The sequence below is a fragment of the Bacillus sp. FSL R9-9410 genome (assembly GCF_038050385.1).
GTDB classification, from domain to species: Bacteria; Bacillota; Bacilli; order Bacillales; family Bacillaceae_G; genus Bacillus_A; species Bacillus_A cereus_U.
Genome location: NZ_JBBOTV010000003.1, coordinates 115,343 through 230,685, shown reverse-complemented (window position 1 = coordinate 230,685; position 115,343 = coordinate 115,343). Strand labels below are relative to the sequence as shown.

Here is a 115,343-nt window from a genome sequence, read left to right as displayed (position 1 = left end):
AATCATAAACCAAAATGGAACTGATAAAGTATTGTATGCTGTCAACCGACATGGTGAGAATGTGTAAACACTGACGAACTTGCGAATGTACACCTCGATATGTTTACGGGTCAGAAATGGTCCGGAGTCTGAAAATAAGACTTGTCTAATGGATTGGAGATATTTCATAGTCGATAATCCTAACGTTGTTACAGGCAACGGAGCTAGACACGGGGTATAGCAAGCACCTAAATCGGAGGTCCATGGACCTTTAAAACTATGATAGTCTGAATGGAACGTCGAAAGCCACTACCGTTGAGTCTATGACTCTATCGGCGGATATAGGTGAATACGAAACGTGCAACCGAGGGAAGTATTCTTAATAGTGGTGAGAGTAGTGGCACGACCGTCGAAGGTTCTGTAATGGAACCAGAGGAACAGCCACAAGTCTATGTTGTAGGAACCTTATCTTCATCTAATCTTGCATGGATTCTGGTAAGACTCAAAAGGTCACCAAATCAATTTGAGAGAAGGTGATAGACCATGAATGACAAAACTAAGTCCACGCTCAAAGATAAGAAACTAAGACATATAGAATACTACGGTCTTCAACCTGTCCTAGATAACTTATACCAAAAAGCAATAGAAAGAAATTCATTCAAAAACCTAATGTCTATCATAACATCTGATGAAAACATACTTCTTGCATTTCGTAATATCAAGGGTAACAAAGGAAGTAAAACATCGGCCTGTGACAATGTAAACATCAAGGATATTGAAAGAATGGAAAAAAGCTATTTCTTGAATGAAGTTAAACAACGCTTTCAAAACTACAAACCACAGAAAGTAAGACGCAAGGAGATTCCCAAACCAAATGGAAAAACCAGACCTCTGGGAATACCATCTATGTGGGATAGGATCATACAACAATGCATTTTACAAGTAATGGAGCCAATCTGCGAAGCACATTTCAGTAACCGAAGTCACGGCTTTCGCCCAAACAGAAGTGCTGAACACGCCATAGCTGACGCAACAAAACGAGTAAATCAGCAAAACCTTACCTATGTGGTGGATGTAGACATCCAAGGATTCTTTGACGAAGTAAGTCACGTCAAACTCATGCGCCAATTATGGACACTGGGCATTCGTGACAAACAACTACTAGTCATTATCCGGAAGATATTGAAAGCCCCAGTGCAAATGCCTGATGGTACAACAATGTTTCCGACAAAAGGAACCCCACAAGGCGGTATTCTTAGTCCTTTACTTGCCAACGTCAATCTTAATGAATTCGATTGGTGGGTTAGTAAGCAATGGGAAACGTTTAAAGCTAAAAAGGTAAAGCCGAGATTCAAAGATGGGATTTGGAGTAATGACGCTGTAACATACTGTCTATCCAAAACATCCAAAATGAAACCAATGTATATCGTAAGATACGCAGATGACTTTAAAATCTTCACAAACACAAGAAGCAATGCCGAGAACATTTTCAAAGCAAGCCAAATGTGGTTAGAAGAACGTCTGAAGCTACCCATTTCAACCGAGAAATCTAAAGTAACCAATCTAAAAAAGCAAGAAAGTGAATTCTTAGGTTTTACTCTCAAGGCAGTAAAGAAAGGCAAAAAGAAGAACGGTGATACACGATATATTGCGGAAACACACATATCTCCAAAGGCACTAGAAAAGACAAAACAAGACTTAGCAAAACAAGTGAAGCGAATACAGAAAACACCAAACTCTATCGAAACAATTAGAAGAATCAATACATACAACAGCATGGTCATTGGCAAACATAACTATTATAGAATAGCTACGCATGTCTCTCTAGATCTCGCAAAAATGCATCTAGAACTCGACCATATGATGTACAACCGATTCCCTAAGGCAACAATTAGAGGTAAACGTAACTCAAATGGATACACGGAAATAGGAAAATACAAGGGGAAAGACCAAGGGATTAATCCATATTTAAAATCTAAACGCATGAGATATATCATGCAACGTCCTATCCTACCTATTGCCTATATTCAACATAGAAGTCCTAGGATGAAAAAACAAACTATCAACAAGTACACCGTGGAAGGACGAGCCTTGATACATAAGAACCTGGCAGATATCACAGAAGCGGAACTAAGATGGTTAAGAGAAAATCCTGTCATTAATGGACGGGCAACCATTGAATTTAATGACAACCGAATCTCGCTTTATGTCGCACAAAAAGGACGATGCAGCGTGACAGGGGAAAAACTCTTACCTTGGGATGTTCATTGTCACCATAAGCGATTATGGAGCGAAATAAATGACGATAGCTACAAAAATCTTACTATCATCAAACCTAGTATCCATAGACTAATACACGCAACTAAATTAGAAACCATAAATCGATTACTCTATGAACTAAATCTCAACGAGGAACAATTAGGAAAACTAAACAAGCTGCGAAAACTAGTCAGAAACGAGAAAATCTGTATCTAATCACAAAATGAAGTGGAATAAAACATGAACAACTAGCGTTGTTCACTTAGAACCTTATCATTATTAGCTGAGGAAGAAAACTACAATATAGATGGAGCGCGGTATGCCGTGAAAGTGGCACGTACCGTGTGGGACGAGGGAAAAGTTGAAGATAACTTCAAAAACTTACCTATCGTTATATTTACTATTAACCGTACTTTATTTATTGAAAAATTAGAGAAAGCTAGTGCTACTGTAGACGTTAAAAACCCAATGCCAGCATTACAAGGTGTTTTATTAGATTGTAACCAACAGGGAATGATTCTAATGGGTTCAGACGGTACAGAAACAGTGACATTAGTAACTCGCTTTAATGTAAACAGTGGGGATTGTACTGAACCGGGGAAAGTGCTTTTTTCAGCTGCTCCGGTCCTTAAAACGATTAAGAAATTCAAGAGTGAATTCATTGGTTTAGAACATAAAAACAACGAGCTGAAAATTGTAGAAAGTATGAAGAAACAGTTTAGCTTTTGTACCATGGATCATGAAGAATATCCTGAAATCAAAATTGAAGCAGGGGAAGACTGGATTTCACTTTCGCAAGAACAATTTGTATCAATGGCCAATGGAACATTACATGCTATTCCTGCAATGGATACACGTAAGATCCTAACCGGTGTGAACTTAAAATCAGTAGATGATAAGTTCTTTAGTACAGCAACTGATGCTCACCGTTTGGCCCGTTTACATTTTGATTGTACGAAGATCACTATCGCAAAAGATGGTGAAGTCGTGTTACCAATTAAGTCTCTTAAAACAGCTCTTAAGCTCTTTAATCGTGAAACAAATTTACAATTAAAGCTCATTAGTGATACACAGCTGTTAATACGTGGCGAAAGTATTATCTATCAGTCTAGATTACTAGCTGGTACATATCCCGATACGGCACGTATGGTACCCGACCAATTCAAAAGTGAAATACAACTATCACGTGAAGAATTTAAAAACACGTTGGAACAGCTTTCTGCATTTTCTTCACTAATCGTGCTTACGTCAGAAGGAAAGGAAAGCATTCATCTTAAACCACAAAATTCCCAAGTAGGTACTGCAAGTGTAGAAATTCCATGTAATCAAGTAGAGGCATTCACATTGGCTTGTAATGTGGAATATCTGCTGCAAGCACTACAAACGATATCTTCTGAAACAATCGCGATAAAAATGATTAGTAATCAGAGACCTATCGTGGTAGTGGGGGCAGATGATACAACTCACTCTAATCTGCAGTTAATTCTACCGGTTCGTGTGTAAGGGGGCATTCAAATGAGTATGAATCACTGTGACTTCTTTGACTTATTACAGTCAAAAGAAGTCCTTCCTAATAATCAAGAACTTCGTCAATCTTTTGAATCGCTTATAAATGGATTTATTGCGACCGAAATGCCTGATTTAGAAAACATACCATTAGAACATATAGATGAATTTGAAAAGCAATTTGAGCAGCTACGACATTATGTCACGTTTTATAGTGGTAATTCATTTCGGATAAGTGGCCCAGATTGTGTATTAAAGGAAATGCTACATTTACATCTTTTCACTGAACAACTAGAAGATGTAGAAAAGCAGGGGCTAGAAGATGAGATATTTATTTAATCAGGGAAATGAGATGAAAGTATATATTCGGATACTACGCATACAAAAATTAATTCGCAAATATAACATCCCAATCTTAATCAATATCAATGATTTTCACAGGGACAAGTTGCATATAACAAGTGAACTATTATTCGATTCGCTTGCGCGTTTTAACGAGCAAACACGTATATTTTGTCACTTTGCCTTCGGAACTGAAGAAGACCTGTTAGATGGGACGTTATTTAGCTCAGAAGACATGTATTCGAATTTCGCTTCGGATATTAGTTCTATGGCTGCGGAAGGATGTTACTTCGACACAGCTGGTTACTATCTATGTATAGGATCGAAACATATAACACAATCCGATTTTCAATTCGTGTTACATGAATTTTCGTTTAACACCTATCAAAGTGAAGCGTATCCCAGTCATATTTTGATTGAATTTCTAGAGGATGGTTATGAACAGTACTCATTTGATGAATGGGTACTTTCTTATTATGAAATTATAATCCGTCTTGCGGCAATGATCCGAGAAAAGACGAAGGGGAACCAGGTATGAAATTATTATTTACATACAATCAGCAGAAAGTAAGAAAGTATCTACTTTCGTTAAAAATACAAAAAAATGATCACTTACTGCATGAATTACTTGCAGATAAGAAACATCATGAAGAAATTTATATATTAGATTGCTTAGAGAACTATAGAAAAATAGACTTCAGTAAAATTTCAGAACGCTCCATTCATCATGTAATGGCTGCTGTCTCCTATTTAGAAGAAGACTCAAATTTTTCAAATGAATTAATTGATTCACAATTACTACTAGAAATTTTTATGATTGTGCAAAATTCATTAGATATTGACCTTTCCTGCTTCTATTCATCGCAACTATATATTTTAGAACTTTTTATGCGTAAATATAGACTAGGAATTCCCGTATCTGAGTATTTTCCAACATATTTAGAACGAGATAATTTCGAAGAACACGATTGTGAGGAGTCATTTAACCGATGGGGTAATGATTTAATACAAGATATGAAATTAGGTCATGAAGAGGTAGACAACGATGATAAAAATCATCTAGCCAAATATTCGGATTTATTTCATACCTCCATGGAAGATTTAAACGGCATTGTTGCAAATGCATGGAGTTCAATTGGAGAAATGTTTTCTAATATCAAGATAGAGGATCAAAGTTTCTTTCGTGCAATTCAAAATCAGTTTGATATACGTATGCTTTACCAAGCTGAAGAGGAAAAACTTTACCTTTTCTATGATGATGATACATATTTTCCAGCAATAAAGCGAATCGAAATGTTACTTCGAATCTTTGAAGAGATACAGTTAGCAAAAAATATAGCAAGTTAGTACAGAGGGCCTAAAAATGAAGAAATTATTTGGATATTCATCTAATGTAGCGATGTCAAATTATTTACTATCACTTAAGTTAAACAAAACTTATAGCATCGTAAATTTGGAACAAATTAAGCAAAGATACCAAGAGGAAATATATATATTAGAAAGTCTTTCAAAAGATATAGAGATAGATTTCAACAAAATCTCTCATGAGGCAATCGGTAAAATCCTAACTTGTGTGGACTTTTTAGATGTAAATCAAACTTTAAGTTGGAAGGACATAGAATCCACAGATACGATTGTAATCTTCTTACTTTCCATGAACCTATTGAACATAAATCTATTTAAATTTTATTCATGTCAATTTCATTTCTTACATTACTTTAAAAGAATGCATTCGCTTTCGATTAATGTAACACAGTATTCTCCCTCGTATTTAGAACGAGAGAATATCTATGAATTAGACCATGAAGAAGGATTTAAAGAATTGGGTACGGACATGATCGAAGAGATGGGCTTAGAAGCTTTTCCAATTGAAGAAGAAGAGTATGAAACGCTCTCTACACTATTCGACATACCATTAAAGGAAATACAGGAAGCAGCAGAGGAAACATGGGGTGCTATCGCTGAAACAATAGATGGCATATCACCGAAGCATAAAGAAAAAATTTCTAAATTACTAGATTGTTATCCAGTGCAGTATTCTTACCAAATTGATGAAGAATCTCTTTATCTCTATTATGGCGAGGAACCATTATACGGACCATATAAATTTGAGATGTTACTAGATTTATTGGAAACAATCTTTACGCAGGGGGAAACAACAAATGAAGACAGTAGCAATATTTGATGCTTTAGAGCCAAAAGGAATTGTAACCATTCAACAATTTAACAACGAATTATCGCGTGGTGAGACTGCCGTTACTTTTAAAGACTTTTATTTAGCTTTAAAAGAAGTGATGGAGCAAGGTACACAAGATAATACTCATTACTCTAGTGGCGTACTCCCAAAAGGGTGTGTAAAACATGAGGTGTTATCTAAGAGTGGTGATAAGCAAGCTGTTTGGATTGAAGTACCAAAGGCTCAGTGGGATATTCAATTTTTTGAACGACCGTTTCAACAAGTGGGCTTTCCGCGTCTGTTATTCCGTTATACGGTTTATCAAAAACGAGTTACGAATATCTCTGTCTTTGCTGTAAAAGAAGACATGGAGTTAGAAGAAGGAATGAAGTTATACCAATTTCCTTATTCTAATGTTCATGCTAATGGATCTGTATGTACAGGTAGAGTTGTGATTCCTGAATTCCGGACTTTAAAAGATTTAGAAACATTTCATGTTTTATTCTTTGCGAGTTCATTCAACCATGACCTTACAAACACTCATACGGAACCAGTAGGAGTGTTATTTAAACGATTTGAAAACCAAAGTTTTAATGATTCCATTCTAATAGAATCAGAAAAGACTTTTTAAAAAATAGCAGAATCAATTACAAGCAAACATACTAGGAGGATTATTTATTATGACAAACTTATTCGATTTTTTTGATATGAAAAAACAAGTAGAGGAAACAACAGTACCAGTGAAAAAAGCTGCTTCAGAGCAAGCCACTGTTAAAAAAGAAGAAAAAAAGGAACAAGCAAAGAATAAGACAAAAACGAGTAAGAAAGCTAAGGCTTCAAATGCTACAGATTGTCTAAATAAGATCAATACAACAACGGTTGTTCGTCACGTAGTATTTGGAGATATACCGTTAGTAGATTGGTTTACAGAAGAAGAAATTACACATGGAATTGCTGTTCAAAATGGAGATTCCACAGATGTAAGAAAAATAGAGGCAGAGGACATTTGCGTGAAATTAGAGCAACGTTATCCTTCCTTCGTTAAAGACTTAACAGTCATTAAACATCACGAAGATACAAATGCACTACTTCCGATTTTAACTGTCGGCGCAAAAGGAGCAAGTACTGTAGAGGGACAATCCATTTCAGATTGTCCTTTTTCTTTTCTAAGTACTTGGCGTGATCACTTTTTACCTGGGGATTTCATTCCGAGGACTCTATTAATGGACTTTATTATTATTGCACAGTCCATTTCTCGTAAATGTGATTGCGAATTGCATGCTGATATCTATTTCAATAAAGAGCGTGGTTATTTTATGGATTTTCCACCACAGCAGGTAGCAACTGAAATTGTAATTCCAGAAACGAATATAGAGATGCAGTCTATTGCTATGAAAGTAATGGAGATACACAGCCATCATCGTTTTACTGCTGAACCAAGTGATTTAGATGATCAAAGTGAACGGGCTCCTATTCTCTATGCAATAATCGGCAGAATAGAGGATGTTTTCCCTGAACTACGTGTACGCACTTGTATCGATGGGGAATTTCATTCTATTAACCCTAACTTTATTTTTGCAGGAGAATATGCAACGAAAGGGTTAAGCCAAAATTACGATCTAAGCGGGATTACACTTTTAAAATAAATACACAAGGGGGCGTAAAGGAGACATATTTTCATGTCTCCTTCTTTATTATGACAACATTAAAAACGTTTCACGTATCGATGTTTACAAAGATAAAACATTACATGTTATTTCTTACAAAGGATGAACGTGTTTTAGGGGAACCACATCATGACTATGAGCTATTTCAATTTATGTGCCAGTTAGAGATGAATAACATATATGAAGCACTAGAAGAACAAGGGAATGATACCTATATTGATTTAAACGCGCATCAAGTATATGTACATACACTTATTGAGCAGGTGAATTTACTTCAATATGCTGTATCCATTGTGCAAGAGAAAGGAGTCGTTCATGCTGCATCGATACTATTGATGCATTCATTTGACTTGTATACCGTGCATAGGATTACAAATTTATCAATTCCATTTCTACGAAATTTAGAGAATACACAATCAAAAGAAAATTAGGGGGATATAAAATGAGTATTGTTATTGATATTGCAGAAGGAAAGAAGATTGTACCGCATATTGTATTAGTAGGTGCTGGAGGAAACGGAGGCTTAATTTTACAACATATTGCTCAAATGATGAGTATTTTCCAACTAGATGGAGAAATTGTAGTTGCAGATCCAGACATAATTGAAACCAAGAACCTTGGAAATCAACTCTTTATTCGACCTGATGTTGGTAAATACAAAGCGGAGGTACTGGCTCGTCGATATAAAGCTGGCTATAACGTTCCTATCTCTTCCTATACGTCACAGTACATAGAAGACATAGAAACAATGCAGCAGTTGTTTGGTAATAAATACGATTTATTAAAAAAACAACATAAAGACGACTTTTTGTATCTGCCAATTGTGATTGGAGCAGTAGATAATATGTTTTCTCGTGAGGTCTTTCATCAATTCTTCCATCAATCGGATAATCTTATTTACATCGATGTAGGGAATACAGCTGTAACCGTTCCTGATAATTGGAGAGAAGTAGATAAAAGACATTGGACATCTCAACAAATAGCGGATTATAAAAGTAGTGGTTATAACGGTCAAGCAGTATGTGGGATTAAACTGAATGGCGAAATTATTCTTTCTCCACTTGGCGACTTATTTCCAGACGCTTTTACGAAGAAAGAAACGGCCCCGAGTCAATTAAGTTGTTCCGAATTAGCTGCTTCAGAACCACAGCGAGTTATTACAAATAAATTCGCTGCCATGACTGTTGCACAATTCGTCAACGAAATCTTTGATGAAGGAACCGTATCGAATCACTATATCATTTTCCAAGCTCAAAAAGCTTTTATGAAGGCTGCACCAATTGGTGAGTAGTGGTATAGGAAGGGACAATATGAGAGTGTATCAACTAGATTCCACTCAATTACAACATACGTTAACACCAACGAACATGTGTAATGGTGTTCTTCAATACTATCAATATAAGAATTATGCCGTTGTATCTGTACTTGATTTATCAAAGCATGATTCCGAAATGATACCATTGCTTCTGGCTTGTTTAGCAGAGGCTCTAATTCATTTCAACCCAGATTCTTTTTTAGCTAAGGATGAATCTGACCTCTTATATTGGTGTAGAAAGAACTTCAAAGGATTTCATAGTATCTCTGATGATGGATTCTTACAAGATTTCAGGCAGGTATACGAATGTTATCAAGCATTACAAAACGTTGGAAAACAAGAGAGAAGTATAAAAATAAATATGTAATAGCTAGGAGGAGAGAAACGCATGTATAATATAATCAAACGTCAATATAATTCAATTATCCAAGAGGTGATTCGGATTAACGAAGAAGTACAAAGGGAATTGAACCTATTAGTACAAAAAATTTGTGAAACCGTGTCTTCTGTCCAAAGAATCATCCTTTTTGGCTCTCATGCTTATGGCACACCAAATGAAGATAGTGATTTTGATCTTTGTATTGTTGTGGATGGTGTAGGAGCAAGAAAAAGGGAAGTCATTAATCGTATCAATTGGGGTATTTACGATGTAATGGAAACACCAGTTGATATTTTAGTGTATGGACCTGAAGAGTTTCAAGAACGTGCTAACCGCAGTGTAACCATGGAGCACAAAATTGCACTAGAGGGGAAGGTTCTATATGAGAAATACTGAGGATCTAAAAGAGTGGCTATTCATAGCAAAATCTGATTTAGATTCTGCTAGTTACTTAACTCATATGAAACCTTTCCCTACTGCAATTATTTGTTACCATAGTCAACAATGTGTGGAGAAACTTCTAAAAGGATTTCTTGCACTAAACGGTAGAACAGTCCCTAAAACTCATAACCTTTTAATGCTGCACAAATCGTGTCGCAAATTAGATGAGAAATTCTCATTGATTTTAGATCAGTGCGTGCAGCTGAATGGTTATGCTACAGATATTCGTTACCCTTATTTTGAAGCACTTACCGTTCAAGATGGATTAATGGCTATACAACATGCTCAAAAAGTAATGAATTTTTATAGAGAAACGTTAACCGAGCTGAATATAAATGAAACCGTACTCGAGTGAAAATAGAGGATATACATAAGAGAGAGTGCCTATAAAGGGGACTCTCTTTTTCTATTTAAACAAGAGGAGGAATGTCCCTTAACAAAATAAAATTTCATTCTATTAAGGGGCTAACAATATAACTCTGAATATTTATCAAGAAATTAAAGAGGAATCACCAAGTCATAAAGTTGCAATGCAATGTTTCAAACGTGTAATATAAATTTAATTAGAATCAAAAACATGAGTTTAGTACAGTACTAAACTCATGTTCTAGAGGTTATTTATTTTTTATACGTATTCTCTTTAATATTCTCGTAATCAGATACCCAAATGACACTGTCCTTAATTAAATATTCATTAGACGTTTCATCATCGTAGGAGGTAACCTTTCGGACCTCTAGTAAATTATTTAATAATAATTCTTGTTCTGTTATAGATAGAGTATTTATTTCATCTTCTAGCCAAATAGAAACTAAATGATATGCCCGCCAGTTGAGAGCGATATTATTTAAAAATAATGGCTTTTCCAATTGAGTTTGATATTCGACGAATTTATTTTTATACTCTACTATTTGTTCCTCTAAAGCTATAATTAACTGAGAATCTAATAAATCATTTTCATTTATGTGTAATCTTAAATAAAAGTGATTAAACTTAGATTCGGCGGCCAACTTCCAACTTTGAAAAACTTCAACTAATGCACAAATCACTTTATTTTTATACCAAATTGGTAAATCCTGTGTGTCTAGATAATTAAAAGTTTTTACATAATCAAAATGGTTAACCTCTAAAAATTTATTATCAAATTGACTATTTTCTACTTTCCATTGATTCAGCTTTCTTACTCTTCTTTTCCAACCTCTAATTTTTTTCAAGAAATAGTACACCTCTGTTCAAACTATTATATTTTTATAGATCTACCTTTAACAGGACCTTTAATCATGTCACCAGTAAGGGGATCCATACTTCCTAGATGCTTACCTTTACTATCATAAACCTCAATGTCATTATGAGTATGATCCCATTCATAGTATTTCTTTTTTGAGCCTTTACCACTAGCTTTGGTTTTTCCTTTATGTGGTGATAGACCTTTCCACACGGGGCTATTTGATTTTGTTAGTTGCTTAGAAACTTGTCTTAAAGCAGTTTTCCCCCATTTTTTAATAGCAGCTTGGATACCTGCTCTGGCTACTAAAGCTAATACCACTGGAACGGCTGGTATTACAGAGGCTTGAAGTTTTGTTGTATCGTACTCATATATTTTACCAGTTTTTTGATCTTTAAAGTTGGCGATGAATACTTCTTCATTTGATTCAATTACTTCAACATCAAAATTTACTTTTATTTCTTCTCCATTTTCATCAATAAAGTTTCCATTAACCTGGATATCACCTGTTTCTTTATCTAAAGAAACATCCGTTGATGCGGTAAAATCTTCAGCATTTACTGCACTTTCTACTATGATTTCTGCACTATTATCTGTAATAACCTCAACGTTCAACCCTTCTGAAACGCTACTATCAACTTGTTGTTCTACATTTTGATCAATTAGGTCTGTTTCTTGTGTTGCAGCATTAGCTTCATGAACAATAATCCCAAAATTAGGAATTAAAGTAATAAATAAAGTCGATATCATTATTTTTAGTAACCATTTTTGCATCTTTAGTCACTCCTAGTCATTTTTGTATTAAACCATAGCCAAATTCTTTATCATAACCCGTACTTCCTAGATCTACTGAACGCTCAATTAAAATTTTTTTAATTTGGTCCAAGTTAAGCGTATTGTCACCCTCAGCTAATAATACAGATATAACACCAGTTGCAAATGCAGTTGCAAACGATGTTCCACTATATATGGAATACCCCCCATCTTGATTTGTTGACAATATATCAACTCCAGGGGCTGCAAAATCTATTTTTCCTTTGGCAGATGAGCTGGCACGTTTAAATTCTTTATTTACAGATGATATAGATATAACATTTTCATACTTAGCGGGATAGTCTACACCCAATCCATATGTATTACCGGAAGCAGCTACCACAATAATTCCAGAATCTACTGCTTCATCTATTGCTTTTTTTAATTCAGGACTTTCAGATTGTAACCCAAAGCTAATGTTTAATATATTCACTCGTTGTTCTATACACCAACGTATACCTTTAATAAGATGGTCAACATCGCCTTTACCTTGCTTATCAAGGACTTTGACGTCATAGAGTTGAACGTTTGGAATTACACCTAAAATTCCTAAATTATTATTTTCAGCGGCTATGATTCCAGCAATAGCAGTTCCATGGCCAGTTTCATCAGTAATAGGATTATTTAAATTAATAGTATTGAATTCTTTTACAACTTTACCTTTTAAATCTTCATGTTCTTTATATATACCATTATCCAAAATAGCAACCTTGATTGTATTTTGAATACGAGTAAATCTATCTTCTATTACAGCCTTTCTTCCCCAAGTTACAGATTGTCCTTCCTTTTTGTAGGGAATGTTAGATTTTGTTTTTGATAATGTAAACTCACTATAAAAAAGAAAATAAAAAAGTGAACTACACAAAACTAGTACTGTTAGCATAAGAATTAAAATCTTTTTAACCTTATTCACCTCTTTTCTACATGTTTTCAAGGTAAGTATTGCAATGAATACTATATAATCCAGATATAAAGATATCATTTATGAAAACGTTTTATAAGACTGCAAATTATTTCTTTTTTATGTTAATATTTACATATGGAAATTAATATAATTAACGTGATTTACTATACATGATATTAATGATGAAGAAGGTTTATTTGTCGTAAGGTAAATGAACAAAAGGCTCGAAATCTTTTTGTTATAAATAGAACAATTAATATACCTGTATAAGAAATAATTAAACTCCCTCTATTATGATTTAAAGAGAGGGAGTTTTTTCTTTAATAGTAAATCCTATAGAGCCAATTAAGATACAAATCAAGGTGAAATTTCACCAATAAATCCCTCAACATGATTAATTGACATAAATATTTTATATCCAACTTCTGTATAAAACTTATAAATTTAAATATTGATAATATCTTTTCAATGATATTTTGGTTTTAAAACCAATTCTATCAATTAATTCACTTTCAGTTAGTCCTTGCTTAATAAGACGGAGAATAAATGTGTTTCTCATCTGCTGTGCAGAAATACGCCTATTTAAATCTGCTCGTTTCACCTCAAGTCGTATCATTTTTTGAATAGCAACCTCAGATAAAGTCTTTGGTGCATCATTTTCGTATACCCATCGATACGTACCTCGATTAAAATCAAATGCCACAAATAAGGGATTATCTGTATACTGTCTAGGTCTTACGGGTTCCGGAATAGTTTTATAGTATTTGTAGAGCTGTTTCGTATCATCCTCTGATAATGATATAGATCTATTTATGCCACTTTCTCCAGGGACAACTAAGGTATTTCTAGCAAACTGTATATGGCTCATATTAAGCGATATAAGCTCTTGCAAGGATAAACCGTAGTTTACTATTAAATTAATTATACAAGCGTTTCTATCCATAATTTGAGGACGATATTTAGCTTGTCTTTCTGTTAATCCCTTTGTCGATAGTACAGTGTGTTTTAAAAGCTTTTCTTCCGCTTCCGTAATAAAATCACTGTCACTTAGTGATTGATCTGGAATTAAAGCGAGCTGGATACCATCTAACGGGCTAACTATCCCTAAAAACATGTGCAACTTCTTTAAAACCACCCATATTCTGTGGCTTGTTTTCTAACTCAGAGAAATAATCCTGATAATCTTCTTCAGATAGATCACTCCATGATTTGATATGAAAAAGTATCCCATTTACTTCTAATCATCTATAAAAATCTTTAATATCTTATGCATAACGTTGGATCGTAGAATGTTTTCGGCCTTTTTCATTCAAATAAGCAGAAAAAGATTCTAAGGTTTCTTCTAAGCTAATTGTCTCGTTCATTATAATCACCTAATTTCTTTGGATATATTATAACAGAAAATAGGTGAAAGACCTGCTACCGCCCTCTGCTACGCACGGTTGCTAACATATCAAAAACGCAAACGGACAAACAACCCTTTGCATTTTTGATATGTTGATTATTATGTAGATTTGAAATAAAGTTGCACCGTTTATAATAAAGATTAACTGTTTATAAAAAAGTCGTACTGTTCTATAGAAATGAACCATGGGCTCTTTTTATTTCTTAATCAATGTGATATATTTTTATCATAAAGTGCGAAATATATCACGCAGGAGGGATTATATGAAAAATAAATTATCGTATTTGGGGTTTCTTGGTTTTTTTGGATTTTTAAGCCCGTTCTCATTTTTAGGTTATTATTCATCGCTTGTAGGTTATTTTTTCGGCTTCTTTTTCTTCTTTTTGTATGCAAAGGTTGTGCCCGATGAGCTCTTTATACAGCATGTTCGTATCGCCGCTACAAGAGCATTTTTCGTAGCACTCATACTGGGCATTATAGTAACATTAAGTGTTTTGATTTTGGAAAGTTTAGAGGTAATTAGATTCCTTGTTATAATTTCGCTTTTCATACCATTCGCTACATTCCTAATTAGTCTTGAAATATTTGAACATAGAGAAAAGAAAGGGATGCAAGATGCCAATTAAGACTCGAATGAAAGAATATAGGGTAAGGCTAAATATGTCTCAAGAAGATTTAGCTAACAAGGTTGGGGTCAGAAGAGAAACAATTGGGAATCTCGAAAATGGAAAATATAATCCTTCATTCAAACTTACTTATGATATTGCGAAGATTTTGAAAGCACCTATTGAGGTTCTGTTTTGGTTTGAAGAATAGGTTAGGTAAAAATAAACTTTTTTAATAGACATGTCCATGGGTTTTGATCAATCTTTTTTATAAAACTCTTATACTTAGTTAGAAAGATTAACTCCATTTTGATTAAACTTCTTTCAAAATGGAGTTTTTGCATTTGCTGTTAAATAAAGGTTGAAGGAAACTTTTTAATCCAACTTTATTCTAAAGCTACATATTATTTACAAAGTCAAATGAATAAGGCTATCATAATACTCCAAAAAACTCCTTTAAAAAATCTAATTTCGTTATATTCATCCATTGCTATATTAGTTGTATTCTTTATTACGACCATGTTTAATCCTCCAATTATTAATTGATTATAAAATGAAAAAAGGACAAACCTCGTCCTGGTAGGGATACGTAGGTTTGTCCTTTTGTATGTGGGTAATGATATGTTTAATTACCCTTATTATAACTGAATTAACAAATATTTTCAATTAGGTCTGACATCTTATTAACAAGCATACTAGTAATAATAAAATCTATTATAAATATATATCTTATATATTAAAAAGAAATAAAGATAAAACTTTTATAGGTTATCAAAAATAGTGAAATGACTTACTCCCGCAAGGCGAAATTTGATGTAAGAACGTAAAAAATCATAAATAGTAGAAAATGTATACGTAGATTCAATGATTGTTAGAGTTTCAATTCTACAAAAAAGCAGAAAGAAAATTATATGTTTCTACATGAAATCGGAAAGAAATTGATACAAATCGCATTATGTTTATTCAACTCTGTAAACAGAAGGTATTTTCTTTATTTTGGAAAATGAATTACTATTTATGGTCCATCTATCCACAATTTATTCAGGTAAAGTTGAAATTTGTTAACATAACCCAGTATTTACACATAACTCACATTATTATTGATGATTTTTATTAGATGAATTCAACGACACTAGTATTCTCAAGGGTATAGGGAAAATATTATTCACATTTGATCATATTTGTCCTCATATCCACTATTTTTATAATTTTCCTTCTGATTTTTTGTAGGTATTATGGGATAGGTTTTACTACATTAGAAGAATATTCCCTAGCACTATGTGGAGAGTTATATATTGGTAGAAGAGAATTTGTATAGAAGTGCATAAAAAAAGACTCCATTTTACATGAAGTCCTTCTGATTTGGTATTTATAAATAGAGTAGTGGAAAAGGGGTGTTAATGAAACAAACACGAATAGCCCTCCACTTTTGATTTTTTCAAAAATAGAGAGCTTGTTACTATTATTTTATTTCCATTGAGTGTAGCACCTGATCTGGAGTTGTTATTGTTACACCAGCACGTACTAAGCGTTCAAAGGTACGCATAAACTCTAGTAAATTAAACTGTTTTGGTAGTTCAATCACGCGCAGCTGCTCTTGCGGTAGTTTATCGATTGTTTCGATAAACCATTCACGTACATCACTTGGAATTGTGCGTTCTTTATGGCCACGAACTTTTAATTTTTCACGCATTTCAATTTCTAAGGCGATATATGCATGGAGGTTAACTCCCTGATCATATGCATATTTTCTAAATAACGTTTCTTCCTGGTATTTTAGGTAATTACGGTGATAAGATTCTTCCGTCACTGGTACCGCAAACTTCTGTTTTAGTAGTGCATGCACATTTTTAAACATCTTCTTAATGTTGCGAAGAGAGTACATGGAATAATGTAGACCGAAACTAAAGACAGCTTGTTCACGGTCACTATTTCTCTCTTTTGGTATATGTTGCGCAATAAGAGGGTAGATACCTTCTTTCGCTGCTGTATCAAGAATTTGATATTGAGATGTTTGATGCAATAGTTTTTTCAATGTATATACTATTTTCGTTGGATATCCTTCTTTTCGATCAACCATGTCACGAAGTCCACGAATTACACCGCGAATTTGACGATGACAAGTATGCTTTAATACATGAATGAATTTATTCATGTCTGCAGACAGTTCACCGATATTCATCTCTTGTAGAACTGCTTCGATAAATTTCGCTTTACGAGCATATGTAGCTTTTGGTGTAAATGGATCCCTGTGTTGTTCCTCTCCAGACTCTTTTGTACATAAGAAGTCCGAATGGATAGATAGATATAATGTTGTATATCGTTTTGTATGCTTTACACCTTTTTGCATTTTGCAAATTTTGAATAGGGGATTACCCGTACATGGTAAAGCAATTGTTAATTCTTCGATAACCGCACGGATTTGATGCGGATATTTTTTATGTAAGAAACGATACATCCCGCCAAAGTGAGTTTTGTTTCCTCTTTCGTCCTGCTTGTCCAAAGAGCGCTTTAAAGTTGTTTCTGTATGTTGTTGCATTGCGATATCTAAGAATAGCTTCTTAGCTGCTACAGATAGCTTAAAGAAAGCCTTTGTGAATACAACAGGACTAATATATACGTACGGATTTGCTTTATCTGTTTCCTCATTCATAAAATGAGTGAGTTTGATTGTATATCGGCCATCTACTCCATTTTCAACGGAGATAATGTTATGTAAGTTTAATTTCTTTAAAGCGATATAGAATTGAGAGTGCTGGATGTATGCAAACTCTTCTTTGTATTGCTTGTAATCTTCCCACATCATATGTATTGTTACATTTGGAATGACACCATTTGTATAGCATTTTTTATGTAGATATAAGAACACTTCAAGATCAGCATTCGTAATACCATATAATTTATGTTTTCTTCCTGTTTTTTCTGCAAGTGCAGACATTGCACGACGTGAAAAAGATGGTTTCGCTTGTTCGACAAAGCCTTCTACATCCGCAATACGTTCTTCGTATGTCATGTGCTGCAGAATATCTTCTAAATATGTATCTTTATAGCTGTAGTACTTCTCCTCAAATGTTGCAACAAACTTCTGCCAAGATTTTAGTGTAACTAAAACAGCATTTGTTGTTTTTCCATTTAAGCTACGCTGATTTTGAATAATAAATGATTTCCCCATCTTTTTCACCTCCGTTCTGCAAATTCAGAAATATATGTCAAAATACTATAAAATATACCAATTTTGATTATAGCAAATCGAAAAATGGTGAAAGGTGCTCCTTTAAGAAGAAAGATAGCAACTTGCAACAGCTTATAAAGCTAGGTGTATCAAGGGATATGAGAATTCTATTAATTTTTTTTGTGTTAAGGATACCGCAAACGTGTTGCAAGTTGAATTATATGTATAAGAATAAGTAAAAAGTCATCTCCCCACTTGATATATAAGGGATTAGATTGAAAATGACAAAAAAGTTAGGGTAAGGATACCGCAAACGTGTTGCAAGTTAAGAAGTACGCTTATTAATCATGAAATATAACGATTATCGTTGATGTGATAGGTTTAATTAGATTTGTATGGATTACGATAGGGTGAGGATACCGCAAACAGTGTTGCATCTTATGCGAAAAATAAGGGTAAGGATACCGCAAACGTGTTGCAAGTTGAATTATATGTATATGAATAAGTAAAAGCACTTAATTCCTTGATATATAAGGGATTAGATTAAAAAAGACAAAAAAGTTAGGGTAAGGATACCGCAAACATGTTGCATTTTATTTGAATAACTTGTTGTAAGTATAAAAAAATCACTCAAAAATTTAAAAATAGAACGATTTTTTGTGTAATGTATTAGGTTGAGAAAAAAATATACTGTTGCAAGTTAGACGAAATAGGGTAAGGATACCGCAAACATGTTGCAAGTTGTAGAGTAAAGGAAAGAAAAGCGCAAAAGGAATGCAAGTAAAGAGGAATAGGGAAAAGAAAGAGCAAACGTGTTGCAAGTTGTAGAGTAAAGGAAAGAAAAGCGCAAAAGGAATGCAAGTAAAGAGGAATAGGGAAAAGAAAGAGCAAACGTGTTGCAAGTTGTAGAGTAAAGGAAAGAAAAGCGCAAAAGGAATGCAAGTAAAGAGGAATAGGGAAAAGAAAGAGCAAACGTGTTGCAAGTTGTAGAGTAAAGGAAAGAAAAGCGCAAAAGGAATGCAAGTAAAGAGGAATAGGGAAAAGAAAGAGCAAACGTGTTGCAAGTTGTACGCAAAAGGAATGCAAGTAAAGAGGAATAGGGAAAAGAAAGAGCAAGTTGTAGAGTAAAGGAAAGAAAAGCGCAAAAGGAATGCAAGTAAAGAGGAATAGGGAAAAGAAAGAGCAAACATGTTGCAAGTTGTAGAGTAAAGGAAAGAAAAGCGCAAAAGGAATGCAAGCAAAGAGGAATAGGGAAAAGAAAGAGCAAACATGTTGCAAGTTGTAGAGTAAAGGAAAGAAAAGCGCAAAAGGAATGCAAGCAAAGAGGAATAGGGAAAAGAAAGAGCAAACATGTTGCAAGTTAAGGAATTAAGGAGAAGAAACCGCAAAATCTTGTAAATATCTGTTACAATAAATTAAATATAATAGTAGTAAAGATTTTTATGATGAAAACTACTTTGTTGTGATCCATGGTTTAGGGAGGAATATAAAGTGGATAACTTATTACAAATGTTCCGAGATGCATTGCTAATCTCTGAGCCAATTTATAAAACGAACGAGCTATTATGGAATAAGTGGAATGCGTACTTTAAAGATGTTGAAAACAATAATAACAAAGTACTAACCTCACACTATGCTTCTCCATCATTTACTGCATTAGTATCTTGGTTAGAGAAAAAGCAAGAATCCGGAATTACATTAGTACAAATTTATGCGAAGATTGATTCTTATAAGGAAGAAATATATAAGGAAATTGAAGAGTATATAGAAAAAGAATTTCAGAATGTAGCGCATTCAAATTCCATAATATTAGAAAATGATCAAAATATAGATAAGACAAATATAGTGAACCATGAGGATTATTACGAAGTAAATAATTCTGCTGTTTATTATAAACTAAGAGATGGAATTGCAAAGAATCAATTTGAAGAAGATGAAAAAAGTAAAGTCCTACAGTATCCCATTGAAACGAAGTCTTCTAATGGTGTAGCTCAACTTTCTTCACACAAAGACGAGGATTTAAGACTTACAAACACTGAAGAATCAGCTCGATGGAATACCCTTGTTGATGATGTAATGAGTAATATGGATGATTTAACGGCAGACTGTTTAGATGCAATTACAATACAGTGGATAAATGAGGCGAAATCTCCAGATGAATTCATTGATTTTTCATACGAGCAAGTTTTAGAGATGTGCAATATTCCAAAGACAGTCGTCAAAAATAAAGAATATTATCGAGCGGACGATAAAATTAAAATAGCAAAGAGGATTGCGGCTTTAGCAAGTATTTTTATCTATTTAAATGATGATAATGAGGTCGTAGTACTAAACGATCGTGATGACGAAGGAGAACGAGTAGAATTAAAGCGTGAGGTTATTAAAAGATTATTTGTTTTAGATTCGGTTGTATTGTGGAGACATAGTGTTACAAACGAATATATGGGGATTGAATCTTGTCGTATTAAGCCAGGTAGTTTTTTAACGAATTATTTATACGGATCAAATAATACAACAGCATTATTGTCTAAAAAGGCCCTTGAATACAATAGTTATAGACATAAATATCATAAAAGGTTAATTCGATACTTAACATGGCAATGGAGAATTAGACAAATGTATTCATCATTGAAAAAGCCCTATTCTATAGGAGGGGACAAGGGGCTACTAGCAGTAATGGATATTCCAAAAGATTGGAAGCCGAATCGTATTAGAGAACAGCTAGAGAATGTTTTAATGGATTTAGAAAATGAAAAAGTAATCTCTCATTGGGAGTATAGTGACCCGCTTGATGAACAACAAATTGGGAAACGTAACTGGTTTAAAAATTATTACGCTAACTTAGGGATAACTATTTTACCACCTGAGGAAATGCTACAGTCAATGGATAGTGGAATAGGAAAGAAATTTATAGAGGAACCACAAGAGCAATTACCTGTAGTAACAGTTGTTGAAGAGGTTAGGGAGACTGTGGAACCAGTCGAACAAAGAGAGAAGAAAATTCGGGATCAAATACTGAAAGTGCATAATGAAAAAAATGTAAGTATTCGTGAAATAGCAGATGAAGTTAGTATTTCGCCATCTACGCTGTCTAGATTTTGTAATTATAAAACAAAACGCTTGTCTAAAAAAGCATTAGAAAAGTTAACAAAATGGTGTGAAAGACAAGAAATATTAGAGAAGATGTAACGTAGCCTAAAAACTACTTTTTTATTAAGAAATAGTGAAAATGAAAATACACATACATTATGTATGTGTATTTTATTTAGAATAATAGATGATAGGAACCAACTACTGCATTTTAAAATGACTGTTGATATTGTTTTGTGAGAATGAATTCATTTAATATATTAGTTAAAAGGGGGAGTATTGAAAATGAAATTAAATAATTGGGATGAAATTAGTATTGAAAAAAGTACAAGCATTGGTAAAGAAGAAATGGAGTTATTATTACTAGCTGATCCTTCATCAGAAGTAGTTAATGGATACCTTAAACAAGGGGACTGTTTTGTTTTAAAAAAGGATACTATTACTGTGGGGATTATGATTTTAATTCCTACTCGTCCTGAAACAATTGAGATTATAAATATAGCAGTTTCTGAAAAAGAACAGGGTAAAGGATATGGGAAATATTTGCTTGGGTTTGCTATAGACTATGCTAAAAAAGAGAAATATAAAACCATAGAAATAGGGACGGGAAATTCTAGCTTAATGCAATTAGGCCTTTATCAAAAATGTGGGTTTAGAATAACAAATGTGGATAGGGATTTTTTCTTACGCAATTATGAAGATGAAATATATGAAAATGGTATTCAGTGTATAGATATGATTAGGTTAACGCAATATTTATAAGAAAATTAAAAAGTAAGCATATATCAAAAATCGTAACTCTCAGTTGATTGATGAGATGTTACGATTTTTTTGAATAATGAAAACCTTAACGCTTCATTAAAAAATGAAGTATGTGAGAAGGCCTGAATCGAATTGTAAATTCTTTTACTGCAACGTTATTTTTTAGAAAAAGTATATCATTTATGTTTTGAATTTGAAAATATTTCAAAATGTTTTTATTATTCAGATATATGTTTTTCTATTAATTTAAATAAAAGGTAAAAACCGTAAAAAATAGTACAGTTAATAATAATTGAATACTCTTATTAACAAATTGATGAATTATATCTTTCGAATTAAAAGAGGGAAAATTCTTTCTTTTTTTAGGGAGGGTTTAAAAAAATGCAGCTATAACAAGTATCATGTTGTTTTGATTATATAATGATATAACGTTTTATAGATGAATGTTTTTATAATAACAAAATTTATTCTATATTGAGAAAGTGAAAAAAAGAAAAAAATTGATTGAATCCCATAAAATAACATGTGAACATTATAGATATAAGAAAATACCTCGAAATTCTAGGGGGTTTTTTTGTAGATTTAAATATGTATCTTATTAGGAGGAATGATAGTGTTAATAATTTAGTTTGTTCCATTGTTTAATAATTTACGTGCATCTATGGGCTTTCATAACGCGCAATTATCTATTACTGGTAAGAATTTTGATATTAAATGTCTGGGGAAGTGATAAGTAATGGTCACTGTATTAAATAATGAAATTAAAAAATCATTAGTTGAAAAAATTGTGAATAAAAGTGCGTGTATTGGGTATATTGGTCTGGGATATGTTGGACTACCATCGGCTCTTAAATGTTTAGAAGCAGGTTATGAGGTAAGAGGATTCGATAAAAACTCAGCTAAAATAGAAAAATTAGAATGTGGAACAAGTTATATCAGTGATATACAGGATACCGAAATCCAAGATGCTTTACATACAAATAGGTTTTTTATTAGTACAGAAATGAAATATATAAATGAATGTGATGTTGTTGTTATATGTGTTCCTACTCCTTTAGAAAAAGATAGTAAACAACCAGATTTAACATATATTCATTCAGCAGTTAATGAAATAGTCAAGTACATTAGAAAGGGTACATTAGTCATTCTAGAAAGTACTACTTATCCAGGTACAACAAGAGAAGAGATTTTATATAAATTAGAACATGAAACCAATTTTGAAATTGGTACAGATATTTTTGTAGCATATTCTCCAGAGAGGATTGACCCTGCGAATAAATCATTTTCAATCCAAGATATTATTAAAATTGTAGGTGGAGTTACACTTAATTGTACAGATTGTGCTGCAGCCTTTTACAGTAACCTAATTAATGGGATTCATAAGGTCAGTAGTCCAGAAGTGGCAGAGACAGCGAAGTTATTAGAAAACACTTACCGTTTTATAAATATTGCTTTTATTAATGAAATGACACAAATATGTAATGAATTAAACATTAATATTTGGGAAGTAATTGATGCCTCTGGGACTAAGCCGTTTGGATTTCAAAAATTCTATCCAGGTCCTGGTGTAGGAGGACATTGTATTCCAATTGATCCTATATATTTTAAGTGGATTGCAAATAATAAAGATTTGGCAACAAGAATGATTGATGTAGCACAAGAGATTAACGAAAACATGCCAAATTATATTATTAAAAGGGCATTACAGTTACTACAAGATGAAGATGGAAAGAATGTTCTTATGATTGGCGTAGCATATAAGAAAAATGTTAACGATGCTAGAGAATCGTCAGCTTTGGATATTATGAATGGTTTAATGCTAGAAGGGTATAACGTTGATTACCATGATCCATTTATTGAGGAGCTAATTGTGGACAATCATAATGTAAAAAAATCTATCGATTTAACTATGAATGCATTAAATAAATATCATTTAATTATTGTTCATACGGATCATGATTGTATTAATTTTAATTTGCTCAATGAGGCAAATTGCTTAATTTTAGATACAAGAAACATATTTAAAGATGAGTCAATATATAAAAAAAATATTATATGTTTGTAGGTGATTATATGGTAGAATTTATTCCTTTTTATCGACCAGAAATAAATGATGAAGATGTTGAGGGAGTTATTCGTGCTCTTAAGTCTGGATGGCTTTCAAAGGGGCCAAAAGTGATAGAGTTTGAAGGGAATTTAAAAGAATATCTAAATACTGAACATGTAGTAAGTTGTAATTCAGGGACTGCGGCGTTACATTTAGCGTTATTGTCTTTGGGGATTGGATTAGAAGATGAAGTAATAGTTCCAAGTTTTACTTTTTGTTCAAGTGTAAACGTTATTATGCATGTAGGTGCAAAACCAGTATTTGTAGACATAGATGAAGAGGATTTATGTCTTGACCTCCATGATGTTAAAAGAAAAATCACTAAAAAAACTAAAGCCATTATTGCAGTTCATTTTGCTGGATACCCAGCCAAATTAAAAGAACTTCAAAAGATATGTAAAGAACACGGGTTATTTCTGATAGAGGATGCGGCTCATGCATTAGGAACTAAGTATGATGATACTTTGATTGGTACACATGGAGATATTATTTGTTTTAGTTTTTATGCTACTAAAAATATAACAACAGGTGAAGGTGGAGCGTTAGTCACTAAAAATGAGGAGATTGCTGAAAAAGCTAGATTATATGGTTGGCATGGCATCACCAAGAATGCATGGAATCGTTATGGCGAAAAAGGAAGTTGGCGTTATGATGTTCTATTACCTGGATTTAAGTATAACATGATGGATCTACAAGCTAGCTTAGGTATTAGTCAGTTAAAAAGAGCTGATGAAATGATTGAAAAACGAAAGAGAATAGCGGAAATATACCAGGAAGAATTAAAAGAAATCCAAGAGTATATAACATTACCTAACTATGTAAACAATCCAAGTATAAAACATGCATGGCATTTATTTGTTATAAAGATTAATCCTAATTCTCCTATCAGTAGAGATCAGATGATTCAAGAAATGAAAAAGAGAAATATTGGGCTGAGTGTTCACTTTATTCCCGTTCATATGCATCCATATTATCAAGAGAGATTTAATGTACATTTACCCAAAACAGAAGAAGTATTTGATCAAATTATTTCATTACCATTGTATAGTGCACTTACAGAAAATGAGGTTGAACATATCGTTACGTCTTTAAAAAGTTTATACCAATTAAAGGTAGGGAGGTAAATATTTATGAAGATAGGAGTTATTGGTGGCGGTGGATTTATTGGTAAACATGTTACAAAGGAGTTAATAGCAAGAGGTTATGAAGTAATTATATTTGATAAATTTAAACCAAGTATTGATGTTCCTTTTGAAGAAATTGATATCTTAGATATTGCGACATTAAGAGAAAAGCTTATTAATGTGGATGGGGTCATACATTTAGCTGCATTAGTAGGTGTTGATAATTGTCGTTCAAATGAAGAAGATGTAGTAAGGGTGAATTTTGAAGGCACGAAAAATATTGTAGAAGTTTGTATAGAAAATGGAATAGATAAGTTATTATTTTCTTCTAGTTCTGAGGTGTATGGGGATGGTGTGAGTGTTCCGTTTAAAGAAAATGATGTCAAAATTCCCAAATCAGCTTATGGAAAAGCTAAATTAATGTCAGAAGATTTTTTGAAAGAATATGCTAATAATAGTTTTAAAGTCAGAGTGGTACGTTATTTTAATGTATACGGTTCACAACAAAATGAAAACTTTGTGATTTCTAAGTTTTTAAAACAAGCTCATAACGGCGAAAATATGACTATTTATGGGGACGGGCAGCAAATTAGATGCTTTAGTTATATTAGCGATATTGTTAACGGAACGATATTAGCATTTGAATATGAAGGAGAGAATTTTGCAGATTTTAATATAGGAAATAACAAGCCTATATCTATGGAGGAATTAGCGGGGAAAATCAATGAGTTAATGGGAAACAAAAGTGAAATTGAATTTCTTAATTTAGGGGATGAGGGAGTAAGAGATTCTAATATTGAAATATTCAGAAGAATACCTTCAATAGAGAAGGCTCAATTATTATTAAACTATCAGCCGGTTATTTCATTAAATAGAGGGTTAGAGAAAATAATAGAGGAGAAATATGGAAACACAGTATCTATATCCTAAAAATCCTAAAAAAATTAAGTATCCAATATATCCTTCTTTTTGGAGTGTATTTGATCATATATATTTTTTGAAAAGTATATATAGATCCAATCATTCTAATCTAAAAGAGAGTCTACAAAGCCTCTACCCTAATTCCGAAATTATATTAACTAATAGTGGTTCTTCGGCATTAGTAGCAGGGTTAAAGTATCTAAAGATAAAAAAAGAGGATGAAGTAATTTTATCAAATTTTAATTGTCCTAATGTAATAGAGGCAGTATTAACAGTAGGAGCAAAACCTGTATTAATTGATTTGACTACTGATTACTCACTTTCTCTTAATAAAATAAAAAAATATTCAAATGAAAATACAAGAGCAATTATTCTTACACATGTGTATGGATGTCATGAAGATTTAGAGGTTATTAATTGGGCGAGAGACAATGATATTTATATAATTGATGATGCAGCACAAGCAATGTTCTCTTATCAAAACGAAAAATCAATTGGTAGTTTAGGTGACATTGGAATTTTAAGTTTTGGGGGAACTAAACCCATCCCGAGTATAGGGGGAGGAGCGTTACTTCTTAATCATACGGTAAATGACTTGTGTGACATGGAAGAAGAAAAGAAGGAAGAAGTGTTTTTAGATTATAAAAACCACCTCAAAACGCAATTAGCTTTAAGAATCAAGAAGAATTGGCTACTGAATTTACTTACTGATTATTGGGAAAAGTTAGGGATTCTTCCTTCCTATAATGATAGCAAATTGGATTCTTTGCCAGAGGAAACGGAAGTTATATATCCAAAAACAATGTCCACATTACGTTCATTGCTAATTGATAAACACTTAAAGAGAATGAAAAAGATTTTAGAAATTAATATATATAATGCTAGTTTGTGTTATACGATGCTGCAATCAATTGAAGAAAAGTACGGGGTAAAGATTATATTTTCAGCTCAGAATGTTTATTTGAACTATTTCACTATTATTTTCAAAGAACCATCTGATAGATATGAATGTTCCGTATATTTGGCTGGAAAAGGAATACAAACTTGTTGGAATTATCTACCTCTAAGTGAAATCCCTATCTTTTCCAAGTACGCCACTGAGTCAGAAAATATAGAATTTTTATGGTCAAGAGTATTATCAATACCTTTTAAATATCCTTTAAGGAAAAAAGACCTTAAGTATATATGTAGTCAAATTCTAATATATTTAGAGAAAAAGAAGTAAAAGGTGATTATATGAAAATCGAAATATGTACTGATGCCCAATATTGGGATGCTTGTATGGAAGAATATAATGGTTCTGTATTCCATTGTTATGAATGGGGAAAATTAATGGAATTATTACCTGGTGTTCAATTTTTTCCAGTATTAATAAAAACAAGGGGTACAGTAGTTTTATCTCCTATATATGTACAGGATGGTAGGGTGCTGGGAAGTTTAATTGGTTATGGAGGCCCTGTAATCATTGGCCAAGATAAAATAGATTTTGCATTTTATGAATCGATAATAAATAGGAAGTTTGAAAATAAAATTCAAAAACTTTTATTACCTATAACAATAAATCCTTTTCAAAGTTATAGTGATGAAAAGTGGGAGTATAAAGAAACTTATATGTTAGATCTACCAAATAATTTTGAGGATTTATGGACATCGTGTTCAGGAAAAGCTAGGACAAGTGTTAGATATGCACGTAAACAGAATGTTGAAATTCGGCCTATAGCTTTAGAAGAATTAGATGGATTTTACAATTTATATCAGGAACATAATAACAGTATAGGAGCGAGTTACTCATTTAGTAGAGAATTTTTTTATCATTTATTTGTTAATTTAAAAGAAAGAATTCTTTTCTTAGGAGCATTCTTAGAAGAAGAACTAATTAGTTCCAGCATATTTATAATGGATAAACAAGTTTTATATTACTGGATTAATATTAATAATACCAAAGGGAAAAATACACAATCTTCATATTTGCTACTAAATGATGCGTTTGAATTAGCAATTCATAATAAATTAAAGTATGCGGATTTAGGATATTCGCATAATAAAGGAATTGCTAGACCAAAGATATACTGGGGAGCAGTTTTGAAAAAATGTTTTTGTTTAAAAGAGAGGATTTAAACTATGATTATTAGTGGCCACCAACCAAGTTATTTACCTTGGTATGGTTTTTTTGAAAAAATTCATAAATCGGATGTGTTTGTATTTCATGATATAGCACAATTTGAAAAGAAAGGTTTTTTAAATAGAAATCGTATTAAAACTTCCCAAGGAGTATCCTGGTTAACGGTTCCGATGCAAATGAAAAATTATAAAGAAATCCCATTGAATAAGTTAAAGATAGACAATACACAAGATTGGGAGCGAAAGCATTGGAAGACAATAAGAATTAATTACTCTAATGCGCCCTATTTCAATGTATACAAGGATTATCTAGAAAATTTTTATTCAGAAAAATGGGATAATCTCAATAGTATGAATATGAACTTTATTCATTTTATTATTCAAGAATTAAATATTGATACGGAATTATATTATGCATCAGAGCTAGAGGGGATTACAGGGAAAAAAAGTGATTTTGTATTAGAGCTTTGTCAAAAGTTTAATGCCAATACTTATTATTCTGGAAGTTTAGGTCAAGATTATTTAATAGAAAGTGATTTTGAGCATGAAAATATAGAAATCATATACCAAAGGATAAGAGAGTATTCTTACCCACAGTTATTTGGAGAGTTTATACCGCATTTATCTATGCTAGATGTTTTATTAAATTGTGGTCCAGAGGAAACAGAAAAATTAATTAAAGGAGTTTAAAATCATATGAATGTACTTGTATTTGCTGCACACCCGGATGATGAAATTATTGGTGTTGGTGGAACAATAGCAAAACACGTGGAACAAGGTGATGATGTACATGTTGTAATCCTTGCAGAGGGGAAATCTTCGAGATCTAAAGAATACAGAGAACTAGATTTAGAGGTTAAGAGCCTGTCTTATAAAGAAACGGAGGGGGCATGTACTACACTTGGTGTAACAAGTTTTGTGAGGTTAGATTTTCCAGATAATCGTCTTGATACATTGCCATTACTAGATGTTGTAAAAGAAATTGAAGAGCACATTAATAAAATAAATCCTACGATTATTTATACTCAATATGGCGGAGATATAAATATCGATCATACTGTTGTTTATAGAGCAGTGATGACAGCTACACGACCTCTACCAAATAGTAATATTAAATGGGTGTTTGCATATGAAACCTTATCTTCTACTGAGTGGAATTATAATGAGAAAGATAAGTTTCTTCCTAATTATTTCGTAAATATTGAAGAATATTTGGAGACGAAATTAAATGCGATGAAACATTATGAATCGGAGTTAAGGGAATTTCCTCACCCACGTTCAATAGAAGCAATGAAGCACAATGCTTTTGTATGGGGAGCAAAGTCAGGATATAAAGCGGCTGAAGCATTTATGTTAGTAAGAGGAACATGGTAGGTGAAGAGAATATGTTAATACCGCAGGTACCATTCTTTGGATTAGATCGCAAACAAATTGATTTAAAATGGGTTGAACAAGGTTATGGATTAGAAGCAAATATTTTTGATGGAGAATCTTTACATGATAAGTCATATACAACAAAGTTTTCAGATGTACTTTCTTTTGTTCAAACACTTAATCCATCTTTATTAACCTTGCATTTTCCAACTGATAATGCAGACTATTTAAATAGTGAATTTATAAAAAAACAGTTATATGAGTTTATTAATCTTGCTATAAAATATAACGCAGCAGGTATAACAGTTCATGCTAATCAATTTATGAACATAGCAGAATTTCAAACTTATAATCTTATTGATAATAGAAAAAGAATTATAGAGTTCTTTAAAATGATAGATGAGGAAATAAAAGGAACCAATATATGGATAGGTGTTGAAAACTTACCCATCATTGGAAACTTAGGTGATGACTTTGATCCTATATTTGTATACCCAGAAGATTTTAATGACTTGGTAAATTTAGATTTATCTAATGTTGGAATAACGTGGGATATATGCCATTGGTCTATCACTTATCTTACACGTCTAGGTATTTCTAAATTGTTAAGACAAGAGGAAATTGAGTATAAAGACTTTCATAAGTATATAAATTTAATGAATCATATCAAACATTTACATTTTAGTTCTTTTAAACATTTGACGATTCCTTATAGTGAGGTACGCTGCTTTGAGGGAGAAAGTCCGACTAATGGTTCTATTAATGAACATTTATTACATGAAACTTTATTAAAAGTAAAGAATCAAGTTTCAAGTAGAAATATAGGAATTGTATTCGAAGTACAGGAGACTGATTATACAAATAGAGTGAAATCATGGGAGACTCTTAATTGGTTCCAAAAGAATATTACTGGCATACAAGCAAACTCGAATTTTTTAAAGATATAAAAAGAGTTACTGGTTTAATATCATATCAAGTAATTTAAGTTAGAGATGATTTTAGTGAACCTTTTCTTCTAAATAAGTATGTTAGAAGGGAAGGTTTTACTATTAATGTTTTCTAATAAAAGGGAGGACAAATGAAAAAATTAGCTATTACAAAAAAAATCATTGTAAGTTTTGGAATTCTATTGCTTTTCTTTTTTAGTAATCCATATGGAGAACCAGTAAAAGTAAATGCTATGGTTAATAATAATCTGTATTCTCCTGTGACAGAACAAGTTCGTGCTAGTCGTGCCATTGAACATATACGTTTTCTTTCTGAAAAAATTGGTCCACGGCCAAGTGGGACTATGCAAGAACATAGAGCAGCTAAATACATTGGAGATACATTGCAGAAATTAGGGTATGAGGTTGAATATCAAGCACTTCCTGTACCTGATCAATATATTGGAAGTATTTCTTTTAGTATGTATGGGGAAAAAGATTGGCAGGTTGGGGCAGCATCTAATGCATTTATATCTAAAAATCCGGTGGTTGGCTCGGTAGTTTTTATAGGAAAAGAGACCAATATTAATAGTTTATCTGAGTCAATCCATGGGAAAATAGTATTATTAGAACAAGCCGATACTATTGAAAAATATAATGAACAGGTTGAGCATGTAGCGATAAAGGGAGCAAAAGGTGTGTTGTTATATAGTACGATTGGGGATAGAGGGAACTATGGAGAAGCTTTTAATCCAATTTTAAAAAAGGAACAATCGATACCTGTATTTGGACTTGCCTATAATCAGGGGATTAGGATGAAAGAAAAGTTATTACATAATCAAAATGTAGTCAGTTTAAAGGCAAAGCAAGAAGTAAATTTGCGCTCATTAAATGTTATTGCGAAAAAAAAGCCTAAACATACGACAGGTGATGAGGAAGTAGCAATAATGAGTGCTCATTATGATAGTGTTATCGGGGCACCTGGAGCAAACGATAATGCTTCTGGAGTAGGGCTTTTATTAGAGTTGGCTTACAATTTTAAGGATATAGAGACTAATAAAGAAATTCAATTTATTGCTTTTGGAGCGGAAGAAAATGAATCTTTAGGAGCTTATCATTATGTTAATCAGTTATCTGATAAAGACAAAACACGTATTCGAGGAGTGTTTAATGCAGATATGATTGCAACAAGTTATCATCAGGCTAAGGATTTATATGCAATGACGTTAGATGGCTCTCAAAATGAAGTAACAAATACTGCTGTAGCTACTAGTAAAGAATTGAGGAAATCGGTTGTGTTAACTGGAAAGTTTGATTCTAGTGATCATGTACCATTTAATCAAGCTGGAATTCCCTCTGCTTTATTTATATGGATGGATGTAGAGAGTTGGGATCCTCTTATTTATCATGTTGAAAGGGTTTTTCATACACCTCAAGATACCGTTTTAGAGAACATCTCGGCTCAACGTATGCAAGATGCACTGGAGATTATTGGTACGAGTTTATATTATTTTATCAAAAGATAAGTATTTTTATGAATTGGTAGCTTATTTTGCTAAATTTAGATTTTGGTAAAAGTGTTATAAAGCTCTTTACGTAATAAAAAATATACAGTGAGCATAGGTGAGGTATATATGAGAAGTACATGGAAAGAGTTCAAGGGGATGGACCTTAATGTATGGATTCGCTTTATTGGAGAAGCTTTAAATGGTATTGCAATGATGATGTTAATGCCATTTTTCGCATTATATTTAAAGGATAAAGTAGATTCTTTGCTTGAGGTAGGTGTGATCATAGCTTTATCTCCAATTGCAGCAAGTATAGGCTCGTTAATTGGAGGACATATAGCAGATACTTATGGCCGGAAACCAACTATGGTACTCTCTATGGCTAGTAATGGGTTATTAATGCTGTTTTTTTTGTTCATAGATGGTTTTATAGCATATGCAATCTTATCTATCGGTTTAGGGTTATGTAACTCTTTTTTTGAACCAGCCGCATCTGCAATGGTTACGGATGTAACAGAACCAGAAAAAAGAACTGAGGCATATGGATTACTTAGAATGGCTCATAATATAGGAGCAGCGATAGGTCCTATAATTGGCGCAGCAGTTGTAGTTGTATCAAAAGATGTCATCTTTTTGATTACTTCTGGAACCATGCTGTTTTATACAATATTAATGGTACTGTTTTTAAAGGAAACAAAACCTAAAAATGTCATGATACATGAAGAAACACCTGAAAATTCAATAAGATCCACATTAAGAGTTGTTATAAGGGATAGGATATTACTTTTCTATATAGTTACAGGAATCATTATATTTATGGGATTCTCGCAATCGGAAGGTATGTTACCGCTTCATTTTAGTAATGAGAAGACAATGATTTTTGGAAATAGTAATCCATTTCCATATTTAATGACGTTAAATGGCCTATTAGTTGTTTTTTTTCAATTTCCCATTTCAAAATGGTTAACTCACAAATCGATTGGGAAATCAATGCTATATGGCGCAATTCTTTTTGGTATTGGTCTTTTGGCAATAGGATGGTTACCAAAGTGGTTTCAAGTAATAAACACAAACGATTTAGTTATTTTAGTTTCATTATTAATAGCTTATACAGTTTATACTTTAGGAGAAATGATTATGTCACCTGTCCAAATGACTTTCGTTGCTAATTTAGCTCCAGAACATTTGAGGGGTACTTATATGGGAGCCGCTAATCTGCAGTGGATTACAGGTAATATATTAGGGCCTCTTTTAGGTGGTTTATTACTGGAGCATCTTCTAGGGCATATATTATTTACAATCTTAGGTGTGGGATGTGTTATGTCTGGATTTGTTTACTTATTATTAGATAAACTTGTTGAGAATAGAAGCAAACAGATACCTATAAAACAAACATCTTAATTTTAAAAGTATTATCGAGTTGAAAAAAATTTCTATTTTATGAATTAAGTAAAGCGCACGTTTATTAACAATAAACGTGCGCTTTGCTTATTATCATTTATAATGTATTGAAATTAATTCATACATAGTAATTTTGACAGGCTACGGTTTTAATATGATAAAAATTAATTTGATTCTTCTTAGTCGACTACAATCAGATTTCTTGCCTTATCGATATGGTTAAGTAACATACGATACTCTTCTTCGTATGTAGTTAACCGTTGGAGAAGGGATTTATTCTCTGCCGTTAAATATTCAATTTGCTGTTGTAAATCGTTCACTTCACTCACTGCTTTATAATTTTGTAGAAAGATAATAATGTCATCTAATGTAATAGATAAAGAGCTTGTTTCTTTTGTTTGTTGGATGGGGGACTTGTTATTTCCAGTTTTTTGATTTTGTTTAGCCTGTTGTATTTCTTCTTCGTATTGTTTTCGTACGCATGAGTTCCAACGAAATCCGCAAGCAGCAGGTGTCCTAGCTAATTGCTTAGCTACCTCTTTAAATGCAGCTAATTGTGTTCCACCGTCACGAATATTTTGAAGTACTATTGTTGCGAGAAGTGAATCGTTATCGTTAGTCCAGGAATCTTGTCTTGAAATTACCATTTTTCAATCCCCCTTATATGCCTTTAATTACATATATGCAATTACTTAAAATGATAGAAGCCCAACTTCTCTTAAAATGTAAAGGTTTTATACTTAAATAAGAGATCGGTTTAATATGAGGAGAATAAGACTCAAATTAAAATAATTAGGAGTAAGTTGATAGAAGTATACACTCTTTAAAATGCGAAATTGCATAAAAAATAAGGTTGAATATTTATTATAGTTGTAACTATACTGGTTACAGTAATGCAACTAAAGTAATAGATTTGATGGTATGAACTAGTTGTATTAATGATATATAAGTGAATATAAAAAAAATGAATGGAGTTGAAAATATAACCCTAAATATAAGACGCTTGTATAAAAAAGAAGTTAGGTAATCTATAGTTTTTTATAATCATATATAAATTAAAAGAGGTGCACGATTTGAAAATTTTTAAGGGAATTCTAGTTTCTTCAATTGCATTAACAGCATTTAATGGGGTGGGCGGACTACTCCCAAGTGAAAAATCAGAAATTGCCTACGCAGCTAGTTACGATTATTCAAATAAGCAATTGAATTCTATTGTACATAAGCAAGTTACTAAACAATTAATTTTGAAATTTAAAAATGAAGCAAATTTGCCATATCAGGATGGGATAGAAAAATTCATTAAAGAAGAAAAACAAGACCCTGAATTAATTGGAATTTTAGCCGAATATCCAAATGTAACTATAAATCGACTTTTTAGTTCTTTAAATCCTAAAGAAATTAAAAATCTAGGTAAAGAAATAAAAGACTCTGATCATATTTCTTCTAATTTGCTAAACTATTATATTGTAGAAACCCAAGGTGATATTGATGTACAAGCATTGCTTGTAAAATTTGAGAAATCATCTCTTGTTGAAACGGCATATTTACAGGAAGAAGAAGCTCCACCTGAAGAGCGTTTATCCAATTTATCAGTTAATCCATATGATGAGCCTAGACTTACAAGGCAAGGTTACCTTGAACCAGCACCATTAGGAATCAATGCACCTTATGCCTGGAGTATAAAAGGTGGAGATGGAAAAGGAACAACTTTTGTAGATATGGAGTATGGCTGGTTATTTAGTCATGAAGATTTAGTGAATCAGAAGATCGAATTGATGTCCGGACAGAACAAGAGTGAACATCATGATCATGGTACCTCAGTCTTAGGAATTGTTTCTGCAGAAGATAATAACATAGGTGGAATTGGGATTGCACCAAAAGCTAAGGTAAAGGTTGTATCTCAGATTAGAGACAACGGTAGGTATAATACAGCTGATGCTATATTAAGTGCGGTTAACAATATGCAAGCTGGAGATATTCTTTTATTAGAAGCTCAAGCAACTTATGAAGGATATGGAGATAAGAACTATCTTCCTGTAGAAGTAAAACCGGATATATTTGATGCAATTCGTCTGGGAACAAATAAGGGAATTATTATTATTGAAGCAGGTGCAAACGGCGGAAATGACTTGGATCAATTTAGAGACCGTAATGGTAAACAAGTTTTAAATCGTAATAGTCCTGATTTCAAAGATTCAGGGGCGATTATGGTTGGGGCAGCTTCTGCAAGGGTTCCTCATAAACGTTCATATTTCTCTAATTATGGTAGTAGAGTAGATGTGTATGGATGGGGAAATGCAGTAGACACAACAGATGCTAAACCACGTGAATTTATGACAAATCTTTATACTTCTAGCTTTGGCGGAACGTCTAGTGCATCACCTATCATTGCTGGTGCTGCTGCATTAATTCAAGGGATTGTAAAAAATAATCAGGGAAAAGTATATACGCCAAGCCAGCTTAGGGATATTTTAAGTGATTCTAGTACAGGAACGAAATCCAATGATCCAGCCTCTGATAAAATTGGTGTTTTACCTGATTTAAAAGCCATTGTATCTAAACTTGGCTTTTCACCAAACTTAAGCAATGATTCTTCCATTGTATTTCCAGAGGAACAAGAAATAAATAAAGGGAATGAAGGAACTACTATTACATTCCCGAAAGAGGATTCCGCTAATAGTGAAGGGAACTCTAGCTTCATTTTCCCAGAATAATTGTAGAGATACCTTTTATTTAGTATGAAAGAATCTTATATAACTAGTTGTTTATAATACTAGTCAGATAGGCTCTTATGTGTAATAGCATAAGAGCCTATCTGTTGTACTTTATAACCATATGAGGAGGAAAGTACTTCTGGATATTTTTAGTGTAGTGAAGTGTCTTATATCTACATTTATATAATATTCAGTGTAGACTCATTATAAATTTAGAAATGAACTATTTTTTCAATTATATGCATAACGGCAATTGGTGGTAATAGTGCAGTCCAACCAACTGCATAAACGTTTAATTTTTCAACTAATTTGTAGTTTCCACTATTTGAAATAGGTAATCCATTGTTATAGAAATTGCTGTATAGAGTGATGGAAACGAATGGTGTTTAAATAATTAGATAGAATAAGGGGCTTATGTTAAGGATTACTTAAAGATAAGCCCTTTCTTTTTTATTATTTCATGACATTCATCCCAAAATTCTAAACGATGTGAAAGTAGGGGTAGTTCAAGAAAATTTGTATTTAATTTTTGACAACTTTAATAAATTAATTTTTACTATCGTATGAATTAGGATAAATTATTATAAGTTATGGTTATTACTTAACATTTTGTTTTACTTGATCTTTTAATTCATTAAGGGTCTTACCGCTAATATTGTCAGTAATAGTTTCATGTATTTCATTTTTCAATACAATTGTTTTACCTGCAATTTCTGCCTTGGAAGACATCTTACTTTCATTAATAGTTTCTATGTTTGTTTGAAGGTCAGCTTTGTTATTTTCATCAAAAGTAATTGCAAATGGTTCAATTGCTCCGTAGTAGTTTCCAAATAATTGATCTTTCTTTAAAAACATCATATATTTTTTATTAACTTTAGGTTCGATATATAAAGGATCCTTATTTTGAACCTCTTTAGTAGTTACCTTAGTAGCTTGTTTTGTAACTGTGCCATCTGGTGCAACAACTGCATTAGAATCTTCAAGTTTTACGGTTTCAGCGAAACGATGATTGATTTTTATTTGTTTATTTTCATTCACACCTTTAATTGTTTCGGAAATGTTGAAATTATATAGATGTCCTTCAACATAATTTTCTGTATCCTCTTCCGATGGATTACTTGGATTACGTGCCATATTCCACTTAGAGCCAAGCCCTTCATATTCACCAATTACAACTAAATCGGCTTCATTAATCATTTGATTTAAATCACTTGTAGCAGGGAAATCTTTACTGAGAATGACAGTTTCAGCATTCTTATCTTCGCCAGCAACATTGGAGAAGTGACTATTATATGCTGAATATCCTCCAAAACCAATCACTGCAGCCAAAGGAATTGCAATTACTATAGTTTTTGCTTTTTTGCTTAACATTAAGAAATCATCTCCTTTTTCTGTTAATAGATTGCATTTACACCATTCTTATCGTCAGTTTGAGGGACATGCATAGTAGTACGATTACGATTGCTGTTCATAATTGAAGTGCCACTGTTGTGACCTATTCCTATTGCATGACCAAACTCATGAACTCCTGTACTTTTAGCAACATTAGATTTTGTAATATTTGTATTCCCTGCATTAATATCACCAGCGAATTTCGTTACTTTTTTAGTGGATGTATTATAAGTTGTGTTCATTCTTCCATAATAAGTAGAGGAACTTTCAAACCAAGAGTTTAATTTGTTCACAGAAGAAGAAGAAACTGTAAAGTTAATACGAGAAGCAGTGTACCAGGCGGAATCTGCAGCTTGCCAACCGGATTTAATGATACTGGAGCCATCGTCTAATCTGTCTCCCCACTTATATGTAGCTGATTTTGAAGGTAGCTTCCATCCTTCTTTTACATAAGCTTCTGAAACTCCAACGCTGGAAAAGACAAACACACTACCTAATAAAAATGCAGTAACCCCTTTTCTAAAATTCATATTATCCCTCCAAAGATTATTTTTAACAAGAGAATTATAGCATCATTATCTTGTTTTGGATTAATTTTTTTTTAAAAACTCAGAATATTCATGTTGAGAAAATGGTATAAAATATCTTTTAAGGAGACGTTATTATAATGTATAAACATAAAGTAATGAAATGGAGTCTATGTTTATTAATATTTACTTTTTTAATTATTATTGGTAAAACAATTTGGTCAAATACAGACATAGCAGAAGTGTCTAATGTTTCATCGAATTCTGAAACTATAGTTTTAAGTAAAACATTCAAAACTACAAATCATTTAAGTGAAATGGTGGAAGAAGCAGATGTAATTGTACTAGGTAAATATGACGGTTTACACTCTAAATGGAATATGGCAAACAATTCATCATATGAGATTCAAGGTGAAGATATCGAAGGCCATCTGTTTAATTTTCATGTCAAAGAAATTTTAAAAGGGGACTCTGTAGAGAATAAAATTTTAATAAATCATAGATACTCAGAAAGCCTCGTATTAGAGGAAAGTAATGAAGTTATTGATGACAATGGAATAATTCTGAAAGGTGCTACGAAATTGTTTACAAAAAAAGTGAAAAATATAGATCCATTGTATATAAAACCTAAATCTGGTGACACATATATAGTTTTTTTAAAAGAGAATAGTAAACTTGGACATTTTTATCCAGCTTTAGAACCTTTTATGATTCAGTTTGATTTAAGGAATGTCGCACACCTGAAAAGCAATCTAATAAATTGGGATAAAAATAAATATAAATTTGAAGCAAAGGTAAATGAGAAAACTTTTTATATTGAAAATGAAATAGATTCAACCATCAAAGATAATATTAGTGGAAAAACATTAAAAGAAATTAAGAATTTTGTAAAGAAAACTTCAAAAATGAAATAACATTATGACATACTATATTTCTATATACAATTGAGGATATGATTCTAACACCTTTCTGGTGTATTTAAATGAGGAAAATATAAAGGTTTATAAATCTGTGTAGTTATAGCATTTTAAATAATGATATAAGATTTATACCTAAAAGAACTTTAAATTTTCTGTTTACAGCATTAGGTCTTAATCCTATCACTAAAAGCGGACTAAGTCCTGCAGGGGATTCTTCTAGCAAAAAAATCTATAATTTTAAAGTGCTTTAAGCGTCAAGAAGGTTTAATTTAATTATGTAGTAGTGCAGCTTAAAAGATTGGGTAATGGTTATGATATAATAAAATTCAAATATAATAAGGGGGGATAAATTAAATGATTTTTCAAAGCATGATTACAGCTATTATAGAAAAATTACAAGAGACTGTGAATCCCTATTGGATAATTGTATTTGGATCCATAGCAGAGAACAGAGAACGGGAAGATAGTGATATTGATATAGCTTATTTAAGTGACATAAAATTAGGGAATTATGAACGTTTTTTATTAGCACAGGAGTTAGCGGATATTGTTCATAGAGATGTTGATTTAGTTGATTTATCAGAAGCTTCTACAGTTTTTCAAGCTCAGATTATACATACAGGTAAGACAGTATTTTGTTCTGATGAAGAACGAAAAATCATTTTTGAAATGAAGACTTTAAAAATGTATTCAAAATTGAATGAGGAACGCCAGATAGTATTTGATGATATAAAGAAAAGAGGTTCTATCTATGAAGAATGAAGTCATTTTGAATAAAATTTCTACAATAGAGCGTTGTATAAAAAGAATACAGGACGTATATGGAAATAATCCTGATAATTTGGAGGATTATACAAAGCAAGATTCTATAATATTGAACATACAAAGAGCTTGCGAAGCAAGTATTGATTTAGCAATGCATATTGTTGCAGGGAAAAAATTAGGATTACCTCAATCAAGTCGAGACGCTTTTGATTTGTTGGTTGCAGCAGATTTACTTAGCGCAGAGCTAGCAAGTAAATTAAAGGCGATGGTGGGATTTCGAAATATTGCTGTTCATGATTATCAAAGTGTAAACTTAGATATTGTTCGTCAAATTATTGAAAAACATCTAAAAGACTTTAAACTATTTACGAAAGAAGTTATGGGAATTTTGGACTTATAGAAGCACAAATCTTAGAATCATGATTGCATAGAAGAACATCATAGCAACTGTACATTATGATGAGTAAAGTACTTCTGTGAATACTTTGCTTGTTTTAACAAATAAAAACAAATCAAGTAAAACATGGACATATTGAAAAAAGACACCTTAAGGTGTCTTTTTGGGTTGAAAATATACAATCTGTTTAAGTAGATGTAAATATTAAATTTGAATAAGAAGAAAATCATGTTTGTCGATTCTTCATAAGTATAGCTTGAACTACCCCCACTTTCACTTCGTTTAGAAGAGGGGGATTCCTAAGTAAAGAGTTCTATCGAACTTTAATTTATTAGGCTAACCCCGCAGTCCTTGCGGTTAGAAGCCTTATCGCTTCATTCTTTAGATTGATACTTGCGTTAATATCCCTATCATGGTGTGTACGACAAGAAGGGCAGTCCCATTTACGTAGGTTTAGATTTTTAACGTCTTTGTTTTGATATCCACAACAAGAACATAATTGGCTGGAAGCAAATGTTTTCGATACGACAATGACTTGTTTGCCGTACCATTTTGCTTTATATTCCAACATGGTTCGAAACTGTGACCAGGAAACCTCACTAATTGCTTTTGCTAACTTATGATTCTTTAACATATTCGATACTTGCAAATCTTCTATACCGATAACATCGTGGTTTTTGATGATTTCAGTTGAGATTTTGTCCAAGTAATCTTTTCTAGAATTCATTACATATTCATGAATTCTAGCTACCTTAATTCTTTGTTTATTCCAGCGAGAAGATCCTTTCATTCTTCTAGAAAGAACACGCTGCGCTTTCGCCAACTTCTCTTCTAACGATCGAAAAAACTTCGGGTTTTTATAGGTTGTTCCATCTGACAAAATCGCGAAGTCTTTTAGCCCTACATCCATTCCAATGTAAGAAAGTGTTTTCGGGAGTTCTTGCACTTTTGTTTCAACTAACAATGACACAAAGTATCTACCAGAAGGGTTCCTTCTAACCGTAGCATTTAAAATACGTCCCTTTACTTCACGACTTTTGGCAAATCGAACAAGACCTAGTTTTGGCAATTTCATTTTGTTGCCTACAACGGCAATGTTTTCATTTGTTTGTTTTGTGGTATAAGATTGTAGGTTGTTCTTCTTAGATTTGAAACACGGGGCGCTGTTTTGTTTTTTGAAAAAGCGTGTATAAGCATCCGCAAGGTTGCGAACAGACGACTGAATAGCAATACTATCCACTTCTTTTAGCCAAACAAACTCTTTCTTCATGGCAGGGAGTTTGGCAGAGCATGTACCATATGTCAAACCTTTTCCTGTTTCCTTGTATGCATTATTCCATAGAGATAGGAAGTGGTTGAATACAAAACGAGAACAACCAATCGTTTTATTGATTAGGGCCGCTTGTGCTTTATTTGGATAGATACGAAATTTATATGCTTTATTAATCATCATTCATTTCACCTCCATTTCGGTATGTGTCTATTATACAACAAACATACATTCGGTAGGTAGTGAAGTAACACTTTATGTATGTCGAACAATTAAGATGGCTTACTGCCATCCCTTGTCCGAAGCTAATTCATCTCCCACCTACTCACTTCGCGTTCCTTGAGGAAGGAGTCTTCTTGGCTAAAATGATAAAAAATCTACAAGCAATAGGTGGTTTCCATGTAAAAGACCTGTCAAGGAGTACAGGGCTTTTACTAAGATAATCGGATAAGGGAACTCATGATTTTGTATTAATATAATAGTATGTATTTCTTAAAGAATATTTTTGCATATTTTACTGGAAATAGAGCACGATATTACTAAATCAATGGAGGTGTGTAAGAAATGCAAATTCACAAAAATAATAATTCAAACGAAATTTTGATAGCAGCTGCAGCAAGTGCTATTGAGCAAATGAAATATGAAATTGCTCAGGAGTTCGGTGTTACACTTGGACCGGATTCAACAGCACGAGCAAATGGTTCAGTAGGCGGAGAGATTACGAAACGTTTAGTTCGTATGGCGCAAGAGCAGTTATCTGGTCAATATAAAGTTCATTAAGGGTGGTTTTTGCCCATCCCCTCGAAAAGGGGGAATAAGAAAAAAGCAAACTTCCCTTTTAAGAAGATTTGCTTTTTTCTAAGCTATATTCGTATTCTTTGACTCTTCTATATTTGCTATGGTAAGCACTTTTATAAATACAACGTATTTATTGATTAACAAAAATATAAAATCCTTTTTCCCATCGATCTTTGAGCCATTGCAATTCTTCTTTCATATTGGGAACGTATTCGTTTGTTCGTTCCATCAATTTATAGGTTTCCACTAGTTCCAAACATCGATTTGGACTAGTAAGAGAATGTATAAAGAGCATATCACGTTTTGTTACCGAACCAAAAGAGATCCCTTCACGGCTCACCGATAATAACTCTTGAATTTCCTCTTGATCCATATTGGTTTTCTTTAGGTAATTATTCATATCAATGAATGTAGTGTAACTCCATTTCATATTGTCATAATCATTTTCTTGTAGGATCATTTCACGATAAGATTCCATATCATGTATGAGGAAATTACGAATCGCGTCTATAGAAAATTGCATGTACCAAACTTCCTTTACTGTATAGGGTATGTGTGAGTTTTGAGGTTCCTTTAAAAAAAGTATTCTCCTATATGTAGGAAAATACTTTTTTACTTTACCATATATTTAAGTTCTTAGCTGGTTTTAAAACCTATTAATTTTGAAGGAAGACTCTTCATCGCTTCTCCTGTTTTTGGATTACGACCGTTACGCTCTGCAAGTTCCTGGACTTCGGATGTCCTCAAAAAACAAGTAACTGTACTTTTTCTCCTTGTTGTAAAGATTTTGCGATTTGGTCCAATCCTATTTGTATCGCTGAAAACGCATCTTTTGTGTTAAGTTTGTTTCTTGTTTAATGAGTTCCATTTTTTCATCTGTCACACCTATATATTCGGCAAGATTTCAGTAATCGTTATAACGTGTTTGCTATATGTAAAACGAGTTTCTTGCTTGCATTATCATATTTATACTAGAGAAAGTTATGCTGTCTTCGAAAAATTCAATCAATATTTAAAAAATGTCAGAGAAGGATTTATATCTGATGTACTGACAGGCGTGTTGTTTTTTTTGTATATCTTCAATGTTCTTAATATAGCTACTTTACTTGTTTTATTAATAATTTGTATTTTGAAATTCAAGGAGGATATTGATGTACTTTTGCGTAAGTGAATAGTTTTCTGTTGAGTTTATTGCGAATTACGAATATGATGCATGGGGGAATCTTCAGAAATACTTATCTCTGATGCGGTCGCGAGTCGTCTCTCAATAGATTGATCTTTACTACTTACTCTAATATACTAAAAATTTATTTCATAATTCATGATCTAGTCTAATAGGGGCACGGCAACATACCCATCAACTTAAAAATTCAGAATTACCCCAAAACGAAAAAATGAGCTTTTTGTTACAAGTTAGCACAAAATTTCGTTCTGGGGTATTTGCATTTCTTAGCTTGATGGTGATGTGACGCTACCCCTATAAAGGTATAGTTTTCGTACTTTCATATACAATCATGTCACTTAAGTAATGTGAGCGTCGCTGCTATTACATTGTCGACAAATGAACGTTGGGGGCGAGATTTCATCATAACCGTTAGACCGATTAACGCTACAATCAGTGCCTGTGCCAAAGACTTTGCATCTGTGTTGACTTCCAGCTCACCTGATTGGATTCCTCGTTCGATCGTCTCCTGAAAAATGACGGCGAGGTACATTTGATGTTCTCTGGTCAAAATTTCAAATCTCTCATCATGAGGTGCTAGTTCAACCATTGTATTGATACAAAAACAACCTTTACTAAGATCTTCTGCGTATTCTTCATTGACGACATCGGCAAAGAAAATAGAAAATGCCTCTTTTACAGAGGAGTGACTTTGAAGCCTAGTTCGTGTATCAGAGGCCCGAGACATTGTATATCTGCGAAGTGCGGCTTCAAACAATTCTTTCTTATCTCCAAAAGCCGAATAAATACTAGGGCGTTGAATGCCCATTCTAGAAGTAAGATCACTTAATGAGGTAGCCTCATATCCCTTCTCCCAAAATAACTGCATTGCTGCATCTAAAACTTGATCCTCATCAAATTCACGGGTTCTTGCCATTAAGAATTCTCCTCCTCAAACTTTGATTTTATTAATTGTTTTAGGATAGGTGTGTAGGTAATTACAATTGTTATTTTTGTTACCAAACAGTATGTAATTATTATATAATTAGCCATTATTTATGTCAAATCAAGCTTCATTCATTTAATATAACATTTACTTTAGTGCAAAAAACATTGACATAATGAATGAGACTAAGTTATATTTACCAGTAATTATATTGTACCGAACGGTATGTTATAATCAAAAATCTAATATGATTGGAGGTTAAGGTATGTGCAAAACAGAGAAAAAAATAGAAGATGATCCACTCTGCACTAAGATAAGTCATAAATCTTCCATAACAAAACCTAATTTGAATCAACAGCCATCCATGTCTCACGCTTTGGCATTATTGTTTGCGACTGCCTGTGGAATGTCTGTTGCCAATATTTACTTTGCACAGCCGTTGCTTGATCAACTATCTAATGAGTTTGGTATTGACCATTCCATTATTGGTGTTGTTATTACCATTACACAAATTTTTTATGGATTGGGCTTACTACTACTCGTACCGCTTGGAGATTTGCTAAACCAGCGACGTCTAATTGTCGGTCAGATGCTATTATCTACAATAGCTCTGGTTATAGTTGGTACTGCCTTCTCTAGCATGGTACTTTTCGCAGGTATGGCTTTGGTGGGTCTGCTTGCAGTTGTGACACAGACTCTCGTGGCGTTTGCAGCGACCATCGCTTCCCCTACAGAAAGAGGACGTGTCGTTGGCATTGTAACAAGTGGAATAGTTATTGGCATACTTCTCGCACGTACTTTTGCTGGTATATTAACAGATGTTGCGGGATGGCGTTCTGTATATCTATTTTCTGCTGCGCTCATGCTTTTGATGGTTTTTATGTTTATAAAGATGTTGCCCAATGTTGAGCGCGAGGTAAAATCGCTATCCTACCCTCAGTTGATTAGATCGGTGCTTGCTTTGTTTATTCAAGAACGAACGTTACGCGTTCGCTCCGTTCTAGCCATGCTGATTTTTGCTGATTTCAGCATTTTGTGGACTTCACTAGTACTGCCACTTAGTACACCGCCAATCGCTCTATCTCATAGTGCAATTGGCGCATTCGGTCTTGTAGGCGTGGCTGGAGCCTTAGCTGCGGCACGGGCAGGGAAATTGGCCGATCAAGGTTACGGACAACGAACGACAGGTATTGCTTTAGCTCTATTATTGATTTCATGGTTGTTCATCAGTTATATAGAGCAGTCATTAATCGCATTAGTGATAGGGATAGTTCTACTTGATTTGGCCGTACAGGCAATACATGTCACGAATCAAACCATGATCCTTCCATTGCATACAGAAGCACGGAGTCGACTTACTGCTGGATATATGGTGTTTTATTCTATCGGCAGTGCTGGTGGTTCAATTGCTTCGACTCAAATATACGCACACTTTGGCTGGGGAGGGGTTTCCTTACTTGGAGCCTCTGTCAGTGCTTTCGCTCTTCTTTTTTGGGCTATGACCAGACGAGTTAAGATTTCATGAAATAAACGTGTGTTAGCCAATATGAGAAACACGTTACTACCATAAAGGAAATGATTAATTTTTTGACTTAAAATCTAATTGGACTAGGAGAGATAACAAATGGAAATAGGTATTACGTCTTTTGTAGAAACGAAACCAGATGTACATAGTGGTGAAGTGATAAGTCACGCACAGCGATTGCGTGAAGTTGTTGAAGAAATCGTTCTTGCTGATCAAGTAGGACTTGATGTGTTTGGTGTTGGTGAGCACCATAGGAAGGATTATGCAGCATCCTCTCCAGCGATGGTTCTATCAGCGGCGGCACCACAAACGAAAAAGATACGGCTCGCGAGTGCAGTAACTGTGCTTTCTTCAGCTGATCCTGTGCGCGTTTTTCAGGATTTTTCTACACTGGATGGCATTTCAAATGGACGCGCAGAGATTATGGCGGGTCGTGGTTCCTTTATCGAATCTTTTCCATTGTTTGGCTATAACTTGAAGGACTATGAAGAACTGTTTGAAGAACATTTGGACCTACTGCTCAAAATACGTCAGTCCGAAAAAGTGACTTGGGAAGGCGGACATCGACCAGCAATCAATAATTTAGGTGTGTATCCAAGACCTGTTCAAAATCCTTTACCGATATGGGTTGGTAGCGGTGGAAATCAGGAGTCTGCTATCCGTGCCGGTTTTCTGGGATTACCACTTATGCTGGCGATTATTGGTGGTAGCCCAATGCACTTTGCACGAATTGTACAGCTATATAAGAAAGCGGCGGCTCACGCTGGTCATGATGTATCAAAACTTCAGGTGGGATCTCATTCGATTGGATTTGTTGGAGAGAATACGGAATTGGCAGCAGATACATTTTTCCCGTCCACTCAGGCAGGCATGAATAAACTTGGTAAAGAGCGGGGTTGGCCTTATTATGATCGTTCCAGCTTTGATGCTGCACGAAGTTTTGAAGGGGCATTGTATGTTGGTGATCCAGATACAGTCGCCGAAAAAATCATCCATCTTCGTAAGCATGTAGGGATTACACGCTTTATGATGTATGTACCATTAAGTACCATGCCACATGATCAAGTCATGCGTGCCATAGAATTGCTTGGAACAGAAGTTGCCCCTCGTGTAAGAGAGGAAATTGCCAAATGGGAAGCTGAAGGAGAACAGGAGACACATCTATTCCGTTAATTATTCCATAAGGATTGCATCAAGTCTCATTATTTAACTGGAGGAATTTATATGAAAATTGACAGTCGAGTATTACCAGAATTAAAACAGGCTTTCTCACAATTTCCAGGCTTTCAATTAGAGGGGGATTTAGAGGCGAGTCGAAGTCTCTTGTCGAATCCACATTTGGAAAAATCAGAGCTTGTACACATGACCAAGCGAATGATTCCTGGCGCTGCTGGCGAGATGTTAGTTAAAATTTACGAACCCGTTGAGAACAATCTTGATAAACTTCCAGCTATGCTGTGGATTCACGGTGGCGGATACGTAATGGGACACCCTGATATGGACGATGTTTTGTGTGAACGCTTTGTTCAGTCTGCTGAATGCGTTGTTGTGTCTGTCGATTATCGACTTTCTCCCGAACATCCTTATCCAGCGGCTATCGAAGATTGTTATGCAGGCTTGGTTTGGATGACAAATGAGGCAGAATCGCTTGGCATTGATGTGAATCGTGTTGCAATCGCCGGTGCAAGTGGAGGCGGTGGACTAACAGTAGCGCTTGCGTTAATGGCTCGTGATAAAGGAGGGCCATCTATTATATTCCAAATGCCGCTGTATCCGATGCTTGACAACCGTAACATAACACCATCAAGCTATGAGATTACAGAAGACCACGCAACATGGAATAGAGCAAACAATTTGATGGCTTGGAGTATGTACTTGGGCAAGGAGAAAGATTCCAACGAGCTATCTTCCTATGCCGTACCTTCGAGAGCAGAAAACTTAGCCGGGCTACCACCAACTTATACATGTGTAGGTCAACTCGATTTATTTCGAGATGAAACCATTGAATATGTAACACGACTTGCACAAGCAGGAGTAGACGTTGAATTTCACCTCTACCCCGGCTGCTTCCATTGCTTTGAAGTATTTGTGCCTGAAGCCGTAGTAAGTCAGCGTGCCAGTCAGAATTATTTTGATGCGATGGCACGGGCACTTCATCCATAATTTATCTTAGCTCAGTCATCAGGGTGTTCAACTGAAGGCATGAGTGATAGCTCTAGGTTTATTCGATGAGCAAAGATTACAGGACGAAGTACAAATAGTGCCACCATATACTTTGAATTTTGCCCCTTACTCATTGATTAAAAAACAGTAAATACTTCAAAGTTTGAATAGCTAACCAAGGTTTCAAAATAGTGTGCCAGCAATTCAACCTTTTTACTGCGGTTACGATCATAAGCACAATCAACACTTTGGAGCGGATTTTTTTCGTAAGGCGAGTTACTTTTTTAATCGTATTCGTACTAAACAGCAGCAGGAAACGGCGATAGACTGCATCCTTAGCTGGATATTCATTTCAAGCTCGAAAAAAATAGAATTAAGTTCTTTTGGTAGTTGATGATATTGGTTATTTTAATTTATCGTAGTTAAGGCACCTCTTCTGTGGTAGTGATTTCTAGGCAATCTCACTATACCAAAGATCGAGGTGTTTTTTTATTTTACTCAAGTTGTCAAGTACACAATTGATAGACTCTAAATTCAATATAGCTAAAGCTTCCCACTTATTTTATAGGTGCGAAAGTTGGTTCTGTTGCAAAGTTTTTTACAGATAGAAAGTTAGGATGGGGTATAGCTGAATTCTATACAATTGTGAGTAATTGCTGTAATTCATTGGGTTCTGGTGCAAAAAATCTCTTAAACTTGGACATACTGATCACACACCTTTTGTAGAGTAATAGTATCAGTATATCCAATATTTATAGATTCGTTGCAATGGTCCTGAAGTTTTTGCACCAGAACCGAGTAGAGTATCAAGGGAAATTCTATGAAGCTGTTCAAAGTTACCAAGGAAATGGAGATTCGAATTGGATATTCTCGTTATCCTTATGGAAAACAATTTCAATAAGTTGATGATATCGTCTGATATAAATATAGTCTATTTGAGAGAATAATTATTTCATAACTAGCTAAATAATTTTTAGTTCATAAGAAGAAGGCACCTTTTAGGTGCCTTTTTCTTATGAACTATATTATCCCTTAATAGTGAAGTTTCTCATTTTAAGTAGTTCTTTAAGATATTGAGTGGAAGGTATTTTAAAATGCTAAATAGTATCAATATCAACAATTAAAATGTTTGCTTTTTGCTAAAACATCATATTTTTGTAAAAAAACTTACATTATAGTATTAATATTTAGGATTTTACAATAACAAACTGGATATTCCATAAAATGTGATAAAATGGAATAAATTAAATGTTATTACATGAGAGAAAAGGAATTATTCTAAAAATAAAGATACATTTTTATTTTTAAACTGTGTAGAAAATTAATTTTCAGCCAGTATGTTAGTTGGGATTTTTAATATTGCTAGAAACAGAAATTTTATAGATTTGGAAGAAGATTCATTTGATACAGGGCTTGATAATAAAAGGGCAAGTGAATAGATCCCAATTATTAATTTTTAAGAAGTCTAAAGTTGTATCATTACTGAAGGTGCAAGGGACCTTTTTCTTAGTTTTGAAAAAAGTATTGTTTGTCAAGCGCATGTTGATACTCCCATCCCTAAAGGGGCAAGCACACTAATGTCTATTTGACTTCTTACTACTACCTTAAGAATAAGTAGAATTCAACCCTGCATGACAATCTTTATATACATAAAAAAAGATCTATGACCTGAACATGTCAGTAAACTGCTCGATAAATTACTTAAATCTGAAAGTAACACAAGTAAAGATTTTTTATCTTTCTCCGACAGAACGTTAAGTCGAGAGTAATTCAAGTTTTATTATCACGTTACAAAACACTACAAACCAAAGTAGTATGTGGAAGTGAATATTTACCACTAATTACACAAAAGAAAATTATGAAAATGTTTTAAAAATTAACGGCGAATATTTAATGATTAATAGGAGGAATTTTAAATGAAAACATTTGGAAAAATATTGTTAACAGGGACTTTAGCTCTTGGTGGATTAACAGTAATGAACGTGGAAACACCTAAAGCTCAAGCAGAGGGAGCGAGCGAATTTTGCCGATATATTTGTGGTCCTAAAGAAACATTGAACAATTTTACAATTCAACTTTCAGATACGGAATACAGAATGGGACAAAATATTATCCTACGAGCAACAAATGATAACACATATGATGTAACATACAAAGCAACTGTAGAAAAACAATATGCTACTGGCTGGGGTTATGTTGAAACTGACTTCAATTATCAATCAATGTTGCCAGCTGGAACAAATGAAGATTTCAATGTTTGGACTTTTGACGGTAACAGCGCAGGTAATTTGAATGAGGCAGGAACATATCGCATGAAAATTGAAGTAACACATGCTGATGGGAAAACTGACACAGTTTACACTGCGCCAATTACATTATTAGCACAATAATAATGTAATTGGCAGGAATTTAAAGTGTAGTATTGATAGTGAAGCTATCGATTTTATAAAATGCTGGATTAATCTTAGTAGTAAATGTTCCTTTTATAAAAAGATGTTACCAAAGTTGATTAATCTTATTTACCTTATAAGAATTATAAGGTATGATAAATGTAGGTGCAAAGATGCACTATTTGAAAAAGAGTGTAAGACAAAAAAGGAATCTATAAAAGATTTCTTTTTTTTTATTGCGTGTAGGTTCGTTTCATAAAAAAGAACAGCTAGCAAAAGCTAACTGCTCCAATCATGGAAATGAGATTGTATAGAGTATTGACGGAATATTTATTTTAAATTCAATTTCTTTAAAGTAAACATTCCAGCTGATATAATGGCTGCACTAACTATAGAACCTAACCAGTCTCTCCAACCTAAGGCATTAAAAGGTGTATCTGTTAAGCCTATAATTAAGAATTTAGCAAACGTCAATACACCGAATGCTAAGCATCCCCAAAATGTTTGTAAAGATTTTATCATCTTCTTTCGAAAATTTATCATATAAATCATCCTTATTAGTATATATTATTTTTATAAATAAATTATCAAATGTATAAAGATTGATATTACATATCCTATAATATCATTATTGAAAAAAAATAGATGGAACGAAGGGGAAACGTATCAGCGAGTGCTAATGAGGTTCTTTCTCCGACATTGCTTGCTAAAGAAAAATTAATAGGGTATAGAGACAAAGAGCCTAATAATGCATCATATAATGCAGATGAATTTGGAGTGAATAGCGTTGTATATGGAAACCATAATTTAATTGACAAAGAAGGAGTAGAATAATTTGAATGTACACCTAAACGTACAAATGTAGCATATTTACTAGATAATGATGGAAATGAACTAAATCGATCAGCGAATGCTACTATTATCTCTGAGAATATTGATTACAAAGTAAAAACGGGGTTAACTTATTATATAAAAGTACAAGCGGTGGAACGTAATCATCCTGAGGGTGATTTTAATTATGTTTTAAGAACTTATGGAGAAGAAAAATATTAAAAGAAATATAGGAGGATAATGGAAAAAGGCTTATTCTATTAATGGAATAAGCCTTTTTATTTTATTTTTTATAGAGCATAAACAAGTTATTACAATTAATTTAATTTAGAAAGAGCAAATTTAGCTGTAAAATTCATTTTTTTCATGAACGAAGAATTTGCACCTGCTTGGAATTGTACTGAAATATTACCATCTTTTTGTGCTGTAAATACGCGGCCATATGGCGAATTAGCATTGTATGTGCCAATTACTTGGTTATCTGCGTCAAAGACTGTATAAGAGATTGGGAATCCTGAATTTGTTACAAAGACAGTAAGTTCTTCACCCTTTTTAAGATTAAAAGATTCCTTTTGAGACACTTCATAAGAACTCATAGAGTAATATTTTTTAATCTCTTGAATTTCTAAATTTGTAGATGCTGCACTCGCTTTTGTTGCTTCTACCCCTGGTAAATTCATACCTGAAAGTACTGCAATTCCTAATGCGCCTGCTAAAATGACTTTTTTCATAACGTTAAATCCTCCTTTAATATTTTTGAAATTTGAAAGGTAAATGAAAATACCACCTACTGAAACCATTATAGTTACAACGATAATTATTATCAATACGAAATACTATGCAATTTTGCATACATGAAGTACAGCAAAAGGCCAATCAATTTAAATTTTGAATTATTCTTAAAAGAGGAAGTACATATTTTTAAGGTTCTCCGTAGGAATGTAGTTAATTTTTGCTCCTTATGGCAAAATGCATAGTTGAAATTTAATAACAATGTAAGATAGGTGAGAGAAAAAGCCTTAGATGAGGCGTAATAAAGGCAGCTTTTAAGGTAAAACAAAATTAAATGAATAGGGACTAATACGAATAAAGGGCACTTTAAGAAGAGAAAATAGAAGAAGGCATGTATATGTATCTTGATGAATCTCATGGTGTTTTTTGAGAAGCATGTTTTTTACGTAAGGACATTAAAAGATGAGTAGTTTTTAATAGATTTTTAAGGGGAAAATATAAGAAAAAGGAAGGTGTAATCCTTCCTTTTATTATCCAGTATGTCCATGTGAATATTTGATAATATTTACCGTACTTTGAGTACCTGTTGAAGAACTCGATCCAAAAGTTACTGTGACAACAATTAAGATACCAAGTAAGCTAACCGCTAATTTTCTCATTTTAATGCTCCTTTTTTATAATTTTTTTCACTGGCTTTGCTAGCTTCATAAAAGTAATAGCTTGCTTTTACATGATTATTTTCTTTGTAAAATTGGGTTGCTAATTTTTCAGTATATTCATTTATATATTCATATAGTTCTTCGCGTTCAAAATAGGAAATTCCTTCTAAAATAGCTTTTTCTACATCAATTGCACAACTATTTAAGTTCCTTTTTTTCAAAATATTAAAGTGATGTATATAACTTTCAATACCTAACTGAGTGGAAAGTTGTAGCCCTTTTTCGATTAGCTCTTGAGCTATTTGATTTTCTCCTAATTTATAATGTTCTCTTGCCTCAATAAATAAAGCTTTATAATCACTGGCTAGCTTTTGATTAACCTCAGATAAATATCGTAATGCTAACTCAGAGAGGTTTTGTGTAGCATACATAAATCCTAGGTTATGACGGACAATTAAAATATTGTATTCTAAATTTTCTTTCTGGAATGTATCCATCGCTGAAATATAATGTTCCTCTGCTAATTCCCACTCTCTTAAATGAGTACATGCCAGCCCGTATAAGTTATTGCAAAAGGCAACTTTTAATTCATATCCCATGTGTTTTGAAAAAATATCTTTAGCTTTCATAACATGATTAATACATAGGATCGATTTATGTGTATGGCAGTAGAAAACAGCCAATTCATAATGAAATTCAGCGTATTCAATTTCATCAGGTATTGTCGATAATAAACTTTCAGCTTTATCAAAATGTATTCTTGCAAGACTATGATTACCCATAACATTTGAATGGATTGCTTTAAAGAAGTGATAATAGTATGAAAGGAAGTCATCCGTAGGAGTCTCGTAAGCATCACTTTTTTTAAAACTATCTTTAGAAATACTCAAACTATCAATTAGATATTGGTGTCTAAAATCTAGAAGTGAGTAGTATAATAGTATGGTTTGATTTTCTTCTATATCGTGGATTTTGTTTTCAATTTCTTGCTTAAGTAAGTGAGCGGCGTCTACATGCCTAGCTCTAATTTCTTGATACCATTCATTTAATAAATGAGTTATTTGTTCGTTCCCCTTTATTTGAACATTCATTGTTCAGTCTCATCCTCTCCATAGATACTATACAGTAATTAGTATCATAGCAGAGTTTTACTCTATTAAAATCTATCAAACAGTATTTTTCAACATAAGACGGAATATTCTATTAATTTATTTGTTTATTTGAATTAATTTCGATTTAAATAGTATATATTATTGTTATTTTCAAAAAAAAATCTCTTGTTTAAGCTATAAAGCAGATAAGAAATATATTTTCTCAACAGGATAAAAGGTATGCATCTATAAGTACTATGTATAAGGATAATAGGAAAATAGAAATAAATAATAAAGGGGAATGTGAAATGATAGCATTAAAAAATGATCGAAATGTAAAAGAAATTTCGGAAGAGAACGTAGATTTATTAAAGGTTATGGCGCATCCAGTACGATTACAAATTGTAAATGAATTAATGCATCATAAAAAATGCAATGTTACACAGTTAACGGAAATATTAAGACTCCCTCAATCCACTGTTTCACAGCATTTATCAAAATTGAGAAGAACCGTACTCCGTACAGACAGAAGAGGATTAGAGGTGCATTATTATATTGATAATGCTAAAGCTCGTCAGATTGTAGGAATTTTAGGTCTGTAGGTTAATAATATGAAAAAAAGTTTCCTGTTATAAAGCAGGGGACTTTTTTATATTTATATATAATAATTTTATTTTGTGAGGATTACTGTGTAAATAAGAAAATATTGCTCAAAGAATTTCTGTACATTTGAAAGGAGTGTAATGAGATAAGGTCTACTTATTTATTTTCGATAGAGCTTATAATTATGTTTATGTTATTAAATTTTAAAAAAAGAATTGACTTCTGTTTTAGTTGTAACTATTATAGTTACATAAATGTTGTAACTGAAGTAGTTACAATTCATTCTGCTTTATGTAAAAATACGGTTAGTATATTTATTTAAGGAAGGTGGCCCACACATTGTCGCTCAGTCTAGAAAGTCACTAAAAGATTAAAGGTAATGCATATTCCAAACTATAGTATTTTCTGCTTTGGGGCAATAATGTGTAGCGTTATCTTTTTTTAAAAATCTTAGTTGATTTTTTTGAGGGTTAGTTTTGGGGAAATATAGTAAGGTAGCTCATAAAAGAACAAGATATAAAAAATATGTACTTATATAAACCAAAAAGTTAGCTGAGAATTTTAAGTGATAGCTGGACTGGTTAATAAAAATAAAGGTAGGAGATTTAAATGAAGACGAAACAAGATAATCTTATATACGTATGGGACGCATATTGTGGATGGTGCTATGGATTTTCAGAAAGTATTAAAGGATTTTACAAAGAACACACTGAAGTGCCGTTAACAGTTTTATGTGGAGGATTATTTTCAGATGATTTACCAATAAAAAATTTCTCATATATAGAAGAGGGGAATAAAAGAATTAATCAACTTACAGGTGCAGAATTTGGTCCTTCATATCAAAAATTGGTGGAAGAAGGGACTTTTAAAATGAATTCGAAAGATGCTGCAATTGGCTTTTCAGCTTTACGCTCATTAGCGCCAGACCGTTTGTTAGAATTCACTGCGGCTATGCAAAAAGCGTTTTATTATGAGGGACAAAGTCTAAGTGATCCTGAAACATATCGTAAGATTGCAATTGAGCTTGGTTTGAATCCTAAACAAGTATTAGAACGTTTAAACTCTCAAGAAACAATAATAGATGCCCAAAACGACTTCAATAAAGTTCGACAGCTTGGTATTAATAGTTATCCTTCTTTGCTTTTACAAAAGGATAATCAAATTATCCCTATTGGTGGCGGGGTAATGACGCCAGGTAAAATCGAAGCACGTTTTAAAAATTTATATTAAAAAAATTTAAGTTAAAGTATATAGCATTTAACGTTTTAAAAAAGGCTAGAAGTGGATGGACTTAAACCTTTTTATAACAGTCATAGTTTCAACGTATTTTTAAAAAGAGTCCAATTTTAATTTTTCTATAGACTATAGTAGCAAACCTGTTAGCTTAAGCCAACGGACATTCATCTCTCGCCTATTTGCTGGTGCTATCACACTTTCAGGTAAATTGAAGAGGGAGCTTCTGTCGGAACAAGATAAAAATATGTTAACTAGTAAATAACTTTAACAAAAGGAGAATAACATTCTATGTTTAAAACAATCGATACAAATCAAAAAGATGTGAAATTGACGGTGTTTAGTTCAGACGAAAAAAGTTTTATGGTCACTGCAACCTTAGTTGAGAAAGCGGGACATGCATTTTTAATAAACTCAAAATTTACTCAATCTGATTCGAAAGAAATTGTTGAGTATCTGAAAAAAAACGACTTATCTCTAGATAAAATTTTTATTATTCATGGAGATCCAGACTACTACTTTGGATTAGAGAGTATTAAAGCTGCTTACCCAGAAGCCATAGCGTATGCTACAGAGTCTACTGTTGAACATATTGTTCATTCTGTCTTAGGTAAATTAAAAGTTTGGAAAGGCGCCCTAGGAGAAAATGCACCAAGCAACGTAGTATTACCTCAAGTGTTTAAAGAAAAAACGATTGATTTTCAGGGGTTAACATTTGAAATAGTAGGCTTAGATCATTACAGAACTAGCTTATTTAATAAAGAGCTAAAATTATTAATTGGTGGTATTGATGTATTTAACGAAATACATGTATTCTTAGCGGATACTAGCTCAAAAGCGGCTATGGAGGCATGGATTGAGAACTTGAAAGTATTACAAGCATTAAATGCTGACATAATTGTACCTAGCCATGGATCAATCGAAAAATCCTTAAATAATCAATCCCTTACTGCGACAATGGATTATCTAAGAACTGCGATTCAAGCTTCTGAGGAAAGTAAAACTTCAAAAGATTTTGTAGCGAAACTTGATGCAGCATATCCAGGCTATGCAAATAAAGGTGTATTAGAATTAAGTGCAAAAGTTGTAACAAAAGAAATGCCTTGGGGTTAATGCTATGAATAAATATCAGAAACTATTACATGAAACGTATGTGTTAACTGGCGAAGGAAAATTGGATGCTTTCAAAACGTATTTAAGTGAAAATGTATCATGGACAGAAGCTGCTGGATTTCCATATGCGGGGACTTATATAGGTCCAGATGAAGTGGTGAAAAATGTACATGAACGCCTTGGCACGGAATGGGATAACTATAGTGCAAAGGATGAAGTTTATGCATTTAATAATAATACTGTTATCGTTTATGGGAAATATAGTGGGACATATAAAGCAACAGGGAAATCGTTTATAGCAGATTTTTGTCATCTTTATGAGTTTGATGAGGACGATAAGGTTAAGAAGTTTATTCAAATTGTGGACAGTGCAACTGTTAATGAGGTATTGAGTTAGAGTTAATCGTTTCTAACCTACCTTGTATAAGGAGTAGTGTTAGGATAAACAGATTTTACTAACATTACCCCTTATATTACACTTTGAAGAAGTTTTCTCCTTTTTCAAGTGTGTTATGGAAGATAATTTATATAATTTAGAAGAGGTAGGTATATATGAAATTAGAGAAAAATTTAATAATAATAATTATTTCTGTATTTATTTTAGGAGTTGTGTCAACTTTGATATTTCAAGCTTCCACCGGTAATAACAAAGGTAACTCAATAAAGAGCGAGAATGTTGCTTCAGTATCAAAAGAAGCGAAAGAAAATGAAAAGAATAAAAAGATGGTAGTTGATTTCTATAATGAAGTTTTTAACAAACATAATATCGATATTATCCCTAAATATGTAAGCGAAGATTATAAGCAACATAATCCTTTTGTTGCTGATGGACGAAAAGCCTTCATGGATTTCTTTAAGGAGGATTTTGTTAAAAATCCTAATTCCTCTGCAGAGATCAAACGTGTAGTAGTAGAAGGGGATACAGTTGCTCTTCATGTACATTCTCGTGCTAATTCTCAAGATAAGGGAGTTGCAATAGTGGATATATTTCGTATAAAAGATGGTAAGATTGTCGAGCATTGGGATGTAATTCAAGAGATTCCAAGTGAGACAGCTAATGATAATACTATGTTTTAGGCAGAAGGTATATTCAATTGTTAGTGATGTATAGAATCTAGAAATTATAAAATGAATGGGATGTCCTAGGTATACTACTAGGACATCTCTTTTTGTTTTGCGTGCCCAGCTAAGCTGGGCACTGCTTGCTGGTGAAAGTCCGGCCTAGGTAAGAGGCCAAGTCGCCTAGTAGCTGACAGGCAGCTGGTGGAGAAATCCTAAGGTTGAAGCTGTGATAAAGTAACTTCTACTTAGAAGTGCGAGCGAATCAACAGACCGTAACATAAAGTGAACCTTGCCGCCTCGTTAAAAGCAACCTAGCAATAGGACAAAGGGAAGTCGAGCCTGGAGAATATAGGCGAAGACCATGGAAGATGTGAAGAACTTGGAAAGTACGACATCGAAGAACCCCTCGGGGTATGGAGGGCGGTATGTTGAGAAAGTAGTGTCTGGAACTGGGGAGACCCTCCTTTGCCAAGAATGATTGATTCATATGGTTCATTTGGGTTTGAAGGGAAGGATGAAGATAATTTCTATTTCATGTTTGTCGTTGACAAATCAACTGTTGAGCTAGCGAAAAACTGGATGCATATGATAAATCCAAATTTCACACTTGATAACGAGATTGATAGATTAGTAAATCAAGATCCAGAATTGAAAAAAGAAATTGATAGTCTTGTAAAAAATAATAAAGATTATATCAAACGTTTTGAAAAAGATAATCATAAAGTAGAAATAGGTATAAGTTCTGGGGATTCTGTAATACCTCAAAATCAAAATTACTATGTATTACACTTTGCTGTACAAGGAAAGTAATATTTAAGTAGAGCATCGGTTTTCGTACAGAGAAGTGGTGGCAACATTAGAGATAGTTTGCAAATAGAAAAATACATATTAGAGTGGTATTAAAATGTATTTTTTATTGCCAGCTATATATGGATAATTAGAGATTTTTTGAAAAAGACCGCCTGTTATGCGCGGTCTTTTTTATGTTACCATCAACTGTATAGATTTTTTCAACAATAGGTACTTTTTTCATTTCTTCTTGCTTAATGATGGGACGTATCAAAGGGTGACAAGTTTTTCAAGAGAAGTGAACAGCCTCTATAAAACTAAAGAGCGCTTTTTAAGCGCTCTGAAACAAGTTTATTTGAGAGAGGAATCTAGATATTATATGTATACTGTTTTAGAATGTTATAGTTATAAAGCTTGATTGTCAGTTAATAAAAAATAAAGCACACATATAAGTGTGCTCTTATGAAAGCTTTAAATTTGTATGACTTGATGGTCACCATACAATAAAATATGCTTGTTTGATATAAATGTGTGATAAAACTGCAAAAATATATTTTGATGTGCAGGAGAAAAATTAAATGTTGGTTGGCTAGCATTGTGCTTCTATTAGCGAATTTGTACAACTGTTAATGCTGCAGCACGAATGTCTACTGTACCAATTACTTCAACTGGTACAATTTGAATTAAATCACCAGGGTTTAAGTTAATTAGAATGACACCGCTGGATACATCGACTTCGCCAGTACCAAAAATATTAGAACGAACTGCGGTTCCTGATCCTGCAATAACGTTAGTTGGTGAATTTAGCGTCAAGAAAAAGCGGGCTGCTTCCGGTGCTACGGGAACGTTATCAAGGCTTATCGTTAATGTATAACTGATTTGATAAATACCAGCAACTTGAATTCTAATACCAGTTCCAATACTAATTGTATTATTTATTACAGGGACAGTAATATTAGGATTTGGGCCTGTACTAGGTAATAGTAGTGGTGTGAATAATGTTGCAAATTGAGGTGCAGTAGCATTGAAAGCAAAACCGAGGGCAGGTAGTGTACTGGGGGCTTGTGCTTCACAATTAAAGTTAGTAAATCTATGACTAGATGAGAACATATTATCACTCCTTTCTTTAATAAAGATAACGTGAGTGATAATCCCACGTTATGGACAAGCATAATATAATATATGAAAGTTTATAGTGAATAGTGCAGAGGTGTTAATGTTATGGGGAAATATTAATTTGAACATAGAATGACTATAAATTTTATGTAGAAAATAAAAAAAGCAACTAGCAAAAGCTAACTGCTCAGGTCCGGTGATACACTCATACTGCTGGAGGTCAATTAAATGGGTTATGGATATCGCCTATCTGCAGTATTGACGAAATGTTTATTAAAGAAGCATAGTGATAATTTATTATTTGTTTTAAATATAAGATTACTATTTTATTATATCGAGTAATTATTCACCTTATATAATAATTAATCAATACATTATTAACATGGTTACCTTACAAAAGTGTAAGATTTTTTTAATTGACACTCGTATGTATAAGTAACTATACTGGTTACGCAACGTTGGTAAAAATATCAAACGATCTCTTACTATAAGAGTATTTCCATGGATTCTTTTCGAAATAATAGTTTAATTTAAAGTGGAATTATATATATGTAATATATTGATATTAAAATCTTAATAGATTGTCCTTTAAACGGTTCTGGTGCAAAAACTTCAAGGTAATTACAAGTAATCTCTAAAATTTGGACATACTGATACTATTACTCTAAAAAGGTGTGTGATCGGTATGGAAAAGAAAAATTGGTTCAAATGGAAGCACTATCAGCCTGATATTATTTTATTAACGGTACAACCTAAGTTTTCGTGATTTGGTGGAAATGATGGAGGAACGGGGTTTATCCATTTCTCATACAACGATTATGCGTTGGGTTCATCAGTATGGTCCTGAATTGGACAAACGGATCCGACGTTACCTCAAACAAATAAATGACTCTTGGAGAGTCGATGAAACATATATCAAAGTAAAAGGTCAATGGATGTACCTGTATCGTGCTGTTGATTCGAACGGAAAAACAATCGATTTTTGCCTAAGCAAAACAAGAGATCATAAGGCTGCAAAGCGCTTTTTCAAGAAAGCTTTGCGGTCTTTTCATGTTTCAAAGCCACGTGTGATAACAGTCGATAAGAATCCAGCTTATCCTATAGCAATTGAACAGTTGAAAAAAGAAAAAAGCATACCTAACGGTATGCAACTTAGACAACAAAAGTACTTAAATAACATAGTAGAACAAGATCATCGCTTTATAAAGAAGCGAATCCGTTCTATGCTAGGTCTTAAATCTTTTGACACAGCTACATCCATCCTTTCTGGAGTAGAAGCCATGCATATGATTAAAAAAGAACAGATTACTTTATGGAACCAGTCTGTCCAAAATCAAAAAGAATTCATCCATCAATTGTTTGGACTTGCAACATAAGATACGATTCCGTTAGGAATATATATGCTTTATTCTCTTTTGTTTTATTTTTGCACCAGAACCAAGAAAAGTAAATACCCCAAAATGAGAAAATTGGCATCCTCAGGTGAAAATGTACATTTTTTGTTTTGGGGGTACTTCAAAATTTTAGGTTGATGGGCATTCAAAAACATCCTGCATGTTTGAAGCATGCAGGATGTTTTCTAGTCTTTGTTTTTCATAATGTAAGAAACTAGACGAAGGATCTCCAAGTATAACCATACTAATGTCATCATAAGCCCTACTGCGCTGTACCATTCCATATACTTTGGCGCTCCACTATGAGTACCATTTTCAATTGAATCAAAATCTAGTAATAAATCTAATGCAGCAACAACAATTACAATTGTACTTATGATGATACTAATTGTCCCACCTTGGTGAATATATGGAACAGTCACCCCTAAGATGCCCAATAAGAAAACAATAAAATACATAATAAAAATTCCAAGTGTTGCAACCATTACAACCGCGCGAAACTTTTTAGTTACTTTTACTATTCGAGTTGCGTATAACACTAACATGGCAAATAAAATTGAAATCGTTAGTAATACGGCAGTTAAAGCGATAGAATTACCAAAACGCATTGTATAATATGCTGAAATACTTCCTAATAAAATCCCTTGTAATACTGCATAAATCGGTGCGCAAATTGGGGATATGCGCGGAATGAATATAACTACAAATGCGACAATTAGAGTAACTATTATAATTCCAACTAACACAGGTATTTTCATTGTTCCTTGTGTCATCTGTACGTATGAATAGACAGACGCTGCAAGAAGTAAGATAAGTAAAATGAATGTTTTTGCTATCGTTCCGCCAATAGTCATCGTAGAAGCATTTGTATTCTCTTTATGAAATTTTTCTTTTTTTAATATTGGATTAGTTGTTCTCATTTTTTCCTCCTAAATACACTCTACCTTTGAAGCAGATCTTTATATTTCTAATTTTTTATCAATGATACGACCTGTAATAGCTGTTAGGACAATTATGAATAAGCAAGTGAAACAAATATCTAAAATAGTGAACCCTTCACTCGGATACAGTGATGTGTCAATAAAACCATTGTTATCTATGAACCCCGTACTCTTTATGGTGATTACACATTTCTCTAATTTACTTAAAACGTCCAGTATGAATGTTTGGATTATTAAGAATAAAGAAAGGAAAATAACTGATAAAACCATCTTACTCATTGATGACTTTATAGGAATCAGCTTTGTAATTACCATGGTGAAATAGCAGGAGATTAATATACTCATGAAATCGATTCCCCATAATAAAACAGAAAGTATGTGATGAAGAAATCCATATGCATATAACTTATGAAATTCTTGTTGGTATCCCCCGACCACTTTTCCTCCGTAGGTACTTTGGGAGAAATAGTATAGAAAAATTAAGCCTATTACTAGTAAAAGAATAAACATTAACGTGAAAAAGAATAAATTTGCATATATATATTTTTTTCCTGAGATGGCTGTATAACGTATCATAGTATTTTTTAGCATTTTATTGAAAGAAGGCAAAGCTATTAAAAGCAATAAAAATGCAGTGATACCTATAATTAATACATATATACCTAATGTTATATCCTTTGTAAGCTGATTTGTTAGCTTTGATAGTCCCTTCATATTAAATAAAAAAAGTAACGAAATAGTCATAAATCCAAAATAAAGGATGGCTATCTTTTTTCTATTACAATTAAATAAATAGCGAAAAAGTGGATTCATTTCTCAAAAACCTCCTTAAATAACTCATGTACTGCTTTTCCATGGTGAAAACGAATTTCTTCTACATTTTCATGCAATACAATACTCCCGTCTTTTAAAAAGATTACCTCATCAAATATATTTTCAACTTCCTCTATTAAATGAGTCGAAATAAGAATGGTACTATCTTCACGATAAAAGCAAAGAATTAAATCTACTATATGCTTTCTAGAAACAAGATCAATTCCACCTAATGGCTCGTCTAATACATATACCGTTGCTTTTCTTGAAAAAGTTAATATTAGCTGTAATATCCCTGTTTTCCCTTTTGATAAGATGCTTATATTCTCCTCTAGCGGGATCTTAAAGTTAGCTATTAAATCTATTGCTTGTTGTAGATTAAAATCAGCATACATATCTCGATAGAACAACAAAGCATCTTTTACGGTCATCCATTTTTCAAAAACAGGACTATCAGGCATAAATGAAACGATTTTTTTCGTTTCTAATCCCACCTTTTTATCTTTAATTGTAATACTTCCTTTAGAAGGAAAACGTAAACCCGAAATCATTTTTAATAATGTCGTTTTCCCACTACCATTTTCACCAACAAGACCGATAATTTTTCCTTCTGAGATTGTTAGGCTTACATCTTGAATCACTGTTTTTAAATCATATCTTTTCGACAGATTTTCAACTTTCAATAATTCTTTCATTCATTTCCATCCTTTTTCTTTTCCAAAGAAGAACGGAGTATTGAGAGAACCTCTTCTTCCATAAATCCTAAGTTATTCATTCCATTTATAAAATTATCAAGCAACTCTTTTGCCATTTCTTTGCGTAGCTCTGTAATTTTTTCTTCATTCATTGTTACAAATCTTCCTGTTCCTCTACGTGTCTCAGCAATACCTTCCCGTTCTAGCTCTTGAAACGTACGTTGAATTGTATTTGGATTAACTTGTAATTCACCCGCTAATTCACGTACAGCAGGAATTTTTTCACCTGGCGCCAAACGTCCTGTTACAATTTCTTTTTTGATGTATTCCATTACCTGAACATAAATAGGGGTATTAGGAGAAAACTCAGTTTTCATTTCTTTCCTCCTCTGTATTAGTGTACTAGACAAATAGTACACTAATGTAAATTATATGTAAATAGTTATTTTGAAAACCATAACAAATGGAAGGTGATATATTTAGTGAATTCATGTAAACACCCAGGTGCCAAAAATGACCGTTTATGGGACTTTATTTATTTCTATCCAAATAGAGAAATCTACTAGTCAAATTCAGTTTCAAAACCCCTTACCAAATATTTTTTCATTTTAATATTTAAAACTTATGTATACATGTTACAATATAGTCCTCCAATTTATTTTATTCTTCTATTCAGAATTTATGGTTCAGTAATCCAATAAAAAAGTGGCTGTAGTAACTAGATTTGTTAATGAAGTGAAGAATTTAGAGTAGTTTAAAAAGCCATTAAGTAGAATTATCCAGGGGATATATTCACTTAGTTAAGTTTTAGGGGATTTCTTATGTTAAGGATTTCATACAATTTAAATAGGCCTAAATTAAACCTTTTATCCAATCAAAACTAAAAACCATTTTAATAGAGTGAAGTATATCTTTAATACGGTTTATTTGGAATAATTCTTAGTTTTATATTTGCTTAAAATAGGAAAATAACATATTTGTAAGGGGGGATAAATAAAACTCCGTTTGTGAAAGCTATATCGCTATCTATGAAGATGCATGTAAAAGAATATAGTAGTAATTTCATTTCAAATGATACCATAAATAATTGTAGAAAAAGATAAAGGAGTAAACATTTAAATAAATAATATGAGTTGTAAGAATGAAAAGGAGAAGTAAATCGTGTTTAATATAAAAAAAAGATTGGAACAAATAAAGCTAAAAACGAAGTTGTCTATGGCATTTATTGCAATATTAATTATACCTAGTCTTATCGTAGGAATAACATCTTATGATGAGGCGAAAACAGATCTTAATGAAACAATTCTACAAACAGCAAAAGATAATGTAAGTATTTTAGATAAGATTGTTGATGATGAATTAGAAAATAAATATATAGATGTAACTTATTTTGCAAAATTACTTACACAAGGCAATTATAATCCTGATCAATTACAAAATGTACAGAGTAAATTTGAACAATATATACAGTTACATCCAGAGATAGAAACAATTTATTCCGCATCCAGTAACAATCAATTTATTCATGCGCCTGTTGGAGAAATACCAGAAGGATTTAATCCGTTAGAAAGTAGTTGGTATAAGGATGCTGTAAAAGCAAATGGTGAAATTATTGTTTCATCTCCGTATAAATCAAAGGCTACTGGAAATATGGTAATAGCAGTTGCTAAACAAAATGAAGATAAAAGTGGTGTCATTGGTATGGACTTGAATATTGATGATATCGTAAAAACATCTAAAATGATAAAAATAGGAAAGCAAGGTTTTGTATCTATAGTGGGGCAAGATAAAACTATAGTTGTTCATCCAACATTAAAACCTGGTGAAAAATTAGAGAAATCTTTAGCAGATGAACTTTATAAGGAAGAAGATGGAGAGATTACGTATAGCCTCAATGGTGAGGATCGAAGCATAAGCTTTAAGACAAATAAAAAAACAGGTTGGAAAATAGCTGGTGTAATGCCTACGAAAGAAATTGAAGAAGCTACCAATCCTATTTTTTATAAAACATTTGCTATAATAGGAGCTTCTTTATTATTAGGTGGAATTATAATTTTCTTCATTCTTAGATCTATTATTAATCCACTAAGACAATTAGTTATTTCAGCTCAAAGAATTAGTCGAGGAGATTTAACGGAGAAAATTGATATTCGTTCAAAGGATGAACTTGGTCAATTGGGTGATAGTTTCAATGCAATGGCAGAGTCTTTACGCAATATTATTTCACAAATTAACACATCTGCAGGACATGTAGCAGCTTCTTCTGAGGAACTAACTGCTAGTGTAGAGCAAGCAAGTGTTGCAACAGAACAAATTACAAAAGAAATGGAAGAAATCTCACATAGTGCAGAAGTTCAAAATAATGAAGTTGAGTCTGGAGCTAAATTAATAGGTGAGGTAACACGAAATATTCAATGTGTAGCTGATAATGCTTCTGAAGTATCGACCTCATCTTTATACACAAAACAAAAAGCAAATGAGGGGGAACAATTAGTAGAACAAACTGTAACACAAATGCAGTCTATACATAATTCTGTTTCCCAATCCGATAATGTAATTAAATTATTAGATAAGAAATCGCAGCAAATAGGCACTATATTAGAAGCGATTCAAAATATTGCTGAACAAACAAATCTACTAGCACTAAATGCGGCGATTGAGGCCGCTAGGGCAGGAGAACAGGGACGTGGATTTGCAATTGTTGCGGATGAAGTTGGGAAATTAGCGGAACAATCAGGACAATCTTCAATGGAAATTGGAAAATTAATTAAGGAAATACAATTAGATGTACATGAGACTGTTAAAGCTATGAATGAAGTAGGAATAGAAGTACAGTCGGGAATTAAGGTAGCGAATGATACAAAACAAAGTTTTTATGAGATTTCAAATTCAGCGAATGATATCGTTTCCAAAATACATGGTATGGTGGACCTATCAAATAAGATGACATCTGATGCAATGCAAGTCGATACATCTATTAATCAAATAGCAGTAGCTGTAAAAGAGAACACCACAAGTATGCAAACTATAGCTGGTTCATCCGAAGAACAACATGCTTCCATGGAAGAGATAAATTCTTCAGCAACTCAATTGGCACAAATGGCAGAAGAACTTCAAGAGTTGATTGGAGGGTTTAAGGTATAAGTGAGCATTTTAAAATATAATTGTGTGAAGTGTTATAAGTCATAGCAAGTAAATGCTAATTATGACACTTGTAAATGAGGACCAACTACTTTAAAAGGTAGTTGGCCTCTTTTTTTGGAGGCAAATTTATTAAATCTATTTAAATGAAAAGTTTAAATAGATTTAATAAAAATTGAGAAAATGAGAATATATCCTTTTTTAAAAAGATACAAAGAAAGAGGATGGAAAATCCGTCTTCTTCATCTAATTCCAAATAATATCTGATGATTTGTAAGCCCAGTCAAGGTATGCAGGTTTACCGCCACTACTAAATGATAGTTCAAAATCACCAGCCTTAAAGCCTTGCGGGAAACCTTCTTTATTACTTTTCCACTAGTCTTATGTTTAAGAGAAACATATGAATTAGATTAACCTCGATTTTTGACATATACTTTAAGGTGACCGTATCCTGCAGTAACACTAAATGGTATATAATCACTACTTTTCTGGTGGGTTATTGTAGTACGGCTATTTTCGTTCACTACTCATCCACTAGCGTCCGTTGGAAATGAAAATGCTGTAAAAACAAAACCAAACATTAAAGCGATAGAAAGTAATACTGAAAATAATTTGTTCCTTTTCATAATTAAATCCTCCTATCTTCAATTAATGCATTCAATGGAGAGTTTGCCTAAAAAGAAAAATACTAATGTAATACAAGCGGAAAAAGCTGTTGCAAAGAAAGTAAGTAAGCCCATAAGTGTGGATGAAAGTGAATATTTAATTTGTGAAAAGATAGTATGTTTGCATACGAAGAAGAATATAACAATGAGGGAACTTTCAGAAGAGATAGGTATATCACAACCTACTCTTTCTAGGTTCTACAATCAAAAAACTAAGCGTCTTTCAGGTGTTGCTAAGGAGAAGCTAAACCGGTGGTATAAAAGGCAGGTTATAATTGATAAAATGTAAAAATTAGGCTGTATAAAAGTGGAGATATACTTGCTTTTGTCACAGCCTATTTGAATTATAGCTAGTGATTAGTTCGTATAAAGGTTACTTTGTCTGACTATGTATTATTATTTCGAGGAATAAATGGTTGTTATGTCTATGCAGTAAATCAAAATATGCAGAGATACTTGAAGGAAATAGTGAATATAAGTCAAGAACTATAAAAAGAAATTTGTTTATAAAATGAATTTGGAAATTTAGATAGGTTATTTATAAGGTGAATAAAACGAAGGGCATGTACTATGGACATGCCCTTCGTTTTAATTTGATTTATTTTATATATTTTGTATAGAGTGCTTATTTTATGTGATTTTCTTATAACTGAATACTATAACTGTAGGGTTACAAAATTAGATTACTGTTTTAGTTTGTAAGAAAGGATGAACGTGGTCCAGCAAGACATGCATCTATACGATCCACTTGACCTTTTGTAAACATAACCATAGTGTCATCATCAACATAATCCATATAGTTCATAAACATATCGCCCTCGGGTCCATTGTTACAAGAAATATGTGGAAATGTTATTACAGGACGATTAGGTACACCTTGTGAACTTCCAGCATTGTCCTCTCCTTGATTAGGTGTATCATCAACTTTATCAGACCCATTACATACATTAGGTGTCTTTTGATCATCGCCCCAAATATGGAATAAATTGAACCAATGACCAATTTCATGAGTAGCTGTACGTCCTAAATGGAAAGGTTTTGCTGCAGTACCTGTAGTACCAAATGCTGTGTATGTGATAACAACTCCATCTGTATCAGGTGGCCCACCAGGGAATTGTGCGTATCCTAAAAGTCCATCCTCTAATTGACATACCCATAAATTTAAATATTTATCAGCTGGCCATGCATCTACTCCATCTGTACTTTGTGATTTGACAGAATCATCTACTGAAAAAGATTGCTTAGCTGTATGGGTACGAGTGATACCATTTGTTTGATTTCCATTAGGATCTTTTGTAGCAAGAAAGAATTCAACTTTAGCATCGCTTACAGAATCTTTAAACGCAGGGGGTACATTTGCTATATCAGCGTTCGCTGCACGAAAATCACGATTTAAAACATCAATTTGACTATGAATTTGTTCTTCAGAGATGTTTTGCTCCTCAGTATTCCATACAACATGAACTACAACAGGAATTTTGACAACGGATCTTTCTGATTCTAAGCGTGCACTATTTAGAAATTCATTCGTTATACTTTCAATTTCAGCACGTGCATTTTTATATTGTTCGGACTCTTCTAGTAGTTTATGATGAAGATCTATAGTGGCGCATTTACGCACAGTAGGTGTATTTGTTCTTTCTGATGAGTTAGTCTGATTTTTCATAATGATTTCTCCTTTAGATGGTATTGTAAGTTTTAGTAATTATATACGGTAATTTAGTACTAAAAAGTTACTATATAAATGTTTAGCGTTTTTTATTTTTAATATATTCTGCAGTCATATTTTCAATTTTTTCTCGCTCTTTTCTGTATTCTTCCGATTCTTTCAATAATTTTTCGTGCATACCCATAGTTCCACAATTACGTCTGGTAGGGGGAGTTTCTTTAGAATTGTCTGTTGAGTTATTGAAACTGCCTTCATGAGTAAAGTTGTTCATGAAAATTCCCTCTTTCATTCTAAATTTGTAACTTGAGAAGCAATAAAAGCTACATTCATTCGTAAAATATCGAGAGCAAGTGGATAATGGATATGTTCAAGAGTATCTTTTGCAGTGTGTTCATTAGTATTTAAAGAGTCTTCCCCCTCTATTGTTAAGACGGCAGGGAGCCCCTTATTAAGAAAAGAAACGTGATCGCTATCATGCGGATCAAGAGATACTTTAAAATTTACATCCGTATATAAAGATGCAACATTTTTCAATCCGTTAATTATCTCTTGTGATAAAGGTGAACCTTCAATTAAAACTGCTGGTGTCGATGTGTTTAATTTTCCTATCATGTCCATATTTATAACTGCTCGAATTCGACTTTTATCAAGAGTAGTGAGATTCTCAACATATTGTTCACTACCTAATAAACCTTGTTCTTCTCCTCCAAAAAGGATAAAGCGAAGGTCATGCTGTATAGGTACGTCTTTGAATACACGAGCAATCTCAAGGACTCCTGCACTACCACTTCCGTTATCATCAGCTCCAGGAGCATTAGATGAAGGCCCTTCAATAAGGTTAACAGAATCAAGATGTGCAGTGATAATAATCAGTTGTTTCTCTTCGTTACTATTTGTACCCATTTTGTCAGCAATAATATTTTGGCTATTTTCATTATTGATAGATATGGTTTCGCTACTAGTTGTATATCCCATTTCATCAAATATCTCACGAGTCCACGTTGCGGCCTCTTCATAAAAAAAACTGGTAGAAAACCTTGTTGGATAAGAAACTAAATGAGTTAGATATGATCGGAACTGATTTTCACTCACTTGATTCACTAGTGTCTGTATAGAATTAACAGGCGTAGAATGATTATGAAAATTTGCAGGAATATCTAACTTGTTCTCAGGATTATTAGTATCACTAGGAAAAATAGGCGCTTTCATTCTTATGGATTCACCACCTTAAATATATTTTTCTTAGAAAGCAGTATTTCAAGTCTAACTTGTGAAATAAATCATTCGTTTATGCAAGCATTAATTGGTAAATTCACATTTATTATAGTGTAAGAATTTTCAATATATATGAAGTTACATAATGCATTTGGAGGATAATCCCATTTGTAAACTTAGATAACAACTTGATAATTTTATAAAAAATATTATTTTAGTAGCTGTTGGCTACTATTGTCGTTTTTCCTTAAGTTATCGAGATGTATTTGAGATCCTCAAGGAACGTGGGATTTCAGTTCATCCTACGACAATCATGTGTTGGGTTCATGAATATGGAAATCTTATCTATCAAATCTGGAAAAAGAAAAACAAAACTTCCTAATCATCATGGCATTTAGATAGAACCTATATCAAAGTCAAGGGAGAATGGTATTATATATATCTTGCGATTGATAGCGATGGTCATACATTAGATTTTCAACTTCGAAAAACACGTGATCATCATGCAATGTATGCTTTTATGAAGAGATTGGTAAAGTATTTTGGAGAACCAACGGTTCTCACTACAGATCAAGCCTCTGCATTACATTGCGCATTTAAAAAGTTACAGAAAAATGGTGTTTACACTCATACAAAACAATGTACCCTCAAACGTTTCAATAATCACATTGAACAAGGCCGTCGGGTTTATAAAATCGGCTGGGTTTCTATATATTTATCATGCTTTGCGAACAATAAAATGAGTTGAAACAATTCAAGCGATATATAAACAGAGACGAAGTCTTCGATTAGACTCCGTCTTTTCAGCATACAGTGAATTACAAAAATTATTAATCACTGCCTAAATAGTTCTCCTCATTTATCAATCTTTTTATGCTTTTTTCAAACTTTGCACCAGAACCTATTTTCTATATTATATTCTATTTTTTATAATCTGAATAAATTAATTATAAGATTTTATTATCTAAGTCATGCTATTACAAAATTAAAAATAAAGGGAACTACAATGAGAAAAACAATCAAAATACATATCCTTTGTTTTAACTAGAATAACCTAATCCATTCTATTATTCTAGAGATTAGTTGTTTCAGAAGTAAATGGATTGTATAAGAACAATGAAATCTGTTATGTATATTCTTAAAAATTTTGATTAACTAAATTTCCTAATTAACGAGAAAGAAACTTTTTTAAAATTTGTTGAATTAGACCTTTTATAAACATATTTTATGCTTTTTATAACAAGTAACCACTTTTATTCAGGATTATTGTCATCTGCCCATGTTATAAACTGCTTTAAACTTATTAAACCAATAAATTCATATCCTTTTCCTTCACCTTTTGGTTGCAAAATAACTGTATCTAGAAAACAGAGACCAGAATCGGTATCATCAGGGCATTTTATAGGTTCATTAAAAGTGTAGTCATGGGCAATGAAAATTCTATTTAAATTGGTATTAGGTACTGTTTCAAACCTTCTAATTAATTTTTCTTGTACTATTTTCTCTTGGTCATTGGGATTATCTTCATTTAAAGAGTTAATGCCAGCTAATTCATCAATCACTTCTATATTTGGTTTTTCAAAAGCAAGTATCCCAGTATCTATTGTTCGACAATAAGGGCTTGTAAATACAGGGTATTGAATAGGTAAGTTTTGCTTCCTAAAAATTTCCCCTATTTGTATTGCCTGTTTTATTCCCTTGTCAGTTAAATTGTTCTGTGTTTTGCAATCGCCAATGATTACTTGTCCTTCGGATTTATTGTCCCTTTCTCCATGTCTTAAATATAGATTATATCCACCATTTTGAATTGCTTTGAACAATGAAAAATCCAATACTTCATTGTTTTTTAAATTAGTATTCGACATTTTCTTGAACCTTCTTTCTTATTAACTGGTTAATAACCTCAACAAATCTATTCTTTCCAAATGAATTTTATTCATACATGTACTATAAACGCATTAATTAAGACATGATATTGTAGATGAACATATAAGGCGGAAGGAAGTGTGAGCAAATGTAAGGGAATATTTCTATAAAAGGGTATGAAATAAAATTTTTTCTTGATATTACAAAAGTTGCGAACGAAAAACATGAACTTAAAGATAACATAATAGAAGCGCTCCAAATATCTAATCTTAGACGAAAAGATATCCAATTTATTGATACTATTAATAATGATATGTATATTCATGGCTGGATTCTACGTAATCGTAAAAAAGAAGGTGACAATAAATACGAATTAACATATAAAAAAAGATATGAAATTATAAACAATAATACAGATTATGCATTAGAACAAGCAAGGAAAGAGGGACTGCTTCAAAATAATGAGGCATATGAACTGGAATGGGAGTGGGGATATACTAAAAAGAAATTAAGTGTTTCTTTTGAAGAAAAACGGGAAGCTAATGTTTCAGCTACAGATATGCCTTCTATAGATGAATTAAAACAATTATTTCTGCAAAAGCCACCTGAAGAATTTCTAAATTGGGAGCATAACGATTATGGAATAGAGCAAATTAATAAGTCAAGAGTTTGTGGACCAATTCAGGCTAAAGTGTACGATGGGAAATGGAATGAATCTAAAATAAGTATCGAAATTTGGTCAAAGTCAATAAATAATAACACAGAATCAATTATTGAAGTTTCAATGAAAGTAGTAGACGAATTAATTGCTACTCAAAACCATATTAAATTTAAGGATTACCTTGAAGAAATAGGTTGGTTATTAATGCAAGATTTTTCTAAAACAGAATGGGTTTTGACAAATTGTAATTGAACCATTGGATGTTTTTAAGTTTTAAATAGTATGAATTTATTGCTCTAGTATATATTATGTGAAACTGTATAAAGCTAAACTTGATAATTATTTTAGGAGGTACATTATGCCTGTAGAAAATTATGGAGTACTTAAAGGAATTCCAGCGGGATTAAGAGTCGGAAGAGATTTGAGTGATAGAACACCTCATTTTAAAATGCAAATTAAAATTGCAGAAGAAAATGAAGAAAGACAAGATTATGAAATTGTTATTAATGTTAAGTCAAAATCAGAAGAATCATCAGATCTTCTATATTTAGCTGACCCTAATTTTGAGGGAGCTCAACATATAACTCATTTACAGGGTTTGTCAAATGGTTATCATAGAATAAATAACAATAACCGAGAGATTGCATTAGATTATATAAGAGGTAATTTAGAGTTTAATCCTGCTGAAATGGTACCACTTCCTTTTCATGAAACAGGATTAGATAATGATTTAAATGATTTTCTATTTAAGCATACAGTACAGGCTATAGAACAGGAAGCTACAGTATATATATACGGATCAGAGTTCGATGATGAAAATGGCATGCACAACGTGCATATGAATCAAGGAAGTACAGGAGAATTTAGAGGGGCAAACGGTATTTATCAAGATGGAGGTATCTTAATACAATTTTCAGATCATTGGGTAGCAATTTTCTTAGCTTTTGCAGTTCAATCTTGGTGCACTGATGATGATGGACATCCAACTGAGCAATGTACTCATTTGCAAGTGGAAAGATAAAAAGATTTAATTTTTCTAAGCCTAGCAAAAAGCAGGGATTTTTAATTTTTTGGTTAGTAATAATGTGGCAGAGTTGTGGCCGCTTTTTGGCAGTAAATGTGCCGTTTGTTTTGGAATTATCGTGTTATATTTGTATTGTGAGAAGTGGTGGAAAACGCAACTCATAAAGATTCCTTTATATTTTATCTAAACGATTCAAACTGATGGCACATAAAATCCGAAACCAGCAGATGGTACTGATTGAATGGTACCGTTATTAGGGAGAGCTTTTGCTCTTCTTCCAGTTACTTAATAAAGTGTAAGCAGATTAATGTAGCACTATTAGGTGATTGGAATAAGAATAAAACTTCATTTACCTTATTTATAGTAATACATAAGGATTTGACGAAAGGGCAGTGGACAGTTGCTCTTTTATTATGTGGATTGGTGTCTAGTTGTTAAACTAGAAAATTATCATTTCCTACCTGATAATAGGAGGTGATATCATCGAATTTTAAAATATGTTTATATTAATATTAGAATTATTCATATAAAGGTGAAAAAAATATAAATGTTGATAAATTAAAAATCCATGAAACTCTCTTTAGAGGAATATACGGATGGTTAGAGGAGAAAAATTGGATCAATGGTATTAATCTCCAGTATTATAGTATGGATTTTTCAAATGTAAAGGTTACTTTCACAGGAAAGAATTATTTAAAGCAGAAAATCTATTTAATTTGAAAGCATTCCTTCGGGAGTGATTTTTCTTTGTTATATAGAAATTACACATTAAAAAACATTTTAGTTATAATGCACATGAAAATTCATATAATGATGACACAGAAAGGTTTCCAACATGTTCCCCAATATTTTTTAAGAGAGAGCACCTATTGGGGGAGTGCTCTCTTTCGTTTGCACCTTTAGATAAGTACAAGTTCACTCGCTTGTTTCTTATTTCACTGCTAATTGTAAATTCCTTATCACATTAAGAGCACCTACTGACGCAGTTGCTCTCTATTTATTGGATAAAATAAACACTTCCGTACATTGGGATTTCCGTTTGAAGTTGTGGAAAATCTCAGCCGTTCTAAGTTAGAATTTCGATAGCAGGAAGTCGGCAGCGGATTTAATTGACGTAATCGCTAGATTATAGTTTTTAATTTAATATGCATAAATACCGTAAATATTAGGAAAATCTAAACAGAGTGGAAAATTTGCTCCAACTGAAAAAGGTGATGAGGTGATCAACATGTCTACAGCTGATGGATGTTGCATAGAGGTTTATTCCTTAGACTTTTTGCACCAGGAAGGAAAAACAACCTATATAAAATTTGCAGATAAGGAGGTTGTTCAATAATGGGGTTAAATGAAGGATTTGATACTGATTTTTTAGGAGAAGAGTTCCCTATTTCATTTCCACGTTTACGTGAGGATATAAAACAAGTTGCATTAGAAGGAGGTGAAATTTATCCATTTATACATTTTTCAATTGTTATGAATAAAGAACGGAAATTTGCAATTTATGGAGCCAATAATACTGATATAGAAAGAAATAGACAGCTTAGAAGATGTGATAACTGGCACCTTGACGAACGAATTAAAAATGAAAATCAGGTAGGAGACTGGTTATATGCAGGAGGCCAAGCAGACTTATGGGATAGAGGTCACCTTGTTAGAAGAGACGATGTAGACTGGGGAAATCTAGATGAAGCACAGAAAGCAAATTGTGATTCATTTTGCTTTGCGAATATTGCTCCTCAACATAAGGAATTCCATCGTACAAAATGGGGCGATATAGAAAATTGGATTATTGGTAGAAGCAAGAGTAGAGACAAGAAATTTTCAATTTTCACAGGACCTATCTTTACAGAAAATGATAGGGAGTACTGCGGATACCAAAAACCTTTAGGTTGTGGAATTAAGATACCAGCTGGTTTTTGGAAAGTAGCTTTTTATATTGGGATTGATGATAATCTTCATTCAGTAGCATTCAAAATAATACAGGATGATTACTGGATACATAATTTGGAGGAGGAAAGTCGATCTTCTACAAAATATCACTTGCTAGAAAGAATGGATGTACTAACAACATACCAAGTTCCTTTAACAACTATAACTGAAGTTACAGGGTTAATATTTGATGAACATCTTTATGGGACGAATCCTCTACGTTATCATGCTAACATTAATACTGAAAGAGCCAACATTGTTACTCCTGAAGCACACATTATTCGTAATCAAGAGGATTTAATATTAAAGTAGATCGAAAAAATACCAATCATTAATTTTTCTAATCTATAGTTGGTATTTTTTTCGTCAATCACTGTTGTAAAATAAGTAAAAAGACTTAGATGAATATAAAAACGTAGAAATAATTTATTTCTACGTTTTTATTTGTTCGTAAATTATTTATTTTCCTTTTGTTCGTAGGTCTCACTTCGATTTTTGATTTTTTGTAATACACTGTCTAGAACATTGCGCTCAGACAGCGTTTGATAAAGGTCATTCTGTACCTCTGCAGCTTCTTTGTTTTCTTCTTGACTACTTAGGAATTCACTGTACGTTACCATATATTCATTATAATCCTTATGGGAAAGTGTTTTAGCAGCTATCTGTTTGTGCTCAGTTAAGGCAGAAGTAAACTGTTTACGTGCCTCGTCTGGTTGGGCAGGTATTATTTTGACTTTACCTCTTGTACCTGAGTCTTCTGTAAAGTCAAGAAATTGATAATCAAACGCCAATGGTTTAGCAAGAGCGACATGAGCGTGAAGAGCAACCGCATGGTCACGAAGTTTTTCGGTTACCTCACGAAGGATGTTGTTTCCTTTTTCAAGAAAATGACTACCGTCGAATGCAAGAATACGGCCGACTTCTTCAGAGAAAAAGTCTTGAGCAAGAAACTCTTGATCGTATCCAGCAGGTGGAAAAACACGAATCCTTAAGTTGTTTGATACGATATTATTGCCGTCAATTTGCAAGGATACTTGAATATTATAGAATCCTGATTCATCAATTAACCAGCCATTTTTTCCTACGGAAGCGAAAATGGTTTCATAAAGTGATTCTCCAGGCATAATTACCTTGTTCTCTAGCTTCCAACAATATTGAGCATAAGGTAGTAACTGACGTCCTTGTCTGCCTTCTTTTTTTACAATTACAGACATTCCGCTTAAATCGGACAAAATATGTTTTTTTATTAACTGAGGTTCACTCGAAGTATTGGTTAATTTAATTTCAAAAACTACCGGCTCTAAGAATTGAAACACAGGTGTTTTACGGTTAACTCTCAATTCAAGATTAAAAGAAGGATGAGTAGAAACGTTCGTCTGTTCAAAACCATGATCTACAGCCCAGTCAGCATTACCCATTTGAACGAAGCGCTCAGGTGCATGGCGCATAAACAAAAGTTCTTGATCACTAAAACGATACTCAAATTTTTTAAAGAACTCCTGTAAGTTGTCTTTTTTTATGCCATTATCATCGAATCTGTAAGGATAATTCATAAAACTTAGAGCTTTTGGTTCTGGGATAAGAGGGTGACCCAATGGTTCCCAAGGATTGCTTAGGTGTTTTTGCCAAGAGTGTAAAAGGTTAAAAGCATGTCCCATTTCATGGCAAGCACACCAAAAACGATTTCGCTGGATCCAAGCTTCAGTGTTGGGGTCACCTTGAGGAGGATCAGAAATGAATGAATTATTAAAGATTGCTGTTCCTTGACGGTGATTCGGACCTATGCTATCAAACATAATACCGCCCAGACCAGGGCCGCTTTCAGCCTCCGAATTTGCAAAGAATGTCCACATAGACCATTGTGGCTTATTGTTAAAATGTGACCAATATACTTGCATGGCATCATGTAATTCTTGATCGCTCCATCTCCTATTTATCCCTGTATGGTCTCGGGAAACGGTATTATTACCTTCTGATACCTTTACATCAAACCCGGTTCGTTTAAAAACCTCCGTAATCGACAAGGTTTCATCCGGCAAAAATGCTGGCTTATCTGGATGGGAGTGTGTTTGATAGGTTGTCACTGGTGCTGTCCCTTCTTCTGCATCGAATTCAAATTCTACAGAGTGGAAGTAAGGAGATTGAAATCGGAAAGTTCTAGTTCTGTCTGTCTCCCCCCCAATAAGAAACGTGACTTCTGCAGTATGCTGCCCAGGAAATGAACCGCGTGTTACCTGTATTTTTACATTTGTGTAAGGAAATGATTGTACTCCTTCTAGGAATTTGTTTCGAATATTACCTGTCCAAGTATTTGGGCCATTAATTGTTAATTTGGCAATCCAGTGAATTGGAGAAGCAAGATTTGAAATAATAGTTCCACTAGCTACCATCTGAGGATAGCGTCCATCTACATCGAGGCGAAGTTCCTCGCGGATTTGCTGTTCACTCCATGCATATAAACCGCTGATTGGTGAAGCAATAGCGGTATTTAAGGATTCTTCTCCTAAATTAGAAGGGTTAACGTTTGTTAATAATTGTTCTGGTTCGATAGAGTTGCTATGGTCCATCTTCATTACCTCCATAACTATTAATATTTGTACTTCTTCTTAAGTCCCAAGATTGATAAAACATGAGACGAATCAGTTATTAAATAAAGTAAACTATTTATATTTCCTTTCCAAACACAATACTTATTTTATAGAAAATGATATTTTTTATAACAGTAAATTTATTCCTATCTTGATAAAGAGTCTAGATATGCTTATTAGGATTAAAACATAACAATATAATTACATTGTTATTATATGTAATAACGATTAATATCGTAATCTTATATGAATATAAACATTAAAAGTAGGTGAGTATATAGGTTGATATGCCTTATCGACCCGTATTGGGGGAAAGAATAATGCATGAAAAAAAGATATTTATTATTCGCCATGGTGAAGCGGAAGGTAATGATTATAATTGTCCGTTAAAACCAGAGGGTATAAAAAAGTAGAAGATATGGTAGTATCTCTTCTACAAAAAGAAGATATGAAAGGGTACCAAATAATTTCTAGTAGATATCTAAGGGCTATACAAACAGCTCACATTTTTTCTCAACATTTAAATTTGGATTATTGTACAGATTCTAGATTGAATGAAATTAATGTCGGAAGCATACAAGAAAATTTCAAGGAGGAAATTAGAAAGCGATTTGAATGTGTGGATTTAAAATTTGAAGGGGAAGGTGGAGAATCGATTCACCAAGTTATGGAACGAACCCATCAAGTGATAAGGGGCATTATAAATGAAAATAATAAAAATGATTATATTTTAGTAACACACAGAATTAACACAGTACTCTTGTTACATTATTTTGATAAGTACTTTGGATTTGACAAAGCATGGAAACTAACTTCTCCAGATGCTTATTTAATAAAAATGAGTGACGGGAGATTCCAAGTGAAACATATTCACCCCTAGATATATTAATTTACGCTCTGAACAGCTGTATAAAATTATGCTATTTTGAATTTAATGATTAACCTGGTTTGTAATAAAATAATGATATTTATTTAACTACATTAAGTAATTGTTAACACAATCGTAAAGGAGGTATTTAAATGAATTATCCTTTTAAAAATTTAGTTTTTGAAGGAGGGGGAATCAAAGGTATTGGATATGTAGGGGCTGTAGAATATTTAGAAAATGAAAAAAATATATTATCAAACATTCAAAGGTTTGGAGGTACATCTGCCGGTGCAATTACAGCTCTAATTCTTGGACTAGGATACTCGGTTGAGGATTTAACGGAGAAATTAAAGAAGGTACAATTTGAAAAATTTAAAGATGATGATGGAATAATTAGAGATACATTTCGGTTATTAGTTAGTGGATATGGTAGATACAAAGGGGATGAGTTTTTAAAATGGATAAAAGAAGATATCATTAAACCAAAGATGGAAGAATGGGCTCAAAAAGGAATTATTAAAGAAGAAATGAAGGATAAAGATTTAACATTTGAGGAAATAGTAAAAATAACAGGAAAAGAAGTATATTTCCAGGGCACAAATGTCTCAACTAGACAGGTTGTAACTTTTTCACATGAAACATCACCTGATATGTCTGTAGCAGAAGCCGTTAGAATTTCTATATCTATTCCATTATTTTTCGAGCCAATTGTTTGGAAAGGGGAATATTATGTAGATGGAGGGGTATTGAATAATTACCCTGTTAGATTATTTGATCAAAAAAAGTACGTATCGGATGAAAAACATTATGAAGTCACTTCTTATTATGAAAGAGCAGCAGAATTTTTAGAAAGAATACCTGCAGAAAGAGTTAGTGCTGATTTTGAAGATGTTCAGGTTTATAATAAAGAGACTTTAGGATTTCGTTTAGATTCAAAAGCAGAAATAGATGTAATGAGAAATATTGCTGCACCAGTCTCTCACGAAATAGACAGCTTTTTTGATTTTACTTGGAATTTAATGGGGACTATTGTAAAAGGGCAAGATAGTATGCATTTACATAAAGATGACACTGTACGAACTATTTATATTAACACAGTAGGGGTAACGGCGATAGATTTTAATATTTCAGAAGAGAAGCAACTGGAATTAATAGCATCTGGTGAACAAGCAGCGAAAGAATTCTTCCAAACATACGATGATCCAAACAATCAAAGTATAAATAAGGTTATTCCGGAGGTTTAAAAAATTTCTACTTTAATGTGATGTTATTAATTTTTTATAGCATACGTTTAGCTTCATCAACTAGATCGAATCCTGTAGCAAGATTGCGACCTTACTGAGCAGGATTCTTTTGTTCCAACTAATCTTGCGTTATATCTCCTTGCATTCTTTTTTTATTCCGTATTTGGAAATGACTAAGTCGACTATCGCCCTGTTTTAATAATGCAACATACACCAGCAATTTGTGACGATACCAACTCATCAAATGGTGAAGTCTCATCACCATTAGTATTGGTGGTCCTAAAGGACTATTAAAAGTTATGGAGATGAGTAAGAATAGAAAACCAAGCCTAACAAGACAAGTTTTTGAAAAGACGTTAGATGATCTTATGAGGGACCAAGTTATTAAGGAATGGAAGTACTCTCCTGAAATTGATGAAGAGAAATGTAAGGGGAAAAATTGGTTTGAAAATTATTGGTTAAAATTGAAAGTAATTATTTCTCCTACAAATGAGCTTGTTAAACTTCAACAAGAGTTGATTACTAAGAAAAGTAAGCAACAGTTACCACTAGTTATCGAGATGGAAGAAAAGCCACCAGTAATTGAAGAGAAGCCTGTAAGTGTACTGAATCAAGAAATTGCTAATTGCATCTATTTCTATATTAAAAAGATGAACACGTATAAAGAGAAGAAAAACAAAAGTATTCGTGAGTTAGCGAAAGAAATTGATGTTTCGTATTCAACACTTTCAAGGATGTTAGCCGGTAAAAGAAAACAATTAAATGATGATACGAAGAATAAGCTAGATAAGTGGATAGAAAGACAAGAGGTAGTGAACCTATTGTAATTTTTTTAGGAAGTCCTTATGTGTTGTTACTGTATTAATACATAAGGGTTTTTATTATAATTACTAAACAAATTTTGTTTATAGAGAAGTATATAAGAATGATTATGAATAGGTAGCCTTACAGTTTCTTTGGGCACATAATGATTAATGGATAATTGAGAAAAATCAAGTTAAATTAATAAATTTGAGAAAAGTTGCTACATAGAAAAAGAGCCATATTAATGGCTCTTTTTCTATGTAGCATCTAGGCTTGCTGAGCGGATTTATTGTGAGCAGTAATTAGGTAAATACGCATTTTTATAATGATGAAAAGTAATCTTTTAATAAGGAAATCAAGAATTTCTACAGAAAAAATTACCATGGAGGCCAACGAGGGAAGTCGATATCAAAATCACCAATTTTTTCTATTAAGTTACCAGCTTCATCAAATATTGATTTTCCATATTTTCCAGCATTCCATATTTCTTTTTCAATTTTACCTTCATGTGTTTGAATAACTCGTTCAATCATATCCTCAGCTCTACCTTCGATAGTAGACCAAACACCTTTCCAGTATTTTTCTGTAGAACGATTCCAATATTCATGAATAGATTGTCCCTCTAAAGTATTTATAGCGCGCTCAATCATATCTTCAGCTCTACCTTCGATAGTAGACCAAACGCCTTTCCAGTACTGTTCTGTTGAGCGATTCCAATATTCATGAATAGATTGTCCCTCTAAAGTATTTATAGCGCGCTCAATCATATCTTCAGCTCTTGCTTCAATAGTAGACCAAACGCCTTTCCAGTACTGTTCTGTTGAGCGATTCCAATATTCATGAATAGATTGTCCCTCTAAAGTATTTATAGCGCGCTCAATCATATCTTCAGCTCTTGCTTCAATAGTAGACCAAACGCCTTTCCAGTACTGTTCTGTTGAGCGATTCCAATATTCATGAATAGATTGTCCCTCTAAAGTATTTATAGCGCGCTCAATCATATCTTCAGCTCTACCTTCGATAGTAGACCAAACACCTTTCCAGTACTGTTCTGTTGAGCGATTCCAATATTCATGAATAGATTGTCCCTCTAAAGTATTTATAGCGCGCTCAATCATATCTTCAGCTCTTGCTTCAATAGTAGACCAAACACCTTTCCAGTACTGTTCTGTAGAACGATTCCAAAATTCTTCAACTGTTCTGCCATCAATTTTAGACATGTTATGTATCAAAGTACCGGCTTGATCCCATGTACTCTTCCCAATTAAATCTCCTTGTAGTAAAGTTTCACGGGTGGATTCCAGGGTGCTAGACCAAGTTTCTTTAATCAGCAGCCCAGCTTCAGTTAATGTTTCACGAATATAGTATCCTGCCTGGTTAAACTGTCTCTGAATCTCTGCTGTGAGATTGTTTATAAAATGATTTGCTGCATCCTTTACCAAATTCCTAAATAACTCAAGCCAATCTGAATGAGTATCGGTTATACCTGCAGGAGGACCTTTCTCCGCTACCCCACTTAATACCAAATAATCCAAGCGTGGAGATTTACGTTTATTACCTTCATTATTTAATGGGTTTTCAGCTTCTTTTAGCCAATCATTAAATTTATTTTCTTGATAAGCGAATTTCCACCAGTAATTCCATTCATTTGATTCAAATAAGTGTATATGCTCATTAACTATCTCAGAATCTTCTGCAATCCATCCCCATAAGCTATTTGGATTGTCATTACCTCTTAAATAACTGTAAAAGTCTTGCAGAGCGGCTTTTAATATATCTTTTATTTCTGGTCTAGTCTCACACTCAATAGCATATATCCATAGAGTATAGCTAATGGTGGAAATATCTATATCTTCTATTTTTAGTAACTGTAGAAATCCTAAAAAAGTGAGTGCTTCAATCCATCCTTCTCCAGTAATCCAAGGCAAAATCTGTTGTATTGATTTGTTTAAAATAGAACGCCAACTATCTGGACCTAAAGTATCTGGAAAAAGATTAAGAATACGATTAATTAAAATCCCTAGTAACTCATCACTCTGATAATTTATATAGTTCCCAGTCCTTATGATTTCGCGTATTAAATCTTTAAGGGTTTCTTTAAAAGTGGTAACTATTTGTTCGCGGGTGTGAGAAGGGATTTCAACTACAAATAGCCCTTCTACTTTTCCAGAAGGCCAGTTAGGGACGATTTGGATGCTGTAGGGAATTACAAAATGGAAATTTCCCAATAAAATATTCAGGTTTTCACCAGCATGTTGAGCTAGGTATGGGGCAGCAAAGTCTACGATAGTTTGTGTTAATTCGACAGGTATTTTCTCCCATGCTTTCCAGTGACTTGTTGGTACGCCTAAATGTGCCGCGGCATTCTGTAAAGCATACATTTCATGTGGCCATAACATAAATGACTCTAGACCTTTATACATCTTTCGGTTTGTTAATTTATCGTCACTATAAATGTTTTTATAATAGTCATTATCCTGTTCAGACCTTTCAAATTCACCTTCAACATATATCGAGTGAGTTCGCCATTGGAAAAGTATCAAGTACTCAGTCCACTTTGTAATTAAATCACGAGCTAAATTACGAACCTCTTGACTTGAATTTGGACAAGAATAGCAATAGTATGAGGCTGCTACAATTGCACCAAAACTATCTTTTGATAGTGGACTCATTCTTTGTTTTATATCATCTCCATATCTATAGTAATCAATATCTTCAGGATGCCGAATAGGGTGTTTACGTTCAAGGTTATCTTTGTTTCCCCAACCTTCTTTGAGTAAAGTAGTTAATAACCCTTGTAACTTTTCGTTTGCATGGTTTTTATCCCAATCATCCTGTATATAATTTCCAGTGGAAATAGCTATCGCGGCAATTGCTGTATATAATGTTGCTTCACCTAGTGCATCGGGTTTTACTATAACACTATCCTGTGCATCGGATGTTTCTTTTATTTGATGAACGATATAACCATATTTATCGAAAAAGCCTTTATCTTCTGTAAATTTTCTAAGTAACCTTTCAAGCTCTTCCTGACGGTTCAAGCCTATTACCTCCTGAAATTCTATATTAATAATAAAGGTGATTAGTTGTTTATAAAAATGAAATTCCTATTTATAGATTCTCTCCAAAGCTCCGTTTTATTCGTTTTTAGATGAAACGTTAGTACATAGGTGAATGTTCTTTTTATATTTAGTAAGTGCTACTAGAAATTTAATAAATTATCCATTAAATGTAAAATATGCAAAATATTATTTACAGTTCTGTGTAAAAGTTTCTTTGAAAATAATGATAGGTTTAGAATGACATCCCATTGTTATCAAGTTAAGAAAACAGTCTGCCGAAAAACGGTAAACATGAAATTTTATAAGAGATTAGGGTCTTGTTTTTTGTAAAAAAATCTTTTTGTTGAAAAAATCCCTTGCTACTATCATCTTGCTTGTGTAATATATGGGTATATTGTTAGTTTATTTGATTCCGTTTATTCCCACACCTTTTTGTGTTGTGGTTGAGTTGTAGAAGCAAGTTGCGTCTTGTTTCAATTGTGAAAGGGCTTCTTTGAGCCGATTAGTGTATATATAGCTTGTTTTGCTATGCACATTATTAATCGACTTGAAGAAGCCCTTTTTGTGTTGTCTTCAAGTTTGCAGGCGGGGTTATGAATTATAACAAATTACAAAATAGAGGAGATATGAAAATGAAAAAAGATTGTAGACACTTAAGACTAGTACCAACAGTAGAGGAACATAAAACACGAATGGAAAAAAATCAGAAGTCATATGCTACACCAGCGATGTCATCTGAATCCAGAGCAAGAGTAAATCAAATGAGAGGTTGTTTTGAAGCTGAAATTATATTACCAGATGGTAAATTTCAATATTTTAAACCAAACACTCTTAATGAAAAGGAAGCCATTCACGAAATCGCATTATTTATTGAAGGCATCCAGGAAGCAAAAGAAGGCTATGTCATCCTATGGCGCTTTGTCGGGCAACAAAGTTTTTATCATGGTACAAAGATCGTAGCTGAACCGAAGTTTCGTACAATCCTACGTAAGATGAAAGATTATTTTTTTGATTACGAGGAAGTTGTTTATGAAACTGAAAAATAAGAAGGATAGAGGGATATAAATATGAAAAAAGATAACATTTGGACAGTAGTAGATGATCCAAAAGAGCAGGAGACGAGAGAGCAATCCCAAGAGCCAGATGATATTTTTGCTGGTATGGATGAGCTAACGGAGATTACAGATGAAGAACTACCATTTTAAACAAGTCGAGGTAGTTTATAGAGGGTAAAAGGAAGAACTAAGTGATGTATTTACTTGGATCTTCCTTTTTTTATTGTAAAAAAAAACTTGGAGGGAACTATTATGCGTATAGGAAATGATTTAGCGGCGGGATTTTATCCAACACCACTAACAGAAGGGAAACATTTAATACAGCTATTACAAATGGAATCAGAGCGAGCTTATGCTTGCTTTGATCCATGTTGTGGAGAAGGTACAATTTTACGAAGTTTTGCAGACGAGGTGAAGCATGTTGGCATACAACTTGATACATATGGTGTAGAAATAGATGCAAATCGATATGGAAAAGCAAAAGAGCAATTAGATGTAGTGGTACGCTCGAGCTTTGAGAACATGATGATTAGTCATGACTATTTTCCACTTATCTTTTTAAATCCTCCTTATAATACGGAGCTTCGGACAGAAAAAAAGAAATCAGAGAAAATGGAGTTCAACTTCTTAAAGCGCGCTCACCATTATTTACAAGAAGGTGGCGTTATGGTGTATGTCATTCCATACGATCGTTTTGCTCGTGATGAAATTAGCTACTTTTTAGCTAAGAATTACGAGGAAATAGGATTAATGCGTTTTGGAGATGAAAATGAAGAATTTGAGCAATTTAAGCAATGTTTTTTTATTGGCCGTAAGCGTGCAGCTACGAAAAATGATACATATTTCAATGATCGATTCGCTAATTTTTGTGAAAATATGTCCGATCTTGCTTTCGTAAGAAAACATGTGAATACATTAGCGCAAATGGTGAATCGTAAAAGTTGGATTATACCTGAATTGCGTCATCAAAACAAACTTATTTTTACATCACGAGTGGATTATAAAAGTGCTTATGAAGGTGTGGGGAAATCGGAAGGTATCTCGACATTTAAGAAGCGTTTAAATAGAGGGAATGGTTACTCACTTCAAGATGAGAAAACAGATGCTGAAAGAGCAAAAATGCCGATTGCTTCCGGACAATTAGGACTATTGCTGATAACAGGTGTGGCAGATGGTTTGCTTGGTGAAGGCGATACACTCCATGCTGTTCGTGGATCTGAAAATGTGTTTTTTGAAACTTCATTCGAGCAATTGGAAAAAACAACGAAAGAAGTTGTTTTACAAAAACGTCGCGCTAAATTTATCATTGCAACGCCAAAAGGTGAAGTCAAAGAACTTGTCTAGGAAAGGAAGAGGGCTATGTCTGTACTATTAGGAATAGGAGCATTATTTATCGTATGGGAATTTAGTAATCGTATGTTTCGTATTGCTATTGTACTTACAGTCATTTGTTTATGTGCTTCTCAATTAGGTGCAGGCACACATTTGGAAGTATTAGAGCAATTCTCTGTGTTCCAAGGTGCAGGTGATATGCTACATGCGGCTGAACAATCATTACCAGAGTGGAAACAGTTTATAGATTTTTAACCAATAAATTGAATGAGTAGGACATGAAACGTATCGAATAAGATGCGTTTTTTATTTTAGGAGGGAAACTTATGATACAAGAAATAATTCAACAAGATACATTTGATCAGGAACAAACACCAGCGATGTTGCAATTGGAGACGGGCACTGCTTCACATTCAGCTTTCTGCTTTGCTATGGCAGTTAATCATAACAACCATATGCAATTTGCAGTATTAGGTGCGAATGACAGTACATTAAAGTCATTCAGAGCAGCCATATCAATGGGTACTCGTCGTTTGTATTTTGGAGAGGGACAAAAAGAAGAATTACATTATGTATTAGGCAAAAAAATGAATGTAATTACAAAAGGACAATTTGATTTTATAAATACACAAACAGCAAATAGAAAAAAGGCAATTATTGCGTTTTCTAAAGAAATAGAAGAGAAGTATATTGTTGCAATTGACGAAGCACCAGAAATGCAAGTAAGAGACTTCTTAATGGCTCCTCCGTACGGCTTGCCGATTTTAGAAGAGTGGGCGAAGCCAATTTATGAGGAGATGCTAACAAGAAATCTATTACAACCATTAGAGGTGTATTTTGATAAGAATGAATTTTCTTCTCTATCCATTGCACAAGTCGTATTAAAAGAAGAGGATTGTAAAGAGTTTTTATCAGAAATGATCCGGTCTGGAAAATGTCAATTTCCACAAGAAGGTACAGGTGAAAAAATCAATGAAATCAATGATTTAAATGAATATCTATTGGAGTATTCACCTGTCATGCTCGATAAGGTAACAAAATTAGATGAGCCTTTACATCAACCGATGAAAGATCAGGCATTATCTCATTTTGATACATACCAAAGAACATTATTCCCTGTACAGGCACATGTAGCAACAGGTGCAGCAAAAGCATTACAAGTACAAAAAGGAATTATTATACAGGGTGAAATGTCCGTGGGCAAAAGCGCGATCATGACAGCTGCAGTAGACGGATATTTTCATTTAAAAGGACAAAAAGGGTACCGTACATGCGTTTTTGTTCCACCAACTCTTACGGAGAAGTGGGCAAAAGAAGAAATACGACACTTATTACCAGACGCAGAGATACACCTTATTAAACGTACAGAGGATCTTATTCGTATTCATCAATCTTGGATTCAGGCTGGAAGACCAAAACCAGAAAAACCAACCTTCTTTGTTATTAGTTTTACAACAATGCGAGGGGACTCTATTAAACAGATGCCATTACCTTATAAGCAAATACCACTTTCCAAGAAATCAGAGGAAGAGGTGCAAAGATATTATAAGAATGGATACTACTGTCCAGATTGTGGTGCTAAGTTACGTAAAAAAACTTCTTCTATTATGGTTCAACAAGCTAATGGCGATCAGAAAGAAGTTTGCCAGTATAAAGATTTTACAGGAAGTGACTTAGATTCGAAAACAAATAAAAACAGTGCCTGTGCTGATTGCAATTCGAATATTTGGAGTCCAAAAGTAAAAACGAAATATTCAAGTTTTAAAGACTGGACGAAATATGAAAATAAATTAGTACAAGCAATAAAAAAAGGAAATAAATCTTTGCAAAAACAACTAGAGTTAGAGAATCGTGTGAAACCATATGATGCGAAACAAACAGGGCGAGCATATCGAAAGGTAGCAACTGTTGAGTATATTCGTAGGAAAATGAAACACTTCTTTGATGCTCTTATCGCTGATGAGATACATGAGCTGAAAAGTGAAACTGCACAAGGAACTGCTCTAGGAAGTTTAGTTAAAGTTTGTAAGAAATTCGTAGGTGGAACAGGAACTCTTTTTGGCGGTAAGGCGAGCGATGTGTTCTATACGTTATGGCGCTTATATCCTTCCAAGATGGTGAAGAGTGGGTTTGAATATAGTTCTTTAATGGATTGGAATGAGACTTACGGAAACATCGAGAGAACATATTACCATGATGGTGAAGTTGTATCCAATGTAGCTTCGCGTGGTGCACAAGGAATGCTAGATAAAACTAAAGTAGTACCTGGTATTTCACCATATGTGTTTACCCAATTTTTAATGGATACAACCATTAATGTACGTTTAAAAGATGTATGGCCAAATCCAGTTGAGCTAATCAATGTACCTACGATTCTTGTTGATATGTCTGAAGAGCAAAAACAAGCTTATGAGCATAGGAAAGAGTCCTTCGAAAAAGCAATTGAGGCAGCGAAAGGTACACCAGATGTCGGCAAATTGTGGCTTTCTTATATTCGTACAGGAAATGCATACCCAGATAACATGAATCATTATCCTAACTATTACTTAGATGGGAATGAAAAAAATGTTGTTTGGTCTAATGCAGAATATAGATTCGATGAGGATTGTATGCAGCCGAAGGAGAAGAAATTGCAAGAAATATTGCATACTGAAACCTCTGAAGGTCGTCCAACTATCATTTATGTATCTGATACAGGATCTACAGTGAAAGAGCGAGACATTCAACCACGCTTGCAAAAAGTGGCTGAGCAAGTACCTGGTGCGAAAGTAGCTATTCTCCGTACCAATACAGTCACTCCGCCAAAACGTAGTGAATGGCTAAAGGAGCAAGTTAATAACGGTGTAAATGTTATCATCTGTTCACAAGAACTTGTGAAGGTGGGCCTCGATTTGCTTGCAACACCGACGCTAATTTTTTATCAATTATCATTCAGCTTATTCACATTAAATCAGGCAGCAAGAAGACATTGGCGTATTGGTCAAACCAATCAATGTAGAACATTCTATCTTGGATATCGAGAGACTTTCCAAGATAGAATGGCACAGTTGATAGCTCAGAAGAATAAAGCTTCTGAAGCAATGAATGGTGATGCGACAAGTGATGGTTTAAATGCAATGCTCGGTGATACAGGGGATTTACAGACTTTATTAATTCAAAACATTAAGAGTGGGAACCAATTAAAAGGCTCAACAGAAGAATGGACAAAAGCGGCATCAGAAGAATCGAAACGAGTTCTTGCAAATATCGGTAATGTGATTACACCTGTGTTTGAATCGATTGAAATTCAATTTACGAACTGGGTGGAAAAATTACCAGGAACAATGGATGTTGCATTTATGAAAGATGCCCAATTTGTACAAAAGGCTGTTGAATTTATTCAACAAGGGAAAGTACCTGGTGTTCAAGTGAAGAAACGTGACCTTGAAATAGATGGGGAAGTAGAAGGTATCATTCGTACATTAACAACGCTGAATACAGATAAGCATATGCTGGTTCAAAAACAAGATATTGCATTCTGGGATGAAGTGATTGTTGAAGTGGATACTGCTAAAAAGAATGGGAAACGAAAAAGCAAAGTAATCGAAGGACAGTTTGAGTTCGATTTATTTGCATAACAGAGAGGAGAAAATCATGTTTACAATGATTTTTATCGCTTTATTTTGTTATATGTTTTTTGTAGTTCGCAAAGTCAGAAAAAATATGCTAATAGAAGAAGCAAAGAAAAAAGAAAAGGAACAGGAACAGGAACAGGCACCGGTGGAACGTCCCGTTTATTGGTGCCCGCGAGAAAACAGACCAATTGGTAGGGAACAAGAGCGTGTTACTGTTCCAACAAAAGAAATTACCTTAGAAAAGGATGTAGCAAGTATATACGATTTAGTTGCTACATCGGTTCAAAAGAATCTGTGTGAAGAAGCGAGTAACAAATTTGAACAGGAAATTGAAGCTGTAGAAGAAGTGGAGTATGTTGAAGATTTTCACCATACTCCTGCTTCTGAAGCAGTTTATGATATCCCATTCCTGAGTGATGAGGACATACCGTTTCCAAGCGATATGGATACACCAGAGGAATTCTTAGGATATGAAGATACATTTCCAGAACTAGAACAACTGCCGGTTTCAGCAGAAACAGAACTTATCCTTCCTGTTCAACAAGAAGTATCAGAAGTACAGGATGGGAATGTGGTAAAGTGGACCGCAAAAGTGATAGAACGAGAACAAGGACTGACACGTGTGATGAATATGTCTAATAGGAAGCGCTATTGGATACATACAGAGGGAGAGATATTACCAGAAAATAAACTATTGTATATAGAATTAGAGGTCGATTCAACTTATTCCTATACATTAGTTGGGTGGAGTGATAGACAACTAGGGGGTATATAAATCTATTTCCTAGTTGGTATTTTCTTAGTTATATAGCATTAAAAACACTAGGTTCTCACTCATTTGTACAAGGACAAAATATTTTTTTGTTTTTGTACAAATGAGTGAGACGGAATGATTCACCATATAAGGATATTCGACTATAATGAGACATTGTACGTCATTGCAATATCAAAATATTTTAAGGTTGAAATAATTATTGATCTTAGAATAGGAGCTTCGAGAACTCCATGAAACATTACAATGCTTCATATACATGAGATTGTATTTAAGATTATTATATTAAAATTATTGGAGGCTGATGATATATGACTATAGATCATATGAGTAACAACGTAGTAAAAAAATTGGAACAGACGGTGCGCTACGAAAAGAAACAAGTTAAGGTATTGCGTGTAAGTAAAAGTAGTTCAAATATACATGCTTACATGATTTTCCCGGAATTCTCAGAGGCTAAAATTTCAAATACCGAACTGGATGAATATATAGAAAACCTATCAACAAGCGTGAAGTATGTCATTGATCGTAAGTTGAGTCAACAAGAAATTGAAAAACAAAATCACTCTTTCATTATGACGTGTGCAGTCGAGGAAGATGGTGTGTTAGATGATGAAACCATTCATTTTAATACGACGTATGTCAAGCCACCAACGATTGCGAATAAGGTATTTAAGCTAGTGTGTGGCTTAGGAAATCGTCTAAATAGCTTAAAAGAGCTACATATCACAGTATTAAATAATAATATTAATCGAATTGAAATTGAATTTTACAATGAAAATGAAACATATGTGGCAGTAGAGAAAGAAGAAATTGCGAATGCAATTATGGGGGCATATACAAAAGCGAACATTTATTATTCAGCAGACCTCTATTATGTTGCGGAAGGAAATGAAATCAAATTAAAGAGCATTAAACCGAAATTAGCGGGTGATATGTAATGAAACAAGAAAAAGGGATGATTGGTGTCTTATGTACACTCATCTTAACGGTCTTATTACTTATACCATTACAAGCAGCTCATGCATCTGTAAAAGTGGACTTTAATGAATTAAAAGGGAATGATGTTTCGTCATCCTTTAAAGAGGGATTAAATAATCGAACCAAAACACCAGAGAAGAATGATTCATTCGGTTCATCATTAATACAAAAAATTGAGGGTATGTATGCACCTGCCTTTAAAGTAGGGGTAAATATCTTTTCTATCTCTTTCGTATTAGGCGTTATTGTCATGGTTATGGCATTAATTACGAAGAATGGTCAATGGATGAAGTGGGCGACAGGGAGTATGATCTTTTCATTCGTTAGTATGATGGCGATGAGACTAAGTGTGTACTTCTTATTCAGTTCCGATGTAGTTTCGTTTATGAACATCTTTACGGATTTTTTAGACCTGTTTAAATCAACAGCACTTATTTTTACACCATTTATGTTAATTGCAGGTATTCGTTTACGAAAAATTCATGAGAGTACGAAACAACCTGAGTATTATCGTTGGTCCAATCGTGTCATAACGGGATCTTGTTTACTTTGTATGTTAGCCGTACTCGCTCCATGGCTATTTGCGAATATGTAAAGAAATACATATAAGAGGAATGAAAAAGGTACTGAATCTATATTCAGTACCTTTTATCTACCCATATGATTTCTTCGTTCGTATTCTTCAAATACTTCCGGTGATATAGGGGATAATATGCCACTTAGATATACAGCTGTATATAAAAAGTATTGTTCATCTTTTGTTTGAACTGTAAGAGTGCCATGTTCCTCGTTATTGGGGATAATTCGTTCAATTTTCAGTTGTTTTTTGTCGCAAATAATTGCCTTGATTTTATAGACGTTATGTATTGGTAATCTTTCGATATACAGACAACTACGCTCTAACAGATAGAAAATGAGTGCCATTTGTAGAATGAACACAACTTGTAGTAGAGCTGGTATGCCTGCAAAACAGACAAGGAAAATAGAAACTAAAATAATATTTAACTTCGAAAACCATTTCTCGTATTGCTTCATGGAAAGAATACTCTTTTTCGTTTGAAAGACTTGGAATCTCGTTATGAGGAACAGGATCGTAAAGATTCCTTCAGAAATAAACCAAGTATGCCATTCCGACTTAGAAAGATCTAGTACTAAGTATATGATGCCGGTAAAGATAAGGATTGGTACCAGATGTACCAGGCTAAATAATATCGTATGTTCTAACATTCTTTTCTTGTAGATGTGATTAGTAATTGAATCCAAGTTTCTTAACTCCTTCTGCAATTTTCATGATGACACCACCAATAAGTAGATGGTATTCGCCTATTCCTTTTTCGTTTACATACCAGCATATATAGTGCCTAATACCTTCTTTTGCTCCATGATCATGTAAAGGAAAAGGAGATGCGTATTTTTCAGATGACATATTATTATCACCGAAAGGAACCTGTCCTGCAAGAGCAAAACGTTTCTTTGCATCATTTACAATCCAACAACCATAATCTGCTGTTCCATACCATAATGCTTCTTTATGGATCGGATCAATAGAAGGTTGTGCTGGATAATTTTCAGCTAGTATTTGTGCTTTTTCTTCACGAAGTTGTTGATGAATATGTGAATTCAATGGATCTTCCGTTCCGATTTCATAGGTTTCCTCAAAATTCCCACACTCATAAGGGATAAGGGGATTATTTGAATCAGCTGCTAATTGTAGACTGCAAGAATCCGATTTTGAAAGATAGTATACACAGTCTTTGCAGGTGAAAAGGTTTGAAAAAGCTGAATCTGTTTCTTGTTCTGTTACCGTATTATCTACTACAAGTTTTAACAAGTCTATCACAATCCTTTTTAGGCTAATACGTAAATTAATATAGACGTATCATATCATGCTTATAATTAAATGTAAATATTTTACATTTAAAAATACCCTAATTTATTTTGAAAGGAATGTTTGTTTTGAAAAGAAATCGAGAATATATTGTTTTGCGAAATTCTATTTTAATAGGTTGGCTGCTTACAATTATCGTTATAGGTCTATCTATCTATTTTTCTTCTATTGTGTATTTACTAATTGGATGTTTCATTCTGTCTCTTAAATATGGATTAATGGGTACCGTAAAGAATGTGGAAAAGCGTTTACCTACCTGGGCTAATTTTGGCGTCATTGAAAAGCCAGTGAATCGAAGGGTGACAAGACCTTTTCAATTTCGGGGTGGGCTCATTGTTTCTTTAGCATTAGGATTTGTAGAGATGGTGATAAAAGGCTTATGTATCTCATATTTTATTTTAGGATTAGAAACGTATGTATATCGTTTGATACGCAAAAACGCAAGAGTGTGAAAAGGAGGTTTTTATTATGAAAGTATTGATATTCGAATTAATTCTCATTGCAATTCTGATTCCATTGAATATTGTTGTAAAAAAACATGTACCTAAATGGAAAGGGAAAGCTGGAGAAAAACTGGTGAAACGTATATTAAGTAAATTAAATCCTGAAAGCTATTATGTGATACATGATGTGACGGTTCATACGGAGTATGGTGATACAACGCAAATTGACCATATTGTTATCGCGGAAACAGGTGTATTTGTCATAGAGACGAAGAACTACGAGGGCTGGATCTATGGAGATGAGAAGGCGGCAAGATGGACACAAGGTATTTTTAGAAAGAAACACTCTTTTCAAAATCCATTTCGACAAAACTATAAACATACGAAAGCAATTGAATGGGTGATGGAAAAACAGCTGCCATGTATCTCTATTGTAGCGTTTCATCCGAAATGCAATCTAAAAAAAGTTAATGTACATTCAAAAGATAAACATATCTTATATTATAACGATCTAAAAAAAAGTATTGAGTCATATACCGACGTGCAACTAACAAAAGACGAGGTCCTGCATATCTATCAAACTATCTTGCAAACAAACATTACGGATAAGGATATTGAAAAGAAACATGTGAAGTATTTACAGAATAAGTTCGCTAAACAATAAGAAATGGAGTAGGTTACATGATTCCTTATATCATTGGATTTCTTATAATTTCTGTAGTTGCTATTCGTCTTAACATGAAGTATTACAAGCTTAGAGGGAATCCGAGAGATTTTGTAATGAAAAAAAAAGAGTAGAAGATTTCTGATAAAATGTTTTAAAGTCCATTTCAATTGAAATGGACTTTAGTATTCGCATAAGGGGATACCACCACATCGCTATCAAGCTAAGAAATGTAAATACCCCCAAAACGAGAAAATTTACATTTTATTGTATTGGGAAGTTTTTCGGCAAAATAACATCAAAAACCTCTCGATATTTGATTGTCCCAAAAATAATCGGTTTTGGGATACTAATTTACAATGATTCAAAAGGTCTATGTATTTATGAAGTACTGCAAAATGTTATCTCGAACTTTTTGACACATTGTTTTTCATAGAAATCACACCACAACAAAAGGTGTACCTTTCGAAACACTTTTATAGAGGTATCATCGATTCTTTTTATTTCTAGATGTATTAAAGTAAAGAATATTTGTAAAATTACACATTTACGAATATATAAAAAGAAGAATCCTCAATATGATTCTTCTTTTGTAAGTATTAAAATTAAAAAAGTTTTTTGAAGTACCGGCTTATACCTCAAATTTCATCATATCCTTATTATTAAGAGAGTTTATAACGCTTGGCACGTAATTTAAATGCCGCTTCTCCGCCCTCCATCACTTTACAAATTTGGTTTCTAACCGTGGCATCTTCAATACTTCCAGAAGCTAACAAATTTAATCCGCTTTTATTAGAATCCATAGCTAAAATTAACTCTGAGTCTCCGTTCACCGGAATATTCGCATTGTGTGTTACTACAATTACTTGTCTTTTAGATTTGCAGGTTTTTAATCTCTCAACAATTAGTTCGTATATTAGTGAATTATCTAAATCATCCTCAGGTTGATCTAATATTAATGGCACTTCTCCATAAGACAATAGAAAAGTCAATATGGCTGATGTTTTTTGACCTGCCGATGCATTAGATAAGGGTTTATATTCATTAGAATTAGCAGCTTTATATTTAACTTGAACTTCATCTTCTGGATATAGAAGCGTTAATTCATCCATTTGTTCTTTATTTAACTCTTTTATTACACGGATAAACCTTCCTGAAAAAAGCTCATTACTCTTACCAGATCTTATATCCCTAAAAATATTTAGGAGATTTGGAATATTAACTTCTACTTTTCCTTTAAAGCAGAATTCAATAATTTTATGTATATCTTCGTTAAAGGTGTCTTCTTTTTGAATAATTTTTCTAAAGTTATATTCAAAGAATTTTTTATCTCTAAAACTTTTTATTTCGATTTTTAAGTTATCACTATCTCCTAGTACTTCTTGAATAAAGCTCTTTCTAGCTGTTGTAATTTCTCCCCTCTTTTTTAGGTATTCAGTCTTTAACCCTGCTAATTCTTGTATTTCTGTTTCTCTTAATTTTTCTTGTGCTTTTATTACATTTAGCTGTTCGTTCTTCTTTGTAAGCTCTTCATTAAGTTTCTCAAAGTCATGAAGAGTTTGAATACCTTGTGATTGTAAATCTTCTTTTATTTTTTTAAATTCATTTGTATTCTTTTTATAGGCGGAGAACCAATTAGACTCTTTCAAACTAATTTTAAATTCTTCACTTAGTTTCATCATCTGAGTGCTTAAGTCCAAAATATGAGCATGGATTTTATCATACTTTTCTTTTATAGGGTCTTCAATATCTTTAATTTCCGCTTTATAATCGTGAGAAATATTATTATAGTTAATCTCTGATAGTTCTAATGTTTCACCAAGTGATTGAATCTGTTGATAGCTTTTGATAATTGCCTGTCCGAACACTTTTATCTCATCTTTTTCTTCAGAAAATTGATTGGACTTATTAAAAAGCTCTTCAAAATCACTTTCCTTATACGTTCTTAATTGATTTTGCTTGTCTTCAATATCAGCTATTAATTTTGATTTCCCCTCTAATTGAGAAGTAATTGATCTGATTTTTGATGATTTAGTTAAGTACTCAATTTTAGTTGTTTTTAGATTTTCTTGGAGTTCATACATTCCATCAATTGAACTATCCATCTTATCTCTTAAAGCATTAGGTTTTTTAGCAATTTCATAAACTTGTTTCTGTGAATATACATCAAACTTAAATAAATTTAATAAAGAATCATGCTCTTCTTGTGTAATTTCTTCATATTGTTCCGTTTCAGGATCCCACTTTTTAAAAGTATTTTTTTGAGAGGTGCCGTTAAAATCAGATGCAATAATTTTATAGGTAGTATTGTATCGATTATAAATTACCTCTATCTCAGAATCGTTTTTTAAAACGCCAGAATCATCATTTTTACTGTATACACTATAAAACTTTTCTTGTTCACTAGCAATTTCATTATGTTCTTTTAAATCCTCATTACATTTAAAACACCCTCTAATAAATCTAAGAATGCTCGATTTTCCTGTCCCACGTCCACCAATTATTGTTGTCATTTGAGGACTAAAAGAAAATGTATTTTCAGACTTGTTAATTTCAGTGTTTGTGATTTTTATACTATTTATCCATTCATTAGGTAATTCGTAAGGGGCTGTTTTAGATTCAAAGTCATTTCTTATTCTGCTTTCAGGTAGTAGTAGTGCTTGACGCAAACTTTCTAAATTAATATCTTCACTCATTTTTATCCATGTGTATCTTTGACCTATCCCCCAAAGACCATGTTTAGAGGCCTTCTCACTTGCTGGATTATCTGAAAATGTAAGAATAGACAATGGATGCTTTTTTGCATTAGTTAAAGTGTTTTTCCAATTCAATGCTCTCTCTGCTGCTATGTTAGTTTCACCGTATAGGTCTTGTAATAATTTTAATTCTGATTGTGAATCTAATTCATTGTTATAGAAAAATTCATGTACAGCCTGGACTCCCAGTACATTCTCATTCTTAAACACGCTACTTTGCGTTCCGAAATCTGTTTCGCAAAGTCCACTGTATTGATCTATATGAGCTGGTATAGCTATAGCGCCCACTTCCTGGGCTTCTTTGATAACATCCAAAACGCTCATAGTAACTTTAGCATTTTGATGACCATACATTTCCATAGCGAGTTTTAATCTTGCAAGGAAATGATTAACATCCTGTGTACCCTTATCTACATCAAATAATACAAGTATATGAACTTTAGCATCACTACAAGTTACTTCTACTCCTGGAAACACTGTTAGGCTAGTCCCCTTAGCAGCTTCTTTTATTTTATCTATATACCCACCTGTATTATGATCTGTAACAGCAACACAATCTAGCCCTTGTTCTATGCATCTAGTAACCCACTGTGCTGGTGTAACCTCTTGTTCAATAAAACACCGACTTTCAGGTGTATGTAGATGTAAATCTGTTTTATACCAACGTGCTCCTTTTATGTCTCTCATCTTAATCCCCCTATTTGTATTATGTACTATTACAATTCTAATCCTTAAATTATAGAAGTTACAATAAAAAAAGGTTTTAGACAAAATAAATGCAAAAACGAGTCATAAATAGGAACTATCGTTCATAAAGAAAACCTATATGTAAGTTGCTGTTTGGTACATATATGGTGACGATACCCCTATAAAAAATAATTGGAGTAGATGCTAGATATTGGATTTTTTTTATTTTAAGCACAGGATTTTACAGAAACTTTTATTTCTACAGTAAAACTAATGGTAGAATGTTATTGAAAGATAGGGTTATATTGGTAAAGCTGTTATTAGGTATTAGAAGTGTTTACAAGAATTAGTTAGATAGGGTGTGTATTGGTGAGAAAGAGAATAAAAAGAAAAAGTTATCAAATGGAAAAAGAAGGTGAGCAAATACAAAAGGATAGATTATCGTATTTACAAGATACTGCATGGATTTTCACAATTCTCACTGGAGCCATCTATTTTTTCTCTTATTCCTTTCAAAAGGGAATTAGAGATTACTATGGTATAGATGATATTAGTTTAAGTGATCTAGATGTATCTTTAATTGTTAGTTCTGCATATGATGTTTCTTCTTTGATACTCAGGGTATGTGTTTTATATTTTATTTCAAGAATTATAATTTGGTGTGCAACTTTTATGTTCAACATACTGGATGCGAGGCAAAATGCTCCTAAAAAAGAAACTTTTATAAGGGTGAAATTAGAAAGCTTTTATTCAAAAATAGGTGAGTTTTCAAGTTCAATTATTGAAACAGACTTAAATAAAGTTGGTAATTTTAAGGAAGTGATAAGAACAATTTATGATAAGAAAGAGTTTGCTCCTATAAATGCAATTACAAATGGAATTTTTCTTATGCTAGTCCTTGGCTATCTACCATTTTTAGTATTAAAGGATTCATATAATTTTAATGTAGCTAATCTATTAGGGATAAGAGTATGGATCCTTTTTTTTATCTTACTAGTAATGTTACTATTTATATTTATGGTACTTTCCCTAAAAAAGTTGAAGTCAGGAACAATTAAAAATGGACTATTAAAGCTATGTTTAAGAGGTATTGTTGCTATTTATAGAAGAAACCCATTGGCTTACATTTGGAAGCTATGTAACTGGGGAATAAGAGGGATTCTAATCATTACAATTGGTATAGGTTCATCTTGGATTTTCTTTCAATATGGATATACAAAAGCTGAAAAAAAAGAAGATTATACAATTGTACAATACCAGGGAAAAGAATTTGTTATGTTAGATAAAGATAAAAATAGAATGCTTGTATCCCCTCTTACAATAAATAATAATCAATATATGATGTCAAAAAATGAATTTCAATTAATTGAATTTAAACAAGGAAAAGCTGACTCTATTATATTTAAAGGAAAAAGTTTAGTTGGTGGTTTGCAGGTATCTCCTAATGAGAGGGAGGAGAGATTGAAGGAGTTAGATAAAACTATCCAGAGTGTCCCTGTTTTAAGAAATTTAATTCCAATTAGTTTGCTAATTGATAAATAGCATATGTTTAGAAAATTAACTAAATTAATGGATGTTTTTTTTAGTTAAGGAATAAATGAGAAGACTCATCTTGGATTTTTGTTGATTTGAAAAGCAAAAAGGACTTGTAGGAATCCCTACAAGTCCTTTTTTTAGATAATGAAAAAAAGTTAAAACAAACTATCTCATAATTCGAATCGGAGCAAACACTCTAACTACGGGTTGTTTTCATTATATACCAAATCCTAACATGTGAAGTTATAATATTTGAAAATTATGTGAATTTAGAGAGAGAAAATAAAATCCTGATTATAATTCCTAAAAACCTCAATTGTTTATTTTGCACAAAACACTTTAAAACAATATCTATATCATAATTAATTACAAAAAATGTGAGTGTTGGTAAATAGAGAAGAATGTAGCGTTCTTACTAAAAGACTTTTATTTATATTCAGGATTAAATAACTATAAGAAAATGAATTTCGTTTTGTATCTAAATATAATTCTTAAATATATGCAAATCAATACCCATCAACTTAAGAATTTTATAACGTCCGCAAAACAAAAAAATATATATTTTTGTTTTGCGGACGTTGCTTTTCTTAGCTTGATAGCGATGGGGTACCGCCAGCATTTTGGAAAAAAACTACGCTAAGAGCATGCAAGATTTTATACAGTTTTTCGGCTAATCCAGTAACAAATGGGAACCCTGAAACCCACGCCGGGATAGGAATGTATAAAAAAATGAATAGAGCCATAGAAATAGAAAAAGGCGGATTCTTTGTGAGAGTAGGGATCCGCCTTTTTCTTGCTACTGATAATAGGACGTTATGTTAACCGAGCATGTATATGGTATACATTGTTTCTTGTTCAATTAACTGGCAGTTTAGTTATATAAGTAATTGGATATTTATGGTAAGATGAAGGTGAATGAGAGAAGAATTTATGGAGGTTACTCTATGGACTACAATCTTTTTAGAACTTTACCAGAAATACCAAATCCTAAGTACATTTTATTTAGTGATTTTGATGAAACATACTTTCCTCACCAATTAACCGCGGAACGAAAAAGTCAAATACAAACATTAGAACAGACTATCGTAGAAAAAAGTAGGGTTTCTGGTTTACTTTTTGGCTTGGTAACGGGTAGTAACATTGAGGCTGTTCTTGAAAAAATGAAGAGGGGTGGATTTCAGTATCTTCCTCATTTTATTGCAAGTGATTTGGGAACAGAAATTCATTATTTCAACAAGTTAAAACAAGGTGAAATTGATAAAGAATGGCTTAGCAGGTTTGATAATGGCAATTACCATCCCGATAAAATAAAAGAGATAGTTGATTTGTTAGCTTCTAAAAATATTGCTTTAGATAGCCAATCACAGATGGGTGCATCAAAATACAAAAACAATTACTACTATTTCTGCAAGAATGAAAGGGACGATCAATTAAACCTTAACCATATTAGACAAGTTGCTAGTGATTTTAAAATTAGTATAAACATCAATCAATGTAATCCTTTGGCTGGAGACCCAAAGAATGCATATGATATTGATTTTATCCCTTTAGGGACTGGAAAAGACGAGATTGTGAGATATATATTAGCAAAATTTAAGATAGACCGACAAAATGCAATTGCCTTCGGTGATAGTGGTAATGACTTAAAAATGTTACAGGCTGTAAAATTCGGTTATTTACTTGAGAACGCTACAAGTGAGGCAAAAAATGGACATGGACGTTTAACCATAGGTTCTTATTCAGAAGGGATACTTAACACCATTAAAGAACTAGTTGTGTAGTAATGATTGGAACCATTTTTTTGTAAGTTTTTAAATTAAATGGCCTTTGTTTGTGAAACAAACGGGTGCTAATATTAAATAAACAAGATACATTGACTTCCGAGAACGAAAATTATGTAAATAGGAAACCCTTTTATCAAGTAAACTGAAGGGGTTTTTCTAGATGCATTGAATACCGATAAGTGGTGTTATGTAAACTTTATGTGTACAAATATAAACATTGTATTCGAAGTTCCATTCGCTGATGTTAAAGAAATAAAGAATGGAAGTGTTCCCATATATTATCGTATTACTGATAGGGCGGGTAATACTAGTGGTCCTAAAGAATATAAAAACAAGGCAAGCTTCGTGCTTGCCCTTTTCTATTTTCCCCTAAACTCATGTGGCGTATATTGATACCCTCGATCACTATGAATCTTGTGATAAAATCAACAATTTGAAAGTAAACTAAGGGCTAAAAGTTTACTTTCGGTTTTTGTTTGAATTTTGAAATTGTAATTTAAACCCAAAGTGGCCCCTCATTCCCTGAATCGTTTCCGTACCCCAAATTGGGCTTAACTGTATGATTCTATTGTGGTTTTCATAGGCGTTTTCCCTATACTTATATTTGGAAGGTTCATATGTTGTGGTGTAGGTATTTAGAAAAGTTGTTTTTTCTATAAGGTAGGTGAGAACTATGAGCAAATTTAAAAAGAATAGATGTATACCGTTTCAATGTTGTTTCCCTTTACCCGAAATTGGTCCAACAGGAATAACAGGAGCAACAGGAGCAACAGGACCAGCAGGGACGGGGGCACCAGGAGCGACGGGACCATCAGGTGGTCCACCAGGTCCGACGGGTCCAACAGGAGCAACGGGACCATTAGGTGGTCCACCAGGTCCAACGGGAGTAACGGGTCCGACAGGAGACATAGGTCCAACGGGACCATCAGGTGGTCCACCAGGTCCGACGGGTCCAACAGGGGCAACGGGACCATCAGGTGGTCCACCAGGTCCGACGGGTCCAACAGGAGCAACGGGACCATTAGGTGGTCCACCAGGTCCAACGGGAGCAACAGGTCCGACAGGAGACATAGGTCCAACGGGAGTAACGGGTCCGACAGGAGACATAGGTCCAACGGGAGTAACGGGTCCGACAGGAGACATAGGTCCAACGGGAGCAACAGGTCTGACAGGAGACATAGGTCCAACGGGAGCGACAGGTCTGACAGGAGACATAGGTCCAACGGGAGCGACAGGTCTGACAGGAGACATAGGTCCAACGGGAGCAACAGGTTCGACAGGAGACATAGGTCCAACGGGAGCGACAGGTCTGACAGGAGACATAGGTCCAACGGGAGCAACAGGCTCGACAGGAGGAGTATTAGATTTTGCGGATTTTTATGCGTTGATGCCCCCTGATAATGCTGCAACAGTTGCAGTCGGTGGAGACGTAGATTTTCCAAGAGACGGACCTTTTAGTGGGGCGGGGATTGCACGTACTGGTGCTGATACATTTAATTTGTCTGCAATCGGTAGTTATCAGGTCTTGTTTCAGGTGAGTGTGACCGAAGCGGGTCAACTAGTTTTAACTCTTAATTCCGGAGCAGGAGCTGTTGAATTAGCTTATACGGTAGTTGGTCGAGCAACTGGTACTTCTCAGATAGTAGGAATGGCCCTTGTGCAAACATCAGTCATCAATTCAATACTTACTGTACGAAATCCTGCTAGCGAATCCACAGCACTAACCATTACTCCTCTGGCTGGAGGAACAGAGTCTGTTTCAGCACATCTTGTTATTACGCGACTTAGATAAAAGCGAAAAATAGAATTGCGTAGGTTGTAGGCTATAACTATGAAGTTAAGGGAAATGTTATAGAAGTCCCTTTAAATCTTTTGAGGGAATTTTTATAGGTTTTTAGATATAATGATTTCTTTTAAAGAAAACTATGTAAAAAAGCTAGCATAAATCTAGTTTTTTTAGATGTTCTAATCTCTTTATTTTTCATATTTTGAATGTAAACTAATGATAAAAAGTTTACATTAGAACTTACAATTGAAATTCAACATACAATGCTATGAACATTTACAATATAACCTTGGTCGGTTAATAAGAAAAAAAGAACATGTAGAATTTACTACATGTTCTTTTTGAGGTGATTAATTTTTAAATATTCCGTATCTTCTAGACTTTTCTTAGTGTATAGTTGTGTCCTTCTGTTTCTTTTCCCTCTGTAGTTAAATAAAAAAGATTGATCATATAAAACAAAGTTTGATTATTTAAAATAAAGATCGATTAAAAATCCTGTGTTAATATGCAGGATTTCTTCTTGTTCCACAAACGGGCCAGATTGTTGAAGAAAACCCGTTTATGCTATAAACTACATGGAATACTAATCATAAAATACTTTAAAAAGTGGGGATATCAATGGTTGTAAAGAATAAAGGGGATTTTAATGGCTTAAAAGTAATTGGTGAAATCTGTGGGGCGATTCGAGATGAATTAGTCCATAGTACGAAACCTGGAATTACCACAAAAGAACTCGATGAAATTGCGAGAGAGATGTTTGAAAAAGCAGGAGCTCAATCTGCCCCAAAAGGAGAATACAATTTTCCTGGATATACGTGCATTAGCATAAATAAAGAAGTAGCGCACGGGATTCCGAAGAGGACACGAACCATTCAAGAAGGGGACCTAGTAAATATTGATGTTTCAGGTTCAAAAAACGGGTATTTCGCAGATACCGGAATTTCCTTTGTAGTAGGGGAAGGAGAGCAAACTTTACAGAAAATATGTGACGTAGCTAAAGAAGCATTCTATGCTGGACTTAAGAAGGCAAAGCCAGGTTCAAAAAAAAGCGCGCTCGGAAAAGCTGCACACAATGTAGCGAAACAGCATGGCTTAACAGTCATAAAAAATCTTACTGGACATGGTGTTGGGCGCTCGATTCATGAAGAACCAAAACATATTTTCAATTACTTTGCCCCATGGGATGACGAAATTTTAAAAGATGGTATGGTAATTGCCTTTGAGCCTATGATCTCTACATTTGAAGAGGAAGTTTTCCAATCCGAAGATGGATGGACCTTCCTAACCGATGAAAGCTTTGTGGCTCAATACGAACATACGGTTATTCTTACCAAGGAAGGACCGATTATTACTACATTGTAAGAGCACTAACACCACAATCGGGTGCTTCAGCGTTGAAGAAGGGTAGTTAAAATAATCAAACTTTCTTATAAAAATTTTAGAACCTGTCTAGAATCTTTTTAGTAAAATCGCCACACCTGCCAATAAGTAACTCTGTCTACTATTTTCAAGTGTTCGTTCACAGTTCTTCCACAGTCTGCGGTAATTTTCCAACCAAGCAAAAGTTCGTTCCACAATCCAGCGTTTCGGTAACACAACAAACTTGTGAAGTTCAGAGCGTTTAATGACTTCAACCGAACAATCAATCGTTTCTTTTATCGATTGTGCAAATGATGGGCCCGTGTATCCACCATCACAAAGTATATTTGTCACTTTGTCCAATGCTTTCTTATGCTTTTCACACATTTGGATGGCACCCTCTCGGTCTGTTATATTCGCAGTTGTTACCTGAATCGCATGAATGAGACCGTTGGTATCTACAGCGATATGTCGTTTGATTCCTGACACTTTCTTTCCGGCATCGTAGCCTTTTTCACCAGCCGTCCATGTGTTTTTCACGCTTTGTGCATCTACGATGCAGAAACTCGTCTGCTTCTTCCGCCCATCTTGCTCACGATATGTTTCGACCAATTTTTTTATGCACTTTTTCGAGAAGACTTGTATCATTCTCGTCTACTTTCCGCCAAATTTGATAGTAGGCATACACGGTTTTCCAGTTTGGAAAGTCACTTGGCAGATTACGCCATTGGCAGCCTGTTGTGAGCAGGTACAGTACACCGCAGAATACTTCGTACAAATCGACTGTGCGGGAGCGCGTCCTTTTCCGTGCGTTTTCTAAATCCTCTCGAATCAGTTCAAACTGTTCACGGGATATATTACTTGTATAATTGTGTATCATAGGAATCATCCTTTTTACATAGATTATACCCCAGATTTTAGACAGGTTCTTATATTTACTCAAGGCTTGGAAATCCGACTGTAAAATTATTTGAAGAACGTATGGCTGTGTTAGAAGGAGGAGAAGAAGCACTTGCCTTCGGGTCTGGTATGGCAGCTATTTCAGCAACTTTAATTGGTTTTTTAAAGGCTGGAGATCATATTATTTGTTCAAATGGATTATATGGGTGCACGTACGGCTTTTTAGAAGTGTTAGAAGAAAAATTTATGATTACGCATTCGTTTTGTGATATGGAAACAGAGACTGATATTGAAAAGAAAATTCGTCCGAATACAAAGCTCATTTTCGTTGAAACGCCAATTAATCCAACGATGAAATTAATTGATTTAAAACAAGTTATCGGGGTTGCGAAGCGAAATGGCCTACTCGTCATTGTTGATAATACGTTTTGTTCACCTTATTTACAAAGACCGCTTGAGCTTGGTTGTGACGCTGTTGTGCATAGTGCGACAAAATATATTGGTGGCCATGGTGATGTTGTAGCGGGTGTAACAATTTGTAAAACGAAAGTGTTAGCTGAAAAATTCGTCCGATGCGAAAAGATATCGGCGGTATTATGGCGCCGTTTGATGCGTGGTTATTATTACGCGGATTAAAGACGTTAGCAGCAAGAATGGATCGTCATTGTGATAATGCAGAAAAAATTGTATCGTTCCTAAAAAATCATGATGTAGTAGAAGGGGTTTGGTACCCAGAAGGGGAGTTAGCATCTCGCCAAATGAAACGGGGCGGTGGCGTTATTTCTTTTTCTGTCAAAGGCGGGAAAGAGGAAACACAAGCGTTTATCAATGACCTTCACTTTATTACGATCGCGGTAAGTTTAGGTGATACAGAAACGTTAATTCAGCATCCAGCAACAATGACGCATGCTGCGATTCCGGCAGAACTAAGAAAAGAAATGGGTATTTTCGATAATTTAATACGTTTATCTGTCGGTTTAGAATCGTGGGAGGATATCGTTTCTGATCTAGAGCAAGCGTTAAAGAAAATATCTACTGTTAGTAATCAATAAAAAAGAGTGAGCTATCGGTTTCGTACATTACGTACTTAATCGATAACTCACTCTTTTTCTTATATATGTTTTAACAGTGTTTCCACAAACTTTTCTAAATAGTGCTGATCTACTTCATCGAAACGATTTTTTTCAGGACTATCAATGTCAAGTACACCAATGACATGTCCGTCTTTTATAATCGGTACAACGATTTCCGAATTAGAGGCACTATCGCAAGCGACATGTCCTGGGAATTGGTGAACGTCCGCTACAAGTTGCGTTGTTTTCGTTTCAGCTGCTACGCCGCAAACACCGCGTCCGAATGGAATACGTACGCAAGCTGGCATTCCTTGGAATGGCCCAAGAACAAGCTGATTTCCTTCTGTTACATAAAAGCCAACCCAATTAACGCGATCTAAAAATTGGTTTAATAATGCGGACGCATTTGATAAGTTTGCGACTACGTTTAATTCGCCAGTTAATAATGCATCCAGTTGTTTAATTACTGTCTCATACTGCTTTTCACGAGAACCTGCATAACTTTCTTTTGTAAACATGGAAACAACTCCCTTTTTATCGAGATGTGTAAAATATTAGAAAAATACGATGTATTTCACATGATTTTGTCGATAGAAGATTAAAGGAATTTGTCTTAAAAGTCAAGAAATTTAAACTATAGCTGTTCAGTGAGAGGAAGTGAGCGCATAAAGCAGACGAGTTTCTGCATCGTAGATGCACAAAGCGTGAAAAACACATGGACGGCTGGTGAAAAAGGCTACGATGCCGGAAAGAAAGTGTCAGGAATCAAACGACATATCGCTGTAGATACCAACGGTCTCATTCATGCGATTCAGGTAACAACTGCGAATATAACAGACCGAGAGGGTGCCATCCAAATGTGTGAAAAGCATAAGAAAGCATTGGACAAAGTGACAAATATACTTTGTGATGGTGGATACACGGGCCCATCATTTGCACAATCGATAAAAGAAACGATTGATTGTTCGGTTGAAGTCATTAAACGCTCTGAACTTCACAAGTTTGTTGTGTTACCGAAACGCTGGATTGTGGAACGAACTTTTGCTTGGTTGGAAAATTACCGCAGACTGTGGAAGAACTGTGAACGAACACTTGAAAATAGTAGACAGAGTTACTTATTGGCAGGTGTGGCGATTTTACTAAAAAGATTCTAGACAGGTTCTTATACGAGATTTTTAAAGGTAACTCCATTTTGATCAATCTTTGTTCAAAATGGAGTTTTTATATTTGCTGAAAATAAGGGGTCACGGTGAGCTATTTTAATCAAACTTTATTTTAAAGCTATACCCTCATTTCAACAGCAAAGTTCATAATCTCTTCCTGTGTTAATTTTTCTTCTTTAATATCACCGAAAATGCCCGAACCAACATATTTCATATCATCCCACTTGCAGAACGGTTCTTCACCTTTTAAAACCATTTCTGTATACCCTTCCCATTTGCCATTAATGTTTGCCATATTGAATCGCCCTTCGTCTTGTAAAATTTTTAGTGCAAACATCTTATCTGAGTAATAAAAGTCGTAAGGAGTATCCTTATTAAAATAACGTTGAAAATCGATTTCATCTTCTCGTTCTGGAATATCTCTCTTTTCTGTTTCAACTTTTATATAAGAAGAAAGCGGAAAGTCCTCCAATTCATCTTCATATATATGCTCTAAAACCCAATAGTTACTATCTGAATCTCCAGGGGAGTATATAAACCATTCGTCTCTATCTGTTTTAAACACATATTCCGTGTTTGAATGAGTTTTTTTTCGATATGTTTCAACTATATATTTATCGGAAAACCAATCTGTCTGATCGTAAGAAATATCGGATAAGATTATGTCATTATCTCCATTTATAATGAAGAATTCTTCATTACCCTTTTCTTTACAAGAGTAACACTCGAATACTTGAAACTCCTCGTATGTCCTTAAACCCTCCTCTGCTAAGGCACCTCTAATTTCATCTTGAACTTCTTGAGGTATCTCTTCTAAACGCAACAAACCATTTAAATCGCGCATTCGTACTCCATTAGGTTCTTCAGCAACTTGAATGCCATATGGCTTTAGAATTTGGGTTACCCTATCTACTAGCGGTCAATCAATATGAAACATATATTCATAAATACTTGAATCAAAATCATTTATAGGAGTTAATAATTCTCTAGTTTCAAAATTGTCACTAATGAGCCATTTTTGAGGATAAGAAAAGTCCCCTTTTTTAATAAATATCGATGCGGCATTGTACACATATTTTTTTAAACTTTCATTCGAAAAGATCAGATACCTTGTATTTTCATCAGTTTCGTATTCAAATATTCTTCTTCCCTCTAATAATATTTTCATATATACACCTCTATAAGATTGATAGTGTAGCAGCTATTATGTAGAACATAGATTGTTAATAATATTATAGGCGTCACGTCACAAAAAGTAAAAACTGTACCTTTTGATACAACGAAATAAGCCTAAAGAAATAAAAATTCTAATGTCCTTTATGCCAAGAGAGAGTAATAATAGGTAAAACGAACTATTTATGTGAACGTTATAAAAAAGGTTGTGATTTCATTATTTCAGGTACGATACTTGAAAAAAGAATCACAACAAGCTAGATTAAGAAATTATTAGAAAAGAATATGACAGATATAATCCAAGGATTTAAATCGAAAAAAACGGGGAAATCGTTTGGTGCAAAATTAACATATGACTCTGCACAGAAGAGAATAACCTTTGTATATGAGAAGAAGAAATAATATTATAAAATCCTAAATTTCATATATAAAATTAATAAGAATTATGATATGATGAAAGTAACAAAATACTTCTAAATCTACCTGCAAAAGGACACACCTACGCATACATATGCCATAGGTGTGTCCTTTTTTCGTTGTCTATAAATTCCTAAAAAAAGAGAGGGGGAAGGTATATTGTGTACGAGTGAAATACCAACTACAAATGTATCTTTTGAGAATGTGGAGAGTCAGAAGCGTAATAAGGGGAATGAAATATCAGCATGTCCCAAATGTAAAAAGCAATCATTCAGGGCTACGTTTAACGAACATCCAAAGTGGGTTCGATTTTGCTTGTGTTGTGATTATAAAGAAGTGAATCCAGCAAATAGTCCATTTGTATATTAAGTAGAGTGATACTAATAGGAAAGGATACTACGGTATGAAACCATGGATTAAGATTGCTTGTATAACATCATTAGTCTTTCAAATTACAGCATGTAGCAGTTCAACACAAACAAATGATTCAAAACCTGCCCAAACGGCCCAGGAAGCAATCCAGCAGAATGTAGAAGGAAAGAGTAATGTTGATATTCCGGAAGCATACAGGGACAAATTAAAAAGATTAGAAACGGGTAAAGGAAAAGTAATACATGTAAAAGACGGAGATACAGTAGATGTAAAAGTAAACGGGAAGAAGCAGACGGTAAGGTTACTATTATTAGACACCCCTGAATCTGTTTCTCGAAAGATTCCGCCACAAAAGATGGGTAAAGAAGCATCTTCTTTTCTAAAGAAACAAATAAAAGGAAAAGATGTAACCCTGGTATATGATCATGGACAAAAAGAAGACAAGTATGGCAGAAAATTAGCGTACATATTTTGCGAGGGAATACATGTAAATGAATTAATGGTCAAATTAGGATACGGGATTGTAGCTTATATTACTAAACCGAACACTACACTGCTTCCACAAATGTTAGATGCAGAAAAGAAAGCAAAATCAACTAAAAGTGGAGTGTGGAGTATCAAAGGCTTTGTGGATGAAAAGAAACATCATTATAACCGAAATGATGCCGCTTAACGCATATCACTCAAGCATAGTAAGAATACTAATGCTTTGAGATTAAAATAAGGAGGTTTTTAAGTGTGAAAGAGAATAAAAGAAACATGATCTTATCGTTTGTTATTTCGATTGTCTTTATATTTTCGAGCATGATGCCTTTCAGTAATAATGAATACATCTATGTTATTTCAAAAATTGGAGCTGCAGCTGGTGTAATAAACATTGTGATGATGAGTGTTTTTCTTACGATTAGTCAAATGTTTTTTAGAGTTATAATTGATTAAATGCCAGAGATTTTAAGCCAATTAGAATGCAAGCCAAATACCCCTAATATGTGTCCATTTTTTACTAGGGGGAAGATATGGTACGATGGATGAAACTATGGTTTTAGGCGGCTAACCGATAATCATAGTGCATATTATGTGTAATGAGATAGAAGAGAAGCTTCAATAATTTATTTACACATGCAATGGACGCAACTTTATGACACTTGTTATAAGGTTGCGTTTTTAATTTATCGTAATACTCAACAATATGATTTTGTCCGTAACGTCGTTGTTTAATCATGTTCTGGATGATGAGGAAAAGGAGCTTCCGCAAATGTTTATTTCCACGTTTATTGATTTTATCTTTAAAAAAGGTTTTACCTGATTGAAAACGGCGTATATCAATACCAGCAAATGCATTGAGTTGCTTGTTATTGTTAAAACGAGTAATATCTCCTATTTCAGCCATCAAGCGTACGGCAGTATTCGGTCCAATCCCAGGGAGACTGCGAATGATATCGTATTCTGCGCGTTGCTCAGCTACATACACCATCTTGCTAATACAGCTTTCTTTTTGGTGAAGAAGCTCTTGATAGCGCCTTGCGTATAATTTGAGCTGGTCACACAGAACATCGTTCTGAGAAACAGCAGGATAGCAAATTTTCGCTATTTCAAGTATCTGAATCGCTTTTTTCTCCGCCGTAATATTTGATATTTTTTTATTGGTATTGGCACGAATACGATTTTTTATAATGGTTTTAGAAAGACCTAAAACACAATCTGGGTGGGGAAATAGTTGAACAAAATTTAAAAACAAATCAGATTTACTAGTAAATATTCTTTCCAATTCTGGAAATGTTAATTGGATTACTTTATGCATACGGCCGCGAATTATTGATAATTCATCATCCAGTTCACTATATAATCTAGAAAGAGATTTTAACTGATAGAATAAATTATCAGTTCCGGTAGATACCCTTCGGGTAACTGTAAAATGAGTGAGAGCTAATCGGTGTGCGTCGCTTCGGTCTGTCTTATGAATCCGCAAGGAATCACATTGTATTTTGGCTTCTAATGGGTTTAATAAACAATATGTATACTGGTTATTTTGCATAAATCGTTCTAGCTGTCTGGAATAGATCCCTGTTGCTTCGAACACAATTTCAGGTGATTCACCGGTTTCATCTGTAAGCTTATGTATCTTTTCTTGTAGCTTTTTAAAATCAGGCTTAGAATGCTTGATTTCACTTTCGAATACGCATTGTTTTTGTGCATTATAAATTACCATATAACTTTTACCCATACTGACATCAAATGCAATAACGTGTTTCATATAGCGCCTCCTCAGGTGGAATTGAAGTCTTCAACTTACACTTATCGATTCTCATTTCTTATACACGATCTCGAAGACCAACATACTAAAAACTGATTCAAATAAGGTAAGTGAAGAAGGTCAGTTTTGTATACGGATTCAGGATCCCAAAACACCCACGACCTCCTCTTCACTTCTACTATATAAAAAATAGTAGTGCGAACCAATGCCTTGGTCTGCACTACTAATCTTAGTATGTTTTGTATGTTCAAAGCAAAAAAATGAGATATTCATTGAATTAAACTGTAAGAGAGAAAGTTTTCCTTACTCACATTAAAAAGAGAGTGGTAAGGAAAACCGTGAAGGAGATGGAATAGATGAGTCAGGTAGCGGGATTCTTGAAATTCGTTTTAGCGAAAGAAAAACGATACGTATATTTGGCTGTATCAGAAAAGAGAAACAAACGTGTAAACACGCACATTTTTTATAAATTTGGTCAAATGGAAAAAGCATTGGAAAGTATGTACGAAATGCGGGATGATTTCGAGAATAAGTTCCCGATAGAACTAAAAGAAAAAGGATATGACTGGGAAGATATCAACGATTGGATACTTTCCATTGAGACAGGATTCTCAAAGCATGGAAATAAGCTAATCACATACGGACGCTAAGTAGAGCAGAACATTAAATGAGGTGAATGAAGAATGGCGTTAATTCGAAAGTATCATATTGCAATTGCTTGGACGATAGCTACTAGTGCAATGTTAATTAGTTTGTTTTTCAGTGAATGGATGAAGCTGCCGCCATGTGATTTGTGCTGGTACCAAAGAATGGCCATGTATCCATTAGTATTAATATTGGGTATAGGCATGTATAGAAAAGATCCATACGTAAGTACATATGCATTTCCATTTGCATGTTTTGGCTTATTAATAGCCGTTTATCAAATAACGATTCAGGCTTTTCCTGTTAGTGAGATGAAGATTTGTTCAGTAGGAGTTTCTTGTACAGAAGATTACTTAAATTTATTCGGTTTCATCTCGATACCTATGCTATCTTTTATTGGATTTTTAGCTATTATTATACTTTTATACCTTAGAGACGAAAGATAGAAGAGGGAAACCGATAAAACACCTTGTATATAAATAGACATGAACATATATAACGTCAGTTAATTCGAAAAAAATAAGAATGGAATATAGAAAAGGAGAAATTAAAAATGACAACATTACAAAACCAAAAAGAAATGAACCAAATTTCAGAGGCAGACGTAGAATTATTAAAAATCATGGCACATCCAGTTAGACTACAAATTGTGAAGGAATTGAATCACCGTAAAATCTGTAATGTAACACAATTAACAGATTTACTAAAGATACCACAATCTACGGTTTCTCAGCATCTATCAAAAATGAGAGGAAAGATCCTACGTTCGGAAAGAAGAGGATTAGAGATGTACTATCATATTGAAAATTTTAAAGCTTGTCAGATTGTCGGTGTACTAGGGTTATAGATTGCATGCCGTAGATAAGAAGGAAATAATCAAACCTTTTTATAAAAGAGTGAACCAACTGAAAATATTAAGAGTGCTTATCAAGGTTATTAGCATCGAATCAATTAAAATTTATTTTAAAGCTACAGTATTAAATCTAAAGGCGTTATAATAAAATCGCTCCCTTTAATATTAAAAGGAGCGATTTTATTATTTATATTTATAAAACTTAAGAACCACATAATAATATCTAACTGTCACCAATCAGCTCATAAGATATTGGTATTCAGAGATTTCAAGAAATGCATCAAATTCTTGTTTTTTCAAGGGCGTTCGAATTGAACCGCGTTTACTGCTATTTACCAGTGTAGCTTTCACTGGCAGATCTGAATCGTAAGATGTATCTTTTGAAGTGACTGCGTCTGATTTGTGTATGAATTTCACTTGGATATAATAGATAGGAGAATGTCACATGAATAAAAAATTCAAGGTAAGACGAAAGCAAGATACAAAAGGGTGTGTCCAAACGTGGGGGAATTTGTCTGAATTTAAGGTGATTTTGGTTTTAAAATGAAGATGATTTATTAGTATTAATGGAATATAATTGAAATAAAAGCACAGACTATGGTCTGTGCTAAAAATCTAAGCACACGTTTTGTGTGAAGTAATCAGGACATAATTTTATTCAAGTCAATACATAAAATTTTCGATATGAGAATGAATAAGTGGCAAGTTTTATGTTTTAAAAATTTATTTTTATAATAATTACATCTTAGATAAAAACGGTAGAGAGAATGTATAGGAAAGGAGGTGATTATATTGATATGGCAAATAGTCATGTATTTTTTCTTCCCAGTAACTTTGTTAGCGACATTTATTCTAACTACTAAATTACCTCAAAGACCTAGCATTAAATTCATACCAGCAATTGTCTCACTATTATTTGCAGTATTCTCTTATTCTATGTTTTTGTACAATAACGGAATGGGAGAATTTATGATAGCTCTGTTATCAGGATGTATAGCTCTAGCAAATCTTCTTCTAGTAATATTTGTAAAGTTATTCGCAAGGTTTTTAAGTAGTTAAAACTAGTATTTTAGATATTAGAAGAAGTAGAGCATTATGCTCTACTTCTTTTTTAATTACGGCAATATTTAACGCTGATCCAAGCTAAGATTGCATTTGCCATTGTATATTTACCTTTGTAAGGGCGCACACAATCGCCGAATACTCTATCGCATGAACACTTGTCAAATCCGTACATATCATAGCAGCGGTCATGAGCACGGCAGCATGAATCTACAGGATTAATTGGCGTTCCTCCACCAGTGCTACCTCCATCACCGCAGCTTTTACCACAATGATTATAACCTGCTAAACATCCATCCATCAGATCTTTAGTGTTTAAATTTTCTATGGATTCTCCTGGAGCGTAGTTAGGATCATTGTAAGGAACAGTGCCGTCTAGCATTTCAAATTGTCCGACATCTTCAACTGTTGAAACCGTAACAGTGGGCTCTTGAGATAATTCCAGCGCTTTATTAAGCGTAATTTGTTTTACAGATA

At 33.5% G+C, this 115,343-nt stretch carries 103 protein-coding genes and 10 pseudogenes (1 of these 113 cut by a window edge); 76 read left to right on the top strand and 37 right to left on the bottom strand.

Features of this window, described 5'->3' with window-relative positions; all coding sequences use genetic code 11:
* The first annotated feature begins 522 nt into the window (after positions 1-522).
* The 13 genes from ltrA (at position 523) to MKX77_RS27770 (ending at position 10,419) form a co-directional block, all read left to right on the top strand.
* Complete coding sequence (ltrA, locus tag MKX77_RS27830) at positions 523-2,454, top strand: group II intron reverse transcriptase/maturase (protein WP_341308401.1); 1,932 nt, start codon at positions 523-525, stop codon at positions 2,452-2,454.
* Between the two features lie 177 nt (positions 2,455-2,631).
* On the top strand, positions 2,632-3,741 hold the full coding sequence (gene dnaN, locus MKX77_RS27825) for a DNA polymerase III subunit beta (protein WP_445819132.1): 1,110 nt from the start codon (positions 2,632-2,634) through the stop codon (positions 3,739-3,741).
* A gap of 12 nt (positions 3,742-3,753) precedes the next feature.
* Positions 3,754-4,083, top strand: coding sequence for a hypothetical protein (locus MKX77_RS27820; protein WP_341308400.1), 330 nt, complete (start codon positions 3,754-3,756; stop codon positions 4,081-4,083).
* Positions 4,067-4,624: a hypothetical protein gene (locus tag MKX77_RS27815; protein WP_341308399.1), complete on the top strand. Its 558-nt coding sequence runs from the start codon at positions 4,067-4,069 to the stop codon at positions 4,622-4,624. Before MKX77_RS27820 ends, MKX77_RS27815 begins: the two co-directional genes overlap by 17 nt.
* Positions 4,621-5,433 carry a hypothetical protein gene (locus MKX77_RS27810; protein WP_341308398.1) on the top strand — a complete coding sequence of 271 codons (813 nt, stop codon included), beginning with the start codon at positions 4,621-4,623 and terminating at the stop codon, positions 5,431-5,433. Before MKX77_RS27815 ends, MKX77_RS27810 begins: the two co-directional genes overlap by 4 nt.
* A 16-nt stretch (positions 5,434-5,449) precedes the next feature.
* Entirely contained in the window at positions 5,450-6,271 is an 822-nt protein-coding gene (locus tag MKX77_RS27805) for a hypothetical protein (RefSeq protein ID WP_341308397.1), read from the top strand.
* Positions 6,249-6,893, top strand: a complete 645-nt coding sequence (locus MKX77_RS27800) for a hypothetical protein (RefSeq protein ID WP_341308396.1) — start codon at positions 6,249-6,251, stop codon at positions 6,891-6,893. Before MKX77_RS27805 ends, MKX77_RS27800 begins: the two co-directional genes overlap by 23 nt.
* Positions 6,894-6,942: 49 nt before the next feature.
* The gene (locus MKX77_RS27795) at positions 6,943-7,908 is read left to right on the top strand and encodes a hypothetical protein (RefSeq protein ID WP_341308395.1); all 966 of its coding nucleotides are present in this window, start codon (positions 6,943-6,945) and stop codon (positions 7,906-7,908) included.
* Positions 7,909-7,958: 50 nt separating this feature from the next.
* Positions 7,959-8,360: a hypothetical protein gene (locus MKX77_RS27790; protein WP_341308394.1), complete on the top strand. Its 402-nt coding sequence runs from the start codon at positions 7,959-7,961 to the stop codon at positions 8,358-8,360.
* 11 nt (positions 8,361-8,371) lie between these two features.
* Positions 8,372-9,220, top strand: a complete 849-nt coding sequence (locus tag MKX77_RS27785) for a ThiF family adenylyltransferase (RefSeq protein ID WP_341308393.1) — start codon at positions 8,372-8,374, stop codon at positions 9,218-9,220.
* 19 nt (positions 9,221-9,239) lie between these two features.
* Positions 9,240-9,611 carry a hypothetical protein gene (locus tag MKX77_RS27780; RefSeq protein ID WP_341308392.1) on the top strand — a complete coding sequence of 124 codons (372 nt, stop codon included), beginning with the start codon at positions 9,240-9,242 and terminating at the stop codon, positions 9,609-9,611.
* Positions 9,612-9,632: 21 nt separating this feature from the next.
* A complete protein-coding gene (locus tag MKX77_RS27775) occupies positions 9,633-10,019 on the top strand; it encodes a nucleotidyltransferase domain-containing protein (protein ID WP_341308391.1) in 387 nt (128 codons plus the stop codon).
* A complete protein-coding gene (locus MKX77_RS27770; RefSeq protein ID WP_341308390.1) occupies positions 10,006-10,419 on the top strand; it encodes a HEPN domain-containing protein in 414 nt (137 codons plus the stop codon). Before MKX77_RS27775 ends, MKX77_RS27770 begins: the two co-directional genes overlap by 14 nt.
* 263 nt (positions 10,420-10,682) lie before the next feature.
* Here MKX77_RS27770 and MKX77_RS27765 read toward each other — a convergent pair whose 3' ends face one another.
* The 4 genes and pseudogenes from MKX77_RS27765 to MKX77_RS27750 all read right to left on the bottom strand — a co-directional run bounded on the left by MKX77_RS27765 (position 10,683) and on the right by MKX77_RS27750 (position 14,368).
* On the bottom strand, positions 10,683-11,276 hold the full coding sequence (locus MKX77_RS27765) for a hypothetical protein (protein WP_341308389.1): 594 nt from the start codon (positions 11,274-11,276) through the stop codon (positions 10,683-10,685).
* A gap of 26 nt (positions 11,277-11,302) precedes the next feature.
* Entirely contained in the window at positions 11,303-12,061 is a 759-nt protein-coding gene (locus MKX77_RS27760; RefSeq protein WP_341308388.1) for an SAR2788 family putative toxin, read from the bottom strand.
* A 16-nt stretch (positions 12,062-12,077) separates the two neighbouring features.
* Entirely contained in the window at positions 12,078-13,013 is a 936-nt protein-coding gene (locus tag MKX77_RS27755) for a S8 family peptidase (RefSeq protein WP_341308387.1), read from the bottom strand.
* A 427-nt stretch (positions 13,014-13,440) separates the two neighbouring features.
* Positions 13,441-14,368: pseudogene (locus tag MKX77_RS27750) on the bottom strand (tyrosine-type recombinase/integrase).
* Positions 14,369-14,672: 304 nt separating this feature from the next.
* Between MKX77_RS27750 and MKX77_RS27745 the strand changes: the two are divergent.
* Together MKX77_RS27745 and MKX77_RS27740 are read left to right on the top strand one after the other, a co-directional pair.
* Complete coding sequence (locus MKX77_RS27745; RefSeq protein WP_341308386.1) at positions 14,673-15,035, top strand: DUF3796 domain-containing protein; 363 nt, start codon at positions 14,673-14,675, stop codon at positions 15,033-15,035.
* A complete protein-coding gene (locus MKX77_RS27740) occupies positions 15,025-15,225 on the top strand; it encodes a helix-turn-helix transcriptional regulator (protein WP_341308385.1) in 201 nt (66 codons plus the stop codon). Before MKX77_RS27745 ends, MKX77_RS27740 begins: the two co-directional genes overlap by 11 nt.
* 1,251 nt (positions 15,226-16,476) lie before the next feature.
* Here MKX77_RS27740 and MKX77_RS27735 read toward each other — a convergent pair.
* Positions 16,477-18,186 carry a hypothetical protein gene (locus MKX77_RS27735; protein WP_341308384.1) on the bottom strand — a complete coding sequence of 570 codons (1,710 nt, stop codon included), beginning with the start codon at positions 18,184-18,186 and terminating at the stop codon, positions 16,477-16,479.
* A 1,491-nt stretch (positions 18,187-19,677) separates the two neighbouring features.
* On the opposite strand from MKX77_RS27735, the gene MKX77_RS27730 reads away from it, so the two are divergent.
* The 12 genes from MKX77_RS27730 to MKX77_RS27675 all read left to right on the top strand — a co-directional run bounded on the left by MKX77_RS27730 (position 19,678) and on the right by MKX77_RS27675 (position 33,520).
* Entirely contained in the window at positions 19,678-21,375 is a 1,698-nt protein-coding gene (locus tag MKX77_RS27730; RefSeq protein WP_341308383.1) for a helix-turn-helix domain-containing protein, read from the top strand.
* A 186-nt stretch (positions 21,376-21,561) separates the two neighbouring features.
* Complete coding sequence (locus MKX77_RS27725) at positions 21,562-22,038, top strand: GNAT family N-acetyltransferase (RefSeq protein ID WP_113937384.1); 477 nt, start codon at positions 21,562-21,564, stop codon at positions 22,036-22,038.
* A gap of 736 nt (positions 22,039-22,774) precedes the next feature.
* The gene (locus MKX77_RS27720) at positions 22,775-24,103 is read left to right on the top strand and encodes a nucleotide sugar dehydrogenase (protein ID WP_341308382.1); all 1,329 of its coding nucleotides are present in this window, start codon (positions 22,775-22,777) and stop codon (positions 24,101-24,103) included.
* An 8-nt stretch (positions 24,104-24,111) separates the two neighbouring features.
* Positions 24,112-25,269, top strand: a complete 1,158-nt coding sequence (locus tag MKX77_RS27715) for a DegT/DnrJ/EryC1/StrS family aminotransferase (RefSeq protein WP_326996824.1) — start codon at positions 24,112-24,114, stop codon at positions 25,267-25,269.
* 6 nt (positions 25,270-25,275) lie between these two features.
* Positions 25,276-26,199: an NAD-dependent epimerase/dehydratase family protein gene (locus MKX77_RS27710; protein WP_341308381.1), complete on the top strand. Its 924-nt coding sequence runs from the start codon at positions 25,276-25,278 to the stop codon at positions 26,197-26,199.
* Entirely contained in the window at positions 26,174-27,415 is a 1,242-nt protein-coding gene (locus MKX77_RS27705; protein WP_341308380.1) for an aminotransferase class V-fold PLP-dependent enzyme, read from the top strand. Before MKX77_RS27710 ends, MKX77_RS27705 begins: the two co-directional genes overlap by 26 nt.
* 11 nt (positions 27,416-27,426) lie before the next feature.
* Positions 27,427-28,308: a peptidoglycan bridge formation glycyltransferase FemA/FemB family protein gene (locus MKX77_RS27700; RefSeq protein WP_341308379.1), complete on the top strand. Its 882-nt coding sequence runs from the start codon at positions 27,427-27,429 to the stop codon at positions 28,306-28,308.
* A gap of 3 nt (positions 28,309-28,311) precedes the next feature.
* Complete coding sequence (locus tag MKX77_RS27695) at positions 28,312-29,001, top strand: WbqC family protein (RefSeq protein ID WP_012259911.1); 690 nt, start codon at positions 28,312-28,314, stop codon at positions 28,999-29,001.
* 6 nt (positions 29,002-29,007) lie between these two features.
* A complete protein-coding gene (locus MKX77_RS27690) occupies positions 29,008-29,685 on the top strand; it encodes a PIG-L deacetylase family protein (protein WP_341308378.1) in 678 nt (225 codons plus the stop codon).
* Positions 29,686-29,696: 11 nt separating this feature from the next.
* Positions 29,697-30,632, top strand: coding sequence for an endonuclease (locus tag MKX77_RS27685; RefSeq protein WP_002068798.1), 936 nt, complete (start codon positions 29,697-29,699; stop codon positions 30,630-30,632).
* Positions 30,633-30,763: 131 nt separating this feature from the next.
* Complete coding sequence (locus tag MKX77_RS27680) at positions 30,764-32,137, top strand: M28 family metallopeptidase (protein ID WP_002068799.1); 1,374 nt, start codon at positions 30,764-30,766, stop codon at positions 32,135-32,137.
* A 108-nt stretch (positions 32,138-32,245) separates the two neighbouring features.
* On the top strand, positions 32,246-33,520 hold the full coding sequence (locus MKX77_RS27675) for an MDR family MFS transporter (protein WP_002068800.1): 1,275 nt from the start codon (positions 32,246-32,248) through the stop codon (positions 33,518-33,520).
* Positions 33,521-33,699: 179 nt separating this feature from the next.
* Here the strand turns inward: MKX77_RS27675 and MKX77_RS27670 are convergent, their stop codons facing one another.
* The gene (locus MKX77_RS27670; RefSeq protein WP_240381348.1) at positions 33,700-34,167 is read right to left on the bottom strand and encodes an RsfA family transcriptional regulator; all 468 of its coding nucleotides are present in this window, start codon (positions 34,165-34,167) and stop codon (positions 33,700-33,702) included.
* Between the two features lie 426 nt (positions 34,168-34,593).
* Between MKX77_RS27670 and MKX77_RS27665 the strand changes: the two genes are divergently transcribed.
* Complete coding sequence (locus MKX77_RS27665) at positions 34,594-36,234, top strand: S8 family peptidase (protein WP_341308377.1); 1,641 nt, start codon at positions 34,594-34,596, stop codon at positions 36,232-36,234.
* Between the two features lie 212 nt (positions 36,235-36,446).
* Here the strand turns inward: MKX77_RS27665 and MKX77_RS27660 are convergent.
* From MKX77_RS27660 to MKX77_RS27650, 3 genes and pseudogenes are all read right to left on the bottom strand, one after another.
* Positions 36,447-36,572: pseudogene (locus MKX77_RS27660) on the bottom strand (DUF3221 domain-containing protein); the annotation flags it as partial.
* Between the two features lie 259 nt (positions 36,573-36,831).
* Positions 36,832-37,605, bottom strand: coding sequence for a cardiolipin synthase (locus tag MKX77_RS27655; protein ID WP_341308376.1), 774 nt, complete (start codon positions 37,603-37,605; stop codon positions 36,832-36,834).
* A 23-nt stretch (positions 37,606-37,628) separates the two neighbouring features.
* Entirely contained in the window at positions 37,629-38,156 is a 528-nt protein-coding gene (locus MKX77_RS27650; protein ID WP_002162058.1) for a matrixin family metalloprotease, read from the bottom strand.
* 137 nt (positions 38,157-38,293) lie between these two features.
* Between MKX77_RS27650 and MKX77_RS27645 the strand changes: the two genes are divergently transcribed.
* From MKX77_RS27645 to hepT, 3 genes are all read left to right on the top strand, one after another.
* Positions 38,294-39,067: a hypothetical protein gene (locus MKX77_RS27645; RefSeq protein ID WP_341308375.1), complete on the top strand. Its 774-nt coding sequence runs from the start codon at positions 38,294-38,296 to the stop codon at positions 39,065-39,067.
* A 360-nt stretch (positions 39,068-39,427) separates the two neighbouring features.
* The gene (gene mntA / locus MKX77_RS27640) at positions 39,428-39,835 is read left to right on the top strand and encodes a type VII toxin-antitoxin system MntA family adenylyltransferase antitoxin (RefSeq protein WP_215556727.1); all 408 of its coding nucleotides are present in this window, start codon (positions 39,428-39,430) and stop codon (positions 39,833-39,835) included.
* Positions 39,825-40,238 (top strand): type VII toxin-antitoxin system HepT family RNase toxin, encoded by a 414-nt coding sequence (gene hepT, locus MKX77_RS27635; protein WP_002204073.1) that lies wholly within the window; start codon positions 39,825-39,827, stop codon positions 40,236-40,238. Before mntA ends, hepT begins: the two co-directional genes overlap by 11 nt.
* Positions 40,239-40,566: 328 nt before the next feature.
* Here the strand turns inward: hepT and tnpB are convergent, their stop codons facing one another.
* Entirely contained in the window at positions 40,567-41,688 is a 1,122-nt protein-coding gene (gene tnpB / locus MKX77_RS27630) for an IS200/IS605 family element RNA-guided endonuclease TnpB (RefSeq protein ID WP_341308374.1), read from the bottom strand.
* 381 nt (positions 41,689-42,069) lie between these two features.
* On the opposite strand from tnpB, the gene MKX77_RS27625 reads away from it, so the two are divergent.
* Positions 42,070-42,285 (top strand): alpha/beta-type small acid-soluble spore protein, encoded by a 216-nt coding sequence (locus MKX77_RS27625; protein ID WP_215556728.1) that lies wholly within the window; start codon positions 42,070-42,072, stop codon positions 42,283-42,285.
* Between the two features lie 148 nt (positions 42,286-42,433).
* Here the strand turns inward: MKX77_RS27625 and MKX77_RS27620 are convergent, their stop codons facing one another.
* The 4 genes and pseudogenes from MKX77_RS27620 to MKX77_RS27610 form a co-directional block, all read right to left on the bottom strand.
* A complete protein-coding gene (locus MKX77_RS27620; RefSeq protein ID WP_002204072.1) occupies positions 42,434-42,826 on the bottom strand; it encodes a hypothetical protein in 393 nt (130 codons plus the stop codon).
* A gap of 113 nt (positions 42,827-42,939) precedes the next feature.
* Entirely contained in the window at positions 42,940-43,050 is a 111-nt protein-coding gene (locus tag MKX77_RS30770; protein ID WP_445819126.1) for an HU family DNA-binding protein, read from the bottom strand.
* 474 nt (positions 43,051-43,524) lie between these two features.
* Positions 43,525-43,599: pseudogene (locus tag MKX77_RS27615) on the bottom strand (recombinase family protein); the annotation flags it as partial.
* Positions 43,600-43,820: 221 nt separating this feature from the next.
* Positions 43,821-44,402, bottom strand: a complete 582-nt coding sequence (locus MKX77_RS27610; RefSeq protein WP_341306226.1) for a TetR/AcrR family transcriptional regulator — start codon at positions 44,400-44,402, stop codon at positions 43,821-43,823.
* 274 nt (positions 44,403-44,676) lie between these two features.
* Here MKX77_RS27610 and MKX77_RS27605 point away from each other — a divergent pair, with 274 nt between their 5' ends.
* From MKX77_RS27605 to MKX77_RS27590, 4 genes are all read left to right on the top strand, one after another.
* On the top strand, positions 44,677-45,936 hold the full coding sequence (locus tag MKX77_RS27605; protein ID WP_341306227.1) for an MFS transporter: 1,260 nt from the start codon (positions 44,677-44,679) through the stop codon (positions 45,934-45,936).
* Positions 45,937-46,035: 99 nt separating this feature from the next.
* Positions 46,036-47,109 carry an LLM class flavin-dependent oxidoreductase gene (locus MKX77_RS27600; RefSeq protein WP_016091903.1) on the top strand — a complete coding sequence of 358 codons (1,074 nt, stop codon included), beginning with the start codon at positions 46,036-46,038 and terminating at the stop codon, positions 47,107-47,109.
* A 51-nt stretch (positions 47,110-47,160) separates the two neighbouring features.
* Positions 47,161-48,099 (top strand): alpha/beta hydrolase, encoded by a 939-nt coding sequence (locus tag MKX77_RS27595; protein WP_341308373.1) that lies wholly within the window; start codon positions 47,161-47,163, stop codon positions 48,097-48,099.
* A 1,916-nt stretch (positions 48,100-50,015) separates the two neighbouring features.
* Positions 50,016-50,489, top strand: a complete 474-nt coding sequence (locus tag MKX77_RS27590; protein ID WP_341308372.1) for a hypothetical protein — start codon at positions 50,016-50,018, stop codon at positions 50,487-50,489.
* A 330-nt stretch (positions 50,490-50,819) separates the two neighbouring features.
* Here MKX77_RS27590 and MKX77_RS27585 read toward each other — a convergent pair whose 3' ends face one another.
* Complete coding sequence (locus MKX77_RS27585; protein ID WP_341308371.1) at positions 50,820-51,032, bottom strand: hypothetical protein; 213 nt, start codon at positions 51,030-51,032, stop codon at positions 50,820-50,822.
* 102 nt (positions 51,033-51,134) lie between these two features.
* On the opposite strand from MKX77_RS27585, the gene MKX77_RS27580 reads away from it, so the two are divergent.
* Positions 51,135-51,323 (top strand): hypothetical protein, encoded by a 189-nt coding sequence (locus MKX77_RS27580; protein WP_341308370.1) that lies wholly within the window; start codon positions 51,135-51,137, stop codon positions 51,321-51,323.
* Between the two features lie 314 nt (positions 51,324-51,637).
* Here MKX77_RS27580 and MKX77_RS27575 read toward each other — a convergent pair whose 3' ends face one another.
* Both MKX77_RS27575 and MKX77_RS27570 read right to left on the bottom strand, forming a co-directional pair.
* Positions 51,638-52,051: a hypothetical protein gene (locus MKX77_RS27575; protein ID WP_341308369.1), complete on the bottom strand. Its 414-nt coding sequence runs from the start codon at positions 52,049-52,051 to the stop codon at positions 51,638-51,640.
* Between the two features lie 656 nt (positions 52,052-52,707).
* Positions 52,708-53,802 (bottom strand): response regulator aspartate phosphatase, encoded by a 1,095-nt coding sequence (locus MKX77_RS27570; RefSeq protein WP_341308368.1) that lies wholly within the window; start codon positions 53,800-53,802, stop codon positions 52,708-52,710.
* A gap of 308 nt (positions 53,803-54,110) precedes the next feature.
* Between MKX77_RS27570 and MKX77_RS27565 the strand changes: the two genes are divergently transcribed.
* From MKX77_RS27565 to MKX77_RS27540, 6 genes are all read left to right on the top strand, one after another.
* Complete coding sequence (locus MKX77_RS27565) at positions 54,111-54,404, top strand: ArsR/SmtB family transcription factor (protein WP_341308367.1); 294 nt, start codon at positions 54,111-54,113, stop codon at positions 54,402-54,404.
* Between the two features lie 610 nt (positions 54,405-55,014).
* Positions 55,015-55,635: a DsbA family protein gene (locus MKX77_RS27560; protein WP_341308366.1), complete on the top strand. Its 621-nt coding sequence runs from the start codon at positions 55,015-55,017 to the stop codon at positions 55,633-55,635.
* Positions 55,636-55,929: 294 nt separating this feature from the next.
* A complete protein-coding gene (locus tag MKX77_RS27555; RefSeq protein WP_341308365.1) occupies positions 55,930-56,751 on the top strand; it encodes an MBL fold metallo-hydrolase in 822 nt (273 codons plus the stop codon).
* 4 nt (positions 56,752-56,755) lie between these two features.
* Entirely contained in the window at positions 56,756-57,148 is a 393-nt protein-coding gene (locus tag MKX77_RS27550) for a nuclear transport factor 2 family protein (RefSeq protein WP_341308364.1), read from the top strand.
* Positions 57,149-57,303: 155 nt separating this feature from the next.
* Positions 57,304-57,828 carry a nuclear transport factor 2 family protein gene (locus MKX77_RS27545; protein ID WP_341308363.1) on the top strand — a complete coding sequence of 175 codons (525 nt, stop codon included), beginning with the start codon at positions 57,304-57,306 and terminating at the stop codon, positions 57,826-57,828.
* A gap of 450 nt (positions 57,829-58,278) precedes the next feature.
* Positions 58,279-58,623 carry a hypothetical protein gene (locus MKX77_RS27540; protein ID WP_341308362.1) on the top strand — a complete coding sequence of 115 codons (345 nt, stop codon included), beginning with the start codon at positions 58,279-58,281 and terminating at the stop codon, positions 58,621-58,623.
* 585 nt (positions 58,624-59,208) lie between these two features.
* Here MKX77_RS27540 and exsF read toward each other — a convergent pair.
* Positions 59,209-59,712, bottom strand: coding sequence for an exosporium protein ExsF (gene exsF / locus MKX77_RS27535; RefSeq protein WP_341308361.1), 504 nt, complete (start codon positions 59,710-59,712; stop codon positions 59,209-59,211).
* Between the two features lie 691 nt (positions 59,713-60,403).
* Between exsF and MKX77_RS27530 the strand changes: the two are divergent.
* Positions 60,404-61,094 (top strand): annotated as a pseudogene (locus MKX77_RS27530) (IS6 family transposase).
* Positions 61,095-61,297: 203 nt separating this feature from the next.
* Here the strand turns inward: MKX77_RS27530 and MKX77_RS27525 are convergent.
* The 4 genes from MKX77_RS27525 to MKX77_RS27510 are packed head-to-tail and all read right to left on the bottom strand — an operon-like array spanning position 61,298 to position 63,938.
* Positions 61,298-62,032, bottom strand: a complete 735-nt coding sequence (locus MKX77_RS27525) for a Bax inhibitor-1/YccA family protein (RefSeq protein WP_002144214.1) — start codon at positions 62,030-62,032, stop codon at positions 61,298-61,300.
* 39 nt (positions 62,033-62,071) lie between these two features.
* Positions 62,072-62,866: an ABC transporter permease gene (locus tag MKX77_RS27520; protein ID WP_341308360.1), complete on the bottom strand. Its 795-nt coding sequence runs from the start codon at positions 62,864-62,866 to the stop codon at positions 62,072-62,074.
* Complete coding sequence (locus MKX77_RS27515) at positions 62,863-63,561, bottom strand: ABC transporter ATP-binding protein (RefSeq protein ID WP_341308359.1); 699 nt, start codon at positions 63,559-63,561, stop codon at positions 62,863-62,865. The genes MKX77_RS27520 and MKX77_RS27515 overlap by 4 nt, the downstream gene beginning before the upstream one ends.
* A complete protein-coding gene (locus MKX77_RS27510; protein ID WP_341308358.1) occupies positions 63,558-63,938 on the bottom strand; it encodes a GntR family transcriptional regulator in 381 nt (126 codons plus the stop codon). Before MKX77_RS27510 ends, MKX77_RS27515 begins: the two co-directional genes overlap by 4 nt.
* 784 nt (positions 63,939-64,722) lie before the next feature.
* Here MKX77_RS27510 and MKX77_RS27505 point away from each other — a divergent pair.
* The gene (locus tag MKX77_RS27505) at positions 64,723-66,705 is read left to right on the top strand and encodes a methyl-accepting chemotaxis protein (RefSeq protein ID WP_341308357.1); all 1,983 of its coding nucleotides are present in this window, start codon (positions 64,723-64,725) and stop codon (positions 66,703-66,705) included.
* Between the two features lie 642 nt (positions 66,706-67,347).
* Positions 67,348-67,656 (top strand): annotated as a pseudogene (locus MKX77_RS27500) (helix-turn-helix domain-containing protein); the annotation flags it as partial.
* Positions 67,657-68,058: 402 nt separating this feature from the next.
* Here the strand turns inward: MKX77_RS27500 and MKX77_RS27495 are convergent.
* The 3 genes from MKX77_RS27495 to MKX77_RS27485 form a co-directional block, all read right to left on the bottom strand.
* Positions 68,059-69,033 carry a zinc metalloprotease gene (locus MKX77_RS27495; protein ID WP_341308356.1) on the bottom strand — a complete coding sequence of 325 codons (975 nt, stop codon included), beginning with the start codon at positions 69,031-69,033 and terminating at the stop codon, positions 68,059-68,061.
* 82 nt (positions 69,034-69,115) lie between these two features.
* A complete protein-coding gene (locus MKX77_RS27490) occupies positions 69,116-69,307 on the bottom strand; it encodes a hypothetical protein (RefSeq protein WP_341308355.1) in 192 nt (63 codons plus the stop codon).
* Between the two features lie 14 nt (positions 69,308-69,321).
* Positions 69,322-70,245 carry a M28 family metallopeptidase gene (locus tag MKX77_RS27485; protein WP_341308354.1) on the bottom strand — a complete coding sequence of 308 codons (924 nt, stop codon included), beginning with the start codon at positions 70,243-70,245 and terminating at the stop codon, positions 69,322-69,324.
* Between the two features lie 205 nt (positions 70,246-70,450).
* Between MKX77_RS27485 and MKX77_RS27480 the strand changes: the two are divergent.
* A pseudogene (locus MKX77_RS27480) lies at positions 70,451-71,096 on the top strand (IS6 family transposase).
* Between the two features lie 408 nt (positions 71,097-71,504).
* Here MKX77_RS27480 and MKX77_RS27475 read toward each other — a convergent pair.
* Complete coding sequence (locus MKX77_RS27475) at positions 71,505-72,116, bottom strand: histidine phosphatase family protein (protein ID WP_341308353.1); 612 nt, start codon at positions 72,114-72,116, stop codon at positions 71,505-71,507.
* A gap of 314 nt (positions 72,117-72,430) precedes the next feature.
* On the opposite strand from MKX77_RS27475, the gene MKX77_RS27470 reads away from it, so the two are divergent.
* The 4 genes from MKX77_RS27470 to MKX77_RS27460 all read left to right on the top strand — a co-directional run bounded on the left by MKX77_RS27470 (position 72,431) and on the right by MKX77_RS27460 (position 76,043).
* Positions 72,431-73,030, top strand: coding sequence for a hypothetical protein (locus tag MKX77_RS27470; RefSeq protein WP_341308352.1), 600 nt, complete (start codon positions 72,431-72,433; stop codon positions 73,028-73,030).
* Between the two features lie 106 nt (positions 73,031-73,136).
* On the top strand, positions 73,137-73,799 hold the full coding sequence (locus tag MKX77_RS27465; protein WP_341308351.1) for a YukJ family protein: 663 nt from the start codon (positions 73,137-73,139) through the stop codon (positions 73,797-73,799).
* Between the two features lie 546 nt (positions 73,800-74,345).
* On the top strand, positions 74,346-74,522 hold the full coding sequence (locus MKX77_RS30765; protein WP_445819131.1) for a YjcQ family protein: 177 nt from the start codon (positions 74,346-74,348) through the stop codon (positions 74,520-74,522).
* Positions 74,523-75,137: 615 nt separating this feature from the next.
* A complete protein-coding gene (locus MKX77_RS27460; RefSeq protein WP_341308350.1) occupies positions 75,138-76,043 on the top strand; it encodes a DNA/RNA non-specific endonuclease in 906 nt (301 codons plus the stop codon).
* A gap of 143 nt (positions 76,044-76,186) precedes the next feature.
* On the opposite strand, the gene MKX77_RS27455 is transcribed toward MKX77_RS27460, so the two are convergent.
* On the bottom strand, positions 76,187-78,298 hold the full coding sequence (locus tag MKX77_RS27455) for a hypothetical protein (RefSeq protein WP_341308349.1): 2,112 nt from the start codon (positions 78,296-78,298) through the stop codon (positions 76,187-76,189).
* A 439-nt stretch (positions 78,299-78,737) separates the two neighbouring features.
* Here MKX77_RS27455 and MKX77_RS27450 point away from each other — a divergent pair, with 439 nt between their 5' ends.
* The 3 genes and pseudogenes from MKX77_RS27450 to MKX77_RS27440 all read left to right on the top strand — a co-directional run.
* Positions 78,738-79,199, top strand: coding sequence for a histidine phosphatase family protein (locus MKX77_RS27450; RefSeq protein WP_341308348.1), 462 nt, complete (start codon positions 78,738-78,740; stop codon positions 79,197-79,199).
* A 140-nt stretch (positions 79,200-79,339) separates the two neighbouring features.
* Complete coding sequence (locus MKX77_RS27445) at positions 79,340-80,431, top strand: patatin-like phospholipase family protein (RefSeq protein WP_341308347.1); 1,092 nt, start codon at positions 79,340-79,342, stop codon at positions 80,429-80,431.
* A gap of 266 nt (positions 80,432-80,697) precedes the next feature.
* Positions 80,698-81,258, top strand: a pseudogene (locus MKX77_RS27440) (helix-turn-helix domain-containing protein); the annotation flags it as partial.
* 354 nt (positions 81,259-81,612) lie between these two features.
* Here MKX77_RS27440 and MKX77_RS27435 read toward each other — a convergent pair.
* Positions 81,613-84,276 carry a hypothetical protein gene (locus tag MKX77_RS27435; protein WP_341308346.1) on the bottom strand — a complete coding sequence of 888 codons (2,664 nt, stop codon included), beginning with the start codon at positions 84,274-84,276 and terminating at the stop codon, positions 81,613-81,615.
* Positions 84,277-84,929: 653 nt separating this feature from the next.
* Here MKX77_RS27435 and MKX77_RS27430 point away from each other — a divergent pair.
* The 8 genes from MKX77_RS27430 to MKX77_RS27395 all read left to right on the top strand — a co-directional run bounded on the left by MKX77_RS27430 (position 84,930) and on the right by MKX77_RS27395 (position 92,646).
* Complete coding sequence (locus tag MKX77_RS27430) at positions 84,930-85,343, top strand: DUF6018 family natural product bioysynthesis protein (RefSeq protein WP_033707407.1); 414 nt, start codon at positions 84,930-84,932, stop codon at positions 85,341-85,343.
* Between the two features lie 21 nt (positions 85,344-85,364).
* The gene (locus MKX77_RS27425; protein ID WP_002069141.1) at positions 85,365-85,502 is read left to right on the top strand and encodes a hypothetical protein; all 138 of its coding nucleotides are present in this window, start codon (positions 85,365-85,367) and stop codon (positions 85,500-85,502) included.
* Between the two features lie 102 nt (positions 85,503-85,604).
* Entirely contained in the window at positions 85,605-86,696 is a 1,092-nt protein-coding gene (locus tag MKX77_RS27420) for a DUF6094 domain-containing protein (protein WP_341308345.1), read from the top strand.
* A 15-nt stretch (positions 86,697-86,711) separates the two neighbouring features.
* Positions 86,712-86,939, top strand: coding sequence for a hypothetical protein (locus tag MKX77_RS27415; RefSeq protein WP_341308344.1), 228 nt, complete (start codon positions 86,712-86,714; stop codon positions 86,937-86,939).
* A 71-nt stretch (positions 86,940-87,010) separates the two neighbouring features.
* Positions 87,011-90,301 (top strand): helicase-related protein, encoded by a 3,291-nt coding sequence (locus tag MKX77_RS27410; RefSeq protein WP_341308343.1) that lies wholly within the window; start codon positions 87,011-87,013, stop codon positions 90,299-90,301.
* Positions 90,302-90,317: 16 nt separating this feature from the next.
* The gene (locus tag MKX77_RS27405; protein ID WP_341308342.1) at positions 90,318-91,073 is read left to right on the top strand and encodes a transposase; all 756 of its coding nucleotides are present in this window, start codon (positions 90,318-90,320) and stop codon (positions 91,071-91,073) included.
* 308 nt (positions 91,074-91,381) lie between these two features.
* Positions 91,382-92,011 (top strand): hypothetical protein, encoded by a 630-nt coding sequence (locus MKX77_RS27400; RefSeq protein ID WP_002166878.1) that lies wholly within the window; start codon positions 91,382-91,384, stop codon positions 92,009-92,011.
* Entirely contained in the window at positions 92,011-92,646 is a 636-nt protein-coding gene (locus MKX77_RS27395; protein WP_341308341.1) for a hypothetical protein, read from the top strand. The genes MKX77_RS27400 and MKX77_RS27395 overlap by 1 nt, the downstream gene beginning before the upstream one ends.
* Before the next feature lie 53 nt (positions 92,647-92,699).
* On the opposite strand, the gene MKX77_RS27390 is transcribed toward MKX77_RS27395, so the two are convergent.
* Both MKX77_RS27390 and MKX77_RS27385 read right to left on the bottom strand, forming a co-directional pair.
* Positions 92,700-93,314, bottom strand: a complete 615-nt coding sequence (locus MKX77_RS27390; protein WP_341308340.1) for a hypothetical protein — start codon at positions 93,312-93,314, stop codon at positions 92,700-92,702.
* Entirely contained in the window at positions 93,298-93,882 is a 585-nt protein-coding gene (locus tag MKX77_RS27385) for a hypothetical protein (protein WP_341308339.1), read from the bottom strand. The genes MKX77_RS27390 and MKX77_RS27385 overlap by 17 nt, the downstream gene beginning before the upstream one ends.
* Positions 93,883-94,007: 125 nt before the next feature.
* On the opposite strand from MKX77_RS27385, the gene MKX77_RS27380 reads away from it, so the two are divergent.
* Positions 94,008-94,391, top strand: a complete 384-nt coding sequence (locus MKX77_RS27380; protein ID WP_326996651.1) for a hypothetical protein — start codon at positions 94,008-94,010, stop codon at positions 94,389-94,391.
* Positions 94,392-94,407: 16 nt separating this feature from the next.
* Positions 94,408-95,046, top strand: coding sequence for a nuclease-related domain-containing protein (locus MKX77_RS27375; RefSeq protein WP_341308338.1), 639 nt, complete (start codon positions 94,408-94,410; stop codon positions 95,044-95,046).
* Positions 95,047-95,708: 662 nt separating this feature from the next.
* On the opposite strand, the gene MKX77_RS27370 is transcribed toward MKX77_RS27375, so the two are convergent.
* The gene (locus MKX77_RS27370; RefSeq protein ID WP_341308337.1) at positions 95,709-98,489 is read right to left on the bottom strand and encodes a TrlF family AAA-like ATPase; all 2,781 of its coding nucleotides are present in this window, start codon (positions 98,487-98,489) and stop codon (positions 95,709-95,711) included.
* Positions 98,490-98,858: 369 nt separating this feature from the next.
* Between MKX77_RS27370 and MKX77_RS27365 the strand changes: the two genes are divergently transcribed.
* The 4 genes from MKX77_RS27365 (at position 98,859) to map (ending at position 104,957) form a co-directional block, all read left to right on the top strand.
* Entirely contained in the window at positions 98,859-100,031 is a 1,173-nt protein-coding gene (locus MKX77_RS27365; RefSeq protein ID WP_341308336.1) for a hypothetical protein, read from the top strand.
* Between the two features lie 938 nt (positions 100,032-100,969).
* A complete protein-coding gene (locus MKX77_RS27360; RefSeq protein ID WP_341308335.1) occupies positions 100,970-101,806 on the top strand; it encodes an HAD-IIB family hydrolase in 837 nt (278 codons plus the stop codon).
* A 676-nt stretch (positions 101,807-102,482) separates the two neighbouring features.
* The gene (locus tag MKX77_RS27355; protein ID WP_341308334.1) at positions 102,483-103,601 is read left to right on the top strand and encodes a collagen-like protein; all 1,119 of its coding nucleotides are present in this window, start codon (positions 102,483-102,485) and stop codon (positions 103,599-103,601) included.
* A gap of 612 nt (positions 103,602-104,213) precedes the next feature.
* Positions 104,214-104,957 carry a type I methionyl aminopeptidase gene (map, locus tag MKX77_RS27350; RefSeq protein ID WP_341308333.1) on the top strand — a complete coding sequence of 248 codons (744 nt, stop codon included), beginning with the start codon at positions 104,214-104,216 and terminating at the stop codon, positions 104,955-104,957.
* A gap of 87 nt (positions 104,958-105,044) precedes the next feature.
* On the opposite strand, the gene MKX77_RS27345 is transcribed toward map, so the two are convergent.
* A protein-coding gene (locus MKX77_RS27345) for an IS5 family transposase (RefSeq protein WP_445819125.1) occupies positions 105,045-105,834 on the bottom strand; the annotation gives its coding sequence in 2 pieces (ribosomal slippage) (positions 105,045-105,575 and positions 105,577-105,834; 789 coding nt in all).
* Between the two features lie 47 nt (positions 105,835-105,881).
* On the opposite strand from MKX77_RS27345, the pseudogene megL reads away from it, so the two are divergent.
* Positions 105,882-106,906: pseudogene (gene megL, locus MKX77_RS27340) on the top strand (methionine gamma-lyase); the annotation flags it as partial.
* A 59-nt stretch (positions 106,907-106,965) separates the two neighbouring features.
* Here the strand turns inward: megL and MKX77_RS27335 are convergent.
* Positions 106,966-107,445 carry a GAF domain-containing protein gene (locus MKX77_RS27335; RefSeq protein WP_341308331.1) on the bottom strand — a complete coding sequence of 160 codons (480 nt, stop codon included), beginning with the start codon at positions 107,443-107,445 and terminating at the stop codon, positions 106,966-106,968.
* A 144-nt stretch (positions 107,446-107,589) separates the two neighbouring features.
* Here MKX77_RS27335 and MKX77_RS27330 point away from each other — a divergent pair.
* Positions 107,590-108,081 (top strand): annotated as a pseudogene (locus MKX77_RS27330) (IS5 family transposase); the annotation flags it as partial.
* 127 nt (positions 108,082-108,208) lie between these two features.
* On the opposite strand, the gene MKX77_RS27325 reads toward MKX77_RS27330, so the two are convergent.
* Together MKX77_RS27325 and MKX77_RS27320 are read right to left on the bottom strand one after the other, a co-directional pair.
* Complete coding sequence (locus tag MKX77_RS27325; RefSeq protein WP_341308330.1) at positions 108,209-108,934, bottom strand: hypothetical protein; 726 nt, start codon at positions 108,932-108,934, stop codon at positions 108,209-108,211.
* Positions 108,935-109,009: 75 nt separating this feature from the next.
* Entirely contained in the window at positions 109,010-109,258 is a 249-nt protein-coding gene (locus tag MKX77_RS27320) for a hypothetical protein (protein ID WP_341308329.1), read from the bottom strand.
* 143 nt (positions 109,259-109,401) lie between these two features.
* On the opposite strand from MKX77_RS27320, the pseudogene MKX77_RS27315 reads away from it, so the two are divergent.
* From MKX77_RS27315 to MKX77_RS27305, 3 genes and pseudogenes are all read left to right on the top strand, one after another.
* Positions 109,402-109,665: pseudogene (locus MKX77_RS27315) on the top strand (topoisomerase C-terminal repeat-containing protein); the annotation flags it as partial.
* A gap of 418 nt (positions 109,666-110,083) precedes the next feature.
* Positions 110,084-110,725, top strand: a complete 642-nt coding sequence (locus MKX77_RS27310) for a thermonuclease family protein (protein ID WP_341308328.1) — start codon at positions 110,084-110,086, stop codon at positions 110,723-110,725.
* 65 nt (positions 110,726-110,790) lie between these two features.
* Positions 110,791-110,991 (top strand): hypothetical protein, encoded by a 201-nt coding sequence (locus MKX77_RS27305; RefSeq protein ID WP_341308327.1) that lies wholly within the window; start codon positions 110,791-110,793, stop codon positions 110,989-110,991.
* 103 nt (positions 110,992-111,094) lie between these two features.
* On the opposite strand, the gene MKX77_RS27300 is transcribed toward MKX77_RS27305, so the two are convergent.
* Complete coding sequence (locus tag MKX77_RS27300; protein ID WP_002203979.1) at positions 111,095-112,306, bottom strand: IS110 family transposase; 1,212 nt, start codon at positions 112,304-112,306, stop codon at positions 111,095-111,097.
* A 356-nt stretch (positions 112,307-112,662) separates the two neighbouring features.
* Here MKX77_RS27300 and MKX77_RS27295 point away from each other — a divergent pair, with 356 nt between their 5' ends.
* The 3 genes from MKX77_RS27295 to MKX77_RS27285 all read left to right on the top strand — a co-directional run bounded on the left by MKX77_RS27295 (position 112,663) and on the right by MKX77_RS27285 (position 113,798).
* The gene (locus MKX77_RS27295) at positions 112,663-112,956 is read left to right on the top strand and encodes a hypothetical protein (RefSeq protein WP_002139809.1); all 294 of its coding nucleotides are present in this window, start codon (positions 112,663-112,665) and stop codon (positions 112,954-112,956) included.
* Positions 112,957-112,989: 33 nt separating this feature from the next.
* Positions 112,990-113,397 carry a disulfide bond formation protein B gene (locus MKX77_RS27290; protein ID WP_341308326.1) on the top strand — a complete coding sequence of 136 codons (408 nt, stop codon included), beginning with the start codon at positions 112,990-112,992 and terminating at the stop codon, positions 113,395-113,397.
* 107 nt (positions 113,398-113,504) lie between these two features.
* Entirely contained in the window at positions 113,505-113,798 is a 294-nt protein-coding gene (locus tag MKX77_RS27285) for an ArsR/SmtB family transcription factor (RefSeq protein WP_137057966.1), read from the top strand.
* A 1,117-nt stretch (positions 113,799-114,915) separates the two neighbouring features.
* Here the strand turns inward: MKX77_RS27285 and MKX77_RS27280 are convergent.
* Positions 114,916-115,343 carry the 3' portion of a hypothetical protein gene (locus tag MKX77_RS27280; RefSeq protein ID WP_341308325.1) on the bottom strand. The gene runs 316 nt beyond the window's last position, so 428 of the gene's 744 nt are visible here — the last part of the coding sequence; its start codon lies off the right edge, out of view; it ends in the stop codon at positions 114,916-114,918.

Coding starts and splice junctions, on each gene's coding strand:
- ltrA (WP_341308401.1), top strand. CDS start 523: ATGAATGACAAAACTAAGTCCACGCTCAAAGATAAGAAACTAAGACAT.
- MKX77_RS27820 (WP_341308400.1), top strand. CDS start 3,754: ATGAGTATGAATCACTGTGACTTCTTTGACTTATTACAGTCAAAAGAA.
- MKX77_RS27815 (WP_341308399.1), top strand. CDS start 4,067: ATGAGATATTTATTTAATCAGGGAAATGAGATGAAAGTATATATTCGG.
- MKX77_RS27810 (WP_341308398.1), top strand. CDS start 4,621: ATGAAATTATTATTTACATACAATCAGCAGAAAGTAAGAAAGTATCTA.
- MKX77_RS27805 (WP_341308397.1), top strand. CDS start 5,450: ATGAAGAAATTATTTGGATATTCATCTAATGTAGCGATGTCAAATTAT.
- MKX77_RS27800 (WP_341308396.1), top strand. CDS start 6,249: ATGAAGACAGTAGCAATATTTGATGCTTTAGAGCCAAAAGGAATTGTA.
- MKX77_RS27795 (WP_341308395.1), top strand. CDS start 6,943: ATGACAAACTTATTCGATTTTTTTGATATGAAAAAACAAGTAGAGGAA.
- MKX77_RS27790 (WP_341308394.1), top strand. CDS start 7,959: ATGACAACATTAAAAACGTTTCACGTATCGATGTTTACAAAGATAAAA.
- MKX77_RS27785 (WP_341308393.1), top strand. CDS start 8,372: ATGAGTATTGTTATTGATATTGCAGAAGGAAAGAAGATTGTACCGCAT.
- MKX77_RS27780 (WP_341308392.1), top strand. CDS start 9,240: ATGAGAGTGTATCAACTAGATTCCACTCAATTACAACATACGTTAACA.
- MKX77_RS27775 (WP_341308391.1), top strand. CDS start 9,633: ATGTATAATATAATCAAACGTCAATATAATTCAATTATCCAAGAGGTG.
- MKX77_RS27770 (WP_341308390.1), top strand. CDS start 10,006: ATGAGAAATACTGAGGATCTAAAAGAGTGGCTATTCATAGCAAAATCT.
- MKX77_RS27760 (WP_341308388.1), bottom strand. CDS start 12,061: ATGCAAAAATGGTTACTAAAAATAATGATATCGACTTTATTTATTACT.
- MKX77_RS27745 (WP_341308386.1), top strand. CDS start 14,673: ATGAAAAATAAATTATCGTATTTGGGGTTTCTTGGTTTTTTTGGATTT.
- MKX77_RS27740 (WP_341308385.1), top strand. CDS start 15,025: ATGCCAATTAAGACTCGAATGAAAGAATATAGGGTAAGGCTAAATATG.
- MKX77_RS27735 (WP_341308384.1), bottom strand. CDS start 18,186: ATGGGGAAATCATTTATTATTCAAAATCAGCGTAGCTTAAATGGAAAA.
- MKX77_RS27725 (WP_113937384.1), top strand. CDS start 21,562: ATGAAATTAAATAATTGGGATGAAATTAGTATTGAAAAAAGTACAAGC.
- MKX77_RS27720 (WP_341308382.1), top strand. CDS start 22,775: ATGGTCACTGTATTAAATAATGAAATTAAAAAATCATTAGTTGAAAAA.
- MKX77_RS27715 (WP_326996824.1), top strand. CDS start 24,112: ATGGTAGAATTTATTCCTTTTTATCGACCAGAAATAAATGATGAAGAT.
- MKX77_RS27710 (WP_341308381.1), top strand. CDS start 25,276: ATGAAGATAGGAGTTATTGGTGGCGGTGGATTTATTGGTAAACATGTT.
- MKX77_RS27705 (WP_341308380.1), top strand. CDS start 26,174: ATGGAAACACAGTATCTATATCCTAAAAATCCTAAAAAAATTAAGTAT.
- MKX77_RS27700 (WP_341308379.1), top strand. CDS start 27,427: ATGAAAATCGAAATATGTACTGATGCCCAATATTGGGATGCTTGTATG.
- MKX77_RS27695 (WP_012259911.1), top strand. CDS start 28,312: ATGATTATTAGTGGCCACCAACCAAGTTATTTACCTTGGTATGGTTTT.
- MKX77_RS27690 (WP_341308378.1), top strand. CDS start 29,008: ATGAATGTACTTGTATTTGCTGCACACCCGGATGATGAAATTATTGGT.
- MKX77_RS27685 (WP_002068798.1), top strand. CDS start 29,697: ATGTTAATACCGCAGGTACCATTCTTTGGATTAGATCGCAAACAAATT.
- MKX77_RS27680 (WP_002068799.1), top strand. CDS start 30,764: ATGAAAAAATTAGCTATTACAAAAAAAATCATTGTAAGTTTTGGAATT.
- MKX77_RS27675 (WP_002068800.1), top strand. CDS start 32,246: ATGAGAAGTACATGGAAAGAGTTCAAGGGGATGGACCTTAATGTATGG.
- MKX77_RS27670 (WP_240381348.1), bottom strand. CDS start 34,167: ATGGTAATTTCAAGACAAGATTCCTGGACTAACGATAACGATTCACTT.
- MKX77_RS27655 (WP_341308376.1), bottom strand. CDS start 37,605: ATGTTAAGCAAAAAAGCAAAAACTATAGTAATTGCAATTCCTTTGGCT.
- MKX77_RS27650 (WP_002162058.1), bottom strand. CDS start 38,156: ATGAATTTTAGAAAAGGGGTTACTGCATTTTTATTAGGTAGTGTGTTT.
- MKX77_RS27645 (WP_341308375.1), top strand. CDS start 38,294: ATGTATAAACATAAAGTAATGAAATGGAGTCTATGTTTATTAATATTT.
- mntA (WP_215556727.1), top strand. CDS start 39,428: ATGATTTTTCAAAGCATGATTACAGCTATTATAGAAAAATTACAAGAG.
- hepT (WP_002204073.1), top strand. CDS start 39,825: ATGAAGAATGAAGTCATTTTGAATAAAATTTCTACAATAGAGCGTTGT.
- tnpB (WP_341308374.1), bottom strand. CDS start 41,688: ATGATGATTAATAAAGCATATAAATTTCGTATCTATCCAAATAAAGCA.
- MKX77_RS27625 (WP_215556728.1), top strand. CDS start 42,070: ATGCAAATTCACAAAAATAATAATTCAAACGAAATTTTGATAGCAGCT.
- MKX77_RS27620 (WP_002204072.1), bottom strand. CDS start 42,826: ATGCAATTTTCTATAGACGCGATTCGTAATTTCCTCATACATGATATG.
- MKX77_RS27610 (WP_341306226.1), bottom strand. CDS start 44,402: ATGGCAAGAACCCGTGAATTTGATGAGGATCAAGTTTTAGATGCAGCA.
- MKX77_RS27605 (WP_341306227.1), top strand. CDS start 44,677: ATGTGCAAAACAGAGAAAAAAATAGAAGATGATCCACTCTGCACTAAG.
- MKX77_RS27600 (WP_016091903.1), top strand. CDS start 46,036: ATGGAAATAGGTATTACGTCTTTTGTAGAAACGAAACCAGATGTACAT.
- MKX77_RS27595 (WP_341308373.1), top strand. CDS start 47,161: ATGAAAATTGACAGTCGAGTATTACCAGAATTAAAACAGGCTTTCTCA.
- MKX77_RS27590 (WP_341308372.1), top strand. CDS start 50,016: ATGAAAACATTTGGAAAAATATTGTTAACAGGGACTTTAGCTCTTGGT.
- MKX77_RS27585 (WP_341308371.1), bottom strand. CDS start 51,032: ATGATAAATTTTCGAAAGAAGATGATAAAATCTTTACAAACATTTTGG.
- MKX77_RS27580 (WP_341308370.1), top strand. CDS start 51,135: ATGGAACGAAGGGGAAACGTATCAGCGAGTGCTAATGAGGTTCTTTCT.
- MKX77_RS27575 (WP_341308369.1), bottom strand. CDS start 52,051: ATGAAAAAAGTCATTTTAGCAGGCGCATTAGGAATTGCAGTACTTTCA.
- MKX77_RS27570 (WP_341308368.1), bottom strand. CDS start 53,802: ATGAATGTTCAAATAAAGGGGAACGAACAAATAACTCATTTATTAAAT.
- MKX77_RS27565 (WP_341308367.1), top strand. CDS start 54,111: ATGATAGCATTAAAAAATGATCGAAATGTAAAAGAAATTTCGGAAGAG.
- MKX77_RS27560 (WP_341308366.1), top strand. CDS start 55,015: ATGAAGACGAAACAAGATAATCTTATATACGTATGGGACGCATATTGT.
- MKX77_RS27555 (WP_341308365.1), top strand. CDS start 55,930: ATGTTTAAAACAATCGATACAAATCAAAAAGATGTGAAATTGACGGTG.
- MKX77_RS27550 (WP_341308364.1), top strand. CDS start 56,756: ATGAATAAATATCAGAAACTATTACATGAAACGTATGTGTTAACTGGC.
- MKX77_RS27545 (WP_341308363.1), top strand. CDS start 57,304: ATGAAATTAGAGAAAAATTTAATAATAATAATTATTTCTGTATTTATT.
- exsF (WP_341308361.1), bottom strand. CDS start 59,712: ATGTTCTCATCTAGTCATAGATTTACTAACTTTAATTGTGAAGCACAA.
- MKX77_RS27525 (WP_002144214.1), bottom strand. CDS start 62,032: ATGAGAACAACTAATCCAATATTAAAAAAAGAAAAATTTCATAAAGAG.
- MKX77_RS27520 (WP_341308360.1), bottom strand. CDS start 62,866: ATGAATCCACTTTTTCGCTATTTATTTAATTGTAATAGAAAAAAGATA.
- MKX77_RS27515 (WP_341308359.1), bottom strand. CDS start 63,561: ATGAAAGAATTATTGAAAGTTGAAAATCTGTCGAAAAGATATGATTTA.
- MKX77_RS27510 (WP_341308358.1), bottom strand. CDS start 63,938: ATGAAAACTGAGTTTTCTCCTAATACCCCTATTTATGTTCAGGTAATG.
- MKX77_RS27495 (WP_341308356.1), bottom strand. CDS start 69,033: ATGAAAAATCAGACTAACTCATCAGAAAGAACAAATACACCTACTGTG.
- MKX77_RS27490 (WP_341308355.1), bottom strand. CDS start 69,307: ATGAACAACTTTACTCATGAAGGCAGTTTCAATAACTCAACAGACAAT.
- MKX77_RS27485 (WP_341308354.1), bottom strand. CDS start 70,245: ATGAAAGCGCCTATTTTTCCTAGTGATACTAATAATCCTGAGAACAAG.
- MKX77_RS27475 (WP_341308353.1), bottom strand. CDS start 72,116: ATGTCGAATACTAATTTAAAAAACAATGAAGTATTGGATTTTTCATTG.
- MKX77_RS27470 (WP_341308352.1), top strand. CDS start 72,431: ATGTATATTCATGGCTGGATTCTACGTAATCGTAAAAAAGAAGGTGAC.
- MKX77_RS27465 (WP_341308351.1), top strand. CDS start 73,137: ATGCCTGTAGAAAATTATGGAGTACTTAAAGGAATTCCAGCGGGATTA.
- MKX77_RS27460 (WP_341308350.1), top strand. CDS start 75,138: ATGGGGTTAAATGAAGGATTTGATACTGATTTTTTAGGAGAAGAGTTC.
- MKX77_RS27455 (WP_341308349.1), bottom strand. CDS start 78,298: ATGGACCATAGCAACTCTATCGAACCAGAACAATTATTAACAAACGTT.
- MKX77_RS27450 (WP_341308348.1), top strand. CDS start 78,738: ATGGTAGTATCTCTTCTACAAAAAGAAGATATGAAAGGGTACCAAATA.
- MKX77_RS27445 (WP_341308347.1), top strand. CDS start 79,340: ATGAATTATCCTTTTAAAAATTTAGTTTTTGAAGGAGGGGGAATCAAA.
- MKX77_RS27430 (WP_033707407.1), top strand. CDS start 84,930: ATGAAAAAAGATTGTAGACACTTAAGACTAGTACCAACAGTAGAGGAA.
- MKX77_RS27425 (WP_002069141.1), top strand. CDS start 85,365: ATGAAAAAAGATAACATTTGGACAGTAGTAGATGATCCAAAAGAGCAG.
- MKX77_RS27420 (WP_341308345.1), top strand. CDS start 85,605: ATGCGTATAGGAAATGATTTAGCGGCGGGATTTTATCCAACACCACTA.
- MKX77_RS27415 (WP_341308344.1), top strand. CDS start 86,712: ATGTCTGTACTATTAGGAATAGGAGCATTATTTATCGTATGGGAATTT.
- MKX77_RS27410 (WP_341308343.1), top strand. CDS start 87,011: ATGATACAAGAAATAATTCAACAAGATACATTTGATCAGGAACAAACA.
- MKX77_RS27405 (WP_341308342.1), top strand. CDS start 90,318: ATGTTTACAATGATTTTTATCGCTTTATTTTGTTATATGTTTTTTGTA.
- MKX77_RS27400 (WP_002166878.1), top strand. CDS start 91,382: ATGACTATAGATCATATGAGTAACAACGTAGTAAAAAAATTGGAACAG.
- MKX77_RS27395 (WP_341308341.1), top strand. CDS start 92,011: ATGAAACAAGAAAAAGGGATGATTGGTGTCTTATGTACACTCATCTTA.
- MKX77_RS27375 (WP_341308338.1), top strand. CDS start 94,408: ATGAAAGTATTGATATTCGAATTAATTCTCATTGCAATTCTGATTCCA.
- MKX77_RS27370 (WP_341308337.1), bottom strand. CDS start 98,489: ATGAGAGACATAAAAGGAGCACGTTGGTATAAAACAGATTTACATCTA.
- MKX77_RS27360 (WP_341308335.1), top strand. CDS start 100,970: ATGGACTACAATCTTTTTAGAACTTTACCAGAAATACCAAATCCTAAG.
- MKX77_RS27355 (WP_341308334.1), top strand. CDS start 102,483: ATGAGCAAATTTAAAAAGAATAGATGTATACCGTTTCAATGTTGTTTC.
- map (WP_341308333.1), top strand. CDS start 104,214: ATGGTTGTAAAGAATAAAGGGGATTTTAATGGCTTAAAAGTAATTGGT.
- MKX77_RS27335 (WP_341308331.1), bottom strand. CDS start 107,445: ATGTTTACAAAAGAAAGTTATGCAGGTTCTCGTGAAAAGCAGTATGAG.
- MKX77_RS27325 (WP_341308330.1), bottom strand. CDS start 108,934: ATGCGCGATTTAAATGGTTTGTTGCGTTTAGAAGAGATACCTCAAGAA.
- MKX77_RS27320 (WP_341308329.1), bottom strand. CDS start 109,258: ATGAAAATATTATTAGAGGGAAGAAGAATATTTGAATACGAAACTGAT.
- MKX77_RS27310 (WP_341308328.1), top strand. CDS start 110,084: ATGAAACCATGGATTAAGATTGCTTGTATAACATCATTAGTCTTTCAA.
- MKX77_RS27300 (WP_002203979.1), bottom strand. CDS start 112,306: ATGAAACACGTTATTGCATTTGATGTCAGTATGGGTAAAAGTTATATG.
- MKX77_RS27295 (WP_002139809.1), top strand. CDS start 112,663: ATGAGTCAGGTAGCGGGATTCTTGAAATTCGTTTTAGCGAAAGAAAAA.
- MKX77_RS27290 (WP_341308326.1), top strand. CDS start 112,990: ATGGCGTTAATTCGAAAGTATCATATTGCAATTGCTTGGACGATAGCT.
- MKX77_RS27285 (WP_137057966.1), top strand. CDS start 113,505: ATGACAACATTACAAAACCAAAAAGAAATGAACCAAATTTCAGAGGCA.